The organism is Stenotrophomonas maltophilia group sp. RNC7, from assembly GCF_030910085.1.
In the GTDB taxonomy this organism is placed as follows: domain Bacteria; phylum Pseudomonadota; class Gammaproteobacteria; order Xanthomonadales; family Xanthomonadaceae; genus Stenotrophomonas; species Stenotrophomonas sepilia.
On the sequence record NZ_JAVFVN010000783.1, the window covers coordinates 57,073 to 151,038 of the forward strand.

88 protein-coding genes, 1 tRNA gene and 1 riboswitch (1 of these 90 only partly in view) are annotated in these 93,966 nt (G+C 66.8%); of the genes, 38 read left to right on the plus strand and 51 right to left on the minus strand.

Annotation, left to right across the window (positions count from 1 at the left end; all coding sequences use genetic code 11):
* Together RCF13_RS18720 and RCF13_RS18725 are read left to right on the plus strand one after the other, a co-directional pair.
* A protein-coding gene (locus RCF13_RS18720; protein ID WP_134968601.1) for a catalase family peroxidase crosses the window boundary here: on the plus strand, window positions 1–851 show its 3' portion. 253 nt of this gene lie to the left of the window's left edge; only the last 851 of its 1,104 coding nucleotides appear in the window; its start codon lies off the left edge, out of view; the stop codon is at window positions 849–851.
* Window positions 848–1,384: a cytochrome b gene (locus tag RCF13_RS18725; protein WP_005420561.1), complete on the plus strand. Its 537-nt coding sequence runs from the start codon at window positions 848–850 to the stop codon at window positions 1,382–1,384. The genes RCF13_RS18720 and RCF13_RS18725 overlap by 4 nt, the downstream gene beginning before the upstream one ends.
* A 552-nt stretch (window positions 1,385–1,936) precedes the next feature.
* On the opposite strand, the gene RCF13_RS18730 is transcribed toward RCF13_RS18725, so the two are convergent.
* Both RCF13_RS18730 and RCF13_RS18735 read right to left on the minus strand, forming a co-directional pair.
* Window positions 1,937–2,539 carry a response regulator transcription factor gene (locus RCF13_RS18730; RefSeq protein WP_005420563.1) on the minus strand — a complete coding sequence of 201 codons (603 nt, stop codon included), beginning with the start codon at window positions 2,537–2,539 and terminating at the stop codon, window positions 1,937–1,939.
* Entirely contained in the window at window positions 2,536–3,759 is a 1,224-nt protein-coding gene (locus RCF13_RS18735) for a sensor histidine kinase (RefSeq protein ID WP_111201147.1), read from the minus strand. The genes RCF13_RS18730 and RCF13_RS18735 overlap by 4 nt, the downstream gene beginning before the upstream one ends.
* 327 nt (window positions 3,760–4,086) lie before the next feature.
* On the opposite strand from RCF13_RS18735, the gene RCF13_RS18740 reads away from it, so the two are divergent.
* From RCF13_RS18740 to RCF13_RS18760, 5 genes are all read left to right on the plus strand, one after another.
* On the plus strand, window positions 4,087–5,334 hold the full coding sequence (locus tag RCF13_RS18740; RefSeq protein WP_231352481.1) for an efflux RND transporter periplasmic adaptor subunit: 1,248 nt from the start codon (window positions 4,087–4,089) through the stop codon (window positions 5,332–5,334).
* Window positions 5,335–5,436: 102 nt separating this feature from the next.
* Window positions 5,437–6,126 (plus strand): ABC transporter ATP-binding protein, encoded by a 690-nt coding sequence (locus RCF13_RS18745; protein ID WP_134969086.1) that lies wholly within the window; start codon window positions 5,437–5,439, stop codon window positions 6,124–6,126.
* A gap of 14 nt (window positions 6,127–6,140) precedes the next feature.
* Entirely contained in the window at window positions 6,141–7,298 is a 1,158-nt protein-coding gene (locus RCF13_RS18750) for an ABC transporter permease (protein ID WP_061478765.1), read from the plus strand.
* A 12-nt stretch (window positions 7,299–7,310) separates the two neighbouring features.
* The gene (locus tag RCF13_RS18755; RefSeq protein ID WP_061478766.1) at window positions 7,311–8,627 is read left to right on the plus strand and encodes an ABC transporter permease; all 1,317 of its coding nucleotides are present in this window, start codon (window positions 7,311–7,313) and stop codon (window positions 8,625–8,627) included.
* A gap of 410 nt (window positions 8,628–9,037) precedes the next feature.
* Entirely contained in the window at window positions 9,038–11,863 is a 2,826-nt protein-coding gene (locus tag RCF13_RS18760; RefSeq protein ID WP_134969087.1) for a TonB-dependent receptor, read from the plus strand.
* Between the two features lie 120 nt (window positions 11,864–11,983).
* On the opposite strand, the gene rarD is transcribed toward RCF13_RS18760, so the two are convergent.
* Both rarD and yedA read right to left on the minus strand, forming a co-directional pair.
* Window positions 11,984–12,880: an EamA family transporter RarD gene (rarD, locus tag RCF13_RS18765; protein ID WP_134969088.1), complete on the minus strand. Its 897-nt coding sequence runs from the start codon at window positions 12,878–12,880 to the stop codon at window positions 11,984–11,986.
* Window positions 12,877–13,782, minus strand: a complete 906-nt coding sequence (gene yedA / locus RCF13_RS18770) for a drug/metabolite exporter YedA (RefSeq protein WP_061478769.1) — start codon at window positions 13,780–13,782, stop codon at window positions 12,877–12,879. The genes rarD and yedA overlap by 4 nt, the downstream gene beginning before the upstream one ends.
* Before the next feature lie 223 nt (window positions 13,783–14,005).
* Here yedA and RCF13_RS18775 point away from each other — a divergent pair, with 223 nt between their 5' ends.
* Window positions 14,006–15,340, plus strand: coding sequence for an MFS transporter (locus RCF13_RS18775; protein ID WP_005420583.1), 1,335 nt, complete (start codon window positions 14,006–14,008; stop codon window positions 15,338–15,340).
* 31 nt (window positions 15,341–15,371) lie between these two features.
* Window positions 15,372–15,707 carry a hypothetical protein gene (locus tag RCF13_RS18780; RefSeq protein ID WP_231352479.1) on the plus strand — a complete coding sequence of 112 codons (336 nt, stop codon included), beginning with the start codon at window positions 15,372–15,374 and terminating at the stop codon, window positions 15,705–15,707.
* A 62-nt stretch (window positions 15,708–15,769) separates the two neighbouring features.
* Here the strand turns inward: RCF13_RS18780 and RCF13_RS18785 are convergent, their stop codons facing one another.
* The 4 genes from RCF13_RS18785 to RCF13_RS18800 form a co-directional block, all read right to left on the minus strand.
* A complete protein-coding gene (locus RCF13_RS18785; RefSeq protein ID WP_308141451.1) occupies window positions 15,770–17,422 on the minus strand; it encodes a M28 family metallopeptidase in 1,653 nt (550 codons plus the stop codon).
* Window positions 17,423–17,527: 105 nt separating this feature from the next.
* A complete protein-coding gene (locus tag RCF13_RS18790; protein ID WP_134969266.1) occupies window positions 17,528–18,460 on the minus strand; it encodes an MBL fold metallo-hydrolase in 933 nt (310 codons plus the stop codon).
* 155 nt (window positions 18,461–18,615) lie between these two features.
* A complete protein-coding gene (locus tag RCF13_RS18795; RefSeq protein ID WP_134969267.1) occupies window positions 18,616–18,912 on the minus strand; it encodes a hypothetical protein in 297 nt (98 codons plus the stop codon).
* A 206-nt stretch (window positions 18,913–19,118) separates the two neighbouring features.
* Window positions 19,119–20,414 (minus strand): tryptophan--tRNA ligase, encoded by a 1,296-nt coding sequence (locus tag RCF13_RS18800; protein WP_065196031.1) that lies wholly within the window; start codon window positions 20,412–20,414, stop codon window positions 19,119–19,121.
* A 108-nt stretch (window positions 20,415–20,522) separates the two neighbouring features.
* Between RCF13_RS18800 and RCF13_RS18805 the strand changes: the two genes are divergently transcribed.
* A complete protein-coding gene (locus RCF13_RS18805; protein ID WP_134969265.1) occupies window positions 20,523–21,320 on the plus strand; it encodes a hypothetical protein in 798 nt (265 codons plus the stop codon).
* Between the two features lie 73 nt (window positions 21,321–21,393).
* On the opposite strand, the gene RCF13_RS18810 is transcribed toward RCF13_RS18805, so the two are convergent.
* The 3 genes from RCF13_RS18810 to rocF form a co-directional block, all read right to left on the minus strand.
* A complete protein-coding gene (locus tag RCF13_RS18810; RefSeq protein ID WP_004153772.1) occupies window positions 21,394–21,615 on the minus strand; it encodes a CsbD family protein in 222 nt (73 codons plus the stop codon).
* Between the two features lie 203 nt (window positions 21,616–21,818).
* Complete coding sequence (locus tag RCF13_RS18815) at window positions 21,819–21,956, minus strand: entericidin A/B family lipoprotein (RefSeq protein ID WP_005407710.1); 138 nt, start codon at window positions 21,954–21,956, stop codon at window positions 21,819–21,821.
* 162 nt (window positions 21,957–22,118) lie between these two features.
* Window positions 22,119–23,039 carry an arginase gene (rocF, locus tag RCF13_RS18820; RefSeq protein WP_005420594.1) on the minus strand — a complete coding sequence of 307 codons (921 nt, stop codon included), beginning with the start codon at window positions 23,037–23,039 and terminating at the stop codon, window positions 22,119–22,121.
* A 275-nt stretch (window positions 23,040–23,314) separates the two neighbouring features.
* On the opposite strand from rocF, the gene RCF13_RS18825 reads away from it, so the two are divergent.
* Window positions 23,315–23,764, plus strand: coding sequence for a hypothetical protein (locus RCF13_RS18825; RefSeq protein ID WP_049412576.1), 450 nt, complete (start codon window positions 23,315–23,317; stop codon window positions 23,762–23,764).
* A 55-nt stretch (window positions 23,765–23,819) separates the two neighbouring features.
* On the opposite strand, the gene RCF13_RS18830 is transcribed toward RCF13_RS18825, so the two are convergent.
* A complete protein-coding gene (locus tag RCF13_RS18830; RefSeq protein WP_134969508.1) occupies window positions 23,820–24,590 on the minus strand; it encodes a DUF3011 domain-containing protein in 771 nt (256 codons plus the stop codon).
* A 582-nt stretch (window positions 24,591–25,172) separates the two neighbouring features.
* On the opposite strand from RCF13_RS18830, the gene RCF13_RS18835 reads away from it, so the two are divergent.
* Window positions 25,173–25,574 carry a hypothetical protein gene (locus RCF13_RS18835; RefSeq protein ID WP_164229725.1) on the plus strand — a complete coding sequence of 134 codons (402 nt, stop codon included), beginning with the start codon at window positions 25,173–25,175 and terminating at the stop codon, window positions 25,572–25,574.
* Window positions 25,575–25,748: 174 nt separating this feature from the next.
* On the opposite strand, the gene RCF13_RS18840 is transcribed toward RCF13_RS18835, so the two are convergent.
* Together RCF13_RS18840 and RCF13_RS18845 are read right to left on the minus strand one after the other, a co-directional pair.
* Window positions 25,749–26,051, minus strand: coding sequence for an addiction module antidote protein (locus RCF13_RS18840; RefSeq protein WP_005420598.1), 303 nt, complete (start codon window positions 26,049–26,051; stop codon window positions 25,749–25,751).
* Window positions 26,052–26,223: 172 nt separating this feature from the next.
* Window positions 26,224–26,397: a hypothetical protein gene (locus tag RCF13_RS18845; RefSeq protein WP_269217113.1), complete on the minus strand. Its 174-nt coding sequence runs from the start codon at window positions 26,395–26,397 to the stop codon at window positions 26,224–26,226.
* A 230-nt stretch (window positions 26,398–26,627) separates the two neighbouring features.
* On the opposite strand from RCF13_RS18845, the gene RCF13_RS18850 reads away from it, so the two are divergent.
* The 4 genes from RCF13_RS18850 to RCF13_RS18865 all read left to right on the plus strand — a co-directional run bounded on the left by RCF13_RS18850 (window position 26,628) and on the right by RCF13_RS18865 (window position 30,436).
* Window positions 26,628–27,227, plus strand: coding sequence for a hypothetical protein (locus tag RCF13_RS18850; RefSeq protein ID WP_134969124.1), 600 nt, complete (start codon window positions 26,628–26,630; stop codon window positions 27,225–27,227).
* A gap of 27 nt (window positions 27,228–27,254) precedes the next feature.
* A complete protein-coding gene (locus RCF13_RS18855) occupies window positions 27,255–28,379 on the plus strand; it encodes an XVIPCD domain-containing protein (protein ID WP_134969123.1) in 1,125 nt (374 codons plus the stop codon).
* Between the two features lie 299 nt (window positions 28,380–28,678).
* On the plus strand, window positions 28,679–29,905 hold the full coding sequence (locus RCF13_RS18860) for an integrase arm-type DNA-binding domain-containing protein (protein ID WP_308141446.1): 1,227 nt from the start codon (window positions 28,679–28,681) through the stop codon (window positions 29,903–29,905).
* A 216-nt stretch (window positions 29,906–30,121) separates the two neighbouring features.
* Window positions 30,122–30,436 carry a hypothetical protein gene (locus tag RCF13_RS18865; protein WP_134969122.1) on the plus strand — a complete coding sequence of 105 codons (315 nt, stop codon included), beginning with the start codon at window positions 30,122–30,124 and terminating at the stop codon, window positions 30,434–30,436.
* Between the two features lie 36 nt (window positions 30,437–30,472).
* On the opposite strand, the gene RCF13_RS18870 is transcribed toward RCF13_RS18865, so the two are convergent.
* Together RCF13_RS18870 and RCF13_RS18875 are read right to left on the minus strand one after the other, a co-directional pair.
* Window positions 30,473–30,718: a hypothetical protein gene (locus RCF13_RS18870; protein WP_134969121.1), complete on the minus strand. Its 246-nt coding sequence runs from the start codon at window positions 30,716–30,718 to the stop codon at window positions 30,473–30,475.
* A complete protein-coding gene (locus RCF13_RS18875; RefSeq protein WP_231352478.1) occupies window positions 30,711–30,881 on the minus strand; it encodes a hypothetical protein in 171 nt (56 codons plus the stop codon). The genes RCF13_RS18870 and RCF13_RS18875 overlap by 8 nt, the downstream gene beginning before the upstream one ends.
* A gap of 586 nt (window positions 30,882–31,467) precedes the next feature.
* Between RCF13_RS18875 and RCF13_RS18880 the strand changes: the two genes are divergently transcribed.
* Together RCF13_RS18880 and RCF13_RS18885 are read left to right on the plus strand one after the other, a co-directional pair.
* Window positions 31,468–32,412, plus strand: a complete 945-nt coding sequence (locus tag RCF13_RS18880) for a hypothetical protein (RefSeq protein WP_134969120.1) — start codon at window positions 31,468–31,470, stop codon at window positions 32,410–32,412.
* 1 nt (window position 32,413) lies between these two features.
* Entirely contained in the window at window positions 32,414–32,911 is a 498-nt protein-coding gene (locus RCF13_RS18885) for a hypothetical protein (RefSeq protein WP_134969119.1), read from the plus strand.
* Window positions 32,912–32,952: 41 nt separating this feature from the next.
* Here the strand turns inward: RCF13_RS18885 and RCF13_RS18890 are convergent, their stop codons facing one another.
* Window positions 32,953–33,414 (minus strand): hypothetical protein, encoded by a 462-nt coding sequence (locus tag RCF13_RS18890; RefSeq protein WP_134969118.1) that lies wholly within the window; start codon window positions 33,412–33,414, stop codon window positions 32,953–32,955.
* 68 nt (window positions 33,415–33,482) lie between these two features.
* Between RCF13_RS18890 and RCF13_RS18895 the strand changes: the two genes are divergently transcribed.
* Window positions 33,483–33,770, plus strand: a complete 288-nt coding sequence (locus RCF13_RS18895; RefSeq protein WP_134969117.1) for a helix-turn-helix transcriptional regulator — start codon at window positions 33,483–33,485, stop codon at window positions 33,768–33,770.
* 67 nt (window positions 33,771–33,837) lie between these two features.
* A complete protein-coding gene (locus RCF13_RS18900) occupies window positions 33,838–34,539 on the plus strand; it encodes a hypothetical protein (protein WP_308141447.1) in 702 nt (233 codons plus the stop codon).
* 15 nt (window positions 34,540–34,554) lie between these two features.
* On the opposite strand, the gene RCF13_RS18905 is transcribed toward RCF13_RS18900, so the two are convergent.
* From RCF13_RS18905 to birA, 4 genes are all read right to left on the minus strand, one after another.
* Window positions 34,555–34,630: transfer RNA gene (locus tag RCF13_RS18905), tRNA-Thr, on the minus strand.
* Window positions 34,631–34,827: 197 nt separating this feature from the next.
* Window positions 34,828–35,676, minus strand: coding sequence for an SPOR domain-containing protein (locus tag RCF13_RS18910; RefSeq protein WP_231352477.1), 849 nt, complete (start codon window positions 35,674–35,676; stop codon window positions 34,828–34,830).
* 9 nt (window positions 35,677–35,685) lie between these two features.
* The gene (locus tag RCF13_RS18915) at window positions 35,686–36,417 is read right to left on the minus strand and encodes a type III pantothenate kinase (RefSeq protein WP_061478782.1); all 732 of its coding nucleotides are present in this window, start codon (window positions 36,415–36,417) and stop codon (window positions 35,686–35,688) included.
* Window positions 36,414–37,382 (minus strand): bifunctional biotin--[acetyl-CoA-carboxylase] ligase/biotin operon repressor BirA, encoded by a 969-nt coding sequence (gene birA / locus RCF13_RS18920; RefSeq protein ID WP_061478836.1) that lies wholly within the window; start codon window positions 37,380–37,382, stop codon window positions 36,414–36,416. Before birA ends, RCF13_RS18915 begins: the two co-directional genes overlap by 4 nt.
* A 144-nt stretch (window positions 37,383–37,526) precedes the next feature.
* On the opposite strand from birA, the gene RCF13_RS18925 reads away from it, so the two are divergent.
* The gene (locus RCF13_RS18925; RefSeq protein ID WP_049412595.1) at window positions 37,527–37,811 is read left to right on the plus strand and encodes a hypothetical protein; all 285 of its coding nucleotides are present in this window, start codon (window positions 37,527–37,529) and stop codon (window positions 37,809–37,811) included.
* On the plus strand, window positions 37,778–38,569 hold the full coding sequence (locus RCF13_RS18930) for a M90 family metallopeptidase (RefSeq protein ID WP_181357928.1): 792 nt from the start codon (window positions 37,778–37,780) through the stop codon (window positions 38,567–38,569). Before RCF13_RS18925 ends, RCF13_RS18930 begins: the two co-directional genes overlap by 34 nt.
* Window positions 38,570–38,605: 36 nt before the next feature.
* Here the strand turns inward: RCF13_RS18930 and RCF13_RS18935 are convergent, their stop codons facing one another.
* From RCF13_RS18935 to RCF13_RS18965, 7 genes are all read right to left on the minus strand, one after another.
* Window positions 38,606–40,030, minus strand: coding sequence for a sensor histidine kinase (locus RCF13_RS18935; RefSeq protein ID WP_053498753.1), 1,425 nt, complete (start codon window positions 40,028–40,030; stop codon window positions 38,606–38,608).
* A gap of 25 nt (window positions 40,031–40,055) precedes the next feature.
* Window positions 40,056–40,739, minus strand: a complete 684-nt coding sequence (locus RCF13_RS18940; RefSeq protein WP_004136763.1) for a response regulator transcription factor — start codon at window positions 40,737–40,739, stop codon at window positions 40,056–40,058.
* Between the two features lie 73 nt (window positions 40,740–40,812).
* Complete coding sequence (locus tag RCF13_RS18945; protein ID WP_005420623.1) at window positions 40,813–41,187, minus strand: hypothetical protein; 375 nt, start codon at window positions 41,185–41,187, stop codon at window positions 40,813–40,815.
* Between the two features lie 213 nt (window positions 41,188–41,400).
* The gene (dusA, locus tag RCF13_RS18950; RefSeq protein WP_134969358.1) at window positions 41,401–42,432 is read right to left on the minus strand and encodes a tRNA dihydrouridine(20/20a) synthase DusA; all 1,032 of its coding nucleotides are present in this window, start codon (window positions 42,430–42,432) and stop codon (window positions 41,401–41,403) included.
* A gap of 94 nt (window positions 42,433–42,526) precedes the next feature.
* Entirely contained in the window at window positions 42,527–43,867 is a 1,341-nt protein-coding gene (locus RCF13_RS18955) for an XVIPCD domain-containing protein (protein ID WP_231352475.1), read from the minus strand.
* A gap of 25 nt (window positions 43,868–43,892) precedes the next feature.
* Window positions 43,893–44,486, minus strand: a complete 594-nt coding sequence (locus RCF13_RS18960) for a lysozyme inhibitor LprI family protein (RefSeq protein ID WP_134968603.1) — start codon at window positions 44,484–44,486, stop codon at window positions 43,893–43,895.
* Window positions 44,487–44,641: 155 nt separating this feature from the next.
* Entirely contained in the window at window positions 44,642–46,096 is a 1,455-nt protein-coding gene (locus RCF13_RS18965) for a SulP family inorganic anion transporter (RefSeq protein WP_134968604.1), read from the minus strand.
* Window positions 46,097–46,304: 208 nt separating this feature from the next.
* Between RCF13_RS18965 and RCF13_RS18970 the strand changes: the two genes are divergently transcribed.
* Together RCF13_RS18970 and RCF13_RS18975 are read left to right on the plus strand one after the other, a co-directional pair.
* A complete protein-coding gene (locus tag RCF13_RS18970) occupies window positions 46,305–47,285 on the plus strand; it encodes a cation transporter (RefSeq protein WP_134968605.1) in 981 nt (326 codons plus the stop codon).
* Window positions 47,286–47,396: 111 nt separating this feature from the next.
* Window positions 47,397–47,822 carry an organic hydroperoxide resistance protein gene (locus tag RCF13_RS18975; protein WP_061478828.1) on the plus strand — a complete coding sequence of 142 codons (426 nt, stop codon included), beginning with the start codon at window positions 47,397–47,399 and terminating at the stop codon, window positions 47,820–47,822.
* 230 nt (window positions 47,823–48,052) lie between these two features.
* Here RCF13_RS18975 and mmsB read toward each other — a convergent pair whose 3' ends face one another.
* The 5 genes from mmsB to RCF13_RS19000 are packed head-to-tail and all read right to left on the minus strand — an operon-like array spanning window position 48,053 to window position 53,592.
* Window positions 48,053–48,943: a 3-hydroxyisobutyrate dehydrogenase gene (gene mmsB, locus RCF13_RS18980; RefSeq protein ID WP_005420650.1), complete on the minus strand. Its 891-nt coding sequence runs from the start codon at window positions 48,941–48,943 to the stop codon at window positions 48,053–48,055.
* On the minus strand, window positions 48,940–50,115 hold the full coding sequence (locus tag RCF13_RS18985; RefSeq protein ID WP_134968606.1) for an enoyl-CoA hydratase/isomerase family protein: 1,176 nt from the start codon (window positions 50,113–50,115) through the stop codon (window positions 48,940–48,942). The genes mmsB and RCF13_RS18985 overlap by 4 nt, the downstream gene beginning before the upstream one ends.
* Window positions 50,112–50,909, minus strand: a complete 798-nt coding sequence (locus tag RCF13_RS18990; protein ID WP_061478830.1) for an enoyl-CoA hydratase — start codon at window positions 50,907–50,909, stop codon at window positions 50,112–50,114. Before RCF13_RS18990 ends, RCF13_RS18985 begins: the two co-directional genes overlap by 4 nt.
* On the minus strand, window positions 50,906–52,072 hold the full coding sequence (locus RCF13_RS18995; RefSeq protein WP_061478831.1) for an acyl-CoA dehydrogenase family protein: 1,167 nt from the start codon (window positions 52,070–52,072) through the stop codon (window positions 50,906–50,908). The genes RCF13_RS18990 and RCF13_RS18995 overlap by 4 nt, the downstream gene beginning before the upstream one ends.
* A 14-nt stretch (window positions 52,073–52,086) precedes the next feature.
* Window positions 52,087–53,592 carry a CoA-acylating methylmalonate-semialdehyde dehydrogenase gene (locus tag RCF13_RS19000; protein WP_231352474.1) on the minus strand — a complete coding sequence of 502 codons (1,506 nt, stop codon included), beginning with the start codon at window positions 53,590–53,592 and terminating at the stop codon, window positions 52,087–52,089.
* Window positions 53,593–53,707: 115 nt separating this feature from the next.
* Here RCF13_RS19000 and RCF13_RS19005 point away from each other — a divergent pair, with 115 nt between their 5' ends.
* Window positions 53,708–55,075 (plus strand): short-chain fatty acyl-CoA regulator family protein, encoded by a 1,368-nt coding sequence (locus tag RCF13_RS19005; protein ID WP_134968607.1) that lies wholly within the window; start codon window positions 53,708–53,710, stop codon window positions 55,073–55,075.
* A gap of 431 nt (window positions 55,076–55,506) precedes the next feature.
* Here RCF13_RS19005 and RCF13_RS19010 read toward each other — a convergent pair whose 3' ends face one another.
* Entirely contained in the window at window positions 55,507–55,944 is a 438-nt protein-coding gene (locus RCF13_RS19010; protein WP_134968609.1) for a hypothetical protein, read from the minus strand.
* A 43-nt stretch (window positions 55,945–55,987) separates the two neighbouring features.
* The gene (locus RCF13_RS19015) at window positions 55,988–57,862 is read right to left on the minus strand and encodes a patatin-like phospholipase family protein (protein WP_308141452.1); all 1,875 of its coding nucleotides are present in this window, start codon (window positions 57,860–57,862) and stop codon (window positions 55,988–55,990) included.
* Between the two features lie 206 nt (window positions 57,863–58,068).
* Between RCF13_RS19015 and RCF13_RS19020 the strand changes: the two genes are divergently transcribed.
* The 4 genes from RCF13_RS19020 (at window position 58,069) to pncA (ending at window position 62,400) form a co-directional block, all read left to right on the plus strand.
* Complete coding sequence (locus RCF13_RS19020) at window positions 58,069–59,124, plus strand: bifunctional nicotinamide-nucleotide adenylyltransferase/Nudix hydroxylase (protein WP_134968610.1); 1,056 nt, start codon at window positions 58,069–58,071, stop codon at window positions 59,122–59,124.
* Window positions 59,125–59,189: 65 nt separating this feature from the next.
* The gene (locus RCF13_RS19025; RefSeq protein WP_134968611.1) at window positions 59,190–60,599 is read left to right on the plus strand and encodes a nicotinate phosphoribosyltransferase; all 1,410 of its coding nucleotides are present in this window, start codon (window positions 59,190–59,192) and stop codon (window positions 60,597–60,599) included.
* 94 nt (window positions 60,600–60,693) lie between these two features.
* A riboswitch (cobalamin riboswitch) is annotated at window positions 60,694–60,908 on the plus strand.
* A 138-nt stretch (window positions 60,909–61,046) separates the two neighbouring features.
* Window positions 61,047–61,718, plus strand: a complete 672-nt coding sequence (locus RCF13_RS19030; RefSeq protein WP_061480745.1) for an epoxyqueuosine reductase QueH — start codon at window positions 61,047–61,049, stop codon at window positions 61,716–61,718.
* Window positions 61,719–61,773: 55 nt separating this feature from the next.
* Window positions 61,774–62,400, plus strand: coding sequence for a bifunctional nicotinamidase/pyrazinamidase (pncA, locus tag RCF13_RS19035; protein WP_134968612.1), 627 nt, complete (start codon window positions 61,774–61,776; stop codon window positions 62,398–62,400).
* A gap of 207 nt (window positions 62,401–62,607) precedes the next feature.
* Here pncA and purU read toward each other — a convergent pair whose 3' ends face one another.
* Window positions 62,608–63,459 (minus strand): formyltetrahydrofolate deformylase, encoded by an 852-nt coding sequence (gene purU, locus RCF13_RS19040; RefSeq protein ID WP_061480748.1) that lies wholly within the window; start codon window positions 63,457–63,459, stop codon window positions 62,608–62,610.
* Between the two features lie 114 nt (window positions 63,460–63,573).
* Between purU and RCF13_RS19045 the strand changes: the two genes are divergently transcribed.
* Window positions 63,574–64,485, plus strand: coding sequence for a LysR family transcriptional regulator (locus RCF13_RS19045; protein WP_231352469.1), 912 nt, complete (start codon window positions 63,574–63,576; stop codon window positions 64,483–64,485).
* 3 nt (window positions 64,486–64,488) lie between these two features.
* Here the strand turns inward: RCF13_RS19045 and RCF13_RS19050 are convergent, their stop codons facing one another.
* From RCF13_RS19050 to RCF13_RS19060, 3 genes are all read right to left on the minus strand, one after another.
* The gene (locus tag RCF13_RS19050; protein WP_072167307.1) at window positions 64,489–65,589 is read right to left on the minus strand and encodes an NADH:flavin oxidoreductase/NADH oxidase; all 1,101 of its coding nucleotides are present in this window, start codon (window positions 65,587–65,589) and stop codon (window positions 64,489–64,491) included.
* Between the two features lie 159 nt (window positions 65,590–65,748).
* Window positions 65,749–66,555, minus strand: coding sequence for an NAD-dependent protein deacetylase (locus RCF13_RS19055; RefSeq protein ID WP_231352467.1), 807 nt, complete (start codon window positions 66,553–66,555; stop codon window positions 65,749–65,751).
* 43 nt (window positions 66,556–66,598) lie between these two features.
* Window positions 66,599–67,000 (minus strand): acyl-CoA thioesterase, encoded by a 402-nt coding sequence (locus RCF13_RS19060; protein WP_021203756.1) that lies wholly within the window; start codon window positions 66,998–67,000, stop codon window positions 66,599–66,601.
* A 90-nt stretch (window positions 67,001–67,090) separates the two neighbouring features.
* Between RCF13_RS19060 and RCF13_RS19065 the strand changes: the two genes are divergently transcribed.
* On the plus strand, window positions 67,091–67,726 hold the full coding sequence (locus tag RCF13_RS19065; protein WP_061480273.1) for a LysE family translocator: 636 nt from the start codon (window positions 67,091–67,093) through the stop codon (window positions 67,724–67,726).
* Window positions 67,727–67,832: 106 nt separating this feature from the next.
* On the opposite strand, the gene RCF13_RS19070 is transcribed toward RCF13_RS19065, so the two are convergent.
* The 4 genes from RCF13_RS19070 to RCF13_RS19085 all read right to left on the minus strand — a co-directional run bounded on the left by RCF13_RS19070 (window position 67,833) and on the right by RCF13_RS19085 (window position 73,809).
* Window positions 67,833–68,852, minus strand: a complete 1,020-nt coding sequence (locus tag RCF13_RS19070) for a ribonucleotide-diphosphate reductase subunit beta (protein ID WP_005420683.1) — start codon at window positions 68,850–68,852, stop codon at window positions 67,833–67,835.
* Window positions 68,853–68,999: 147 nt separating this feature from the next.
* Window positions 69,000–71,402 (minus strand): ribonucleoside-diphosphate reductase subunit alpha, encoded by a 2,403-nt coding sequence (locus RCF13_RS19075; RefSeq protein WP_061480272.1) that lies wholly within the window; start codon window positions 71,400–71,402, stop codon window positions 69,000–69,002.
* A 638-nt stretch (window positions 71,403–72,040) separates the two neighbouring features.
* Window positions 72,041–73,141, minus strand: coding sequence for a cell division protein ZapE (gene zapE / locus RCF13_RS19080; protein WP_061480271.1), 1,101 nt, complete (start codon window positions 73,139–73,141; stop codon window positions 72,041–72,043).
* On the minus strand, window positions 73,138–73,809 hold the full coding sequence (locus tag RCF13_RS19085) for a CocE/NonD family hydrolase (protein ID WP_061480270.1): 672 nt from the start codon (window positions 73,807–73,809) through the stop codon (window positions 73,138–73,140). The genes zapE and RCF13_RS19085 overlap by 4 nt, the downstream gene beginning before the upstream one ends.
* A gap of 43 nt (window positions 73,810–73,852) precedes the next feature.
* On the opposite strand from RCF13_RS19085, the gene RCF13_RS19090 reads away from it, so the two are divergent.
* Window positions 73,853–74,710, plus strand: coding sequence for an EamA family transporter (locus RCF13_RS19090; protein ID WP_061480269.1), 858 nt, complete (start codon window positions 73,853–73,855; stop codon window positions 74,708–74,710).
* Window positions 74,711–74,933: 223 nt separating this feature from the next.
* Here the strand turns inward: RCF13_RS19090 and RCF13_RS19095 are convergent, their stop codons facing one another.
* The 3 genes from RCF13_RS19095 to RCF13_RS19105 all read right to left on the minus strand — a co-directional run bounded on the left by RCF13_RS19095 (window position 74,934) and on the right by RCF13_RS19105 (window position 77,941).
* A complete protein-coding gene (locus RCF13_RS19095; protein ID WP_061480268.1) occupies window positions 74,934–76,376 on the minus strand; it encodes an ExeM/NucH family extracellular endonuclease in 1,443 nt (480 codons plus the stop codon).
* 209 nt (window positions 76,377–76,585) lie between these two features.
* Entirely contained in the window at window positions 76,586–77,104 is a 519-nt protein-coding gene (locus RCF13_RS19100) for a c-type cytochrome (RefSeq protein WP_005407662.1), read from the minus strand.
* Window positions 77,105–77,323: 219 nt separating this feature from the next.
* Window positions 77,324–77,941: a TetR/AcrR family transcriptional regulator gene (locus RCF13_RS19105; RefSeq protein ID WP_061480267.1), complete on the minus strand. Its 618-nt coding sequence runs from the start codon at window positions 77,939–77,941 to the stop codon at window positions 77,324–77,326.
* A 158-nt stretch (window positions 77,942–78,099) separates the two neighbouring features.
* Between RCF13_RS19105 and RCF13_RS19110 the strand changes: the two genes are divergently transcribed.
* Genes RCF13_RS19110 through RCF13_RS19120 form a run of 3 tightly spaced genes read left to right on the plus strand, consistent with a single transcriptional unit; the run spans window position 78,100 to window position 82,893 of the window.
* Window positions 78,100–79,263, plus strand: a complete 1,164-nt coding sequence (locus RCF13_RS19110; protein ID WP_014035590.1) for an isovaleryl-CoA dehydrogenase — start codon at window positions 78,100–78,102, stop codon at window positions 79,261–79,263.
* A gap of 10 nt (window positions 79,264–79,273) precedes the next feature.
* On the plus strand, window positions 79,274–80,884 hold the full coding sequence (locus RCF13_RS19115; protein ID WP_134969390.1) for a carboxyl transferase domain-containing protein: 1,611 nt from the start codon (window positions 79,274–79,276) through the stop codon (window positions 80,882–80,884).
* Window positions 80,885–80,910: 26 nt separating this feature from the next.
* Window positions 80,911–82,893 carry an acetyl/propionyl/methylcrotonyl-CoA carboxylase subunit alpha gene (locus RCF13_RS19120; protein ID WP_231352466.1) on the plus strand — a complete coding sequence of 661 codons (1,983 nt, stop codon included), beginning with the start codon at window positions 80,911–80,913 and terminating at the stop codon, window positions 82,891–82,893.
* Between the two features lie 19 nt (window positions 82,894–82,912).
* On the opposite strand, the gene RCF13_RS19125 is transcribed toward RCF13_RS19120, so the two are convergent.
* The gene (locus RCF13_RS19125) at window positions 82,913–84,079 is read right to left on the minus strand and encodes a putative peptide maturation dehydrogenase (protein ID WP_061480265.1); all 1,167 of its coding nucleotides are present in this window, start codon (window positions 84,077–84,079) and stop codon (window positions 82,913–82,915) included.
* Window positions 84,080–84,217: 138 nt separating this feature from the next.
* On the opposite strand from RCF13_RS19125, the gene RCF13_RS19130 reads away from it, so the two are divergent.
* Window positions 84,218–84,514 (plus strand): NHLP-related RiPP peptide, encoded by a 297-nt coding sequence (locus RCF13_RS19130; RefSeq protein WP_005420725.1) that lies wholly within the window; start codon window positions 84,218–84,220, stop codon window positions 84,512–84,514.
* 7 nt (window positions 84,515–84,521) lie between these two features.
* Here RCF13_RS19130 and RCF13_RS19135 read toward each other — a convergent pair whose 3' ends face one another.
* The 4 genes from RCF13_RS19135 to aceB form a co-directional block, all read right to left on the minus strand.
* On the minus strand, window positions 84,522–87,014 hold the full coding sequence (locus tag RCF13_RS19135; RefSeq protein ID WP_308141449.1) for a putative peptide modification system cyclase: 2,493 nt from the start codon (window positions 87,012–87,014) through the stop codon (window positions 84,522–84,524).
* 13 nt (window positions 87,015–87,027) lie between these two features.
* Window positions 87,028–88,068, minus strand: a complete 1,041-nt coding sequence (locus RCF13_RS19140; RefSeq protein WP_061480263.1) for a GGDEF domain-containing protein — start codon at window positions 88,066–88,068, stop codon at window positions 87,028–87,030.
* A gap of 416 nt (window positions 88,069–88,484) precedes the next feature.
* A complete protein-coding gene (aceA, locus tag RCF13_RS19145; protein ID WP_111201766.1) occupies window positions 88,485–89,786 on the minus strand; it encodes an isocitrate lyase in 1,302 nt (433 codons plus the stop codon).
* 64 nt (window positions 89,787–89,850) lie between these two features.
* Window positions 89,851–91,473: a malate synthase A gene (gene aceB, locus RCF13_RS19150; RefSeq protein ID WP_231352463.1), complete on the minus strand. Its 1,623-nt coding sequence runs from the start codon at window positions 91,471–91,473 to the stop codon at window positions 89,851–89,853.
* 110 nt (window positions 91,474–91,583) lie between these two features.
* Between aceB and RCF13_RS19155 the strand changes: the two genes are divergently transcribed.
* Window positions 91,584–92,552, plus strand: coding sequence for a LysR family transcriptional regulator (locus tag RCF13_RS19155; RefSeq protein ID WP_061480260.1), 969 nt, complete (start codon window positions 91,584–91,586; stop codon window positions 92,550–92,552).
* Between the two features lie 268 nt (window positions 92,553–92,820).
* The gene (locus RCF13_RS19160; protein ID WP_061480259.1) at window positions 92,821–93,729 is read left to right on the plus strand and encodes a LysR family transcriptional regulator; all 909 of its coding nucleotides are present in this window, start codon (window positions 92,821–92,823) and stop codon (window positions 93,727–93,729) included.
* The last annotated feature ends 237 nt before the right edge of the window (window positions 93,730–93,966 follow it).

Sequence of the window (93,966 nt, forward strand, 5' to 3'; positions counted from 1 at the left end):
CCAGCGCGCAGGCCCCTACCCTGTCCAGTGCCCGGGTGTTCTCGCAGACGCGGGTGCCGGTGATGGGCCGCCTGTCAATCGGTGGCGGCGACCCCTACGGCGCCGACAACACCGCACGCGTGCGCAGCCTGGCGGTGCAGATGGTCAGCGATGATGGCCAGGAATGGCGCATGGCGATGAACAGCTTCCCGTTCTTCGCGGTACCCACGGCCGAGGCGTTCTACGAGCAGACGCGCGCCTCGATTCCCGACCCGGCCACCGGCAAGCCGGACCCGCAGAAGATGGCGGCAGTGCTGGCGAAATACCCCAGTGCGCAGGCGTTCCAGCAGTGGGCGAAGACAGCGCCATGGACCAGCAGCTGGGCCGACACCACTTTCAACAGCGTCAACAGTTTCTGGTTCACCAATGCGCAGGGCCAGAAGCGTGCGGTGCGCTGGCGCTGGCAGCCGCTGGCGCCGGTGGTGGAGATGGATGCGGAAGCGCGCAAGCAGGCCAGCGTCGATTTCCTCAGCCAGGAACTGCAGCAGCGCCTGGCCCGCGGCCCGGTGCGCTGGAACCTGATCGTGACCACCGCCGAGCCCGGCGATGCCATCGATGATCCGTCGGTGCCGTGGCCCGAGTCGCGTGACCAGGTAGTGGCGGGCGTACTCAGCCTGGACCGCATGCAGTCGCAGGAAGAAGGCGCCTGCGGCCAGATCAACTTCGATCCGCTGATCCTGCCCAGTGGGGTGCGCGGCAGTAATGATCCGATCCTGGCGGCCCGCTCGGCGGTGTACTCGCAGTCCTTCAACCGCCGTGAACGCGAGCGCGCCAGCGGCAACGTCGAACAACCGAAGGAGGCCGCACGATGAGCACCGGCAACGGCCACTTCAACCTGCTGGCGCGGGTGCTGCACTGGTCCATGGCGCTGATGATCGTCGCCATGCTGTTCATCGGCGTGACCATGGTCGCCTCGCTGCACCTGCGTCCCGCGCTGATCGACCTGCACCGCCCACTGGGCATCGCGATCCTGTTGCTGGCGCTGCTGCGCCTGTACAACCGGCTGCGCCATCGCCCACCGGCGCTGCCTGCCGACCTGCCGGTCTGGCAGGGGGTAGCGGCCAAGGCCTCGCACTGGATGCTGTACGCGCTGATGCTGGCGATGCCGTTGATCGGCTGGGCAATGCTGTCGGCCGGCGGATACCCGATCGTGCTGTGGGGAGGGCTGCACCTGCCGCCGATCGTGCCGCATACCCCGGCGCTGTATGCCGCGCTGCGCAATGCGCACAGCCTGTTGGCCTATGTGTTGTTCGCCACGGTGCTGATGCATGTGGGTGCGGCGTTGTTCCACCTGTGGGTGCGGCGGGACGGGGTGTTCCAGGCGATGGCGCGCGGGAAGGAGTGATGATCGGGTTCGCCGGGAGTTCCCGGCGGATCGTTTCCGCGACCGCGGAGGGGTGTCACTTTCTTTGCGCGCAAAGAAAGTAACCAAAGAAACACGCCGCCAGAACGCGAGCCGGCGCTATGCGCCGGTACCCTGCGCTTCTCGGTGAATCAGGGGCCGGCGCCGAACTCGCTGCGCTCAGACATCGGCGCCTCTGCGCCCCTGATTCCCCTGCGATGCTCGGCTCGCTAAAAGGCGGAACCAACGTCAAAGGCAGAAGCTGCACCCAGTAGATCCACGCCATGCGTGGATGCTCTTGCTGTTGATCTTGACCTTCAAGTCCGCCTTGAGCGAGCCGAGCACCGCAGGTCCGGCGAGGGCGAAGAGGCGCGGGTGTCTGAGCGCAGCGAGTTCCCGCGCCGTACCTCGACGGACCGAGGAGCACAGGGAACCGTCGCGTAGCGGCGGCTCGCGGCCGGCGGAGCGTTTCTTTGGTTACTTTCTTTGCGCGCAAAGAAAGTGACACCCCTCCGCGGTCGCGGAAATGACATCACCGGGAAACGCAAGGCGCCGCTACAACCACCCTTTCTGCCGCGCCAGCCGGTACGCCTCAATGCGATTGGCCACGCCCAGCTTGCCGATGCACTCGGACAGATAGTTGCGCACCGTGCCGTGCGACAGCCCCAACTGCTCGGCGATCTCGCTGGCGGTGCGGCCCTCACCCGCCAGCCGCAGCACGCGACGCTCGCGGTCGGTCAGCGGGTCGGCCTGCGACCACGCATCCAGTGCCAGCTGCGGGTCGATCGCGCGGATGCCCTGCTTCACCTTGCGCAGTGCCTCGGCCAGGTTCTCGGCCGGTGCGTCCTTCAGCAGGTAACCCAGCACGCCGGCTTCCAGCGCGCGGCGCAGGAAACCTGCGCGGGCGAAGGTGGTCACGATCACCACCTTGATCGGCAGCTCGTGACGCGCGATGCGCTGTGCAAGCTCCAACCCGGACAGGCCCGGCATCTCGATGTCGGTCACCAGGATGTCCGGCTGCAGCTGCTGCAGCATGCGCCACGCGGTTTCGCCGTCCGCGGCGCTGCCCAGCACTTCGATATCCGCTTCCAGGCCCAGCAGCGCCGACAGTGCGCCGCGTACCATCGCCTGGTCTTCGGCCAGCAGGATGCGGATCATGCGGCACCGTCCTGCACCAGCGACGGCGGCACGCCTGGCGGCAGCGGTGTGGTCGCAGCGGCCAGTGGCACGCGCACGGTCAGCACCGTGCCCTCGCCCTTTGCGGACTGCACCTGCAGGCTTCCACCCAGGGCGGCCACGCGTTCGCGCATGCCGCACAACCCATTGCCCTCCGCCTGCACGCCGCCACGACCATCGTCGCGGATCTGCATCGCCAGCATGCGTCCCTCCAGCATGAACTCCACCCGTGCCTGCGTCGCCTGTGCATGGCGCACGATATTGGTCGCGGCCTCGCGCAGCACCAGTGCCAGCCCGCGTTCGACATCCACCGGCATCGCCGGTGGTGGAGCGTACTGAAGGTGGACCTGCTGGCACTCCAGCAGCAGCCGCGCCGATGCCAGCTCGCCGGCCAGGTCGCTGGCGCGGATACCGGTGACCGCACTTCGGACCTGCGCCAGCGCCTCGCGGGCGATGGCCTCGGCCTCGCCGATCTCCTGCCGCGCGCGTGCATCACCGCGGTCGTGCAGCTTGCGCGCCAGTTCCAGCTTCAACGTGATCAGCGACAGGGTGTGGCCGAGCAGGTCGTGCAGGTCGCGGCCGATGCGTTCGCGCTCGGCGGTGGCTGCTAGCCGCCGCACCTCGTCCTGCGAAAGCTGCAGTGCCGCATCCTTCTGCTGGTTGAGTGCCTCCACGTTCACGACCAGGCCGACGATATAGGACACGGCGGGGATCCAGACCAGGCTCTGCCACGGGTACTGGAACAGCAGGGCGAGGCTGCAGAACAGGAGGTTCAGACCAGTGAGCTGCAGCAGATACTGCCACCAGCCGCCGCGACCGCTCACCCGCAGCAGCACGCAGCCGAACACGAAGTAGGTCAGCCCAGACGGGTACCAGGGCAGCAGCACCAGCGACATCGCGATCAGGCCCAGGGCATAGCGCGGAGCGTGATGGCGCGGCGCCACCATCACCTTGGCGTACAGCAGCAGGAACACCGGATAGCTGGCCAGCGTCAGCAGCAGCCAGCGCAGGGTGAAGCCATGGCCAAGCAAGGGCGTCAGGAAGATCCACACTGACCACAGCAGGTGGATTGCCTCGCCCCAGGGGGACTTTCCCCGGCGCAGCGTCTCGGCCACCGCCGAGTCGGGCGCGGGGCGCAGCAGCGAGGCAAGCCAGATGGACGGCACGGGCGGTTCCAGGCGGGGACGATCGCCGCCGATCATGCCAGTTCAGCCGCCTGCGCGCAGGCGCCACCGTCGGCTGGGCGGCACCGGCGCAACCGAGCGCAGATCACGGTACGCTTGGCGGCGCCGCTGCGGCGGGCCGGCAATGGGGCGATCGGATCCATGGGCAGTACCGGTAGCGGGAACGTTGCCATCCTGTGCCGCCGTGGTCACATTTCGCAGTTGCCGCCGTCAGTGTCATCGGATGACAGCTGTCACTGCCGTCTTCGCTGTGCCTGCCTTCATGCTGTGCCGCACGCTCCACCGCCGGAACCGCCGTCGTCCGCGCTTCCGGCCACACCCGCCCGAACGCATGTGATGGAACGAATGAACGCTTCTGCCGAGCTGTTGAAGGAACTCCGTATCGACCGCAAGTCGCCGCCGCCGGCCGCCGGAGGCAATGGCGGTGGCCGCCGCGGGTTGTGGATCGCGATCATCGTGGTCGTGCTGCTGGTCGCCGCGGCCGTGGCCTACCTGTTCGGTCGCGCACCGGCCGTAGAGGTGGAAACCGCTCCCGCCGTGACCATCCAGCAGGGCAGCGCCAGCAGCTCGGTGCTCGACGCCAGTGGCTACGTGGTCGCCCGGCGCATGGCCACGGTATCGGCCAAGATCACCGGCAAGGTGCGCGAGGTGATGATCGAAGAAGGCATGCGGGTCGAGGCTGGCCAGGTGATGGCCACGCTCGACCCGATCGATGCCGACGCGCAGCGCAGCCTGTACGCCTCGCAGCTGCAGGCCGCACGCAGCCAGGTCGCCGGGCTGGAGGCGCAGCAGAGGCAGACCGCCGCCGAAGCCAGCCGCCTGCAGGCGCTGGTTGGCCAGCAGCTGGTCTCGCGCTCGCAGTACGACCAGGCCGTGGCCCAGCGCGACAGCCTGCGTGCGCAGCTGGATACCGCGCAGCGCAACGTCAAGGTTGCCAACGACCAGCTGGCCATCGCCGATCTGGGCGTGGACAACAACATCGTGCGCGCGCCGTTCTCCGGAGTGGTCACCGCCAAGGCGGCGCAGCCCGGTGAGATCGTTTCGCCGCTGTCGGCGGGTGGTGGCTTCACCCGTACCGGCATCGGCACCATCGTCGACATGGACTCGCTGGAGATCGAAGTCGAGGTCGGCGAGGCCTTCATCGGCCGCGTGCAACCGAAGATGCCGGTGGAAGCCACGCTCAACGCTTATCCGGAGTGGAAGATTCCCGGCGAGGTCATCGCCATCATCCCCACCGCCGACCGCGGCAAGGCCACGGTGAAGGTGCGCGTGGCGCTGAAGGTGAAAGACCCGCGCATCGTGCCGGAGATGGGCGTGCGGGTCAGCTTCCTGGAACAGGCGCAGCCGCAGGCCGCAGCCAAGCCGCAGGGCGTGCGCGTGCCGGGCGGCGCCGTGGTCCAGCGCGACGGTGCCTCGGTGGCCTTCGTGCTGGGTGACGGGAACCGCGTGCAGCAGCGCACGGTCGAGGCCGGCCAGGCGATGGGCGAGGACCGCCAGATCCTCAAGGGCGTGAGCGCAGGTGAGCCGGTGGTGGTGAACCCGCCGGACACCCTGCGCGATGGCGCCAAGGTGCAACAGAAACAAGCGCAGTAACGGCCTGGCGCCCATGGGCGCCGCCGGCAACACCGCTCGACGCACGCCCGCAGCCACCGCAGGTGCGCTTCCCCGTTTCCCGCCTTCCGTGGAGAACCACCCATGTCGACCCTGGTTTCACTGCGCAACATCACCAAGACCTACCAGCGTGGCCCCGAGCAAGTGCAGGTGCTGCACGGCATCGACCTGGACATCGCCAGCGGCGACTTCGTTGCGCTGATGGGCCCGTCCGGCTCGGGCAAGACCACCCTGCTCAACCTGATCGGTGGGCTGGACAACCCCAGTGGCGGCGAAATCAGCATCGAAGGCGAGCGCATCGACCAGATGAGCGGTAGCCAGCTGTCGACCTGGCGCAGCCACCACGTTGGCTTCGTGTTCCAGTTCTACAACCTGATGCCGATGCTGACCGCGCAGAAGAACGTGGAACTGCCACTGCTGCTGACCCACCTCAGCGCGGCGCAGCGCCGCCGCAATGCCGAGATCGCGCTGACCCTGGTGGGCCTGGCCGACCGCCGCAGCCATCGCCCGAATGAACTGTCCGGCGGCCAGCAGCAGCGCGTGGCGATCGCCCGCGCGATCGTCTCCGACCCGACCTTCCTGATCTGCGACGAACCGACCGGCGACCTCGACCGCCAATCGGCCGAGGAGATCCTCGGCCTGTTGCAGCAGCTCAACCGCGAGCACGGCAAGACCATCATCATGGTCACCCATGACCCGAAGGCCGCCGAGTACGCCACGCACACGGTGCACCTGGACAAGGGCGAGCTGGCCGACGCGCCGCTGGCCCACTGACGGAGGCCACAGCGATGAAATACTTCTCGTTGGTGTGGGCACAGCTGTTCCGCAGCCGTACCCGCACCCTGCTGACCCTGCTGTCGGTGGTGGCCGCGTTCCTGCTGTTCGGCATGCTCGATTCGGTGCGGGTGGCGTTCTCGTCGGGTGGCAGCGTGGAAGGTGCCAACCGGCTGATCGTGGCCTCGCGGCTGTCGATCACCCAGTCGCTGCCGATCCGGCTGGAAGCACAGGTGCGCCAGGTAGCCGGTGTCCGTGACGTGGCTTATGGCATGTGGTTTGGTGGCATCTACCAGGACCCGAAGAACTTCTTCCCGAACTTCTCGGTGTCACCCAACTACTTCGATGTCTACCGCGAGCTGCAGATCGATCCGGCACAGCTGGAGGACTGGAAGCAGACCCGCACCGGCGCCATCGTCGGCGAAACCCTGGCCAAGCAGTTCGGCTGGAAGATCGGCGATACCATCCCGCTGCAGGCGACGATCTTCCCGCGTGGCGGCAGCAATGACTGGCCACTGGTGCTCAAGGGCGTCTACCGCTCCAAGGACCGCGCGCTGGCCGCCAATGAAGAACGCCAGCTGATGATGAACTGGAAGTACTTCGACGAATCCAACGACTACATCAAGAACCAGGTGAGCTGGTACACGGTGACGCTGGACAACCCGGACCACTCTTCGCGGGTGGCACAGGCGATCGATGCGATCTCGGCCAACTCCGACCACGAGACCAAGACCCAGACCGAATCGGCGTTCCAGCAGGCCTTCGTCAAGCAGTTCGCGGATATCGGCATGATCGTCACCTCGATCATGGGCGCGGTGTTCTTCACCCTGCTGCTGTTGACCGGCAACACCATGGCGCAGGCCGTGCGCGAGCGCGTGCCGGAGCTGGCCACGCTGAAAACGCTGGGCTTCAAGGACAGCACCGTGCTGACCCTGGTGATGGTGGAATCGGTGCTGCTGATCGGCCTCGGTGGCCTGATCGGCATGGGCCTGGCCGCCCTGATCCTGCCGGCGATCGGCCCGAAGAGCATGGGCATGCTGCCGCCACACGTACCAACGCCGACCTGGCTGATGGGGTTGGGCCTGATCGTAGTGATCGGCATCATCGTCGGGCTGCTGCCCGCGCTGCGTGCCAAGCGCCTGAAGATCGTCGATGCACTGGCCGGCCGCTGAGGAGGATTGCAGATGAACAAGCTCAAGAAATGGCTGGGCAACGGCGTAACCGTGCTGCTGCTTGCGATCGGCCTGGTGTTGTGGATCGGGCTGCCGTGGTTTGGCGTGCTGGCCGTGGCCGTGCTGGTAACGCTGTGGCTGCTGCTGACCCGCGGTGGACGGCTGGCGTTGGCCGCCACCCGCATCGGCGTGGCCAGCCTGCCGCAACGCTGGGGCGCGTCCTCGGTGATCGTGGTCGGCATTGCCGGCGTGGTCGGCGTGCTGGTGGCGATGCTGGCGATGGGCGAAGGCTTCCAGGCCACGCTCAACAACACCGGCGATGACACCACTGCCATCGTGCTGCGCGGTGGCTCGCAGGCCGAGACCAACTCGGTGATCACCCGCGAGCAGGTACCCATGCTGTCCACCCTGCCCGGCATCAGCCGCGATGCGCAGGGCCGGCCGTTGTTGTCACCGGAACTGTCGCAGGTGGTCAACCTGGTGTCCAAGTCCGATGGCACCGACGTCAACGCCCAGTTCCGCGGCGTCGGCCCGCAGGCGTGGGCGGTGCATGACAAGGTCAAGATCGTTGAGGGCCGCAAGTTCGCCACCGGGCTGCGCGAGATCGTGGTCGGCCAGGGCGCCAAGGGCCAGTTCCGCGACATGGAGGTCGGTAGGACGCTGACGCTGGGCAACCAGACCTGGACCGTGGTCGGTGTGTTCGCCACTGGCGATGCGCATGATTCGGAACTGTGGACCGACGCCGATACGCTGGCCACCACCTACCAGCGCAGTGCCTGGCAGTCGATCAGCGTGCGTACCGATGGCAAGGCCGGCTTCGATCAGTTCAAGGCGGCCGTCGCTGCCGACCCACGCCTGAAGCTGGACGTGGAAACCACCCGCGTCTACTACAGCAAGCAGGGCGGCGGGCTGACCAAGCTGATCGACATCCTGGGCAAGGTGATCGGCACGATCATGGCGGTCGGTGCGGTGTTCGGCGCGCTCAACACCATGTATGCGGCCGTGGCCACGCGCGCCCGCGAAATCGCCACCATGCGTGCGATCGGCTTCCGCGGCCTGCCGGTGGTGACGGCGGTGATGCTGGAAACGATGCTGTTGGCGCTGCTCGGTGGCCTGCTCGGCTGTGCGGTTGCATGGCTGCTGTTCAATGGCTACAGCGTGTCCACCATCGGCAGCAACTTCAGCGCGGTGGTGTTCAAGTTCCACGTATCACCGGAACTGCTGTGGACCGGCCTGAAATGGGCACTGGGCATCGGCCTGGTCGGCGGCCTTTTCCCGGCGCTGCGCGCGGCGCGTTTGCCGATCACCACGGCGCTGCGCGAAACCTGAGCATCATGCAGCGGTGGACTGCGCATCACGCAGGGGACGGAGCGAAGGCTCCGTCCCTTTTTCGTTGGCGGGGTCAGATCCCTTCGCTACGCGAAGGGATCTGACCCCGATCTCGATGCAGTAGATCCACGCCATGCGTGGATGGATGCCTGCGCACATGCACTGCTACAGATTGCAGGAAACCCGCCGCTATCGATGCCTCTGCTCATCGCAAACGCAGCGCGCGTGACGCTGCGCACAGTGCATCTGTGGATTGTTGGTTGCGATTCATCTTCGCGCACTTCCAGCGGCGTCGAGACAAACAGTTACGAATGGAAACATTCTAGAATCGCGCCCCCCACGTTGGTTTGCAGCACCCCACGCGCCCATAGAACGGGCGCATGTTTTTACTGAAACACGAGATTTCACGGATGTCCCTGAAAACCAATCCGCTGCGCAACGCGATCGTCATCGCGCTGGCCGCCAGCTGCACCGCCCCCGCCTTCGCACAGAGCGCCGGCGATACCCCTACCAACCTCGACCGCATCGAAATCACCGGCTCGCGCATCCGCCAGGCCAGTGTCGAAACCGCACAGCCGGTGGTCGCGCTCAACCGCGCCGAGATCGAGAAGAAGGGTTACGTCAACGTCGCCGACATCCTGCAGGACATTCCTGCCGCCGGTGCGCCGAGCATGAGCCGCGCCTCGTCGCTGACTTCTTCGCGCGATTTCGGCGGCATGTACGTCAGCCTGCGCAACCTCGGCCCGGAACGCAGCCTGGTGCTGATCGACGGCCGCCGCATGGGCGTCAGTGCCGGCGGCTACTCCGACCTGGCCTCGATCCCGTCGTCCATCGTCGAGCGCGTGGAAGTGCTGACCGACGGCGCCTCCGCGCTGTACGGCTCCGATGCCATCGCCGGTGTGGTCAACATCATCACCCGCAAGAATTTCGATGGTGGCGAAGCCAGCGTCTATGTCGGCCAGTACGGCCAGGGTGACGGCCAGAAGCGCGCCTACAGCGCGACTTTCGGCAAGACCTTCGAACGCGGCTGGTTCAGCGTGGGCGCCGAGCGCACCAAGGAAGACGAGGTGCTGGGCAAGGACCGCGAGTTCAGCCGTTACACCAACGGCCCGCGCCACCCGAACGATGGCCTCAACGGCAACACGCCGTGGGGCTACGTCACCGTCGGTGGCAAGAACCTGACCGTGGGTCCGGGCGGCGACCCGAGCAAGGCCGGCAACTTCCATGCGCCGGACCCGGCCGATGGTGCCAACACCAAGTCGAACATGAGCCTGCTGACCGGCCTGGAGCGCACCTCGGTGTTCGCCAACGGTGGCTTCTCGATCACTGACAACCTGCGCATCGTCGCCGACGCGCTGTACAGCAAGCGCGAGTCGACCAAGCACCTGGCCGGCTACCCGTACTCGGTCAGCGCCGCGCAGGCCCGCAATGGCAGCCGTGCCGCCCTGTCCAAGGACAGCGCGTTCAACCTGTGGGGCCAGGATGCGCTGTTCGCGCACCGCACCGAGGAACTGCCGCGCGGCACCGAGAACAACCTGGAAACCAAGCGCGCCAGCATCGGCCTGGAAGGCAGCTTCGAAACCGGTTCGCGGTACTGGGACTGGAACATCAACTACATGTACAACCGCAACGAAGGCGAGCGCATCGGTAGCGGCAGCATGTACCAGCCGCACGTCAACCTGGCCGTCGGCCCGTCCTTCATGGACGGAAACGTGGCCCGTTGCGGTGCGCCGGGCGCGGTTATCACCGGCTGCGTGCCGTGGAACCCGGCCGCCCCGATGGGTTACACCGGCCCGGGCTCGCTGAGCAACCAGGACGTGCAGGACTACCTGTTCACCCGCTTCGTCGACAAGATGCAGAGCACCACCAAGGTCGCCAGCGGCAACATCTCCGGTTCGCTGTTCACCCTGCCGGCCGGCGACATCCTGGCCGCGATGGGCTTCGAGCACCGCAGCGAGGAGGCCAGCTACACGCCGGACATGAAGGTGCAGAAGGGCGAGATCGCCGGCACCAGCGGCCAGCCGACCCGCGGCAACTACTCGCTCAACGAGGTCTACCTGGAACTGCAGGTGCCGCTGCTGGCCGACCTGCCGTTCGCCCGCGAACTGTCGCTGGACGTGGCCGGTCGCTACTCGGACTACAACAACTTCGGTTCCACCACCAACAGCAAGTTCGGCCTGAAGTGGAAGCCGATCGACAGCCTGCTGGTGCGCGCCACCTACGGCACCGGCTTCCGTGCGCCGACCGTGGATGACCTGTACGGCGGCACCGTCAGCAGCCGCGACTCGTTCACCGACCCGTGCGATACCTCCTTCGGCACCGCCGCCACCAGCCCGGCCGTCGCTGCCCGTTGCCAGGCGCTGAAGGTGCCGGCCAACTTCCGCCAGCTCAACAGCGATGGCAGCGTGGCCACCAAGCCCGGCCAGCAGGCCACCACCGATTTCAGCTCGGGTTCCAACCCGGACCTGAAGCCGGAAACCGCCAAGACCTGGACCGTGGGCCTGGTCTACAGCCCGGACTTCGTGCAGGGCCTGGACGTCAGCCTGGACTGGTGGAAGATCCGCATCGACAACGCCATCGTCGGTGAGTCGGCCACCAACATCCTGGAACAGTGCTACGTGCAGGCGTCGGATGCTGCCTGTGGCCGCTTCACTCGTGGCAGCAACGGCCAAGTCAACTCGCTGGACCGCTCGCTGGTCAACGCGGGCTACCGCGAAACCGCCGGCTATGACATCAACGTGCGTTACCGCCTGCCGGAAACCGCGTTCGGCAAGTTCGCCGTCAACTGGAACACCACCTATACCGATTACCTGGAGCAGCGCAACGACAGCGCCGCCACCACCCCGGTGGAACAGCGTACCGGTTGGGCCGGCGACTTCCGCGTGCGTTCCACCTTCAACCTGGATTGGCAGTACGGCGACCTCGGCATCGGCTGGACCGCGCGCTACTACTCCAGCATGAAGGAGAAGTGCTCGTACATGGACGAATGCAACATGCCGGGCTTCAACTCGTCGTACACCAGCGCCTCGCCAACCAACAAGGTGGGCTCCAACACCTTCCACGACCTGCAGGTGCGCTACAGCCTGCCGTGGGATGGCACCGTGTCGCTGGGCGTGAACAACGTGTTCAACCACCAGGGTCCGATCATGTACAGCCAGCCGAACAGCAGCTTCACCTACTACGGTGGCTTCGACATCGGCCGCTTCATGTACATGAAGTACCAGCAGCGCTTCTAAGCCTGCAACCGCGTTCCCGCCACGGCCATCCCTCTCTCCTGGCCGTGGATGGAAGCAGAACGGCGCCCCTCGGGGCGCCGTTCTTTTTTGCGTGGAAGCGGGGTCGGATCCCCGCCGGCGCTAGCGCTTGGCGCGCATCGTGCGGATGTTGTCGCCGACGAACAGCACCAGGCCAGCCCAGATCGCTGCAAACCCGATCGCCTTGGCAGTGTCGAATGTCTCATGGAAGAAGAACACACCCAGCAGCAGCTGCAGGCTTGGCGCGATGTACTGCAGGATGCCGACCAGCGACAGCGGAATGCGCTTCACGCCATAGGCGAAGCCGATCAGCGGTACGGCGGTGACCGCGCCGCCGAAGATCAGCAGCAGGTCGTTGCGCCACCCCCAACCATGGAAGAACGCACCGCCGTGGCCGTTCTCGGCCCAGATCGCAAACGCCAGCGCCGGCAGGAACAGGTACATGCTCTCCACGCCGAGGCCGGCCACCGGGTCGACCGAGACCAGCTTGCGCAGCAGGCCATACAGGCCGAACGAACAGGCCAGGCCCAGCGCGATCCACGGTGGCGTACCTGCATCGATGGTCAGCCAGGCCACGCCCACCGCCGCCATTGCCACCGCTACCCACTGCAGCCGGCGCAGCCGTTCCTTCAGCACCAGCACGCCCAGCAGCACGTTCACCAGCGGGTTGATGAAGTAGCCCAGGCTGGTCTCGATGACATGACCGGCGTTGACCGCCCAGATGTACAGGCCCCAGTTGAACGCGATGGTCAGGCTCGACACCAGCAGGATCGGCAGCGCGCGCGGCTGCGCGGCGATCTTCCGCCACCAGCCCAGGCGTGCGCTGATCAACAGCCAGCCCAGCACCAGCACGGTGCTCCAGATGATGCGGTGGGCGATGATCTGGAACGAGGGCACCTCGTTGAGCAGGTGCCAGTAGACCGGCACCAGGCCCCAGATCACGAAGGTGGATGCGGTGACCAGCAGGCCCCGGCGTTGTTCCTTCTCGTCCATGCTCACTTCCTTCTCGTCCTTGCCATTGTCAGCACCACCACACCCAGAAGAATCACCGCCATGGCCAGCAGGTCGCGCCAACCGAAGCGCTCACCGTTGAGCAGCGCGCCCAGCAGCACCGCGATCACCGGATTGACATACGCGTAGCTGCCCGCGAGCGCCGGGCGCACGTTCTGCAGCAGCCACACGTAGGCAGTGAACGCGACGATGGAGCCGAACACGCACAGATAGGCCATTGCCAGCAGGCCACCGGTATCGGGCAGCGTGGTCGGGCGCTCGCCCACCGCCAGGCCGATCAGCACCAGCAGCACGCCGCCGCAGATCATCTGCCCGGCCGCGGTCATGAACGGACCCGGCAGGTCCAGGCCGCGTGCCCACACAGAACCGAACGCCCAGCCGATCGGCGCGATCAGCAGCAGCACCAGCCCGGTCGGCGAGCCGGTCAGGCTGCTGCCGGCGTTGAGCCAGACCACGCCGAGGAAGCCGATGGCGATGCCCAGCCACTCACCACGGCTGGCATGTTGCCCGCGCAGCGCCGAGAACAGCGCCATCCACAGCGGCACCGAGGCCACCGCCGTGGCGGCCAGGCCCGAGGACACTTCGCGCTCGGCCAGCACCACCATGCCGTTGCCCAGCACCAGCATGGTCACGCCCATGATGACCAGGTTGCGCCACTGCCGCAGCGTCGGGTTCGGCAGCTTCCAGAACAGGCGCAAGGCCAGGAACATCAGGCCGCCGGCAATGATGAAGCGGCTGCCGGAGACCATCGTCAGCGGCAGTGCGCCGCCGTGCAGGGCCTTGGCGATGCCCAGATAGGTCGAGCCCCAGACCACGTAGACCAGCAGCAGTGCCAGCGCGACAAGGCCACCCCGGGGGGCAGCCGCAGACGAAGAGGGGGGAGCCGACATGACACACCAGGGAGCCGGGGGAAGGCGGATTCTAGGACGTTTTGAGTATGGTCCGGGACCCCATACGGTGGCACGCTGTCATCCATCCATGCACCCTGCTCTGGTCTGCTACCCCGTGTTGACGGCCGATGCAGTACCAAGAAGGCTGCCCGGCCGCGCCGCCCCAAGACCGGACGCCGTTTTCCCTGCGCACGGACGCGCCGCATCGAGGATTTCCACCCAGATGAGCACCACGTCCCAACCTGTTGTCCCCGCGAACGACCGTGCCGCCTTGCGGCGGTCGATCTCCAACACCCTCAAAGGCTCCGCCGGCAACCTGGTGGAGTGGTATGACGTCTACGTGTACTCGGTGTTCGCCGTGTACTTCGAATCGCAGTTCTTCTCGCCGGACGACAAGAACTCCACCCTGTACGTGTGGGCGATCTTCGCGGCGACCTTCCTGATGCGCCCGATCGGCGCCTGGTTCTTCGGCCGCTTCGCCGACCGCCACGGCCGCCGCCTGGCGCTGACCGTCTCGGTCACGTTGATGGCGCTGTGCTCGTTCCTCATCGCCATCACCCCCACCGCCGCCAGCATCGGCATCTGGGCCGCCGTGATCCTGTTGTTCGCGCGCCTGCTGCAGGGCTTCGCCACTGGCGGCGAGTATGGTGCCAGCGCCACTTACATGTCCGAGGCCGCCATTCCGGGCCGTCGCGGCTTCCTGTCCTCGTTCCACTACGTCACCCTGGTCGGCGGCCACGTGCTGGCCCAGCTGACCCTGCTGCTGATGCTGACCTTCTGGGGCAAGCCGGAGATCTCCGAGTGGGGCTGGCGCATCGCCTTCGGTATCGGTGGCATCGCCGCGGTGGTGGTGTTCTGGCTGCGCCGGGGCATGGACGAATCGCTGTCGGAGTCGTCCATCGAGGCCGCGCGCGAGGGCAAGGCAAAGAAGTCCGGTTCGATGTACGAGTTGTTCGTGCACCAGTGGCGGCCGCTGCTGCTGTGCTTCCTGATCACCGCTGGCGGCACCGTGGCCTTCTACACCTACTCGGTGAACGGCCCGAAGATGATCCAGAGCGCCTTCGCCGGCAACGACCCGATGACCGGCACCCTGATCAACCTGGGCGTGCTGGCCTTCCTGATGGTGCTGCAACCGGTCGGCGGCTGGCTGTCGGACATCATCGGCCGCAAGACCCTGCTGGTGTTCTTCGGCGTCGGCGGCGTGCTGTACAGCTGGTACCTGATCACCCAGCTGCCGCACCAGCATGACGCCACCCTGGCCTTCCTGACCCTGGCGCTGGCCTTCGTCATCCTCACCGGCTACACCTCGATCAACGCGGTGGTGAAGGCCGAGCTGTTCCCCACCCACGTGCGTGCACTGGGCGTGGGCCTGGGTTACGCGCTGGCCAACTCGCTGTTCGGTGGCACCGCCCCGCTGCTGTACCAGGGCGCGCTGAAGACCGGCCATGTCGACTGGTTCGCCATCTACGTGACCGCCACGATCGCGGTATCGTTGGTGGTCTATGTGTTCTTCCTTACCAACAAGGGCCCGAACTGGCTCGACGGCACCCGCAAGTAAGCGCGTTGCCCTGATCGCGGCCACTGGTGCAATGCCGGTGGCCGCTACGTCTCCCGCCACCGCGCTGATGTGGATCGCGGTGACGCTGGCCGCAGTCACGGCATTGGCCTGGGTGCTGCGCCGCCCCAACGCGCAGGCCACGTGGCCGCGCACGGGGTTCGGGGTCGCCCTGCTGGTGTTCTGCGCCGCGCTGGCGCTGCAGCTGGCGATGGACCTGGGCAGCGGCCACAGCTCGCTGCACCTGCGGCTGCATCGCGGCGTCAACGCGGGGCCGCTGGTCGGCCTGCGCACGATGGCGGCGTGCTATCTGGCCGCGCTCGCCGCCGGCGGCTGGGGCGCGTGGAAGCTGCTGCGACGGCGCGGGTAGTGCCGGCCGCTGGCCGGCAAAGCCACCTTCTTTCGGTAGTGCCGGCCGCTGGCCGGCATTACTCAACGGCGGGCCGCTTCGCTCTTGTCGCGCGCGCCGCGGAACTCCGATTCCTTTTCCCACGTCGGCCAGCGGCGGCTGTTGGCCAGCTCGGCGCCCAGGTCGTAGACCAGCAGGGTGTCGGCAGCGTGGCCGCTCGGGTCCCAGCTCGGCGTCCAGGCATCGCAGGCCTGGTGATAGCAGTCGGCAAAGTACTTTTCGCGCAGCGCGCGGTCGGCTTCAACGCCACCGTCCAGCTTGTCCAGGCCCGGGCCGATGGTGATCGCCGGCACGCCCAGGCGGGCAAAGGCGAAGTGGTCGGCGCGGTAGAAGAAGCCGGCTTCCAGGTTCGGGTCCGGGCTGTAGCTGCGGCCACGGGCCTTGGCCACGCGCTCCAGGTCGCCTTCCAGCGACACCCGGCCCTTGCCCCACGAGGCGATGTCGCGGGTCGGGCCATCCGGACTGAACATCTCGATGTTCAGCACCGCAGCGGTCTTGTCCAGCGGCGCCAGCGGATGGGCGGCGTAGTAGCTGGCGCCCAGCAGGCCCTTCTCTTCGGCGGTCAGTGCCACGAAGTACAGCGTGCGCTGTGGCTGCGGGCCAGCGGCGAACACACGGCCCAGTTCCAGCACCGTGGCCACGCCGGTGGCATTGTCGATCGCACCACGGCGGATGCGGTCGCCCTTGGCGTCGGGCTGGCCGATACCGAACGCATCCCAGTGCGCGGAGAAGATCACCGCCTCGTCGGCATGCTCGCCACCGGGCAGCTTGGCCACCACGTTGCGGGTCACCACCTGTTCGCGCTTGAGCGCGAAGTCCACGCTCAGCTTGGCGTTGTCCAGCGCCACCGGGCGGAAGTCGGCACGCATCGCCTTGCGCTTCTCCGCATCGAAGTCGAGGCCGGCGTCGGCGAAGATCGCTTCGGCCAGCTCGCGCTGCATCCAGCCGCGCAGCGGCGTGTGCTGCGCCATCGCCTCGGCCTGGCTGCGTTCGATGTCGAACAGCGGCGAGGTACCCGAGCTCTTCACCGTGGCCCAGCCATAGGCGGCCGGCGCGGTCTCGTGCACGATCAGCACGCCCTCGGCGCCACGGCGTGCGGCTTCCTCGAACTTGTAGGTCCAGCGGCCGTAGTAGGTCACCGCCTTGCCGTCGAACGCGCCCGGCGCATCGGCTTCGAAATCGGCGTCGTTGATCAGCACCACGGCAATCTTGCCGTGCAGGTCCACGTCCTTGTAGTCGTTCCAGTGGCGTTCCGGTGCGTCGATGCCGTAGCCGACGAACACCAACGGTGCATCCTTGATCTGCACGCGCTTGCGCGGCTGCAGGCTCTGCAGGGTCACGTCCACGCCATTGGCCAGCGCACGCTTGCCCTGCTTCAGCGACAGGCTGGCCTTGGCCTCACCCTCCAGCTGCGCGCGCACCAGCGGCACCGGCTGCACCCAGCTGCCGTCTACGCCGCCCGGCTGCAGGCCATAGCTGCGGAACTGCTCGATCAGGTACTGCACCGTGCGCTCTTCGCCCTCGGTGGCCGGTGCGCGGCCCTCGAACTCATCCGACGCCAGCACGCGCACATGCCGCGACAGTGCCTGCGGATCGATGCCGCCACCCGGCAGGTCGTTGGCCGCATGGGCCAGGCCCCCGACGAACAGGCAGGACGACAGCAGCAACACGCGCATCGGATTCACGGCAGTACCACGGCTAGCTTGGAAGTCACCAGAGTGTAACGTGGTCGTGACATCACGGCGCAGCCTGGGCCCACGTCATCCACGCAGGGCGTGGGTCTACCTGCTGATGCGGTCCAGCCAGCAGGCCAGGCCCTGCGCGTTGAGTTCGATGTCCATCGCCAGCACGGCGGTCACTGCCGCATCGTCCAGCGCACAACCATGCAGCTGTGCACGTTCCAGGGACAGCGCCTGCAGTGCGGCCAGCAGGCAGCGGTGACGGTCCGGCCGGCCATCGCACTGGCGGCCGATCGCGGCCATCGCATCGATCTGCTCGAACAGGTCGTTGGCCAGTTTCTGCACCTGCTCCACGCGACCGTAGTGGGTCAGGTACATCGCCTGCGGGCCATAGCCCAGCATGCGCTGGATCGAGGCCTTCATTGCCTCCGGGTCGAACTGCACCGGCGAGGAAGTCGGGAAGATGAAAGCACCCTGCGCGCTGTCCAGCTCGCGGTAGGAGATGCCGAACGTATCGCCAGTGAACCAGCTGCGGCTGCGCGCATCCCACACGCAATAATGGTGCAGTGCGTGGCCCGGCGTGTGCAGCAGCACCAGCTCGCGGCCAGCGAGATCGATGCGGTGGCCGTCTTCGGCAACCACCACGCGGTGTTCGGGAATCGGCTCGATGCGGCCGTAGCTGCGCGCGATCTCTTCGGCGCCGTACACCGCCGTCGCACCCGCAATCAGCCGGGTCGGGTCGATCATGTGCGGCGCACCGCGCGGATGCAGCACCGCCTTCGCATTCGGCAACTGCTGCATCAGCAGGCCTGCACCACCGGCGTGGTCCAGGTGCACGTGCGTGAGCAGCAGCCAGTCCACCGCGTCCACGCCCAGGCCAGCGTCCGCCAGCGCCTGCAGCATCGCCGGCACAGACAGGCCGGTGCCGCAGTCGACGAAGGCCGCGCGGCCGTTTTCAACGATCAGGTAGGCCGCGTCGAAGTCCGGGCGCTGGAAACCGGTATCGATGGTGTGGATGCTGGGGTCGGCGGTCATCGGCACGCACCTGGCAGTCTCGGAAACAGACGCCCATGGTAGGCGCGCATGCGGCCCGGGTTCGATGCGGCTTTGGTCGGAGGGCGCTCTTCTGTAGAGCCGAGCCCACGCTCGGCTGCCATTCTGTCAGGCATCAGCCGAGCATAGGCTCGGCTCTACCGGTCCAGCCATCGCGGCCGCAGCAGCAACGCCAGCACCAGCACCGCCAGGAACGCGCCATAGGCATACAGCACCGCCAGCACCTGCGGCCAGATCGGGCCGGCGCCGGGCTGCACCACGCCAATGCGGTAGCCCCACAGCATCGACACGATGCTCAGCGCGAACGCCACGACCAGGGTGGTGCCATCGAACAGGCGCCGCCGCGCGCTGCGCGGCTGGCGCGGAAACAGCCAGTACAGGCTGCCCAGCAGCAGGAACCAGGGCAGGAACAGCAGCAGCGACAACCAGGCCATCGCAGACTCCATGTCATCGCGCCAGAGGCGCGCGGACATCATGCCATGGGTGCTGTGCCACGGTCGTGCCGGCGGGGGGCTTCCCTGTAGAGCCGAGCCTATGCTCGGCTGCTTTGCTACACAGCCGAGCATGGGCTCGGCTCTACAGAAGCGGAGCCGAGTCGAGCATGGCTCGACTCTACAAAGGGCAGGGGCAGGCCCGGCGATCAGGCCGCTTCGCGCAGCGCGGCCAGGGCGGCCAGTACCGCGTCCACCTCGGCGTCCAGCTTGAACAGCTCGCTCTGCAGCTGGTCGCCCTGCTCGGCCTGCTTGATCACCGCGATCAGCTGGCCCGCATCACGTGGCGAATCGAAGCCTTCGCTCTGGATCAGCAGCGTGCCGTCACCAGCGGTCAGCTTGAAGTAGAACCGGCCATCCTTTTCCCGGTACTGCTTGAACTGCGGCGGCGCCACGCGGGCCACGCCGGCATCTTCGCTGGCGATGTCACCGGCACTGGACAGGTCACGCAGGCCCACCGCATAGCGCAGCTCGTCCAGCAGCGGTGCCGCCAACTGCTCGCGCAGCTGCTGGCCACGGCGCTTGAGCAGCGCTTCGATCTTCTCCGGCTCGGCCATCAGCGCGTTGTAGCGCTCGCGCAGCGGCGACAGCTCGCTGTCGATGCGCTCGAACAGCTGCTGCTTGGCGTCGCCCCAGCTGATGCCGGCGGCAAAGGCCCTGGCGAATTCCGCGGTCTGCTCCGGGGTCGCGAAGGCCTGGTACATCTGGAACAGCGCCGAGCCCTCCGTGTCCTTCGGCTCGCCCGGCGCGCGCGAGTCAGTCAGGATCGAGAACACCAGCTTCTTCAGCTCCTCGCGCGGCACGAACAGCGGGATGGTGTTGTGGTAGCTCTTGCTCATCTTGCGGCCATCCAGGCCCGCCAGCGTCGCCACCTGCTCGTCGATCACCACGTCCGGCAGCGGGAAATACTCCTTGCCGTACACGTGGTTGAAGCGCTGGGCGAAATCGCGCGCCATCTCGATGTGCTGGATCTGGTCACGGCCCACCGGTACCTGGTTGGCCTTGAAGATCAGGATGTCGGCCGCCATCAGCACCGGGTACATGAACAGGCCGGCGCTGACGCCTGCGTCCTCGTCCACGCCTTCCTCGCGGTTCTTGTCCACCGCCGCCTTGTAGGCGTGCGCGCGGTTGAGGATGCCCTTGCTGGCGATGGCGGTCAGGAACCACATCAGCTCGGTGGTCTCGCGGATGTCGCTCTGGCGGTAGAACCACACGTGTTCCGGGTCCAGGCCACAGGCCAGCCAGCTGGCCGCGATCTCCAGGGTCGCGCGCTGGGTGCGCTGCGGGTCCTGCGACTTGATCAGGCTGTGCAGGTCGGCCAGGAAGAAGAAGCTCTCGATCCCCGGCGCGCGGCTGGCCGCGATGGCCGGACGGATGGCGCCAACGTAGTTGCCCAGGTGGGGCGTGCCGGAGGGGGTGATGCCGGTAAGGACTCGGGTCGTCATGACTGCGTGGGGTAACCTTCGATGAACGGGGCCAGTTTACCTTGCACGCCACCAACCCCGTCAGGGCCCGCGGCGCGTTCATTCACCCAACCCCGCTGGAGACGCCCGATGAAGCGCCTGCTGCCCCTGCTGCTGATCCTGCCCCTGGCCGGCTTCCGCCCGGCGCCCATGCCGCCACCGGTGTACGACGGCGGCCCCGTACGCATGGCCCTGGTCGACCGCGACCGCGGTACCGAACTGCGCAGCTACTCCGCCGAGGGCCAGCGCTGGGTGGCCGGCGAGCGCGGCCACCGCTACGCCGTGCGCCTGTACAACGACAGCCCGCGCCGGGTGCTGGTGGTGCTGTCGGTGGATGGCGTCAACGCCATCTCCGGCGAGGATGCCGATCCCTCGCAGACCGGCTACGTGCTCAACCCCGGCCAGCGCGCCGACATCACCGGCTGGCGCAAGAGCCAGGACGAAGTGGCGCAGTTCGTGTTCAGCAGCCCCAGCGGCAGCTATGCCAGCCGCACCGGCCGCCCGGACAACATCGTGGTCGGGGTGGCGGTGTTCGAGGAGGCGCGTCGCTGGTACCCGCAGCCGATCCTGCGACGTGGCGTGCCGCTGCCGGCACCGACCGCGCAAGCCGAGGCTGCCGCCGACGCCAGTGCCAGCCGCATCGAGGGCTATGCCAGCAAGTCACAGGCGCCAGCGCTGGGCACCGGCCACGGCGCACGTGAACACTCTTCGGTGCGCGATACCGACTTCGAACGGGCCAGCCGCAGCCCGGCGCAGGTTCTGCAGCTGCGCTACGACAGCGCCCGCAACCTGCGTGCGCGCGGCATCCTGGTCGATGCGCCCTCGCGCCTGCCGCGCGAACCGCAGGCCTTCCCCAACCGCTACGTGCCGGACCCGCCGGCCCGCTGATCGTCCCGCGCAGACAACACGACGCCCGCTACCTCACGGTGCGGGCGTCGTGTTGTGGGGGAAACCGAAACGCTTACTTGTAGTCCGGGTAGTCCTTGCTCACCGCGTCCTGGAACTCACGCACTTCCTTCTCCGCGCGGTCCTTGGCCCAGCCATAACGTTCCTGCAGGCGGCCGGCCAGGTATTCGGCATTGCCTTCGGCCACATCGAAATCGTCGTTGGTCAGATCGCCCCACTTGGCCTGGGCCTTGCCCTTCAGCTGCGACCACTTGCCGGAAATGATGTCTTTGTTCATTGCTGGGAGTCCTTGGTTGCAACGGCGTTCTTACCGTGGCTCCAGCTTCGCGCAGTCGCTGTTGAGTACCGGTCAACCGGCAATGAAATGCACGCTCACCTGCTTGAATGGTTCACTACCCCTGCACGCCAACGGTGTGGAAGACGCGCATAAAAAAGGCCGGGGATATCCCCGGCCTTTTGGCTTTCCGTTCCACTTCAGGCTCAACGGCCCTTGGCGGCATCCTCAACCTTTTCACCGGCCTTCTGCACGTCCTTGCCGGCACCGGCCACGGTGTTGCAACCGGCCAGCAGGGCCACCGAGAACATCGACAACAGCATCAGGGCAACTACGCGCTTCATGGGCTTCTCCTTGGGTTCGCCGCTATACCGCTTCATTCGCGGATGGGATTCTTTCGCTCGGCGGGAGGGCACCAATGCCCACTGCCGCCGCGTGAAGTGCAATCTGGCGGCAGGGGCGTGGAGCGGGCGTGAACGGTTCGGCGATCCGTTCAGCGGGGGCGGTCAGTCGCGCATCAGGGTGGACTTGCCGAACAGGCTCTCGACCAGGTCCACGGCCAGTTCGGCGGTGGCATTCTGCTTGTCCAGCAAGGGGTTGAGCTCGACGATGTCCAGCGAACCCATGCGCCCGGTGTCGGCGATCATTTCCATCACCAGCTGCGCCTCCCGATAGTTCACCCCACCCGGCACCGTGGTGCCGACGCCCGGCGCGATGCTGGGGTCGAGGAAGTCGACATCGAAGCTGACATGCAGGTGGGTGTTCTCATCGATGCCGGCCAGCGCCGCTTCCACGGCACGCTTCATGCCGTTCTCGTCGATGTAGCGCATGTCATAGACATCCACCTTGTGGGTCTTGATCAGGCGCTTCTCTTCCGGGTCCACCGAACGGATGCCGATCTGGTGCATCTGCGCCGGGGTGATCGCCGGTGCGCTGCCGCCCAGACGGGTCAGCGCGTCCGGGCCGAGGCCGCACAGGCAGGCCACCGGCATGCCGTGGATGTTGCCCGACGGCGTGACATCGCTGGTGTTGAAGTCCGAATGCGCGTCCAGCCACAGCACGCGCAGATTCTTCCCCTGCTCGCGGCACCAGCGCGCGACGGCGGTGATCGAACCGATGCCCAGGCAATGGTCGCCACCGAGCATGATCGGCATGCGCCCGGCCTGCAGCTCGGCGTAGCTGGCTTCCATCAGTGCGCGGTTCCAGGCCACCACCTCATCCAGGTGGCGGTAGCCCTCCACCGGCGCGGTCCACGGGTTGCGCGGGCCATCCAGGTTGCCCACGTCGCGCACGTCCACGCCGCGGGCCTCCAGCGCCTCCGGCAGGCCCGCCACGCGCAGCGCTTCCGGCCCCAGCCGCGCACCGCGATGGCCCGCACCGACATCGGTGGGAACGCCAATCAGGGATACGGAGATGGGATGGGCCATGGGTGCCTCCTGCGGTGCGGAAAAAGAAGCACAGTCTAGCCAGAGCTGTGTGACACCACTCGCGGCGGTGCAGCAGGCCGAGGGTAAGATCGCCAGGAACGGGTGGCCCTTACCGGTCAGGCTTTCCAGCGCTGGATCGTCAGACATTCAATCTTCCGCGACCCGCTTCACATCCCGGTCGGTTTCGCCTCTTACGCAAGGCTGTTGTTGTGTCCAGGCTGCGTCGGCACCCTGAAGGTGCCGCATCACTTCTTCAATCATGGAGCACCACGCGCATGAAACATGCACTCAATGGACTTGCGGTACTGGCAATTGCCCTGGGCGGACTGTTTCCCGCCGCTGCCAGTGCACCCTCGCAACGCATCACGCATACGGTGACCACCGACGCGTATCCCATGCAGACGGCAGGCGCACGCCAGGTACTCGACTGGGTGGCGCAGCGGGTAAAGCCGTCGTTCGCTCCCCAGGGCTACGGCAACGTACAGGTGGAACGACAGGCAGTCTCCGTAGGCCGCGCGTCTGCACGCTCGGATGAATCGATACCTGGAAAACTGCCAGACCAGGGCATTCCCGGTGAGATCTACCGGGTGGAAAACCTGCTTCCCGACGGTTCCATCCAGACGTGGGAATTCACCTGGGTGGAACCCTCTTCCGGCCATGGCGGCGGCTGGGATGTCACCGGGTACTCCTACAAGAAGGGAAATGACCCGGTGAACCAGCAGTAGCGGGACCGGGGCAACGCGCACCGCGCTGCCCACTTAGACACGCCGCCGCCGCGCCTCAACCGCCGCGGCGGCGAACCGGCGTCAGGCTCTGCACCTGACCGTTGTTGCGCATCATGCACAGGAAGCGGCCATCGGGATAATCGATGATCAGTTCCTGGTAATCGCTGCCCACCGGCATCTGGGTCACCAGCGTGCCCTGCGCGCCCTTGCGCATGTTGCAGGCGCCCAACGCGGTATCGCCTGCCGGCGCCGGGGTGGTCACCGAGGACACATTGCGGAACACCGCGCGGCAGCCGCCATTGACCCACACCGAGTGCCGCGACAGGCCCCAGTTCTTGCCCTCCTCGCAGCGGGTACGGCTGAGCTGGCGCACGATTTCCACGTTGCCACGGGTGTTCAGATCGCACGAGACCAGCTGCTGGTCGGTGGATTCGCAGGTGACTTCGCGCGGTATTGCGGCATCTCCGGCGGCAGCGTCGCGAGGGCGTGCGCTGTTTGCGGCGGGCGCAGGCGTGCCGCTGGCGCTGACTTGGCAGATGCCATTGGCGCCGCCACGGCCGGTGTAGCTGACCTGCGGCGCGCCGTCATCGTTGCGGCTGATCGACAGGGTGATGCCGCTGTTGGCATCACGTGCTTCGAAATAGCGGTCGTTGAAGCGCTTCAGCGCCGTCTCGCGGCCCTGCACGTAGACCGGCCCGCCATCGTCCGCGTGAACATCGATGCCGCCCGGGCAGCTGGCGTTGAAGAACGGCACGGCGGCCATGGCCGGGGCTGCGAAGGTTGTGACCAACAGTGCGACGGTGAGCGGCAGGGCGTGGCGACGCATGGGTGGGTCCCGAAGGGCATGTGTCCCCAGTATGTGTCGGAGGTCTGCAAATGGTCTGTGAGGAGAATCAAAAAGCCGGCAGCGCATTCGGGCGTTTGTGTTTGCTATGGTAGCTGTGGAGCCTTGCCCGGGCTGTTAAGTCACCTTTACTTCGTGGGCCAGCTCAGGGCATGCGGCAGCGATGGTTCGGGCAGATTTCTCGCTGATGGCGCCACTGCGCAATCTGTCGCTTCTGGCATTGCGATGCCCGAAACGGGCCAAACGCGATAATTCATTTTTCCTTTCAGATCTCCCGATGCCATCGAAACAAACGACTGGCAGGCGGGGATTTCACGTGCGCATGATGAATCGCCACCTGCAAAGGTGGTCGGGACTTCCAAGCCCGTGTTGTCAACGATGTATACGCTTGCCAGCCGGCGTCGTCCTTTCAGGGGCGGCGCCGGCTGGCAATCCGTTAGCCGATCGACGGCGGGCGGTGCGTGGGGGCCTCGTGCCCGCCGATTCGTTGACCCGGTCTTGGAAGCCACGCATCGCCCGCCACCCTACCGTGGCGGCACCTCTGTTCCTGACGAGGATGCCCGCATGTCCAGAACCCCTCACCCGTACCTGACCGCCACCCTCGGCGAGGCGGCTCTGCGCCTGCCACCTGAACTGGCCCAGCCGTTGGAAGCCGCTTTCGCCGCCGCGAACGAAGCGCCCGCGCCGATCAACCTGCCCGGCTGCCTGCAGCGCATCCAGGCCGGTGACGCCGCCGATGGACAGCCGTGGCCGGGGCCCGCCAGCACACCCGGCCAGGCCGTGGCCGCCGCGCGCCGGGATCGCGCCGCAGTGGGCCTGGTGTCACTGCTGGAGCTGTACCACGCCGCCGAGCGCGTGCGCGTGGACGGGGAAGAGAAAGACGACATCGGCGACGGCACGCGCGAGGGGCTGATGCTGGCCTGCCGGGGGCTGGCGGAGTATGTGGCGTTGCAGGTGCGTAGCTGAGGCTGCTGCGGTCGCAGTGTGTGTGCGGCATTGATCGAAGGATCTGCCCGCGCCATACAGTGAGTTGACTCACCGGGTTGGGACGAAAGAACCAGCGAATGGCGGTTTCTTCATTTTCGTTCCATCGCCTTTGCGACCGGCGCCGCGCCGACGCATCATGATCGGCGCATGTGCTTATGCTGCGCTGGCGTGCAATCGCACACCCAGGGCCCGGGTCACCTTCAGGATGGTCGCGAAATCAGGGCTGCGCTCGCCGGAGAGTGCGCGATACAGACTCTCGCGCGACAGGCCCGCCGCACGCGCAACCTTGCTCATGCCCTGAGCGCGAGCGATATCGCCAAGCGCCTTGGCGATGAAGGCAGAATCGCCCTCGCTTTCTTCGATGCAGGCGTCGAGATAAGCCGCCATCTCCTCCGGTGTCCGAAGATGCTCGGCCACATCAAATGATTTGAGTTCGACTTTTCTCTTGATGGCCATGATGGGACAGCTCCGGTACTTCGGTATTGAGTCGTTTCGCCTACAGCCAGTTCGATGCTCACAGGGAACGCGCAATCTCCTTGGCCGTCTCTATATCGCGCCGCTGCGAACCCTTGTCGCCTCCAACCAGAAGAATCACCCACTGCCTGCCGCGCTGGGTGTAGTACACGCGTTAACCCGGTCCTGCATCGATACGCAATTCTGAAACGCCATCCGCCAGATAGCGGTGATCACCGGGATGGCCTTCAGCGAGCCGACCGATAAGGGCCAGGATGCGAGCGCGTGCGGTTACGTCCTTGAGAGCGTCAATCCATGTCGCGAACTGACGGGTACGCTGGATCTTCATGGAGGACTGTAGCCTACTGGCTACGGTCTTTCAACTATCGGATTGCGCGCATGGAGGTGTGCTCGGCCTTCCGTCTGATGTTCCTCCCTCGCAGCTGACGCCGCGTTTTTCAAACAGGAAAGTGGAACCGGGTGCGTTTTCAGTAGCTCATTTTTCACGGAAACCCGATCCGTACTCACAAAACGCTGTGCTAGATTCAAGAGCGTGACGTTGGCGCGAGAGACGCTTTCATGGATGCATGGGTCGAGAAACTCGCTTCTTCATCAAAACGTGGAATTCGGCGCCACCTCTGGATAGCAGTGCGTCGTCGCCTCGCGATCGCTGTTCCGGCGCTTGTGCTGGCAGCATGTTCAATCGCCGCGCCGCCACGCCCATCCGATCATCTGAATCAGAAACAGCCCGTCGAATCAGGGAGTGAAACTGGTATGGAGCGGTTCAAGAACGATATCGAGCGTTTGACCAAGGTGCGTTTTGATGATGTCGACGCATTGAATGAACAGCTCCACACACACTTGGGAGAACCGACTCGACAAGGCTTGAGGGACGAGCGGACCGCAGAACGCGGCATGCTGGGCGGACTTGAGATCAAGAACATCACGCTGAGAAGTCCTGCCGACGATCCTACGCACGCGACCTTGGTCTTTGAGGTTGCCCCACCGAGCATCGCGCTCGGGGAAATCATCTGGGAGGAATCCGCCATGTATCCACCCCATCCGGATGCGCCTGATTCCCGCCCTTACTGGTCTGCTCAGGTGAACAGTGCCAAGGTAGTACTCGGGCTCTCCCTTGACCACAAAACGCTGACCTACGTATCAATCAGTCAGCGCTGATCCCTGTCATTGCGAAGGAGCCGCACCATGGAGCGTGCTGAAGAACTTGCACTGTCACTGCCGCAGGAGAGTGGCCGACCAGGGGCCACACGTCGTCCTGCTTCGCCTTTGGTTGATCCTTCGCTGGTACCGCTTCTGACCAAATCCCCAACACTTCGAGCGGGTCTTGCACAAGCTGATCACGACAACCTGAGTGTCGAATGGGGGCCAGCCGGTGGCGGCACCTATCTTGTTCCCGGTGTGAAGATCGTCATTGACGAGAACGCCATCGGGCAAGGCTCCAGAATCGCACGTTCTCTTTCTCATGAAGTTGGGCATCACCTCTTCACCGAGCAACCAGATCGAGCGTCTAAGCAGTCCTTTGTGAACACCTCGCTGCGAGGAGAAGCAGCTGCCACGCTCAGCAATGTCCAGGTCCAGCGTGAAATCACCGCAGCCGGAGGACCGAACATTGGCGTGTCGGGCACAGGCGATCGCCCCCAGCAGTATGGAGCCATTGCGGCGAAACTCGAGGCAGGGCAGATCAACCGTAACCAAGCACTAAGTCAGATCGCTGACGTGTTCAAGACGGAGGCTCCGTCGGTTGGCCCTCATGCGACGTACGAGCTTTATTATGGCGCGCACTATGACCAGCACATAGCGCCCATGCAACGTCGACGCAGGCCCGAGCCAGCATTTGACGCCGAGCGCACTGCGGTCGAGGAAAGAGTCACCGCCGCCAATGTCAACTCACCCTCAATGCAGCGAACAGCTTTCTCAGTCGCTGAACTCGACGATGCCGATCGTTCGCTCTACATGCAGATAAGAGCGGGTGTGGAACGCCTGGATGCCGAGAGCGGGAAGCAGTGGGATGAGTCGAGCCAACGCATGTCCGCGAGTTTGCTGGTGCTCGCGAAGGAGCAAGGGCTTTCAAGAGTTGACCACGTCGTAGTGAACAACCCGACAGAGTCCCTTGCACGTGGCGAGAGAGTATTCATCGTCGAGGGAGCGATGGACGATCCTGCCCAACGCCGTGGAACCATGAATACGATGGACGCGCTTCGCGCGCCTGAAGCGGAGTCACTTCATCGCGCTGATTCATTGGCAGCAAATCTTGAACAGCAGCCAGCGCAGCAGGTCCATGCGCAGGACGGACCATCATTCTCAAGGTAAGACTGCCGAGGCACCGGGTGTACCGCCTTTCGAACCACTGGGCGAGTACCTGGAGCAGCGCAAAGAGGCGCTGACTCACGGGGATGGTGCCGCTTATCCGAATCGAACGGATGACCTACTGTTTACAAGTCGGCACGCGGATAGCTTGCCATGATTTGAAATCGGATGGTCCGGGGCCGCTTACACCGAGGAAAAACCGCGACTTAATGAGGCTTCAGGGGCACAAACGGCGCGTCTGAACACGGCACCTTGTGGTGCGAAACCGTGTCCGAGCCGTGGCCCCGTTACCCGGAGCCAACATGAAGTCGAAGATCACCCAGTCCCTCGTCGAGAGGGTACCCCGGCCCGAGCCGGGCAAGTCGGTCCTGTACGCCGACACCGAGATGAGGGGGTTCTACCTCATCGTTACCCCCACCAAGCGCAGCTTCTACGTCCAGTCCCTCGTCAACGGGCGTCAGGTCAGGACCAAGCTGGGCGACCACCCCGCGATGGACGCCAAGCAGGCCCGGGACGCCGCACGGCAGACCTTGGTCGGCATGCGGGGCGGCACCAACCCGAACGAGGAGCGCCGCAGAGCCCGAGCGCGCGGGATCACCCTGCGGGAGGGGCTGGACCTGCACCTGAACTCCCGGCGGCTGGCCGACAAGACCCGCAGCGGCTACGAGTACCACGTCACCTACTACCTCAAGGACTGGCTGGACAGGCCGCTGGCCGAGATCGGCGCAGACCGTCAGGGCGTGCGCGAGCGCCACCGCCGGATCACCGAGAGGAGCGGCGCCACCTCGGGCGACAACACCATGCGGGTCCTGCGCTCGGTCTACAACCGCGCCCTGCGCCAGTTCCCCGACCTGCCGCCGAACCCGGTGGGCAACGTGGATATGAACGGCATGCGACGGCGCGAGGTCGACGCCAGCCCGGACAAGCTAAAGGCATGGGGAAAGGCGGTGCTGTCGCTGGGCAACCCGGCACGCCGCGACCTCCAATTGTTCATGCTGCTGTCGGGGATGCGCCGGACGGCCTCGTGTGAGGCGAGGCGCGCGGACCTCGGCGACGGGCACCTGCACGTCCCGAACCCGAAGGGCGGCTCGTCCAAGAAGTTCGACCTGCCCCTGTCGACGGCGCTCGCCGACCTGCTCGCCCACCGCGAGGCCGAGGCCGACAGCGTGAGGCGCAAGACACCCTACCTGTTCCCCGCCGACTCGGCGTCGGGCCGGGTGGCGGAGGTCCAGCAGCACGAGCTGGGCGACCTCACCGGCCATGCCGATGCCGGGGGCGCTCTTCCAGCGCGCGGCGATCTGCTGCTTGCGGGTCGCGATGTCCTTGTTCAGCCGCTCGATCGCGGCGAGGGTGCGCCTGTGCAGCAGGTCCAGGGTCGAGGCGAGCTCGCCGATCTGCTGAGTGCTGAGGAGAGGGGTGTCGCTGAGTTCGATCTTCATTGCTCGTGTGCTCCGGTGGGTTGTGGTCCTCCGGTCGCCTGTCACGAGCGCATCCCCGGCCTCGGGGTGGTCTGCGCGCCAATGCGCTGACCGGATGCGTTCAATGTGTCGGGGTGCGCTGGCCGCGAACGCCATCGTTTCCCGGACGTGTTTCCCTCGAAGGTGCCGCCGTCACTGGGGCTTGCGATTCAGTGGCTTAGGCTCGCCCCGCCTTTCGATGGGTAGTCAGTTGTTGGACGCCCTTGAAAAGCACCCAAGCCGCCCCGACTGCGTCACTTCAACAAACACCCACAGGGGGCGCATGCAATGACGACGATTCACGATGCAATCAAGCAACTCGAACAAGCACAACCGAAATCCGAAGAAGAAGCCAAGCGGTTCTTGAGTAATCTGCCCGCGGAAGTGCAGGAGCAACTCATCGCGGGGATCTACATCGGCCGAGACCATATTCATCTCAATGAGTTCAATGAGGGCGCGGAGATCAGCCGTAAGGCCACCGACCACATTGCGAAGAACGAGTACGCTCGTATCCTGCATGAGAAGTCGTCCAGCTTGCCGCTTTATCTTGGCAGCTTGAAGAAGTGCGCGGCCGCCGCTGATTTCGATTTGGCGAGTCTCTGATGCGCCAAGGGCACCGACAAAACTTGTAGGTGCCCTTTAGTTCCCCCGGTTGACGCTGCCATGCTCGCGCCGGCCCTCGTACTCCTGCGACATTCGCTCCCAAGTCTCGGCGTCTAGGCGCGGCACCGGGCCGATGCAGGTCATCTCGCTGCGACGGGCCAGGGCGTCGCGCCCGCCCATCGCCTGGACCGCGTCTGGCGCCGTGCCTTGGATCGCGCTCAGCATGGCGTCGATCTGCGTGGCCTTGTGCAGCGCCTCGGCCACAGTCAGGTTCTCACTCATCGTCCTGCTCCTTACTCGCGTTGTACTTGGAGAGCAGCGCCACCAACTGAGCACGCTCGTCGGCGGGCATTGCCAGCAGGGCGTTGGCCGAAAGGCCCGTGTCCTCGACCTTCACGCTCAGCCGGTCGGCCATCTGCTCGCCGTATCGGAACTTGAGCAGCACTTCTAGGAGCCTGTCGCTGTGCTTCCTGACGGTGAGCGGTCGCTCCTCGCGGCGGCCTCCTCGGGCTTGACCATCGCCTCATCGGGGAGGGCGTGCAGTTCGGCCAGCTCTTCGGGGGTGAGCTTCTCGGGTTCGGGGGTAGTCACAGGCGTGCTCCATCTCCAAGTTCCCACGGAGGCGGAATGCCGCCGGGGGACTGGGCCTGCTGTGCGTCGCAGGGATGGGCTGCTCAGTTCGTCATGCTGGGCTGGCCTCGGCTGTTCTTGCCACCGAAAGCACTTCTGATCGCCATAGCCATTGCCGACGATCCTCGGGCTAGTCTGGTCAGCAGCCCGATTAACCACACTGTACCCAGATGGCTCGCGCGTCGACACCAACGTTGTATCCGGGGTCCCCGGTGAGCCTGGGGCTTCCTGCTCGGTCCGGGCTGCTCGGTATCAGGCCACGCGGCCCCGGACGCGACACGGGCTGCTTGGCGAGCCTGTGCAGTCTTAATCGCTGCGACGCAGCAAGAGCAGACTTTTGACTTCGGACCTCCCGCCCCTGAATATCCATTCAGGAATGCCAACACAGGGGGAAATGGACAATGCCAGCAGACCAGACCACCAAGACGGTCTACTACCTGCGCGCCAGACGCGACGACCAGCCTTTTGACCTTCAGTCGATCGCGAAAAAGGCGCGCAAGAAGAAGAGCACCTGCGATGCAACCGAGATCGAGCTCGGAGGCGGCGACGTGGTGCGGATTCAGCACTTCAGCAATTCTAACGGGCGTACGCTGATGCACCTCACGCGATATGTTCCTGGCGTGCAGGCATCAACGCTCCAACCCAAAGCGACCACCGCCGAAGACGACGAAGGCGCCCAACCGCCTCCGAAAGGCAAGGAATTCAAGGACGGGGACTGCTTCTTGTTCCTGAAGGATCACCACGTCCTGTACTGCGGACACGGCATCAGCAAGAGCAAAGCGTCTCTGTATTTGTCCCAGCTTTTCAGGGAAGCAGAACTTCACGACGAGTCCAGCGGCTTCGATCTTGTTCCTGCCAGCAACTTGGACAAGCTGCAACTGATCCAGGATCACGGCGTCAAGTCCATCCAATTGGCCGTGGGCGCCTTCGATCTGAGCTTGCCAAAGGCGCGCCGTACAAGCTGGATCGCGAAGTCTCTCGGCACCCTCGGCGATGAGCTCGGCGCGCTAGTAGGCAAGGACCAGTCGCTGACCAAACAGAAGGCGCTGGAGGACCTCATCGTGAATGTTGAGGTCAAGCTGGACGGCAACACCCGTGCGATCCAGAGCTCTCAGGACTTTATCGAGGATCTCGCGGAGACGGTACTTGATGACGACACCGAGACGCCTGTAAGCGAGTTCACGATCGTCACCCAGAAAAATGAGCGCATCACTTCCGGAGAAATCCGCCTTCAGACAGGCGTGAAGGTGGAAACGAAAGACAATTCCGTCAGTCACACCAGCGTATGGGGTGCGATGGGAACCTACTTTGACCAGATAACGCAGGGGAACCTGCTGGAGCAATGACGTGCGTCGCCTCGAAGTTGACTGGAGCCGAATCGGGCTGTTTGCCGCGATCACCGCCGTTTCGGCGGTGATCGGCTGGTATGGACAGCCGTTCGTCCACGGCAACGACGAAGCCCGCGGCGTCATCGTCAACGTATTCTCGATCCTGGCCGGCTTTCTCATCACAGTGATGACTCTTTTGGGCGAGCCCGGCCTGTATCGAGGACGCACGTGGCGTTCGGACGCTGTCAGGCGGAGCAACGTCTACCAGCGGCTCGTACGCCACAAGTGGCTTTTCATCTCCTACTTGATTGTGCTTGCGTTGGTCTTTCTGACGACCATCGTGGCCAAACGCGAGCCGGACGGACGACTGGTCACCTGCCTGGAAGCGCTTTATCTCGGCTTCGCGGCCTTCGCGTTCATGTACTCACTAATGCTTCCGAGCCGATTGCTCAATCTACAGCTAGCGCGCTTCGATGAGCTTGTGGAGTCGAGGCGTAACGGCCAGAAGTCCGAGTGATGATTCGGGAGGCGCAAGGCGCCTCCCGTTCGGTGGAAGTGCTACAGGCACGCCTCAACCCATGCGTCGGCTACGTTGTCTCGACCCTCAAGGATCACGCTCTTGCCGCCGGACACGAAGCGCCGGAAGCCTGTGTACCCGCCGAACTCGTTCTTGGCGTTGACCCGACCGCAGGCGACCACGCCGAACTCCTCTGTGTAGTTGGCGCGCACGTCCCGAAACTGCGCGGCGTCCGGGTCCTTCAGCTCGCCCCTCACCGCGCGCTCTGCCGCCACGATCGTCTCGCCGCCGAACCATTTCTCCTGCTGCGCCTTCTTCTCCGCGGCCGTCATGGGTCGTTCCGGCTCGGCCTTCGTTGCCTCTGGCTGCTGGGCCTGCTTCTGCGGCGCCTCGACCACTGCTGCGGGCGCGGCGACGACAGCGGGCTCGCTGCGCGGCACCAGCTTCGATCCGACCCAAGCTAGGACCACCAGGACGACCAGAAGAACCCCTATTCGCTTCATGCACTCCCCCTAAGCAACTCTAGTAAATAGTCTATTTTGGACTAATCCAATACGGACTCTAGCGTGCGGTGACCCAATCGACCCACAACCCCGACTACCAGCTACTGCTGACCGTGCTGAAGGCGGCCCGCAAGCGGGCGGGCGTGTCGCAGATCGACTTGGCCGAGCGGCTGGGGAACACGCAAACCTTCGTGTCCAAGTGCGAGCGTGGGGAGCGGCGCATCGACGCCGTTGAACTGGTCGAGTTCGCCGAGGCACTCGGCGTGCCGCCGCTCGGCCTGCTGGGCGAGTACCTGGAGCAACGCGCGGCCAAGCTGGAACCGAAGTCCAGAAAGAGCAGCGCGAAGGGGCGCTGACTACGGGGATGGCAGGTCCGACTTACTTGAAGCACCATCTGGATAAAAGTCACCTCGGACCGACAAAATGCAAAAGCTTTCCAGCTTTGGTGACATTCGCCAGACAGGTTTTTGCGTCCACTGTGGGGGTTCAACGGAATCGCTGGATCACGCGCCTTCAAAAGTGTTCTTAGACATTCCGTACCCTCCTACTCGCCCCACGCTGCCCAGTTGCACCGAATGCAACAACCAGCTGTCCTCCGATGAAGAGTACTTGGCTTGCTTCGTTGAATGTGTCATTTGCGGAACGACTGAACCTGCATCGCTCGGACGCGAGAAGATCGCAAAAGCCTTACGGCGAAATAGCAAGCTTAGACGGTTGATCGAGACGTCCAAGATCCAGACGGAGCCTGGGGAAGATGCACCGCTAGTGTGGATGCCTGATGAGGCCAGAGTCCGACAGGTCGTTTTGAAGTTGGCGCGGTGCCATGCGGCCTATGAGCTCAACGAACCTCAATTGAGTGCTCCCAGCCACCTCTCGATCTTGCCTCTCCCGACTCTTTCAGAAGCTCAACGCGAACACTTTGAGACCCCGCCAGATAGTTCGGTGTGGCCTGAGGTGGGAAGCAGGGCTATGCAACGCCTATTGATCGCAGACGAAGCGTATTCAATGGGCTGGATCACCGTCCAAGAAGGCCGGTACAGGTACATGGCCATTGGAGCAGAAGCCGTCATGATCCGAGGCGTTCTAAGCGAGTACTTAGGCTATGAGGTGATCTGGGAGAACTGACGGTCCGCCCGAGTTTGGTGCCGCTTGTCCGAATCGAACGGACGACCTACTGATTACAAATCAGTTGCTCTACCGACTGAGCTAAAGCGGCGATGTCGTACTTCTCTTGCTCAAACCGTGTCCGGCTTGCCCCACAGTCTACGCGCTGGCGGGCCTAAAGCCTTACCGCGCTTAGCCTTCCTGCCTGCCGCCACAACAACCGCGTCCGAGTTACAAGACAGTTGCTCTACCAACTAAGCTAAAGCGGCATGGGTGGATCACCGGCGGCAGGGCCGCGGTCCGGGGATTCTAGCGCAACCTTGCGCATTCCAGCGACCGGCTCTGTGCTGCCCCGCTGCGCTGCTGGGCCTGGGCCCGCTGCGTGCCTGCCGCCAGCTGCCCTTCCAGCCACCACTGGCCGGCGTCGCCGCTGGTCACCAGGCGCGGCTGGAACCCGGCAGCCTGCACCGCCGCCATGCGCCGCTCGGCGCCTTCGCGGTTGCGGTACTGGCCCAGCGCCACGGCGTTGGCCTCCTCGCCCTGGCTGATGATGTAGTAGTCGCTCAGACCGGCGGCGACGATGCGCTTCACGGTGGCCTGTGCCTCGTCGCGGTTGGCGGCGGCCGGCAGCAGCACCCGGTAACGGGCGCTGCCGCTGGCAGCGGGCTGTTCGCGCAGGCGCACCTGGCTGAGCAGCGTGCCGGCCTTGCCCTGCGCGCTGGTCGCGGCGGCACGGTCGGCGAACGGGCCCAGCGCGACGCACCGCGGCGGCTCGGCGGCCGCGGGCGGGGTGACGGGCTTCTCCGGTGCCGGAACGGGTACAGGCGGTGTTCCCGGCTTGGCAGCGTCAGCAACCGGCGCAGCGTCAGCCGTCTGCGGCCTGGCGATCTCCGGCTTTGCCGGCGCAACGGGCGCGGGCGTCGCAGCCACCGCGGTCTTCGCCGCCGGTTCGCGCTCCATCAACGGTGCGGTCGGGGCGGTGGCAGTGGCCTCGGCTGCGGCATTGGCATCCACGCCACCGGGCACCCAGCGCAGCTCGGCCACGCCAGCGGGTTGCGGTGGCGGCGCAGGCTTCTGTGGCGCATCGCGCAGCAGCCACCAGCAGGCGACACCGAGATTGAGAATGGCCAGTACGACGATCAGGGCACGGGTCAGCATGCGCGGATACTAGCGCGCGGGCTGGTGCACCGCCCAGCGGGCGATGCCATCCAGCACCAGCGAGGGGTGGTAATCGGCAGCGGGCAGCAACGGCATCAGCGCCGGTGCGCCGCCACCGTGCACCAGCAGCGACGGTGCCACGCCCAGCAGCGTGTGCGCGTGCTGTGCGCTGCGTTCAATCAGCGCCACCGCAGCGCCATCGCAGCCGGAGGCCAGCGCGTCGGCGGTGTCGTTGGCGAACTCGCTGTAGCCGCCACCGGTCGCGGGCAGCTGCACGGCACGGGCATGCAGTGCTTCGCGCATGGTGGTGGGCGATGCGGAGATGCGGCCACCGTGGTGCTGGCCGTCGGCATCGAGCAGATCAATCGTCAGTGCGGTGCCCACGCCGACCACCAGCACCGGGCGCTGCGCCTTGGCCGCGGCCAGCAGGGCCAGGAAGCGGTCGACGCCGAACTTTTCCGGTCTGGCATAGGCAATGCGCACGCCGGCGCATTCGGCGCTGGTGCGCACTACATGCACATGCTCGAAGCGGCGCTGCAGCTGGTCCAGCATCGCGCTGGTCAGCGACGGTGCCGCCACGCTGGCCACGAACGCGGTGCGGCCGCTGGGCAGGCTGTGCGGCGGCTGCCCGGCCATGCCTTCGGCGCCATGCGCCCAGGCCTGCACGTCACCGGCACGGTCACCCTGCAACGGCGCGAACTTGAAGCGCGAGTTGCCAAGGTCGAACAACCAATCGCTCATGCCGCCCTCACGCTGACTTCGCCGGCGTGCAGCAGGCGTTCCTGGCCATCGATGCGCACGCGCAATGCGCCGTCATCGGCCAAGCCAAGCGCAGTACCGTGCTGCCACTGCCCGTCCAGTTCCACGCGCACTTCGCGGCCGGCCAGCATGTCGAACGCAGCGTAGCGCGGCAGGAACGGAGCGAGGCCTTCGCGATCGAATTCTTCCAGCGCCGGCAGCAGACGCGCCAGCACGGCAGCAACCACCCCATTGCGGTCCACCGGCTTGCCGGCCAACGTGTCCAGGTCCACCCACGGCTGGGTGATCTGCTCGCCGAACGACGGCGGCATGTGGGTGTTGATGCCGATGCCGATCACCGCGCGCGCCGGGCCGGCGTATTCGCCACCGCCCTCGGCAAGCAGGCCGACCAGCTTGCGCTTGCCATCGACGATCAGGTCGTTCGGCCACTTCAACTGCGCCTGGGTGTAGCCCAGATCGTGCAGCGCTTCGGCCACGGCGATGCCGGCCACCAGGCTCAACCCGGCCAGGCGGCCCAGGCCGCCGGAGTACAGGCGCATCACCGACAGGTAGATATGCGCGGCCAACGGCGAGGCCCAGGTGCGGCCACGACGGCCGCGGCCACCGGTCTGGCGTTCGGCCAGCAGCACGCTGACCCCGCGCTGGGGCGCGCTGCACCGCAGCAATTCAGCGTTGGTGGAGTCCACCGTCCAGGCCACCTGCAGGTCGTGCAGCAGGGCCTGGGCATCGGCGGGCAGGCCGGCGCGGATCGCCACCGGGTCCAGCAGGTCGACCGGGCGGGTCAGGCCATAGCCCTCGCCAGCACGGCCCTCGATGTCCACACCTGCGGCCCTAAGCCCTTGAATACGCTTCCAAACAGCCGCCCGGGTCTGGCCCAGCTCTCGGGCCAGGGCGTCGCCGGACAGGCGACCGGCAGCGAGTTTGGCCAGCAATTGGCGATCGTCCACGGCAGCTTCCACGAAGTCAGGAAGGAATTATGCGGGAAAGCCGCCAGCGACGCCTGCCACGCTGGGTTCCGCCGGGGCTTCCAACGGGGCGCCGGGTTCGGGCTAGAATCGGGAACTCACCCTCCCTTAACGTGGATGTCGTCAATGCGCCGTTATGCCCATTGCCTGATCCTGCTGATGATGCCCTTCGCGGCGTCTGCAACGGCAGCGCTGGACGACAGCCGGGGCGCCTGCGTGTCCTCCAACGGTGATGCCGCCTCGCAGCGCGCGCCGACCGCGACCGCCTCGGCTGCGACCACCAAGCCGGCACCGGTACGCCCTGCGGCCGGCAGTGCCACCAGCACCGGGGGCGGCGGCAGCGACGACGACGTGCTGCAGCGCATCCGTGCGCCGAAGTGGCACAGCTACCTGCCGGGAATGTTCCGCTGATCAAGTCGTTGCTGCAGTGGCTGCGGCCCTCGCCGCGGCCGATCGACGATGCGCTTTGGGAAGACGCCTGCCGCCGTGCGGCCTGGCTGCACGGCCTGGACGACGAACGCCGCGCGCGACTGCACGTGCTGGCCACGCGCTTCCTGCATGAGAAGGCCATTACCCCTGTCGGTGAACTGCAACTGCAGGCTGGCGATGGCGTGCTGTTGGCCGCACTGTGCTGCCTGCCGCTGCTGGAATTCGGCGAAGTGGGGCTGGAAGGCTGGTCGCAGCTGATCGTCTACCCGGATGCGTTCCGCGTGCACCGCAGCCACATGGATGCGGCCGGCGTGTTGCACGAGTGGGATGACGAGCTGATCGGCGAGTCGTGGGACAGTGGTCCGTTGATCCTGTCCTGGGCCGATGTGCAGGCCGACCTGGCCGCGCCGCACGACGGCTACTGCGTGGCGGTGCATGAGATGGTGCACAAGCTCGATGCGCTGGATGGTGCAATGGACGGCACACCGCCGCTGCCGCGGCAATGGCAGCGCGAGTGGGCGGCCACGTTCCAGCGCGCCTACGATGCCTTCTGTGCGCAGGTGGACGCAGGCGAAGAGACGCTGATCGATCCGTATGCGGCCGAGGCGCCGGAGGAGTTCTTCGCGGTGGCCAGCGAGTACCACTTCTCGGCACCGGATCTGCTGCAGCAGGCGTTGCCGGAAGTGGCCGCGCAGCTGCGGCGGTTCTACGGCGAGCCGCCGAAGATCGAAATGCCGTAGTGCCGGCCGCTGGCCGGCACTACCGATCAACGAGGTTTACGGCCCCGGCGGCAAGCGCACTTCGAAGCGGGCGCCACCCAGTTCGGCCGAACGGCCCACGGTCAGTTCGCCGCGGTAGTCCTTGATCAGGTCCTGCACGATCGACAGGCCGATGCCGTGGCCCTGCACGCGCTCGTCGCCACGCACGCCACGCTGCAGCACCTTGCCGATGTCATCCGGGGCGATGCCCGGGCCATCGTCGTCCACCGCCAGCAGCAGGCCGGCACGGCGCGCGTTCGGCGCCGGCAGCGGCTGCGCGGTCAACAGCACGCGGCGGTTGGCCCACTTGAAGGCGTTCTCCAGCAGGTTGCCGAGCAGTTCCTGCAGGTCACCCGGTTCGCCGTGGAAGCGCGCGGCCGGGTCGATATCGAATTCGCACAGCACGCCCTTGGCGGCGTAGACCTTTTCCAGGCCACGCACGATTTCCTCGGCGTTGGACTCGATCGGCAGCGGCGCGGAGAACAGCTTGTGGCCCGACGAGGCCGCGCGTGCCAACTGGTACGAAACCAGGTTGTTCATGCGCTGCAGCTGCACGTCCAGTTCTTCGCGCAGCGCACCGTCTCCGGCGCCGCTGTCCATCTGCGTGCGCAGTACCGCGATTGGCGTTTTCAGGCTGTGCGCCAGATCGGCAAGGGTATTGCGCTGGCGCTCGAGGTTCTCGCGCTCGCTTTCGATGAAGGCGTTGATGCTGTCGGTCAGCGGTTCCAGCTCGCGCGGGTGGCGCTCGCTCATGCGCTCGGTCTCGCCGCGCTGCACCTTGGTCAGCTCGGTGATCACGCGGCGCAGCGGGCGCAGGCTCCACTGCAGGATGACGGTCTGCAGCAGCAGCAGGATCAGGCCGATGCCGCCCAGGTAGAACCAGACGCGGCCACGGAACACGCGCAGCTGCGCACCCAGCGCGCGCGAGTCTTCCATCACATAGATGGTGTAGGGGAATTCAGTGGCGGGGTCGGCGTCGGCGCCCCACACCAGGCCCAGGCCATAGCGGTACACCGAGCCCTGGCTGCCATCGATCTGGATCATCGGCAGCGGGCCTTCGAACACTTCCTGGCGCGGTGCCAGCAGGCCGCCGCCCACGGTGGGCAGCATCGGGCCTTCGGCGGACATCGAATTGCCCTTGCCGTGCGGCATCACCACCTGCAGGTACAGGCCACTGCCGGGTACGTCGAAGCGCGAATCCGGCGGCTGCTCGCGGATGTACAGCGAGCGGTCGCGGGTGAAGTCGATGCCGGCCGCGTAGGAGGTGGCGTAGTTCTTCAGGCGCTCACGCAGGTTCGCCTTCGCCGTATCGGCGAAGGCGGCGTCGAGCGCGTAGCCTGCCAGCGCCAGGAACGCGACCAGGCCCACGGACGCGGCGAGCATCTGGCGCGCCTGCAGTGAGCGCGGCCGCCAGCGTCGGAAGAACCACAGACGGCCGGACATCGTGTTATCGCCAGGGTGAGCCGGCTCAGCCCTCGTTGCGCGGGATCGCGAAACGGTAGCCGCGACCGCGCACGGTCTCGATCGGCTTCAGTTCGCCATCCGGGTCCAGCTTCTTGCGCAGGCGGCCGATGAAGACCTCCAGCACGTTGGAGTCGCGGTCGAAGTCCTGCTGGTAGATGTGTTCGGTGAGGTCGGCCTTGGAGACCAGTTCACCGGCATGCATCATCAGGTACTCCAGCACCTTGTACTCGTAGCTGGTCAGGTCGACATTGCTGCCGGCCACGCTGACCGTCTGGGCAGCAAGGTCCAGAGCGACCGGGCCGCATTCCAGGGTCGGCTTGCTCCAGCCGGCGGCGCGGCGCAGCAGCGCGTTGACGCGGGCCAGCAGCTCTTCGACGTGGAACGGCTTGACCAGGTAATCGTCGGCGCCCTGCTTCAGGCCCTCGACCTTGTCCTGCCAGCTCGAACGCGCGGTCAGGATCAGTACCGGGAACTTCTTGCCTTCGTCACGCAGGGCCTTGATCAGCTCCATGCCCGACATCTTGGGCAGGCCGAGGTCGATGATGCCGACATCGAACGGAACTTCGCGCCCCATGTAGAGGCCTTCCTCGCCGTCCTGCGCAGCATCGACGGCAAAGCCTTCGCGCTTGAGCCGGGCTGCCAGGGTCTCACGCAGCGGGGCTTCGTCTTCGACCAGAAGGATACGCATGAACTCTCCCTAGTGTCCTGGGTGTGGCCCGGAGGCCTGTGGGGTACGGGTTGATAGCGACGACTATCCCTGTTCAGGGGTTATCGCCGCGTAGTGATGACATATCCGACCGCGGCGTGCGCGGCTGTGAACGCGACGGGGCAGGGTCGTCCATGTAGCGGACCCGGCCCCGGTCGTCCATGTACTTCACCCGGTTGATATCACGACCATCGAACGGCACGCGCTCGGCGCCGAGGATGTGGCCGCCGGTGCTGCGCTGCACGCGGCGCACGGCATCGGACAGCGAACGCTCGTCGCCACGGTTGCCGCGCTCTCCCCGATCCATCATTTCCGCCCGTGCCTGCTCGCCGCGCGGCGGCTGTTGCGCCAGCGCCGAAGACAGCGGCGCAGCCGACAGCACCACGCAGGTGGCCAGGGCAATGCGGCAATGGAAGGGAGCGGAAGACATCGATGCGATCCTAGCCGAGCACGGCGATTCGTTCAAAAGTCGTAAATCCGGATGCCGGGTTCGGGACCCGGCGCTTTACAAATCCTTTGCAAATTCTTGGTTTGGGGCAGTGAATCCGGTCTGAACTTTTCCGGTCGCAGCCCTGCGATGTTCAGCTAGGTGAACATTCGGAACGAATCGCCGTCCCTTGTCAAGTCAGGAATGTGACTGCGGTCACGCTGCAGCGCGATCGGCTTCGCGCTCGGTGACCGACAGCGCCTGCTCGACCAGGCTCCAGTCGGCGCCCGGGCGGTGTGCGCCCTCGCTCAGCACCTGGCGGAACGCGCGGCCACCGGGCTGGCCGTGGAACAGGCCGAGCAGATGGCGGGTGATGTGCTTCAGCGCCAGGCCTTCGCCCAGGCGCGCTTCCACGTAGGGACGCAGCGTGCGCAGCAGGTCGCCGCGGGCCTGAAGCGGGGCGCCGGTCTGCAGCGCCTCCAGCTGATGCAGCAGGTAGGGGTCGTGGTAGGCCGCGCGGCCCAGCATCACGCCATCGACGTGCGCGGCCTGCGCCTGCACCGCCTCGATGGTGGCCAGGCCGCCATTGAGCACCACCGGCAGCGCCGGGCGCTCCTGCTTCAGACGGTAGGCCCAGTCGTACTTCAGCGGCGGAACCTCGCGGTTCTCCTTCGGCGACAGGCCCTTCAGCCAGGCATTGCGCGCATGCACCACCACCATCGCCGCACCGGCGGCGACCTGGCGGTCGACGAAGGCGGCGAACACGTCATAGTCGTTGTCCTCGTCCACGCCCAGGCGGCACTTCACCGTCACCGGGATCTCGATCGCGTCGACCATCGCCGCCACGCAGTCGGCCACCAGCGCCGGCTCGCGCATCAGGCAGGCGCCGAAGCGGCCGGCCTGCACGCGGTCGGATGGGCAGCCGCAGTTGAGGTTGACCTCGTCGTAGCCCCACTCGGCAGCGATGCGTGCGGCCTGCGCCAGCAGGGCCGGATCACTGCCACCCAGCTGCAGCGCCAGCGGCTGCTCGCTGCGGTCGAAGCCGAGCAGGCGCTCGCGATCGCCGTGGATGACCGCATTGGCGTGCACCATTTCCGTGTACAGGCGCACACCCGGCGCCAGCACGCGGTGGAACACGCGGCAATGGCGGTCGGTCCAGTCCATCATGGGGGCCACGGACAGGCGCAGGGAATCGGCGTAACGGGCGGTGGCGGACGTCATCGGGGTGTTGATCGGGGAGACTGGCATTGCCAGTGAGATCAATAGTTTACACCGGACGGCTGAACGGCGGCGGGTGGCGCCGGGACTGGCCGCTCGACCGGCCCCGGGGTCGCCGCGTGGCTTACAACCCGCGGTTGCGCACCTGTTCCTGCTGCTGCTCCTGCGCACGCTGGTTGAACTGGCTGTCCAGCGCTTCGCTTTGCCGGCTGCTGGCCTCGACCGAGTGCGATACCGCCTGCTGGCGGTCGACGAAGGTCCGCTGCGCCGCCGGGTCGCCCAGCTCGCCCTGCACCGCAAACAGACCGGTGCCGTCGGGGCGGGCCACGACGTGGTCGATCTGGCGCATCCCGGACACCTTGCTTTCGTACGCCAGCTGGCCGGCCGCCCGCTCAACCTCCTGCGGGTTGGCGAACAGTGGCTTCAGGCCGGCCTGGGCACGCTGCTGCTCCAGCGCCTGCAGCTTGCCCAGCGCCTGGCCGAAGCGCGCGTTGTCGGCGTGCCCGGGGTCGCGCATGCTGGCCGGCTCTGCGGGCTCGGCCCGGGCCGGTGCCGCCGGCGGGGTACCGGCCTTGACCGCGTTGGGGGCATCGACCTGCGCCAGGGTCTTGCGGCCTGCCTTGCCATCGTCGTCCAGGCCGTTGTTGGCCTGGAACTGCTTGGCCTGCAGGGCCTGGACCTCGGTACCGTGCTCGCCGGGTGCCAGCACGCCGTCGGCCATCGCCGATGCGGCCGCGCGCTGCCCGCGCTGGCCCGGCTCAGGTTCACCGAACGCTTGCTGGTAATCCTTGCCCCGGTAAGCCTCGGGGTTTTGGTTGACCTGGTCGTAGCGCGCCAGCCCGACCAGCGCGTTCTTCTCGGTGAGCGCACGATCACGCAGCGAATCCCACAGGGTGGGCGAGCTCTGGAAGTGCGACTGCACGTTGGCGTGCTTGTAGTCCTGCACCGCGCGGACAATCTGCTCGTCACTCAGCTCAGCCAGCTTGAAGTCTTCGCTGTAGGCTTGCTGGAGACCCTTCTGGAACACCGAACGTGTCATGCCGCGGTACTGCACCGAGGTGCTCCACAGCGCGTCCTGCACGGCCGGACCACGGCCGGAAAGATCAATGCCTACATCCTTCAGGCGGCCCATCTGCACGTCGTAGTACTGGTGCTGGATGAAGTCGTGCTGGTCCCTGGCAAACCCTGCCGGATCGGCCGCCGCCACTTCCTTCCAGCGTTCGGTGAAGGCCGGGGTTCCTGCCTGCAGGCCGTTGAAGCGGTTGCCATAGCGCGAGGCGGCGACGTATTCGTCCACGCCGCCAACGTTGGTGGCGTACTGGTAACTGCCATACGACACGCCACCATGGTCGCCCCTGCCGGTGGAAACGTGGCCGGGGCCACGACCTCCGGTTTCGAAATGCGCCGACGTCTGGCCGCGATGCCAGCTGTCCATTGCCTGCTTTGCCTGGGTCACAACATCCATCTTCCTGCACTCCTTTGCGGGGGATTTACTTTGAGGTCAGTGCCTGCAGCACATCGGCACGGTTGGCGGTGCGATTGATCCGGCAGGACTGCGCGTCCAGCATCTGCCCCTGCCCGTCTTCGGCAGGGTTCCAGCTGCAGTAGCGATTGGTATCGGACATGTAGGCAGCCTGCTCGTCCATCAGCCTGTCCTTGTCCTTGCCATCGGGGCCGTCAACGATCTTCATGAAAGCCTGCTCGAGCCGCTGCTCCTGCCAAGCAAGCTCGTCATCACCACACGCCTGCAGTGCCGATGTCTCGCCGCCGCTGGATCTCACGCATGCAGCATACTGCGGCCGCAACGTCGCCTTGTTGTAGGAATCATCCGGGCGCTGCGGCGGCATGTCCTGGTCATCGGCATCGGCCACCGTCGTGGCAGGTGCGGCACGTGCAGGCTCTGCAGTGGCGGGCAGCGATGCAGTGGCCGGCGCGGCGGCCGCGGGGGCAGCTGCCGTATCCGCCTCCGGGCTCTTGGCCTGGCATGCCGCCAGGCTGAGGCCAAAGGCCAGCGCAAGGGCGATGGCCCCAGCCTTGCCGAACGTTTCACGGGGGGCCGCTGGAAGGTGGTTTATTCCCTGCATTGCTTGCATCTCCTTGGCATCCAGGCGCGTGGCCCGTCAACGCGGGGCCGTCCATCGGCCCCATCAGGAAACGCATGCTACGCGAGCGTGGATTTCAGATGCCTGACCGGATTCAGAATGCGTGCACCTCGTCGCAGAAGCAGGATGCGTAAGCCTCAATGCCCGCCCGCGCGCCCGCCCACCTGTTCGATCAGCGTCTGGCTAGCCACATTGAGGCCCACCACCACCACCTCCGCCCCATGCGCGGCCAGCTTTTCCTGCGCACGTTCCAGCGCGGCCACTGCGGTCAGGTCCCACAGGTGGGCGTCACGCAGGTCGATCTGCACCTTCGGCGCGACGTGCTGGTAGTCAAACGCCGCGCCCAGCTGGCCGGCAGACGCAAAGAACACCTGCCCGCGTACGCGGTAGACCTGCGTGTCTCCGGCATCCTCGCGCTGCACCTCCAGCATGCGGCCGACCTTGCGGGCGAAGAACAGCGCCGACAGCAGCACGCCACTGAGCACGCCCTTGGCCAGGTCGTGGGTGGCCACGGTGACCACCACGGTCAGCAACATCACGGCCGAGGAACTGCGCGGATGCGTGCGCAGGTCACGCAGCGAGCGCCAACTGAAAGTGCCGATGCTGACCATGATCATCACCGCCACCAGCGCAGCCATCGGGATCTGCCGCACCAGGTCGCTGCCGTACACCACCAGCACCAGCAGCAGCACGCCGGCCACCAGGCAGGACAGGCGGCCGCGGCCACCAGACGTCACGTTGATGACCGACTGGCCGATCATCGCGCAGCCGGCCATGCCGCCGAGGAACCCGGTGACCGTGTTGGCCACGCCCTGGCCGACGCATTCGCGGTTGCGCTCGCTGGGCGTCTCGGTGATGTCCTCGACGATCTGCAGGGTCATCATCGATTCGAGCAAGCCGACCACGGCCAGCGTGGCCGACACCGGCAGCAGGATGCGCAGCGTTTCCCAGCTGAGCGGTACATCGGGGATGAGGAACTGCGGCAGGCTGTCCGGCAGCTGGCCCATGTCACCAACACTGCGCACGTCCACGCCAAAGCCGATCACTACGGCGGTGAGCACGACGATTGCCACCAGCGGCGAAGGCACAGCGCGGGTGAGGCGCGGCAGCAGGTAGATGATCGCCAGTGCGGCGGCACACAGCACGTAGACGGTGGGACCGCGGCCGATCAGTTCCGGCATCTGCGCCAGGAAGATCAGGATCGCCAGCGCGTTGACGAAGCCGGTGATGACCGAGCGCGAGACGAATCGCATCAGCGACCCAAGCTTGAACACACCGGCCAGCACCTGCAGCAGGCCGGCCAGGATGCTGGCGGCGAACAGGTACTGCAGGCCATGGTCCTTGACCAGGTCGACCATCACCAGCGCCATTGCACCGGTGGCGGCGGAGATCATGCCCGGCCGGCCGCCAGCGATGGCGGTGACCATCGCGATGGAAAACGCGGCGTACAGGCCGACCTTGGGGTCGACGCCGGCGATGAGCGAGAAGGCGATGGCCTCGGGAATCAGGGCCAGGGCGACGACCATGCCGGACAGCAGATCACCACGGATGTTGCCGAGCCATTGCTGGCGCAGGGGGTAGGACGTTTGCATGGAAAAACTCCGCGCGCACGCGGGCGTGGCCGCATGGCGCTGCAGTGGAAATACGCGGGTTCCTGAGCCGGGCGGGCCGGCTGCCGAGATGCGGCAAGGGTCAGGGTGGCGTGATCACTGCAGGCGGGAATCGGTACGTGGGAGGGACGCAGTCTACGGCACAGGGCTGCCAAGGGATAGCGTCGACAGTCCGCAACGGCAGCGGAGCATGGCTCCGCTCTACAATCGCGCCATGGCCACCGACCACGCACAGTTCTTCGATCCCGCCACCGAACAAGGCGTGCTGCGCCTGTCCATCGCAGGCTCACTGCTGCTGGCCGCGGCAGCGGTAGTGTTCGGCCTGCTGGCCAATTCCTCGCTGATCATCTTCGACGGCATCTACGGCCTGATCGATGTGGTGATGACCTGGCTGTCACTGCTGGTCGCGCGGCTGATCGCACTGTCCACCAGCACCGACGCGCTGCAGTCGCGGCTCAACCAGCGCTTCACCATGGGCTTCTGGCACCTGGAGCCGATCGTGCTGGGGGTGAGCGGCACGCTGATGATCGGCGCTGCGCTGTATGCGCTGGTCAATGCGGTCGACGCGCTGATGTCCGGCGGCCGCCACATCGCGCTCGGTCCGGCCATCGCCTTCGCCGGGTTGTCGATCGTCGGCGAAGGTGCGCTGGCCTGGTTCGTGCTGCGCGCCAACCGCCGCATCGGCTCGGAGTTCATCGCACTGGATGCGAAAAACTGGGTGATCGCGGCCAGCATGTCGGCCTGCTACCTGCTGGCCTTCCTCGGCGGCGTGCTGGTGCAGGGCACGTCCTGGGCCTGGGTCGGGCCGTACATCGACCCGGCCATCCTCGCCTTCGTCTGCGTGCTGGTGATGATCGCCCCGCTCGGCACCGTGCGCCGGGCGCTGGCCGGCATCCTGCTGGTCACCCCGCCGGAACTGCAGGCGCATGTGGATGCGGTGGCACGCGCGATCGTGGCCAGGCACGGCTTCGTTGAGCACCGCAGCTACGTCGCGCAGGTGGGGCGTGGCGAGCAGATCGAGCTGTTCTTTGTGGTGCCGGAAGACGACCCGCCGCGGCCCTTGGTGGAATGGGACCGGCTGCGCGAAGAGATCGGCGAAGCCCTGGGCGAGGCCTCGCCGGACCGCTGGCTGACCATCATGTTCACCACCGACCGCGAGTGGACGATCTAGGCCGGCAGGACGATCGATCAAGTTTTTCGTACGCGTTGCAACCCAACGTACGCGGAAAGCGGGCAAAGTAGGCTCCAACGCAACACCCACCCACTGACCAGGAGCATCCCGATGTCCATCGAAAAGGTTCTGTACACCGCCCAGGCCACCTCTACCGGCGGCCGCGAAGGCCGTTCCGTCTCCTCCGACAACGTGCTGGACATCCAGCTGTCGACCCCCCGCGAGCTGGGCGGCGCCGGCGGCCCAGGCACCAACCCGGAACAACTGTTCGCCGCCGGCTACTCGGCCTGCTTCTTGGGCGCGCTGAAGTTCGTCGCCGGCCAGGCCAAGGTCGCGCTGCCGGCCGACACCACCGTCACCGGCAAGGTCGGCATCGGCCAGATCCCGACCGGTTTCGGCATCGAGGCCGAGCTGACCATCAACGTGCCGGGCGTGCCGCGCGAGCAGGTGGAAGAACTGGTGCAGAAGGCACACGTCGTGTGCCCGTACTCCAACGCCACCCGCGGCAATATTGATGTAACGCTGATCGTTGCCTGATGCGGTGCTGCCGGCCAACGGCCGGCACTACCCGCGCGCGGTGCAAAAAATGGGCGGATGCCGGTCGAAACCGAACATCCGCCCATCCCACCTCGGGTGGTCCCCGGCACGCGGCCGGGGACGCATTCGCTACGGCGCGCATCCATCCTTCTGGAGGAGAGCCCCCTTGTTGTTCAAGGGGGTGCGCCAACGGCGCGGGGATAAGGTGGAATGCGCGGACCAGCGACCGGTTACCGGTCGCTGGTGATGAGCTGCACGACGCTGGAGAAATCCAGCTTGCCGCGGCCGGCCTGGTGGTTCATCGAGTACAGGTTGCGCGCCACTTCGCCCAGCGGGATCGAGGCACCGACACTCATCGCCGCTTCCACCGCCAGGCCCATGTCCTTCAGCATCAGATCGCTGCCGAAACCGCCGCTGTAGCCGCGCGAGGCCGGCGCATTTTCCAGCACGCCCGGCCACGGGTTGCACACTTCGGTGGCCCAGCTGCGGCCGGTGCTGACCGCCATCATCTGCGACAGCACCTTCGGGTCCAGCCCGTGCGCCACGCCCAGTGCGATGGCTTCACCGGTCACCGCCATGATCACGCCCAGCGCCATGTTGTTGCACAGCTTGGCGACCTGGCCGGCACCGCTGGCGCCGACATGGAAGATGTTCTTGCCCATCGCCTGCAGCACCGGGCGAGCGCGTTCCAGCGCGTCCTCTTCGCCACCGACGATGAAGGTCAGGGTGCCGGCCTGGGCGCCAGCGGTACCGCCGGAGACCGGCGCGTCGATCATCTGCAGGCCACGCGCGGCGGCCGCTTCGGAAACCTTGCGGGCACTGGCCGGTGCGATCGTGCTGCAGTCGATGACCAGTGCACCGGCCGGGATCGCGGCGAGGATGCCGTCATCGCCCAGGTACACACCTTCAACGTGGCGGCTGGCCGGCAGCATCGAGATCACGACCTCCGCATCGGCCAGGGTATCGCGTGCCGACGACGCCGCGCTGGCACCGGCATCGACGGCGGCCTGCACCGCGGCCGGGACCAGATCGAACACGCGCACGGTGTGGCCGTTCTTGACCAGATTGGCGGCCATCGGGCCACCCATGTTGCCCAACCCGATGAATGCAATGCGGCTCATGCAAGGCTCCTTTCAACAAGGGGAGTGCCCAGGTCGGCCAGCGGATGCGCGGCAGCGGCCCAGGGGGAAGCAAAGAAGGTGTCGGCCCACGCACCGGTGGCCTCGGCCAGGGTGGCCGGGTTCCACTGCGGATTGCGGTCCTTGTCGATCAGCAGCGCGCGGATGCCTTCGGCGAAATCACCATGGGCGGCGCAATGCAGGGCGACGATGTACTCCAGGCGGTAGATTGCGGCCAGATCCTGGCCGGCACTGCGGCGCTGCAGCTCGTACGACAACCGTGCTGACCCAGGTGCCCCGGCGGCGAGCGTTTTCTGTGCCGCCTGCAACCACGCATCATCGGTCTGCAGGCCGGCAATGCGCGCGACAATGGCTTCAAGGTCATCGCCTTCGCACAACGCATCGACCTGCGCCGCGTTGGCCAGCAGCGGACCGGTGGCGGCATCGCTGGCATGCGACTGCAGCAGATGGGTCAGGCGTTCGTGGTTGTGTGCGGGCTCACTGGACCAGGCCACCTGCAGCAGCGCATCGAACACCGCACTGCGGCGCTCTTCGGGCACATGTACATCGGCCAGGCCAGCGTAGATGGCATCGCCCGGGTTGAGCAGCGCCCCGGTCAGGGCCAGGAACAGCCCGCCCTTGCCCGGCACGCGCGGCAGCAGCCAGCTGCCACCGACATCAGGGAACAGGCCAACGGTGATTTCCGGGAAGGCCAGCTTGGAGCGCTCGCTGACCACACGATGGCTGGCGCCGGACATCAGGCCGATACCGCCGCCCATCACGATGCCGTGGCCCCAGCACAGGATCGGCTTGGCGTAGGTGTGGATGAGGTAATCGACGCGGTACTCGACGTCGAAGAACTCGGCGGCGTAGTCGTTCCCGCGGATGTCGCTGCGGCCGGCCTCACGGAAGGCGACCATGGCCTTGTACAGGCTGTGCAGGTCGCCGCCAGCGCAGAACGCCTTCTCGCCAGCACCCTGCAGCACCACCATGGCGATGCCGTCGTCGTCGGCCCAGGCGTTCAACTGCTCCAGCAGCAGGTGTGCCATCGGCAGCGAGAAGCCATTGAGCGTGCGCGGCGCGTTGAGCGTGGCGATGCCGATGCGCATGCCGTTACCGGCCACGCGCTCCTCGAACAGCACCGGTGCGTCGTCGGCAGCGGTGTCGGTGCTCATGCGTTCTTCCACTGCGCGGCGCGCTTTTCCAGGAAGGCAGTCACGCCCTCGACCTGGTCGGCGGTGTCGAACAGATCGACGAAGGCTTCGCGCTCGGCCACCAGCGCCGAGGCGTGGGTGCCGGTGCGGGTGGCCTGTACCAGCGTCTTGCAGGCGGCGATGCTGGTCGGGCTCTGCTTGCCGGCCTTTTTCGCCCATTCCAGCGCCAGTGCCTTGGCTTCGCCCTTGCCGACCTTTTCTTCGGCCAGGCCGATGCGCAGCGCGGTCTCGGCATTGATGCGCTCGCCCAGCAGGATCATGCGCTTGGCCCAGCCCTCGCCGACCAGGCGCGGCAGGTTCTGGGTGCCACCAGCACACGGCAGCAGGCCGACGGTGGCCTCCGGCAGCGCCACCTGGGCGTGGTCTTCGATGATGCGCAGGTCGCAGGCCAGCGCGCATTCCAGGCCTCCGCCCATCGCGTAGCCGTTGATCGCGGCGATCGACACGCCACGGAAACCGGACAGCGCCTCGAAGGCTTCGCCGAAACGGCGCGCGGCTTCGCGCGCTGCGGCCTTGTCGCCGGAAGCGAACTGGTTGAGGTCGGCACCGGCGGAGAAGAACTTCTCGCCGTCACCGGTGATCACCAGCGCGTAGATGTCGCGGTCTGCGTTGAGCGCGCCGACCAGGTCGCGCAGCGCCGACAGGCTGTGCACGGTCCAGGTGTGCGCCGGCGGGTTGTGCAGGGTAACCACGGCGGTGTGGCCATCGACCTCCACCTTCAGGCCCACGTGCTCCTGGGTACGCCAATCCTTCATCGCAGTTCCTCTTCGGTGTTGAGCAGGTGACGGGCAACGATCACCCGCATGATCTCGTTGGTGCCTTCCAGGATCTGGTGCACGCGGCAGTCACGCAGCAGGCGCTCGATCGGGTACTCGCGGATGTAGCCGTAGCCCCCGTGGATCTGCAGCGCTTCGTTGCAGACGTTGAAACCGGCATCGGTGGCGAAACGCTTGGCCATCGCGCACCAGACATTGGCATCGCTGGCACCGGCATCGAGCTTGCGTGCGGCGGTGTGCACCATCTGCCGCGCGGCCACCAGCTGGGTGACCATGTCGGCCAGCTTGAACTGCAGCGCCTGGAACTCGGCCAGCGCCTTGCCGAACTGGCGGCGCTCGCCCATGTAGCGGCGCGCGGCATCCAGCGCGCCCTGCGCGGCACCCAGCGAGCAGGCAGCAATGTTGATGCGGCCACCATCCAGCCCCTTCATCGCCAGCTTGAAGCCGCCGCCTTCCTCTCCCAGAAGGTGGCTGACCGGCACGCGGACGTTTTCGAAGGTGATGCCACGGGTGGGCTGGCTGTTCCAGCCCATCTTCTCTTCCTTGCGGCCGAAGCTGATGCCCGGCAGGTCCGACGGCACTGCAATGGCGCTGACGCCGCCGGCGCCGGCACCGCCGGTACGTGCCATCACCACCAGCAGTTCGGTGGCACCGGCGCCGGAGATGAAGGCCTTCGAGCCGTTCAGCACATAGAAGTCACCGTCGCGCACGGCGGTGGTCTTCAGCGAGGCCGCATCGGAACCGGCTCCCGGTTCGGTCAGGCAGTACGAGGCCAGCTTGTTGCCCGAGGACAGGTCAGTGCCCCACGCATCGCGCAGTGCTGGCTGGCCCCACGTGGACACCATCCACGAGGCCATGTTGTGGATGCTGATGTAGGCCGCAGTCGACGGATCGATGTTGGCGAGCTCCTCGATGACGACGGCGGCGTCCAGCCGGCTCAGGCCGCTGCCGCCCACTTCCGGGTCCATGTACAGACCGCAGAAGCCCAGTTCACCGGCCTTGGCGATCGCCTCGCGCGGAAAGATGCCCTCCGCATCCCATCGCGCGGCGTGCGGTGCCAGTTCGGCCAGTGCGAAGTCGCGCGCTGCCTCGCGGTACGCCTGCTGCGCTTCTTCCAGTTCCGTCGTCATCGAGTGGCTCATGGCTGCTCCTGCCGTTACTTCAGGCTGATCGTGGTGTTGACGCCGTGGCTCAGCGTTTCGTCATCGAACCAGCGCGCGGTGACCGTCTTGGTCTGGGTGTAGAACAGCACCACCTGCTTGCCGTACGGGCCCAGGTCGCCCAGCTTGGAGGCGCGCGAACCGGTGAACGAGAACAGCGGCACCGGCACCGGGATCGGCACGTTGATGCCGACCTGGCCGACGTCGATGTCTTCCTGGAACTTGCGCGCGGCCGCGCCGGACTGGGTGAACAGTGCGGTGCCGTTGCCGTTCGGGTTGCTGTTGACCATCGCGATGGCGTCTTCCAGCGTCTCCGCTTCGAGGATGACCAGCACCGGCCCGAAGATTTCTTCCTGGTAGATGCGCATGTCGGTGGTGACACCGGCAAAGATGGTCGGACCGACGAAGTTGCCCTTCTCGAAGCCATCCACCTGCGGCCTGCGGCCATCGAGCACCAGCTTGGCGCCCTGCTCCACGCCCGAGGCGATCAGGCCTTCCACGCGCTCGCGGGCGCTGCAGGAAATGACCGGGCCGACGTCGGTGCCGGACACGGTGCCGGCGCTCACCTTCAGGGTCTTGGCCTTTTCGACCAGATCCTGCACCCAGTTGCGCGCTTCACCGACCAGCACCAGGGTGGAGGCGGCCATGCAACGCTGGCCCGCGGCGCCGAAGGCCGCACCGACCATCGCGTTGAGGGTCTGTTCCTTGTTGGCGTCGGGCAGCACCACGGCGTGGTTCTTGGCGCCCATCATGCACTGCACGCGCTTGCCGGCCAGCGAGGCACGGTTGTACACGTGGGTGCCGACGCGGGTGGAACCGACGAACGACACGGCCTTGATGTCCGGGTGGTCGCAGATCGCGTTGACCACTTCTTCGCCACCGTGGACGACGTTCAGCACGCCCTTCGGAATGCCGGCTTCCAGGGCAAGCTCGACCAGGCGCATGGTGACCATCGGGTCCTGCTCGGACGGCTTGAGGATGAAGGTGTTGCCCGTTGCAATCGCCATCGGGAACATCCACAGGGGGATCATCGCCGGGAAGTTGAACGGTGTGATGCCGGCGCACACGCCCAGCGGCTGCATGATCGTGTAGGTGTCCACGCCATTGGCCACGTTGTTGGCCAGCTCGCCCAGCTGCAGGTTGCCGATGGCGGCCGCATGCTCGACCACTTCCAGGCCGCGGAACACATCGCCTTCGGCGTCGGGCAGGGTCTTGCCCTGTTCGGCGGTGAGGATGTGGGCCAGCTCGCTCATGTTGTCGCGGATCAGCTGCTGGTACTTCAGGAAGATGCGCGCGCGGGTGCCGATCGGGGTCTTGCGCCAGGTCTTGAAGGCTTCCTTGGCGGCGGCGACGGCGGCGTCCACTTCGCCGGTGGTGGCGAAGGGCACCTTGGCCAGCACGTCCTGGGTGGCCGGATTGATCACGTCCTGCCAGTGGGAGGTGGCCGATTCAACGAACTGGCCATCGATCAGCATGCGGATACGGGGCGCTGCAACAGTCATGACGACAATCCCACAGGGTGCGAAAGATGCTTGGCATTATTCACAGCATCCACCTCGATTTCCGGGCTGAATCCGCTTAATCTGGCCAACACGCCCCACGATTCCTGTTAATTCTGTGAATCCCTCAGCTCCCCAGCGGCAACTCGGCCTGCGCCTGCTGCGGCTGCGCGAACAGCGCGGCTACAGCCAGGTTGACCTGGCGCGGGCACTGGGGTTGTCGGCCAGCTACCTGAACCAGATTGAGCGCAACAAGCGTCCACTGACCCCGGCCGTGCAGAAGAAGCTGGGCCAGGTACTCGGGGATGTTTCGGCGCTGTTCGACGAAGATGAGCCCGCCGCGCTGCAGGAAGCGCTGGGCGAGACCCTGCGCGACCTGGGCCTGGCCGAAGTCAGTGCCACCGAACTGCGCGCCCTGGCGGGCAACCTGCCGCAGGTCAGCCGTGCGCTGCTGGACCTGCACCGCCGCCACCTGGCACTGCGCGAGCATGCCGCCGCGCTGGAGTTCCAGCTGGGCGAGCCCGGCGCCGGCAGCACCCTGCCGGCCGGCGACCAGGTGCGCGAGTTCTTCAACCGCATGCACAACCATATTCCCGAGCTGGACGAACTGGCCGAGCGCCTGTTCGCCGAGTGGGGGCTATCGCCTGGGCATGTGGCGCCGCGCTTGCGCCAGCTGCTGGCCGACCGCCACGGCGTGCTGGTGGAAGTGGCCGCACTGCAGGCCGGGCGCGAGAAGCGCCATTACGATGCCGGCACGCGCCGGTTGTGGCTGCCGGACTACCTGGAGCCAGGCCAGCAGGCGTTCCAGATGGCCGCCGAACTGGCCCTGCACGGCTACCTGCCGCAGATCGACGCGGTGGTGGCGCGTGCGGGCTTCACCGATGACGCGCGCGTCGCGCAGGCGCGGGTGGGTCTTTCGAACTACTTCGCCGGCGCGCTGGTCATGCCCTACATGCGCTTCCTGCGTGCGGCCGAGGCCAGCAGCTACGACATCGAACTGCTGGCGCACCAGTTCGGCGTCGGCTTCGAGGCGGTCTGCCACCGGCTGAGCACGCTGGCACGGCGCAGTGCGCCCGGCCTGCCGTTCTTCTTCATCCGCGTGGACCGCGCGGGCAACGTATCCAAGCGCCATTCGGCCACCGACTTCCATTTCTCGCAGGTGGGTGGCTCGTGCCCGCTGTGGATCGTCTACGAGGCGTTCAACCAGCCAGGCCGCATCCTTACCCAGACCGCGCGCATGCCCGATGGCCGCCGCCATTTCTGGCTGGCACGGCAGGTCAGCAGTGGCCCGGTGGGCCATGGCCAGCCGCGCAAGACCTTCGCGGTGGCGCTGGGCTGCGATCTGCAGCATGCCGAGCGGCTGGTGTATTCACTGGGGCTGGATGTGCAGAGCCCGGGCAATTCGGTATCGATCGGGCCGGGTTGCCGGGTGTGCCCGCGCGAGGACTGCATGCAGCGCGCGTTCGCGCAGTTGCCGGGCCGGTAGGGTTGGTTCGGCAGGGCTACGCCCTGCACCTGCGGTAGTGCCGGCCGCTGGCCGGCAACCTAAAAAGCAACAGCGGGCTTTCCGTGGGATGGCGGAGTGGGTCCGGTTGCGGGGGACGCTGCAAGTACCCCTCCGGGGCCCGGCCCAGCCGCTGGCGGCTGTGCGTTCGGGCGCTTGCGAATCAGTGCTTCGCAAGCAAAGCGCCCTCACCCATGTAAGCTCGGTCGCGCCATCCATGGCGCTCACGCCCCCGCAACCGGACCCACCCCGCCTTCGAAAGTTCTTCGCGAGCGGTGGGAACAGCACGGGGTCAGATCCCGTTGCGACGCAACGGGATCTGACCCCATCCGAATACCGCCATTGGTAGGTGTCCACCTTGCTGGGCACATTCTCGCGGTGCGCGAAATGCATCCACGCGTGGCGTGGATCTACTAGTCCCAGAACACGGTCAGTACGCGGTGGCCTTCCGAGGGTTTGGGGGCGTCGACGTGCTCGCCGTACGGCCAGCCTTCGCCCACACCGTCGCATTCCAGACCCTGCAGCCAGCCTTCCACGGTCTCGACGTCGGCACTGGTCAGCACATGCACGTTCTCGGCAGCAGGCCATTCGCTGTCGTCTTCCAATGCACTGCCCCAGTCCTGGTGCAGGCCGACGTACACGCCTTCCACTTCAGGCTTCGCTGCGATCACGGCCAGGCGCGCGTACAGCTCGGCAATCGGCGGGCGACCGAAACCCCATTGGTTGGGCGCGATGCATTCTTCGGAATCATTGCCTTCGAAGTACGCAGCCAGTGGCACCACCGGCAGGTGTTCCGGGTCGCGAGTATCGAGGCGTTCAAGCAGATCCAGCAGTTCCTGGCGGGCAGACATCCACAGCTCCTTGCAACATGAAGCACGATTGTATTGATCGCGCTCAGTAGATCGGCGTCACCTTCATCTGCGGCAGCGGGCGCGGTGCGCCGTCGGTCAGGTCCGGGCCAAGGTCTTCCCAGGTGCGGCCCTGCTCGACCATCTGCGCCCACAGCAGCTGCGAGCCGCGACGCTTGTCTTCCGAGCCCAGCTTGTACGACGGCGGTGCCGGATCGCCACGGGCAACCATCGAGTACGCCGCGCGATAGGCCAGCACCTGCTGCGCCGGGTCGTCGGTACGCGCCACTTCCAACGTGTAGCGCTGGTAGGCCGAGGCCAGGTTGCGCCAGCGGATCCAGTAGTGGTTCCCGAACGAGAACGAACAGAAGCGCGCGCCCGCCAGGCTGCCCTTGTCGGCGATGCGGGTCAGCACCTCCTGCGGCATGTCCAGGTTCATGCCGCCTTCGTCGCCCTGCAGGCTGACGTGCACGATACGGTCGCGGTAACCCGGCGCGCGTGCCTGCAGCAGGTCACGCCAGTTCTGCATGGTCGCCACGACTGCGAACAGGAAGCGCCCCAGCTCGGCTGCGGCGAGCGGCGTGGCAATGGACTGGTAATGCCGTTGCCATCCGTGGCGGTTTTCGGTGGGCAGGAACACGGCACGTTCCAGCGCCTGTCGGCCATCACTGCCGCGGCCCACGTCCTCGGCATGCTGCGGGTAGACCAGGTTGATGGCGAAGGTCGGCCAGCGCGGTAGCGCGGCATCAAACAGATGGATCGGGAAGTTGCTGCTGATGCCGCCATCGGAGAACCAGCAGATGCGGAACGCGGTGATCACCGGGCCGCAGGTCTGCCCGGCGCTGGTCAGCCCTTCCATGCTGTCGGCCACGTTATGTTCCTCGTCGGCGGCAGGTGCAGTGGGTTCGCAGCGGCGTTCGCGGCGCGAGGGCTCATGCAGCGGCACCGCGCTGATCAGCAACGGGAAGCTCAGGCTCATGCGCGTGGCCACCAGCACCGGCAGCTTCGAACCCTGCGGCAGGTGGTAGTACCGGCGCCCTTCCACCTCCAACGGCGGGCCGGCCTGCGTCACCAGCCACTGCACCACGCTGGCCGGGAACAGCTGCTCGAATTCCTCGCGCAGGAACCAGAACTGCGCGCCACCCAGCGGCAGCGTACGCGGCTCGTTGTGCGACACGCAGGTGGTGATCATCTGCAGGCTGATCGCATGCGGGCTGTCCGGCTCGCCGGCATAGCGCGGCGCGTCGTGCAGGTCGGCGAAGGTCAGCGGTGCATCCAGCGGCTTGCCGGACAACTGCTGCAGGCATTCGTGCAGCCACTCGGTCAATGCCGGGTTACGTGCATCGCGACCGAGGCCACTGCACAGGCCCAGCAGGTTGCGCCGGGCCACGCGCGCCACGCGCAGCGCGGCTCCGGCCACGCCTGCACCGTAGGCGCACAGCAGCGACGGCAGCAGCGTCGCGGCCACGCCGCTCCAGCCACCGCCCCACCCGCCCAGGCCGAGCAGCAGCGCCAGCGACACCAGCACTTCCAGCGGCGCGATCTCGAATACCGCCACCGCCAGGCACAGCAGCTTGTGCGGCAAGCTGGCATTGCCGGTCAGCACCACCAGCAGCCGATAGGCCGCACGCGCGCCCCGCGCCGGTTGGAACAGGCTGTAGATGAACCCGCGCCGCGACAACTGCGCCGACACCGCCGACAGCCCGCCATAACCGGCATCACCGGGCAGGTGCTCGCCGGCCTGCTGGCGCCGATCACCGTATGCCGCCGCAGCCGCCACCGCCGCAGCGATGGCGCCGGCAGAGGTGCCGCCGATGCTCTTGAACCGATACTCGCGTGCCAGCGCCAGTACCGCATTGGGGTACACGATGCCGCTGGTGATGCCGCCTTTCATGACCAGATCGCAGTACTTGTCCGCCACCGTCTTGCCCCCGAGCCTACCGTCCGCCGCGTGGATGCCAGTATGGCGCAGCGGCTTCTCAGGGCCTGAGAACACCACCGCAGTCCGGGCAGGAATCTGCGGCGTTCAGCCGATGGCAGGCCTGCAGGCTTGACCGGCTCCACCATCGGCGTAGCATCTGCAGCAAGCCAAGGGACAGACCCGCGGCTGCCACAACGACATGAGGGATTCTCATGGAATTCGACTATCTCGTCTTCATCGGGCGATTCGAGCCCTTCCACAACGGCCACGCCGCCGTTGCCCGCCTGGCCCTGAGCCGGGCCCGCAAGCTGATCTTCCTGGTCGGCTCTGCCGATACCCCCCGCAGCCTCCGCAATCCCTGGACCGTGGCCGAACGCGCCGTGATGATCCAGGCCGCCCTCGATGGCCACACCGACCGCCTGCTGATCCGCCCGCTGCGTGACCACCTGTACAACGAAGCACAGTGGATCGCCAATGTGCAGCGCCAGGTGGCCGACGCCCTGCGCAACGACGGTGCCGCCGCTGATGCAAAGGTGGGCCTGATCGGCATGGACAAGGATGCTTCCAGCTACTACCTGCGGGAGTTCCCGCAATGGCCGCTGGTGGACGTGCAGCACACCGCCACCCTGTCGGCCACCGAGCTGCGGCGCTACCTGTTCGAAGCCGGCGACATCGACTTCCACGGCGCGCTGCTGATGCTGCGTGGCAATGTGCCGGCGCCGGTGTACGACATGCTCGAAGCGTTCCGCAAAAGCGCGCCTGCGTATGCCCAGCTGGTGGCCGAGTACCGCTTCATCGAACAGTACAAGGCCGCCTGGAAGGATGCGCCCTACGCGCCCACCTTCGTCACCACCGATGCGGTGGTGGTGCATTCGGGCCACGTGCTGCTGGTGCGCCGCCGTTCGGAGCCCGGCAAGGGCCTGTGGGCGCTGCCCGGCGGTTTCGTTGGCCAGGAGCAGAGCCTGCTGGACAGTTGCCTGCGCGAACTGCGCGAGGAAACCCGCCTTAAGATTCCGCTGCCGGTGCTGAAGGGTTCGCTGAAGGGCCAGCAGGTATTCGACCACCCCGACCGCAGCCAGCGCGGCCGCACCATCACCCACGGTTTCCACTTCGAATTCCCGGCCGGCGAACTGCCGCCGGTGCGCGGTGGCGACGACGCCGACAAGGCGCGCTGGATACCGGTGAGTGAGGCGTTGGACATGGGCCCGCAATTGTTCGAAGACCACCTGCACATCCTGGAGTATTTCCTCGGCCGCGGCTGACCTGCCCGGCTCTCCCCACCGGCGGATAGACCGCTGGTGTCACTCGACGCGAAGGAGCTTCCGTCATGCACTACCTCGATAACCTTCTCCTCAACACCGACAGCTACAAGGCCAGCCATTGGCTGCAGTACCCGCCGGGTACCGATGCCACGTTCTTCTACGTGGAATCACGTGGCGGCCTGCACGATCGCACGGTGTTCTTCGGCCTGCAGGCGATCCTCAAGGACGCCCTGGCACGACCGGTCACCCACGCTGACATCGACGACGCTGCTGCGGTATTCGCCGCCCATGGCGAGCCGTTCAACGAAGCCGGCTGGCGCGATATCGTCGATCGGCTCGGCGGCCACCTGCCGGTGCGCATCCGTGCCGTGCCCGAGGGCAGCGTGGTACCCACCCACCAGGCACTGATGACCGTCGAGTCGACCGACCCGGCTGCGTTCTGGGTGCCGTCGTACCTGGAAACGCTGCTGCTGCGCGTGTGGTACCCGGTCACCGTGGCCACCATCAGCTGGCATGCACGGCAGACCATTGCTGCGTTCCTGCAGCAGACCAGCGACGATCCGCAGGGGCAGCTGCCGTTCAAGCTGCACGACTTCGGCGCCCGCGGTGTATCGAGCCTGGAATCGGCCGCGCTGGGTGGTGCCGCACACCTGGTCAACTTCCTCGGCACCGACACCGTATCGGCCCTGTGCCTGGCCCGCGCGCACTATCACGCGCCAATGGCCGGTTATTCGATTCCTGCCGCCGAGCACAGCACCATCACCAGCTGGGGCCGCGAGCGCGAAGTGGACGCCTACCGCAACATGCTGCGCCAGTTCGGCAAGCCGGGCGCGATCGTGGCAGTGGTGTCGGACAGCTATGACATCTACCGCGCGATCAGTGAGCACTGGGGCACGACGCTGCGTGATGAAGTGATCGCTTCGGGCGCCACCCTGGTCGTCCGCCCCGACTCGGGTGACCCGGTGGAGGTGGTGGCCGAAAGCCTGCGCCGGCTGGATGAAGCGTTCGGCCATACCCTCAACGGCAAGGGCTACCGCGTACTCAACCACGTGCGGGTGATCCAGGGCGATGGCATCACCCCGGATACGATCCGCGCCATCCTGCAGCGCATCACCGGCGACGGCTATTCGGCCGACAACGTGGCCTTCGGCATGGGCGGCGCGCTGTTGCAGCGGCTGGACCGCGACACCCAGAAGTTCGCGCTGAAGTGCTCGGCAGCACGGGTCGAGGGTGCGTGGATCGACGTCTACAAGGACCCGGTCACCGATGCCGGCAAGACCAGCAAGCGTGGCCGCATGCGCCTGCTGCGGCGCCTGGATGACGGCAGCCTGCACACGGTGGCGTTGCCTCCCAGCGGTGACGAGGCGCTGCCGACCGGCTTCGAGGATGCGATGGTGACCGTGTGGGAGAACGGGCGCCTGCTGCACGACCAGCGCTTGGATGAGATCCGCACGCGGGCTGCGGCGGGGCATTGACCGCGTATCCCGGGGCCAGCGCCCGTTGCCACGCAACGGGCTCCAGACCCTGCGCTCTTGACCGGCGCCACCAACAGGTCCACCTTGCACACGCCGAAGGTATCCCTGCCGTGGCTGGATGGCGGCAGGGAGTTAAACGGGAATCCGGTGAAGGCGCTTCGTGCGCCCATTCCGGAGCTGCCCCGCAGCGGTGAATGGAAACGAATCCTGCCAACAGCACTGGGCTCGCGCCTGGGAAGCGGCAGGGAGTAGGTGGGCTGCGGCCCGTGTCCATCAGCCCGAATACCGGCCCCGGCCGGGGGACACGACCGTCCCCTGATTCGACCTGGACTCTCCGCGGGGAGGGTGCCGGGGCCATCGCCAGCCTGCATGCGCAGGCGGCGTGGCCGCGCGCGTCCTGTTCACGGTAACCGGCCAGACCGCTCCCACGCCCTGACGCACGCCACGATGACCGAGTTCCAACGCCCCACCCTGACCCTGCCCGCCGATGGCAAGCGCCTGCTGCTGCATTCTTGCTGCGCGCCGTGCTCGGGCGAAGTGATGGAGGCGATCACCGCTTCCGGGATCGACTACGCGATCTTCTTCTACAACCCCAACATCCACCCGGTGAAGGAGTACGAGCTGCGCAAGCAGGAGAACATCCGCTTCGCCGAGCAGCACGGCATCCCGTTCATCGACTGCGACTACGACACCGACAACTGGTTCAGCCGCGCGCGTGGCATGGAGAACGAGCCCGAGCGCGGCATCCGCTGCACGATGTGCTTCGACATGCGTTTCGAACGCACCGCGCTGTACGCGCACGAGCACGGCTACGACACCATCAGTTCGTCGCTGGGCATCTCGCGCTGGAAGAACATGGCGCAGATCAACGACTGCGGCATCCGTGCGGCGTCGCGCTATGAAGGCCTGCAGTACTGGGACTACAACTGGCGCAAGGGCGGCGGTGCCAGCCGCATGATCGAGATCAGCAAGCGCGAGCAGTTCTACCAGCAGGAGTACTGCGGCTGCGTGTACTCGCTGCGCGATGCCAACCGCCATCGCCGAGAGAACGGCCGCGAGCGGATCCGGATCGGCCTGCTGTACTACGGGCAGGACGCTGAGGCGCCGCAGGGCGATTGACGTGCAGGCATGGGGCGGCCACGCTGGTCGCCCTTTCTGATGTAGTGGATCTGCCATGACTGTCCTGCCCGCCGATGTCGCCCTGCTGGTGATCGACCTGCAGCCGGACTTCATGCCGGGCGGTGCGCTGGCCTGCGACCAGGGCGATGCGCTGGTGGCACCGATTGCCGATCTGTTGGCGCAGCGCCGCTACCGCACCGTGGTGGCGACCCAGGACTGGCACCCGGCCGACCACGCCTCGTTCGCCAGCCAGCACCCCGGCAAGCGACCGTTCGAGACCATCCTGCTGCACGCGCAGCCACAGACCCTGTGGCCCGACCATTGCGTGCAGGGCAGCGATGGCGCCGCGCTGCACCCGGGCGTGGACTGGACCGTGGCCGACCTGATCCTGCGCAAGGGCACCCGCCCACAGGTGGATTCGTACAGCGCCTTCCGCGAGAACCACGGCCCCGATGGCGAGCGCCCGGCTACCGGCCTGGCCGGCTGGCTGCATGAGCGCCGCATCCGCGAAGTGCACGTGTGCGGCCTGGCACGCGACTACTGCGTGCTGTGGAGCGCGCAGGACGCGGTGAAATCCGGCTTCCGGGTGAAGTTCCTGTGGGACCTGACCCGGCCGGTGACCGAAGCCAACGACGCGATGGTGCGCGAAGCGCTGGGCAAGGCGGGGATCGCGATCGTCTGAGGCGTGACCGCCGGGCATGGCCCGGCGCTACCGCGCACGTCGCTTATGCCGCTTGCGCGCTCCTGCCCACAACAACACAATCGATTCATCCAGCCCCCTAACTACGCCCCCCTACAGATCGCGGGACGGCCGAACCGGGGGCTTTTCATTGGATGAAATCAGGATTCGGTAGCGCCGGGCCATGCCCGGCGGACGCGGGATGGGCGATTACCGGAACACCACCGTGCGATGCCCATTGAGCAGGATGCGGTGCTCCACATGGCGGCGAACCGCGCGTGCCAGCACCAGCGATTCGGTGTCGCTGCCCAGCCGCACCAGCTCGCGCGGCGCCATGGCGTGGTCAACGCGGGCCACGTCCTGTTCGATGATCGGGCCTTCGTCCAGATCCTCGGTGACGTAGTGCGCGGTGGCACCGATGATCTTGACCCCGCGCGCGTGCGCCTGGTGATAGGGCTGCGCGCCCTTGAAGCTGGGCAGGAAGCTGTGGTGGATGTTGATCGCACGGCCGGCCAGCGCACGGCACAGCGTGGGTGACAGGATCTGCATGTAGCGCGCCAGCACCACCAGGTCGATGCGCTCACGCTCGACCAGGTCGATGATCTGCTGCTCCTGCACCGCACGCGTATCGGCGGTCACCGGCAAGTGGTGGAACGGTACCTGGTAGGACGCGGCCAATGGCGCGAAGTCGGCGTGGTTGGACGCCACTGCCGCGATGTCGACCTTCAGCTGGCCGCTGTGGGCGCGGAACAGCAGGTCGTTGAGGCAATGCCCCTGCTTGCTGACCAGCACCAGCAGGCGTGCCCGGCGGCGGCCGTCATGCAGCTGCCAGTCCATGCCGAAGCCTTCGGCAAGTTTGGCCATCGCGGCATGCACGGTCTCCAGCGGCAGGCCGGCGTCGCGGTCGAAATGCACGCGCAGGAAGAAGCGGCCGCTTTCCTCGTCGCCGAACTGCTGGGCGTCGAGGATGTTGCAGCCGTGGTCGAACAACAGGCCGGACACACGGTAGACGATGCCGGTACGGTCCGGGCAGGACAGGGTGAGGATGGAGTCGGGGCGCATCGCCACAGTGTAGGCCAGCAGGGTGTCGATCGGAGCGATGGTCACCGATGCAAGCGAAGGGCTTGGTTCTGTCCCAAGCGATACTTGGCCGATCCCGTGGCAAGCTGGCCGGTCATGAACCTGTTGCAATTGATCCGCAGCTTCACCCGCACCGCAGAGACCGGCAGCATTGCCGCCGCGGCCCGCATCCTTGGCATCAGCGCCACCGCAGTCGGCCAGAACATCCACCGGCTGGAGGCGCATCTGGGCGTAAGGCTGCTGAACCGGAGTACGCGCCAACTCGCCCTCAGCGAGGCCGGCGCGCTGTACCTGGCGCAGGTGCGCCACATCGAAGCCGACCTGGCGCGCGCGCAGGCGATGGTCACCTCCGGTGACATCGAACCGGCGGGGCCGCTGCGCATCGCCAGCAGCAGCGCGTTCGGTCGCCACGTGCTGGCACCGTTGCTGCCGTCGCTGCAGCAACGCTACCCGCAGCTGCAGCTGGAGCTGCGCCTGACCGACCGCGCCGTGCAGCATGGCCCTGAAGCGGTGGACGCCAGCATCCGCATCGGCGCGCAGCTGGAAGACGGCGTCGTCGCACGGCAGCTGGCGCGCGTGCCGTTCGTGTTCTGTGCCGCGCCGGCCTACCTGCAGGCCCATGGCACGCCGCAGGAACCCGCCGAACTGGATCGCCATCGCGGGCTGCTGCACCGCTTCCCGACCGATGGCCGGCCGCTGCGCTGGGGCCTGCTGAAGGACGGCCAGCGCGTGGACGCCGCGCTGCCACCGAGCATGGTCTGCGATGACATCGATGCGCTGGCGACGCTGGCGGCGGCCGGTGCCGGCACCACCCGGCTCGCCGCATTCGTGGCCGAGCCGTACCTGCGCGATGGCCGCCTGCAGGCGGTGTTCGGCGCCGACACCGCGTGGCGCCCGGAACCGATGGAAGTCTACTTCTGCGTCAGCGACCGCCGCGATTTCACCGCCAAGATCCGCGCGCTGTTCGAGCACCTGCAGGCCGGCATGGCGCCGGCCTGGCGGGTGTGAGCCTCAGCGCGCCTTGAACACGCCACGCGCCTCGCGCGGCTCGCAGCGCAGGTACTGCGGTGCCGGTTCCACGCTGTCGCGCAATGCGGCAGCAGCGTGCCACGGCCAGCGCGGGTCGTAGAGGATGCCGCGTGCCAGCGCTACCGCATCGGCGTGGCGATGGCGCAGGATCGATTCGGCTTGCTCGGGCTCGGTGATCATGCCCACCGCGATCACCGGCATGCGTACCTTGGCCTTGATCGCCGCGGCGAACGGCACCTGGTAGCCCGGGCCGACGGTGATCTTCTGGCGCTCGTCCAGGCCACCGCTGGAAACGTGCAGGAAGTTGCAGCCGCGCGCGTCCAGCACCTGGGCCAGCGCTTCGCTCTGCACCAGATCCCAGCCACCCTCGACCCAGTCGCTGGCGGAAATGCGCACGCCCACGGCGATCCTGTCCGATACCGCCGCACGCACTGCGTCGAACACCTCCACCAGCAGGCGCAGGCGGTTCGGCAGCGAGCCGCCATAGCCATCGGTGCGGCGGTTGCTCAGCGGCGACAGGAACTGGTGCAGCAGGTAGCCGTGCGCGGCATGCAGCTCGATCAGCTCGAAGCCCAGGCGCTCGGCGCGCACCGCACTGGCGGCGAAGGCGGCGATCACCTCGGCGATGCCGGCCTCGTCCAGTTCCTGCGGTGCCGGATCGGCGGCATGGAACGGCAGCGGCGACGGCGCCACCGTGGCCCAGCCACGCGCATCATCGGCCGGTAGCTGGCCGCCGCCGTCCCACGGGCGCTTCACCGAGGCCTTGCGACCGGCGTGGCCGAGCTGGATGCCCAGCGGCATCGGCGACCAGCGGCGGACGCTGGCCAGCACCTGTGCCAGCGCGGCCTCGGTGCCGTCATCCCACAGGCCCAGGTCGGCCCAGCTGATGCGGCCGCGCGGCTCGACCGCGGTGGCTTCCAGGATCAGCAGGCCGGCGCCGGACTGCGCCAGGTTGCCCAGGTGCATGGCGTGCCAGTCGCTGGCGCGACCGTCTTCGGCGGAGTACTGGCACATCGGCGCGATGACGATGCGGTTGGACAGGGTCAGGGGGCCGAACGAGATCGGCGAGAACAGCTGGCTCAAGACGGTGATGAACGACGTAGGGGGTGCGTATTGCACCGCTGCGCGGCTCGCGGATCAACCATCTGGATGGATCGCTGTTTCGCGTGACCTGCAGCAGCCGAGCGTGCGCCCGGCTCTACAGAAGCCCTCGCCCCTTGTAGAGCCGAGCCCGTGCTCGGCTCAGCGCGCAGCCCACGTGGCCAGCGCTTCAGCGCAGTCCCGCTCATCCTTGAACAACAGCAGGTCGTCGGCTCGGGTGCGGCCTCGGTTCAGCGCCGCTACCGGCAACCCTGCCTTCGCGGCCGCCTGCACGAAGCGGAAGCCGGAATAGACCATCAGCGACGAGCCCACCACCAGCACGGCGTCGGCCTGCTGCAGGTGATCGTGCACCGCCGCCACGCGTTCACGCGGCACGTTTTCGCCGAAGAACACCACATCCGGCTTCAGCAGGCCGCCGCAGTACGGACAATCGGGCACCACGAACGTGGAGAAATCGGTCTCCAGATCGGCATCGCCATCGGGCGCGATACCGGCATCCAGCGCATCCCAGCCCGGATTGGCCTCCAGCAGCCGCTGCTGGAAATCCTCGCGGCCACTGCGGCGCTCACAGCTCATGCAGCGCACCCGGTCCAGGCGGCCATGCAGGTCGATCACCTTGTGGCTGCCGGCGCGCTGGTGCAGGCCGTCCACGTTCTGGGTCAGCAGCAGCTGCAGCTTGCCGCGGCTTTCCAGGGCAGCCAGGGCCTGGTGGGTGCCGTTGGGCCGCGCCAGGCCGAAGCGCGGCCAGCCCAGCAGGCTGCGCGCCCAGTAGCGCTGGCGGGTGGCCGCCTCGCCCATGAAGGCCTGGTAGGTCACCGGCGGCGTGCGTTTCCACTGGCCGTCGGTATCGCGATAGTCGGGAATGCCCGAGGCAGTGCTGCAACCGGCGCCGGTCAGCACGAACAGGCGCTGGGCGTGGTCGATGAAGTCGGTCAGCGGCGAGGTCATGGCTGCCAGATGGGGGCGCCGCAGCGCCCGTGCAAGCGCCGGCTCAGGCGGCCGGCAGCGGCGGCACCGCGATCGGGTGGCCGTCCTCGTCCAGCGCGATCATCACGAAGTGGCCGCGGGTACACAGCTTGCGCTCACCGCTGTGCAGGTCCTCGGCGACCAGTTCCACCTCGACCTTCATCGAGCTGCGCCCGACTTCGACGATGCGGCCGATGGTTTCCACCATCTGGCCGATGCGGATCGGCAGCTTGAAGTCGACCTGGTCGCTGCGCGCGGTCACCACGGTGCGGCGCGAATAGCGGGCGGCGGCCAGGAAGGCGGCCTTGTCCATCCACGCCAATGCCTGGCCACCGAACAGGGTGCCAAGGTGGTTGGTGTGGTTGGGGAAGACGATTTCGGCCATGCGCACTTCGGTGGGCGGCACGGTTTCGGGGATCGGGGTCATGGGGGTGCTTCGGTGTGGGGTCCGTCAATTTTAAGCCAGGCCCCGTGCAGGCGACGCTACACTGCGCCACGCCCACTGCCAGGACCGCCCATGCCCGCACTTTCCGACCTGTTGGCCTTTGCGCTGGTTTCGCTGGCCATGGTGCTCACGCCCGGGCCGAACATGATCTACGTCATCTCGCGCTCGATCTGCCAGGGGCCGCTCGCCGGGCTGATCTCGCTGGGCGGGGTGGCGCTGGGCTTCGTGTTCTACATGCTGTGCGCGGCACTGGGCATCACCGCCCTGCTGATGACCGTGCCGTTCGCCTATGAGGCGCTGCGCATCGGTGGCGCGCTGTACCTGCTGTACCTGGCGTGGCAGGCGCTGAAGCCCGGCGGCCGTTCGCCGTTCGCGGTGCGCGAGCTGCCGCAGGACAGCCCGCGCAGACTGTTCACGATGGGCTTGCTGACCAATCTGCTGAACCCGAAAGTGGCGGTGATGTACCTGTCGCTGCTGCCGCAGTTCCTGCATCCCGATGGCGAAGGCAGCGTGCTGATGCAGTCGATCGTGCTGGGCTGCACCCAGATCCTGGTCAGCGTCAGCGTGAACGGCCTGATCGCGCTGGCCGCCGGCAGCATCGCCGGCTTCCTGGCCGCGCGCCCCACCTGGCAGAGGCTGCAGCGCTGGCTGATGGGCACGGTGCTGGCCGGGTTGGCGGTGCGCATGGCGGTGGAAGGACGGCGCTAGCGCTTTGTAGAGTCGAGCCATGCTCGACTCTACAAAAGCCAGGCGCGCAACAAAAAACCCCGGCATTGGCCGGGGTTTTTCGTTGCGACGGGCCTGACCGGTTCGATCAGAAGTTCATGTCGAAGGCGACTTCGCCCTGCACGCCGACCTGGTAGGCCGAGACGCGGCGTTCGAAGAAGTTGGTCAGTTCCTGCACGTCCTGCAGTTCCATGAACGGCAGCGGGTTGCGCACGTTGTACTTCTTTTCCATGCCCAGTTTGGCGAAGTGCTGATCGGCACAATGCTGCAGGTACTGGCGCATGTCACGGGTCGAGATGCCGGCCACGCCGCCGGACAGCACGTCCTCGGCGAACTGCACTTCGCATTCGATGGCTTCGGCCAACATGTCGTAGACCTGCTGCTTCATCTCGTCGTCGAACAGGTCCGGCTCTTCCTCACGCACCACGCGCACCGACTCGAAGGCGAACTCCATGTGCGCGCTTTCGTCGCGGAACACCCAGTTGGTGCCCGAAGCCAGGCCCGGCAGCAGGCCGCGCGAACGGAAGTAGTACACGTAGGCGAAGGCAGCGAAGAAGAACAGGCCTTCGATGCAGGCAGCGAAGCAGATCTGGTTGAGCAGGAACTGGCGGCGCTGTTCGCGGGTCTCGATGCGGGTCAGGTCCTGGATCGAGTCGATCCACTTGAAGCAGAAATCGGCCTTCTTCTTGATCGAGTCGATGTTCTCCACCGCCGAGAACGCCTTGGCGCGCTCTTCCGGGTCCGGCAGGTAGTTGTCGAGCAGGGTCAGGTAGAACTGCACGTGCAGTGCTTCTTCATACAGCTGGCGCGACAGGTACATGCGCGCTTCCGGCGCATTGAGGTGCTGGTACAGGTTCAGCACCAGGTTGTTGGACACGATCGAGTCGCCGGTGGCGAAGAACGCGACCAGGCGGTGGATCAGGTGGCGCTCGCCCGGCGACATCTTGCTGTGCAGGTCGGTGATGTCGATCTGGAAGTTGATCTCTTCCACCGTCCAGGTGTTCTTGATCGCATTCCGGTACATGTCATAGAACTGCGGGTAGCGCATCGGGCGCAGGGTCAGTTCAAAACCGGGATCGAGCAGCATCTGCTTGGGCTTGTCGGCCATGGGTGTTTCCTTGAATTCTCGGGTCAAAACGCCGGGCATGGCCCGGCGCTACCTTGGTGTTTCCGTGCTGCAGCCGAGCATGGATCGGCTCTACAGGTGCGAGGTGCTCGAGTGCCGACCAACGGTCGGCACCCACCGCGCGGTGTGTTACTGGCAGGCCTCGCAGGCTTCCGGGTTTTCCAGCGAGCAGGCGATGGCTTCGTCCGGGCTGAACACCTTGGCCGGTGCGGCGGCACTCACCGTGGTCTTGGCGATCTTGGTGGCCGGGCGCGAACGCAGGTAGTAGGTGGTCTTGATGCCCTGCTTCCAGGCGTACATGTACATGGAGGACATCGCGCCGATGTTCGGGCTTTCCATGAACAGGTTGAGCGAGGCCGACTGGTCGATGAAGGCGCCACGCTCGGCGGCCATGTCGATCAGCGAACGCATCGGCAGTTCCCACGCGGTGCGGTAGACCTCGCGCAGCGTTTCCGGGATCTGCGCCACGCCGGCGATCGAGCCTTCGGCCAGCTTGATGGCATCGCGCATTTCCGGCGTCCACAGGCCCAGCTTCTTCAGCTCGTTGACCAGGTAGCGGTTGACCTGCAGGAAGTCACCGGACAGGGTCTCGCGCTTGAACAGGTTGGACACCTGCGGCTCGACGCACTCGTAGCAACCGGCGATCGAGGCGATGGTCGCGGTCGGCGCGATCGCGATCATCAGCGAGTTGCGCAGGCCGTGTTCCTTGATGCGCTCACGCAGGGCATCCCAGCGCGCAGTGTCCTCCGGCACCACGTTCCAGGCGTCGAACTGCAGTTCGCCGCTGGCGGCACGGGTGTCGTTGAACGACGGGTGCTTGCCGCGTTCCTGGGCCAGCTCGCAGGAGGTTTCCAGCGCGTGGAAGTAGATCGCTTCGGCGATCTTCTTCGACAGCGCGCGGGCTTCGGCGCTGTCGAACGGCAGGCGCTTGCGGAAGAACACATCCTGCAGGCCCATGCAGCCCAGGCCGACCGGACGCCAGCGCAGGTTGGCGCGGCGGGCGGTTTCGATCGGGTAGAAGTTCAGGTCGATGACGCGGTCGAGCTGGCGCACGGCCAGGCGCACGGTCTCGGCCAGCTTCTCGAAGTCGAACTCGTTGTGCTCGTCGAAGTGGTTGCCCAGGTTGATCGAACCCAGGTTGCACACTGCGGTTTCATCGTTGGAAGTGACTTCCAGGATTTCAGTGCACAGGTTGGACAGGTGGATCACGTTGCCCGGACGCAGGGTCTGGTTGCTGGCGCGGTTGCACTTGTCCTTGAAGGTCATCCAGCCGTTGCCGGTCTCGGCCAGCGTACGCATCATGCGGGCGTACAGCTTGCGCGCGGAGATGGTGCGGTTGGCCTTGCCCTGGGCTTCGGCCTGCAGGTAGGCAGCCTCGAAGGCTTCGCCAAACAGGTCGGTGAACTCCGGCACGACGCGCGGATCAAACAGCGACCATTCCTGGTCGGCCTCGACGCGCTTCATGAACAGGTCCGGCACCCAGTTGGCCAGGTTCAGGTTGTGCGCACGGCGGGCTTCGTCACCGGTGTTGTCACGCAGTTCGAGGAAGTCCTCGATGTCGGCGTGCCAGGTTTCCAGGTACACGCAGGCTGCGCCCTTGCGCTTGCCGCCCTGGTTCACCGCGGCCACGGACGAATCCATGGTCTTCAGCCACGGCACGATGCCGTTGGAGTGGCCGTTGGTCGACTTGATCAGCGAGCCACGCGAACGCACGCGGGTGTAGCTGACGCCGATGCCGCCGGAGAACTTCGACAGCTGGGCGATGTCGCCATACTTGGCATAGATCGACTCCAGCGAGTCCTGCGGCGAGTCCAGCAGGAAGCACGAGGACAGCTGCTCGTGGGTGGTGCCGGAGTTGAACAGGGTCGGGCTGGACGGCAGGTAGTCCAGGTTGCCCATGCGCTTGTACAGCGCCAGGGTCTCGGACACGTCCTCGCTCAGCGCGCTGGCGATGCGCAGGAAGAACTGCTGCGGGGTCTCGATCACCTTGCGGGTGTGCGGATGGCGCAGCAGGTAACGGTCGTACAGGGTACGCAGGCCGAAGTAATCGAAGTTCAGATCCAGCGAGATGTCGATGGCGTCGTTGAGCTTGCGCGCATTGGTCTGCACGAAGTTCAGCAGGCGGTCGTTGATCAGGCCGACTTCATGGCCACGGCTGACTGACTGCGAGAAGGCGTAGATTTCCTGGCCCGAGACTTCCTTGGCAATGTAGTTGGCCAGCAGGCGCGCAGCGAGGCGGCCGTACTCGGGCTCTTCGCCAATCAGCAGGGCGGCGGTGCGGATGGACAGTTCGTCCAGCTCGCGGGTGGTAGCGCCGTTGTACAGGCCGGAAATGGTGCGGGTGGCCACGCGCATCGGATCGACGGCGTGCAGGCCTTCGGAGGAACGCTGCACCGCGCGCACGATCTTGTTCAGGTCCACCAGCTCGGTGGTCCCGTTGCGCTTGGTCACACTCATCGCGTTGGCCGTCGGCGGCGACGTCAACAGGAATTCGCTTTCCTTCTCGATGGTGGCGCTGGATTCGGTGCTCACGGCGTATGTCCTCTTGGCGTGATTGGGGGTGCTCGATGCATCGGGGTGACGCAACCCGGGACATGACGGCCCAGGATGGCAGGACGGCGTCGCAGGGGATGAGACCCTGCGCCTGCCACTGCCGTTGACGATCGCGGGAGGTATTGCTGCCAGCCCCCAGACCTGGGGTTGCTGCGACCGACGGCCACAAGATAGTGGGGGTAGTGGGGTCCGTCAACGCCAAATGTAGTGAAATTCGGCAATCCCTTGCGCCGCAAGGATCGTGCCATCGGCGCCCTGATCAGACGCTTCAGACCTGCCGGAACGGGCTGCGCAGTCAAGCCCGAAAGGCGTCATTGCGGTGGTACAACGCGCTGCGGAAACGGAACAATGACAGCTTCACATGACAGTGATGAAACTGGCTAGGGACAACCCTGTGGATAGGTGGTGGGCATCCGGTGGACGTCGGGATCACCCGCCGGGCAGCGACGCGAGGCCGCATGTGTCGGCCGGGCCGGATGGGCGCCGTTGGGAGCGCGGTTGCGCCCACCCGATAGCCGCGCCGTGCTGTTGTAGAGCCGAGCCCACGCTCGGCTGCTTTTGAATGATGTGCCGAAAAGCAGCCGAGAGTGGGCTCGGCTCTACAAACGGCACTACCCTCACGCCCGGTGCGGGGTGCCCAGGTACTCGGCGCTCTGCATCTCGATCAGGCGCGAGGCGGTGCGCTCGAAGGCGCCCTGCAGGCGCTGGCCGGTGTACAGCTCGACCGGCGAGGTGCTGGCGGTGCAGACCAGGTTGACGTGGCGGTCGTACAACTCGTCGATCAGGTTGACGAAGCGGCGCGCGGCATCCTCATTCAGGCGATCAAAGGCGGGAATGCCGCCCAGCAGCACCGTGTTGAACTCGTGCGCGATCTCGATGTAGTCCGAGGGCCCGCGCGGGCCCTCGCACAGCGCGGCAAAATCGAACCAGGCAATGCTCTTGCCACGGCCGCGCACCGGAATCTTGCGGCCCTCGATCTCGATGTTGCCGGGCTTGGCCGGCTGGCCGCCGCTCAGTTCGCTCCAGCGCGTGGCCAGCCAGTCGTCGCTGTCGGCGGCCAACGGTGCGCGGTACACCGGCGAGCGGGTCAGCGCGCGCATCCGGTAGTCCTCGGTGCCTTCGGCGTACAGCTCGACGCAGAAGCGCTGCAACAGGCCGATGGCCGGCAGGAAGCTCTCGCGCTGCAGGCCGTTGAGGTACAGGTTCTCCACCGCCGTGTTGGAGGTGGTGACCAGGGTCACGCCTTCGGCGAACAGGCGCTCCAGCAGCCGCGCCAGCAGCATCGCATCACCGATGTCGGTGACGAAGAATTCGTCCAGCACCAGCACGCGCAGGTTGCTGCGCCACTCCTGGGCGATCTTCGCCAGCGGGTCGCTCTGCCCCTGGTGCTCACGCAGGCGCTCGTGGACGCTGCGCATGAAGCGATGGAAGTGGGTGCGGTACTTCTGCTTGATCGGCAGCCCGTCGTAGAACAGGTCGACCAGGAAGGTCTTGCCGCGGCCGACGCCGCCCCAGAAGTACAGGCCCTTCACCGGCTCGGGCTTCTTCCAGAACGCGGACAGGCGGTCCAGCCAACCGTCCTCGGCACTGTCCAGCAGGCCCAGGTGGATGCGGTCCAGCTCGGCCAGCGCTGCATGCTGGGCCGGGTCGTCCTGCCAGTCACCACGGGCGACCCCTTCCGCGTACCGCTGCGACGGGGTCAACTCGGTTGCACTCATGCCGCCGCGCCCAACCAATGCTTCACGCCGTGGGTCAGTGCGCCGCGCAGGTCGATCAGCTTGCGGTGGAAGAAGTGGCTGGTCTCGGGCATGCGCACCAGCTCATGCGGGAACTCCAGCGTGTCCAGCCACTGGTAGACAGCCTGCGGGTCGACGATCTCGTCCTGCTCGCCCTGGATCACCAGCCAGCGCGCCGGCGGCACGATGCCATCGAAGTCCCAGCGGCCGGCCGGTGGCGCGATCGAGATCAGCGCTTCCGGCTGCAGCGCGGCAGCGGCCTTCAGCGACACGAACGAGCCGAAGCTGAAACCGGCCAGCCACAGGCGGTCGTGCGGGCGCTGGCTGCGCACCCAGGCGGCGACCGCCTTCAGGTCATCCTGCTCGCCCACGCCGTGGTCGAACTCACCGGCCGACGCGCCAACACTGCGGAAGTTGAAGCGCACCGTAGCGATGCCCAGCTCGCGCAGGGTGGTGGCGGTCATGGTGACCACCTTGTTGTGCAGGGTGCCGCCTTCGGTGGACAGCGGATGGCAGACGATGGCCACGATCGGCTGCACCGGCGCGTCGGCCTTGGGCAGGTCGACGACCACTTCCAGCGGGCCGGCCGGGCCATCCAGTTGGAGACAGGCGGTTTCGCCGGGGGCGACGGGGAACGAGGGCTTGTGCATGGCACCATGATACCGTCCCCCGCCCCTGCCCTGTGCCCGCCCCATGCTCTACCTGTCTTTGGCCGTGATCTGCAGCGTGCTGGTTTCGGTGGTGTTGAAGGTGGCTGGACGCCGCCAGCTGGATGTCGCGCAGATGGTCACCTGGAACTATCTGGTGGCGGCAACGCTCACCGCCGCGGTACTGCGGCCGCCACTCGATGCGCTGCGCGCGCCACATGCCCCGTGGCTGTCGTTGCTGGCGCTGGCGGTGGTGCTGCCGTCGATCTTCCTGGTGCTGGGCCGAGCGGTGGCGGTGGCCGGCATCGTCCGCAGTGACGTGGCGCAGCGCTTGTCGCTGCTGCTGTCACTGGCCGCCGCGTTCCTGTTCTTCGGCCAGACCGCCACGCCGTGGAAGCTGGCCGGGCTCGGCCTGGGCCTGTTGGCGATGGTGGCGATCAGCCTGCGCCCACGCGGGCCGGTGGTCGCGTCCTCGCCCGGCGGCTGGGGCTGGCTGCTGGGGGTATGGGCCGGGTTTGCGGTGGTGGACGTGCTGCTCAAGCAGGTGGCGCTGTCCGGCACGCCGTCGATGGCGGCGGTGCTGGCCAGCTTCAGCGTGGCCTTCGTGCTGATGCTGGCCCTGCAGCTGTGGCGGCATGCGCGTGGCCGCAGCCGGCTGGCCTGGCGGAACCTGGGCGCAGGCGCGCTGCTGGGCCTGCTCAATGGCGGCAACATCCTGTTCTATGTGCATGCGCACCAGTCGATGCCGGACAACCCGGCCACCGTGTTCGCAGGCATGAACATCGGCGTGGTGGTGCTGGGTGCACTGGTGGGCGTGTTTGCCTTCGGCGAGGCCACCACGAAGTGGAACCGTGCCGGTTTGGCGCTGGCGGTGCTGGCGATCGGACTGATCGCCTGGGGGTGAGCATTGGTCGCGGCGGGCCATTTCCGCGCCCGCGGAGGGATGTCACTTTTCTTTTCGCGCGAAAAGAAAAGTGACCAAAAGAAACGCGCCGCCAGCCGCGAGCCGGTGCTGTGCACCGGTACCCTGCGCTTCTCGGCTCGCTTGAAGGCGGACTGGAGGATAAAAAGCAACAGCAGGATCCGTGCCGATCAAGGTCGCTCCCAGAGCAGATCCCCGGCGAACCCTATCTGTCGAAACCCAGCAGCAGCGGGTCGTGGTCGGAGCTGCGCCACGGGCCCTGCACGTTGCGGCCCTGATAACCGCTGGCGTCCTGCTCATCGGCATTGCTGTGCCATTCGGCGGCACCGCGCAGGCGCCTGGCCATGCCCGGGCTCAGCAGCGCGTGGTCGAGGCGGCCGGTGTAGCCGTTGTAGACGTAGCTGTAGGGATGCTCGGCCTTGGCGACCTTGAACGCGTCCTGCCAGCCCAGGTCGTGCAGGGTGCGGATCGGGTCTTCCATCGCGTAGGCATTGAAATCGCCGAGCAGCACCGCGTCCTTTGTACCGGTACCGGTCGGATCCGTCTGCAGCCAGGCATGCAGCTGCTGCGCCGAGGTCATGCGGGTGGCGTTCCAGCAGCCCTGGTTGTCGTTGCGATCGGCGTCGGCGCCGCTGGCGTCGCGGCAGCCCTTCGACTTGAAGTGATTGGCCACCACCACGAACGGCGCGCCCTGCTTGCCCTGGAAGGCCTGCGCCAGCGGCACGCGGCTGTGCTCGACGAATGGGCCGCCGGTCAACGTAGCCGGCGTGCCGACCGGCTGCAGGCGTGAGCTGCGGTAGATGATGCCGACCCGGATCGGGTTGTCGCCGGGGCCGTTGCCGGCATCGACGAAGCGCCAGTCGCCCTGCGCGCCGCGGTCACGGTTGAGCGCATCGACCAGTTCGGCGATGGCCGACTGCGGGCCGTAGCCGTCGTTCTCCAGCTCCATCAGCGCGGCGACGTCGGCGCCCAGCGCGTTGACCGTGGCGACCAGCTTGGCCACCTGCGCCTTGTGCTCGTCCAGCGTGCGGGCGCCGCGCAGGGTCGGGAAGCCGCCGCCCTGGCCATCACCGTTGAAGAAGTTCTCCAGGTTGAAGGCGGCCACGTGCAGGCTGCCCGGCACCGTCGGCACCGCCGGGCGCCTGAGTTCCGGCAGTTTCAGCACACCTTCGACCTGCAGGCGCGGATGGCCCTGCGCGTCCATGCGCACGATGCCCTGCACGTCGCGCAGCTGCATGCCGGTGCGCAGCACGGGGCTGCCCGGCAGGTACGCCACGCTGGCGGGGTCTCGGGCATCACTGCCATCTTCCAGCACCAGGCGGCGGCGCTGGTTGTCGGCCATCACCTGCTCATAGCCGGCAGTACCCGGCGCGGCCACTTCGGTCGGCTGCCAGAGGCGACCATCGAAGGCTACGGTGAGCTGGCCGAAGCGCTCCAGGCCGTCGGTACCGGCCAGGGTCAGCGGTGCGGCGATGCGCACCCGCTGACCATCCAGCGCGCGCCAGTCGGCCGGCGCGGCGGTCAGCACCACGGTGGCGCTGCTGCGCGCGGCGGGCGCCGCGACCGGCGCGACCTGCGGCTGGGCCTGGGCAAAGGCGCTGGCCGGCAGCAGCAGGGACAGGGCAAGGGCGAGGGAACGGCGGCGCATCGACGGGCGACTCCATGGAAGAGGCGCACAGACTAACCCTGAAATGCGAAACGCCGCCTGCGCAGCGGGGGCATATGAGCGATCAGGCCTCGGTGGGCAAAGCTCAGTAGGTGGTAGAGCCGAGCCCACGCTCGGCTGCGCCTGGCCACACCGTGCGCAGAGCAGCCGAGCGTGGGCTCGGCTCTACAGGAAGCGGCGCGTTGCGGCGGCTATTTCAGGTTGCCCAGCATCCAGTCCACGGTGGCATGGATCTGTTCTTCGGTCAGTGCCGGGTTGCCGCCCTTGGGCGGCATGATGCCGCCGTCGGGGCCGGTATAGCCCTCGATGGCGTGCTTGTAGAGCGTGTCCTTGCCCTGCGCGATGCGCTTGTCCCAGTGCGAATGGTCCAGCGTCGGTGCCATGCCCACGCCGGTGGTGTGGCAGGCGGTGCACAGGTTGTCGAAGATCACCTTGCCATCCTTGGTGCCGCCGTAGGCCACCTGCGACGCGGCCTTGGCCAGCGCGGCGGCCTTGGCGGCAGCCTGCGCGGCGGCGCCGGTGCTGCCGGCGTAGACTGCACCGGTCGGCGAGATGCGCTGTTCGGTGCGTTTGGCCGCGGTCGGCGACACCTCGGGCGGAATCCGGGTGTGGATGTAGGCGGCAAGGAGGATGAGGCCGAGGGTGATGGTCGCCAGCAGCGCGATCACCATGGAGAAGCGTTTCAGGAACTCCAGATCGTAATTCCGCACTCTTCGTTACCCCTGGCTGATAGTCGTTGGACCACGGCTGAGCGACTGCGTGATGGGCCGAGTATAGAACGCACTTTGCGTGCGACAACAGGCGTCACTGCTGATGCGGCGCAGCATGCGGCCGTGGCCGCATGCGGGTAGCGCCGGGCCGTGCCCGGCGAGCGCGAAGCGCGGCAACAACGGTCGAGGTTGGCAACAGCCGCCGGGCTTGGCCCGGCGCTACCGGATTGCCGGGGCGCCGATCGCGCGCAGGCAGAAGCTGCAGATCGCATCCACCAGCGCGTCTTCGTCGCGGTGCGCTTCGCGGCTGGGTGCGGTCGGGCCGACCATCGCTTCGGTGAAGGCGCCGACCAGGCACGCAGCGGCCACATGCGCGTCCTGCGCCGGCAGCTCACCGGCCGCCACGCCCTCCTCCACCAGCCGCAGGAACACGTCGCCGAAGGCGCGACGACCGCGCATGCGCTCGGCTTCCACATCCGGGTCGACCGGTTCGACGATGAAGGCGTGCGCGAGCCCCGGCCCGGCCAGGGCACGGCGGACGAAGGCAGTGATCGCCAGCCGCAGCCGCTCGCTGGCCGCCTCCGGGCCACTGGCGATCCGCTCCATGATCGCGACCTCGTGGGCCACGGCGGCATTGAGGACTTCCACGAACAGCTCTGCCTTGGACGGGAAATGCCGGTAGATCAGGCCGGTGGACACCCCCGCCTGGGTTGCCACCGCAGTCACCGGGGCATTGCGCCAGCCGCCAGTGGCGACCAGCGCGCGGGTGGCCAGCAGGATCCGTTCACGGGCGCCCGCCAGGCGTTCTTCCATCAATGCAGAGCGTTTATAGGCCATGTTCTGATTCTAGTTTCAATTTTTGAATTCGTATTCACTTCTTACCCGAACCCCGCTACGCTGGGGCCATCGCCCGTGTGGGTGACGGTCCTGCAGACCGCCGCCCACTCCCCCGCCGGGTGCGTCCATTCCTGCCATCCCGCCGTGGAGCCACCACAATGCACGTGCCATCCCTGAACTTCGATCTTGGCGAAGACATCGACCTGCTGCGCCAGAGCGTGGCCCATTTTGCCGCCGCCGAGGTCGCGCCGCTGGCCGCCGAGGCCGATGCCAGCAACCAGTTCCCGCTGGCGCTGTGGCCGAAGCTGGGCGAACAGGGCCTGCTCGGCCTCACCGTGGAAGAAGCATACGGTGGCACCGGCATGGGCTACCTGGCCCACGTGGTGGCGATGGAGGAAATCTCGCGTGCCTCCGGCGGCATCGGCCTGTCCTATGGCGCGCACTCCAACCTGTGCGTGAACCAGCTGCGCAAGAACGGCAACGAAGAACAGAAGCAGCGCTTCCTGCCCGGACTGTGCAACGGCAGCCTGGTCGGCGCGCTGGCGATGAGCGAGCCGGGGGCCGGTTCGGACGTGGTGTCGATGAAGCTGCGCGCGGACAAGCGCGGCGACCGCTACGTGCTCAACGGCAACAAGATGTGGATCACCAACGGCCCGGATGCCGACGTGCTGGTGGTCTATGCCAAGACCGACATGGAGGCCGGCGCCAAGGGCATCACCGCGTTCCTGGTCGAGAAGGGCATGAAGGGCTTTTCCACCGCGCAGAAGCTGGACAAGCTGGGCATGCGTTCTTCGCCCACCTGCGAGCTGGTGTTCCAGGATTGCGAGATTCCTGAAGAGAACGTGCTGGGCCAGGTTGGCGGTGGCGTGCGCGTGCTGATGTCCGGCCTGGACTACGAGCGCGTGGTGCTGTCCGGTGGCCCGCTGGGCCTGATGGCCGCGGCCATGGACGTGGTGATGCCGTATGTGCACGAGCGCCACCAGTTCGGCGAGCCGATCGGCAGCTTCCAGCTGATCCAGGCCAAGATCGCCGACATGTACGTGGGCCTGGGTGCCTGCCGCGCGTATGTCTATGCCGTGGCACGCGCCTGCGACCAGGGCCGCACCACCCGCCAGGACGCCGCCGGTGCCATCCTGTACGCCGCCGAGAAGGCCACCTGGCTGACCGGTCAGGCGATCCAGATCCTGGGCGGCAACGGCTACATCAACGAATACCCGACCGGCCGCTTGTGGCGCGATGCCAAGCTGTATGAGATCGGCGCCGGCACGTCCGAGATCCGCCGCATGCTGATCGGCCGCGAACTGTTCCAGCGCACCCTGTAAGGCCACTGCGATGACCGTATTGAGCACCCAGCTGCAACCGGGCAGCGAAACGTTTGAAAGCAACCGCGCGGCCATGCAGGCCGTGGTCGACGACCTGCATGCCACCCTCGCCCGCACCGCGCTGGGTGGCAGCGAAGCCGCACGCGCCAAGCACACCGCGCGCGGCAAGCTGCTGGTGCGCGACCGCATCGACGCCCTGCTCGACCCGGGCAGCGCGTTCCTGGAAATCGCGCCGCTGGCCGCGCACGGCATGTACGAAGACGCCGTGCCGGCCGCTGGCGTAGTGGCCGGCATCGGCCGCGTGAGCGGCGTGGAATGCGTGATCGTGGCCAACGATGCCACGGTCAAGGGCGGCACCTACTACCCGATGACGGTGAAGAAGCACCTGCGCGCGCAGGAGATCGCCGAGCAGAACCACCTGCCGTGCATCTACCTGGTCGATTCCGGTGGCGCGTTCCTGCCGCTGCAGGACGAAGTCTTTCCCGACCGCGACCATTTCGGCCGCATCTTCTACAACCAGGCCAACCTGTCGGCGCAGGGCATTCCGCAGATCGCCTGCGTGATGGGCAGCTGCACCGCTGGTGGTGCCTATGTGCCCGCGATGAGCGACGAGACGGTGATCGTGCGCGAGCAGGGCACGATCTTCCTCGGCGGCCCGCCGCTGGTGAAGGCGGCCACCGGCGAAGTGGTGACGGCCGAGGAACTGGGTGGTGCCGATGTGCACACGCGCATCTCCGGCGTGGCTGACCACATGGCCGACAACGACCTGCAGGCGCTGGCACGGGTGCGCGCGATCATCGCCCAGCTCAACTGGCGCAAGCCGGAACCGGCGATGGCGGTGCAGGCCAGCGAAGAACCGCTGCTGCCAGCGCACGAACTGTACGGCGTGATCCCGGCCGATACGCGCAAGCCCTACGACGTACGCGAAGTGATCGCGCGACTGGTGGACGGCTCGCGCTTCGACGAATTCAAGCCGCGCTACGGCGCAACGCTGGTCACCGGCTTCGCCCATCTGAACGGCTACCCGATCGGCATCATCGCCAACAACGGCATCCTGTTCTCCGAGTCGGCACTGAAGGGCGCGCACTTCATCGAGCTGTGCACCCAGCGCAACATCCCGCTGGTGTTCCTGCAGAACATCACCGGCTTCATGGTCGGCCGCAAGTACGAACAGGGCGGCATCGCCAAGGACGGGGCCAAGCTGGTGATGGCGGTGGCCTGCGCCAAGGTACCCAAGTTCACCGTGGTGATCGGTGGCTCGTTCGGTGCGGGCAACTACGGCATGTGCGGCCGCGCCTATTCGCCCAACTTCCTGTGGATGTGGCCGAACGCGCGCATCGGCGTGATGGGTGGCGAACAGGCCGCCAGCGTGCTGGCCACGGTCAAGCGCGATGGCATCGAGGCCAAGGGCGGCCAGTGGCCGGCAGCGGAGGAAGACGCGTTCAAGGCGCCGATCCGCGACCAGTTCGAGCAGCAGGGCCACCCGTACTACGCCAGCGCGCGCCTGTGGGACGACGGCGTGATCGATCCGGCCGACACCCGCCGGGTGCTGGCGCTGGCGCTGTCGGCCAGCCTCAACGCCGCCCCGCAGCAGACGCGCTTCGGCGTGTTCCGCATGTAACCCGTGCCATGACCGAGCCTGTTGCCATGTTCACCAAAGTCCTGATCGCCAACCGCGGCGAAATCGCCTGCCGCGTCATCGCCACCTGCCGCCGCCTCGGCATCGCCACCGTGGCGGTGTATTCCGATGCCGACCGCAATGCACGCCACGTACGCCTGGCCGACGAGGCCATCCACATCGGCCCGGCCGCCGCGCGTGAGAGCTACCTGCGCGGCGACGCCCTGCTCGACGCCGCACGCCTGACCGGCGCGCAGGCGATCCACCCCGGTTACGGCTTCCTGTCCGAGAATGCCGACTTCGCCGATGCCTGCGCCGCCGCCGGCGTCACCTTCATCGGGCCGCCGGCCAGCGCGATCCGCGCGATGGGTGACAAGAGCGCGGCCAAGGCGTTGATGGCCAAGGCCGGTGTGCCACTGACGCCGGGCTACCACGGCGACCAGCAGGAGCCGGCGTTCCTGCGCGCGCAGGCCGATGCCATCGGCTACCCGGTACTGATCAAGGCCAGCGCCGGTGGCGGTGGCAAGGGCATGCGCAAGGTCGAACGCAGCGAGGACTTCGTCGATGCACTGGCCAGCTGCCAGCGCGAGGCCGCCTCGGCATTCGGCAACCACCATGTGCTGGTCGAGAAGTACGTCGAGCGCCCGCGCCATATCGAGATCCAGGTGTTCGGCGACAGCCACGGTGATGCGGTCTACCTGTTCGAGCGCGACTGCTCAGTGCAGCGCCGCCACCAGAAGGTGCTGGAAGAAGCGCCCGCCCCCGGCATGAGCCCCGAACGTCGTGCTGCGATGGGCAAGGCCGCGGTCGATGCCGCGCGCGCGGTGGGCTACGTCGGTGCCGGCACGGTGGAGTTCATCGCCGGCCCTGACGGCGATTTCTACTTCATGGAAATGAACACCCGCCTGCAGGTCGAGCATCCGGTCACCGAGTACATCACCGGCACCGACCTGGTGGAGTGGCAGCTGCGCGTAGCCTCGGGCCAGCCGCTGCCGCTGCGCCAGGAGCAGCTGGCGATCCACGGCCACGCCATCGAGGCGCGGCTGTATGCCGAAGACGCCGACCGTGGTTTCCTGCCGTCCACCGGCCTCCTGCGCCGCCTGCGCCTGCCGGCGCCGTCGACTCATGTGCGCGTGGATACCGGTGTCGAGGAAGGCGACAGCATCACGCCGTACTACGATCCCATGATTGCCAAGCTGATCGTCTGGGACGTGGACCGCGACGCCGCGCTGCGCCGCATGAGCCAGGCCCTGGCCGACTGCCAGGTAGTGGGCGTGACCACCAATGCCGGCTTCCTGCGCCGCCTGGTGAACACCGATTCGTTTACCCACGCCAAGCTGGATACCGCGCTGATCGAGCGCGAGCAGGCCGCATTGGCCCGGGTGGGTGACAGCGATGATGCGCTGTGGCTGCTGGCGGCGGTGGCCGCCGTGGCCACTACTGCAGGTGCAGCCAGCGACGCGCGCGACCCGCATTCGCCGTGGCAGGCGCAGGACGGCTGGCGCCTTGGCGCGCCCGCGCCGCGCGTGCTGCCGCTGCAGCAGGGCGAATGCCGGCACACGCTGAAGGTGTGGGCGCAGGCCGATGGCTGGCGCGTGCAGTGCGATGACGCGGCACCCGTGCAGGTGATCGGCACCGCCGATGTGCGCGGGCTGGCGGTACAGCTGGGCGGGCGCCGCTGGACACTGCAGCTGCTGCGCGAGGGTGACCAGCTGTACCTGTTCGGCACCGACGGCCAGCACCGTTTCACCCTGCATGATCCGGTGAGCGAATCGGACCACGCCGTGGCCGATGCCGGCAGCCTGCTGGCACCGATGCCCGGGAAGATCGTGGCCACGCTGGTCGCCGCCGGTACCGAGGTCAAGCGCGGCACGCCGCTGGTGGTGCTGGAAGCAATGAAGATGGAGCACACCCTGCAGGCGCCGGCCGACGGCACGGTGAAGGGCTACCGCGCCAAGGCCGGTGACCAGGTCAACGACGGCGCGGTGCTGGTGGACTTCGAAGCGGCGTGAACGCCGGGGCGACGGTCGCTCAGCGGTCGTCGCCCGCCGTCACCCGACCAGCGGGATCGAATTCGGCCGTGTCCAATGTGGCACTGCGCCAGCCCAGGCCGCAGATGGCCATCGCGCTCTGGCCGATGCCATCGAAGCCGAAGGCGCGATCGACATCGGCATCGTTGATGGCTGCGGTGACGAAGGCGGCCAGGCCGCGCTCGGTCGCGCACAGGTACAGCAGCTGCGAGATGTGGCCGACATCCAGCGTCACCGCACGATGCGCCTTGGCGTGGTTGCGGTACTTCCAGAAGCAGCGGTCATAGCGCGGCGCCAGCACCAGCAGCGCCGGTGCATCGGCGAACCACGCCTGACCGGACAGCATCCGCCGTGCCAGCGCGGGCAATGCATCAGGCGGCGGCGAGGGCAGCGGCAGCACGGCGTGCTGCACCGGGTGGTAGTGGTACAGGCCCGGTGCCAGTCCTTCCACGTTCTGCACCAGCAGGAAGCCTTCGGTGGGATGCAGGCCGCCACCGGAAGGCACGTTCTTCTTCAGGAACTCGGTATCGCGCTCGACCTTCTGCACCGCGTGCGCCATCAGCGTGCGTTGCAGCACCTGGGCCAGCAACGGCAGCGGCAGCGCGCGCTGCGGGTCGAAATTGCGGCAGGTGGTGCGGCGCGCCAGCAGTGCGTCGAACGCGGCCTCTTCGCTGCGCGGCAGCGGCTGGTAGTCGCCCTGCATGGGCTGCACCACCGGCGGCGGCGGCCCGAGGCGCTGGCGCAGGCCGGCAGCGGTGTCCAACCCCTGCCGGCGCATGTCCTCCACGCTGTCCACGGCCTGCCAGCGTGCATGGCGATGGGCCAGTGCAGCCAGCGGCCACCACTGGCTGCGCCGCAGCGCCTCGTCGCGCAGCTGGTGCCCCACCTCGCTCGGCGGGTCGGTCAGCAGCAGGCCCTGCTCGACCAGGCGGGCCAGCATCGCCGGGGAGGCATCGGCGGGCGGTTCGCTCCAGCGGTGCGCGCTGAGCTCGCCCAGCAGCTGGCGCTCCTCGGCATCCACCGGCAGTGGCTGGTCCAGATGCGCGGCCAGCGCCACCCAGCTGATCTGGCTGTCCATCTCGGCGTGGCCGGCCAGCATCGCGCGCAGGTCCAGGGTGACCGCCTCGCGGGGCTCGAACATCAGGCTGGCGCAGCGGCGCAGGCGCATGGGTTTCCTTCCTTCTGCCGCACAACCGGCATAGCAGCAACGACCGCGGCGCGGCCAACTTTAGCGATGTGCACAGCGCGGCCCTCAATGGCAGGCTGTCGCGGCCGATACGAGACACTCCACCTACGGACGATCCCCATGAGCACCCATCCCCGCCTTTCCGCCGCAGACGCCAGCCTCCTGCTGGACCACCTGATCGGCAATGACGACTTCCGCAGCCACTTCACCGCGTCGCCTGCCAAGGCGCTGGCCTCGATCGGGCTGGACGGTGCCGTTGGCGAGAACGACTGCATGAAGATCGGCACCCTGGCCTCGGTCGAAGAGCTGAGCCAGGTGCGTGACGGGCTGCAGGCCCACCTGTCCGGGTCGGTGGCGGCCATGACCGTGGTGTTCTGCTTCGAAGCCGGCAAGGTCGGCGAGCGCATCGACGGCTGACCCGCCATCAGGGCGCGCCGGCCGTGGCCGGCGTAGCCCACGTGGAGACGTCATGCACGTTCAGCGGTTGCCAGACCTGCATGGCGGTGACCTCGGCAATGGCCTGGCCGCGATGTTGGGCCAGCCAGGCCTGCTGGCGGCGTACCGCGGCTTCATTGCCCTGTGCGCGCACCGCGAGCAGCAGCACGACGTGTGCCTGCACCGGCTCGCTGCCATCGAGCATCGGCTCGATCAGGGTGCGGGCAGCCTCGGGCCGCTGCATCTGCAGTTCGTCCATGGCGCTGACGATGCGCAGCCAGCGGTCCGCGACCGGACTGCGCAGGCTGCGCAGCAGGGGCCGCTGCTCGTCCAGCCAGCGCCTGGCCAGTTCGAACTGGCCCTGCCGCTGCGCCAGGTGGACCAGTGCCAGCCATTGCAGGCCACGGGCATGCAGCATGGGATCATCACGCTCCTGCAGCATCGGCTGCAGCAGCGCCGCAATGGCCTGCAGCCCGGCACGGTCAGCGCTCGGGCACAGCGCCGCCACGCTGGCGTGCTGCAGGCGCTGCTGCACCTGCAGGTCGATCAGCGTCGGCGCCGCTGCATCTTCGCGTATCGCCTGCTGCATGGCCGCGCAATCGCGCTGCGCAGCAGCCAGCAACAACTGCGCACGCAGCTTCATCCGCTCCTGCAGTCCATCACTGGCGTGGATCTGCGGCAACAGCTGCGCGGCCTTCGCGTACTGTCCCTGCGCCACCAGCACATCCACGCCGGTCTCATCGGCATCATCGCGACCGCGCAGGACCTGCGCCTGGGCCAGCGTTTCGGCAGCGAGCTGCGGTTGGTTGGCAGCGATCTGTATCCGCACCAGATGGACCAGCGGATACAGCCGCAGCGGATCCTGCGGTACTGCGGCCGCACGCGCATAGGGTTCGGCCTCGCTGAACTGGTTGGCCTGCAGCAGGTACCAGGACGTGTTGGACAGCCCCGCGAACGAATCCGGATAGACCTTGGCCAACGTGCGCCATTGCTCCAGCGCCCAGCCACCCGGCTCCAGCTCGGCCATCCAGGCCTTCAGGTACAGCCGCTCGCGTGGCGGCAGCCGATCCTGCAGGTCCAGCGCATGCTGCATGGCTTCGCGTGCACGCCGCCCTGCCTCGACGCGCGCATGCAGTTTGGCCACGCCCATGTAGGCCAGGGCGAAACCGGGATCGATATCGATCGCCGCCTGGTACAGGTTGCGCGCCTCCTCGAAGCGACGCTGGCCCAGTGCACTCTCCGCCAGCGCGAATGCTCGCAGTGCGCGCAGGTCCTGGGTCGATGCCCGCGGCAGCGGCAACGACTGTTCCAGGCTCGCCACCGATTCGCCCAGTCCGCGACGCAGGCGCCCGACCACGTCGTCCACCGCGAACACCATCTGGTCGGATCGATCCACGGTGGCGGTGAACGTCTGGATCACCTGGCCGCTGCCGGGTGCGGCGACATCGATGGCCAGCTCGTAGCCACCGATCTTCTGCCGCACCGTCGGCAGCAGCACGGCGCGCGCGCCTTCCCGCACCGCCACGTTGGCCGCGGTATCGCGGCTGAGCCGGGTATCGCCCGAGAGCCGCGCCATTTCCAGGCTTTCGCGGATCTTGCCCTCCGACAGCACGTTCACGTAGCGCGATTGCTCCAGCGCGATCCGGATCGCGTGCCGCATCGAGTCGTCGAAGATCGAGTCGCCGGTGAGGTTGTCGACATCACCGAGCACCACCCAGTCGCGCTCGGCGAACGCGATCGCCGGTTCCGGCCGCAGCAGCAGCCAGCCGCCCAGCACCGCCACCGCCAGCACCAGGCCTTCGGCGGCCAGCACCAGCGGCTGCCGCCACAACGGCAGGTCGCGGCGGGCCTTGGCATTGGCACGCGGCATGCGCAGCGGTGCGGAGCCGATCTCGCCCACTTCGATCACTTCCTGTACCACCGGCACGCCCTTGAAGCGCCAGCGCCCGTGTGACTTCCACAACAGGCGCGTGCCGCGCTCGCCCAACGCATCGGTGGCACGGCGGGTCAGCGATTCGGCTACCGCCGACAACAGGATCTGGCCGGGCCGGGCCAGCATCATCAGGCGCGCCGCCATCGGCTTGGCCAGGCCTTCCACTTCCATCGACTTGGCGCCGGCGCGGACTGCCTCGGCACTGTTTTCCCAGGTCAGCACGTCGCCCACATGCAGGCCGGCACGCGCGCGCAGTTCAATCGCACGCTGCTGGCCCAGCGCATGCAGTTCACGCTGGTAGTCCAGGGCGAAGCCCAGGGCATCGATGGCGCGCTCGAACAGCATGAACAGGCCGTCCGAACGATCGATCAGCTGGCCATTCCAGCGGTGCTGCAGCACCAGCACCAGGCGGTCGTGTTCCTGGAACAGGCTCGCCGCCGCCACGTCGCCGATCCGCTCGACCAGCTGCAGCGAATCACACAGATCAGTGAACAGCAGGGCGCGTAGCTGTGGGCTATGCGGGGCTGACGTTCCGTTGTCGCCATTCATCGCCTGCATCTCCCTATTGGCCGTCCGGATCATCCACCCAGCGCAGGCAGTTGCCGCCATCACGCTTGGCCCGGTACAGCGCCCGATCGGCGCTGGCATACCACTCACTCCAGCCCGCGTCGGCATCCAACAGGCTGGCTCCGATGCTGACCAGGCTTACATGCGGCGTGCCGTGACTGCGCTCGAGCAGGCCGTGCACCGCGCTGAGGATGAACTCGGCAGCGTGCTGCACGATCTCGCGGTTGCCACGGCGCAGCATCAGGCAGAACTCATCGCCGCCAAGCCGGCAGGCCAGATCCTGTTCGCCAGCCATCGAGCGCAGGATGTTGCCCATGCTCTGCAGCACGCGGTCGCCGGCCTGGTGGCCGTGGCGGTCGTTGATCTGCTTGAAGCGGTCGCAGTCGATCAGCAGCAGCGCCTGTGGCGGCCCCTCGGCACGCTCGCGGCACTCCTGCAGGTACAGGGTGAGGCCACGGCGGTTGTGCAGGCCGGTCAGTTCATCGGTACGCACCAGCTCGCGGGTGTGGGTCAGCTGGTGGGTGGTGATGTAGAGGTTGTCCAGCGCGGTTTCCAGATCGTGGTTGCGCCGGCGCAGCTGGCTGATCAGGGCCTGTTCGTTGGCCAGCACGCGCATGATCGTGCGGCGCAGGAAATAGGCCACCAGGCCCGGATTGGATTCGACCAGCCGGTGGAAATCAGCCGGCCCCAGTTCCAGCACATCGCAGTCGACCAGCGCGCGCGCGCTCGCGCTGCGCAGGTGGTCGCCGACCAGCAGGCCCAGTTCTCCGAAGAACTCATGCTGCCCGAGTGTCTTGATCACCAGGTCCTCGCCGAAGTCCAGTTCGATCTGGCCTTCGAGGATCACATACATGCGCTCGCCGCGGTGACCACGCTGGAACAGCCACTGTCCGGCACGGAGCTTGCATGCGCGGGCGAATCTGGCAAACAATGCCACCTCGGCATCTGACAACAGCGCGTGCACGATCTCGGCCATCGCCACCCGGGCGATACCTGTCGTCACATCACTGTTCTCGGCCGCACCCCTGCCGGTCATTCCCTGCACCCGCCGCCAGCGTCCCCTGGTGAGCCGCGGAGCATAGCACCGCTTTAAAGTGTGCGCCCTATCTCATTTTGACCGCTCTGCCGATCTTGATTGATGTGAAGATCGGTGGTGGCCCGTTCTGGTCACGGGCGCCCGGGCAAAACCCCTGCTGTATCAATTCGATGCCGGGTTTCACAGGGTTTCGGCCAAGTTGCCGGAACCCGGGGTGCGCCTGATTGACGCTGCCCGCTGGCTGCCCCTTGCATCGATACAACAACGCCGGCAGGTCCCCCGACCGGCCGGCGTTGTCTGGCCCTTCCCTGGCCACCCTGATCACCCGGTGCCCGGTAGTGCCGGGCGCCGGCCCGCCCCCGCAAGGGGGTGGGGCAAAACCCAGGGGGGGCGGCCCCCCGGCGGCCACTACCGGATCACGCGGCGCGTTCGCTGCGCCCGCCATGGAACTGCTCTTCCTCGGTCGAGCCGGTCAGCGCGGTGGTCGACGACTGGCCCTGCTGAATCGCCTGGGTCACCGCATCGAAATAGCCGGTACCCACCTCACGCTGGTGCTTGACCGCAGTGAAGCCGCGCTCGGCCGCTTCGAACTCGGCTTCCTGCAGTTCCACGAACGCGCTCATCTGGCGGCGTGCGTAGCCGTGGGCCAGATTGAACATGCCGTAGTTCAGCGCATGGAATCCGGCCAGGGTGATGAACTGGAACTTGTAGCCGTAGCTGCCCAGCTCGCGCTGGAACTTCGCAATCGTGGCGTCATCCAGGTTCTTCTTCCAGTTGAAGCTGGGCGAGCAGTTGTAGGCCAGCAGCTTGCCCGGGAACTTCGCATGGATCGCCTCGGCGAACTTGCGCGCGAATTCCAGGTCCGGCTTGCCGGTCTCGCACCACACCAGGTCGGCGTAGGGCGCATAGGCCAGGCCGCGGCTGATCGCCTGGTCCAGGCCGTTGCGGGTCTTGTAGAAGCCTTCGACGGTGCGCTCACCGGTGGTGAACGGCTTGTCGTTGCCGTCGATGTCACTGGTCAGCAGATCCGCAGCTTCGGCATCGGTGCGCGCGACCAGCAGGGTCGGCACGCCCATCACGTCGGCGGCCAGGCGTGCGGCGTTGAGCTTCTCGATCGCCTCGCGGGTCGGCACCAGCACCTTGCCGCCCATGTGCCCGCACTTCTTCACCGAGGCCAGCTGGTCCTCGAAGTGCACGCCGGCGGCGCCGGCCTCGATCATCGCCTTCATCAGTTCAAAGGCGTTGAGCACGCCGCCGAAGCCGGCCTCGGCATCGGCCACGATCGGCTGCAGGAAGTCGATGTCATCCTTGCCTTCGGCGTGGTGCAGCTGGTCGGCGCGCAGCAGCGTGTTGTTGATGCGCTTGACCACCGCCGGCACCGAATCGGCCGGGTACAGCGACTGGTCCGGATACATCTGGCCAGCCAGGTTTGCGTCGGCCGCCACCTGCCAACCGGACAGGTAGATCGCCTTCAGGCCGGCCTTGACCTGCTGCATGGCCTGGTTGCCGGTCAGTGCACCCAGCGCGTTGACGAACTCGCGCTCATGCAGCGACGCCCACAGCTTCTCGGCACCCAGGCGGGCCAGCGAATGCTCGATGTGGACGGTGCCGCGCAGGCGCACCACGTCGGCGGCGCTGTAGTTGCGCTGGATGCCTTCCCAACGCGGGTGGGTATCCCAGTCGTGCTGGATCTGTTCGGCAGTGGGCAGCTTGCTCATGTCTTTCTCCAGTTCGGTTCGTGCGTGCAGCGGGGAGGGAAACGGCGGGTTTGCGGGCAGTCGGTCAATCGATGCGCGCGTAAGCCGGCAGGGTCAGGAAATCGGTCAGTTCGTCGCTGCGGCTCAGTTCGCCGAGCAGGGCGATGGCCTCGCTGATGCGCGCGCCACCGGGCAGCGCGGCGGTATCGCCCAGCCGTGCTGGCAGCTGCGCCAGGGTGGAATCCAGCAGGGCCAGGTCGATCGCGGTGCCATCGTCCAGCTGCTGGCCCGGCGTATGCAGCCACTGCCACAGTTGGCTGCGGCTGATCTCGGCGGTGGCCGCGTCCTCCATCAGGTGATGGATCGGCACACAGCCGTTGCCATCCAGCCAGGCGGCCAGGTAGCGCACGCAGACTTCCACGTTGCCTTCGAAACCGGCGCGGGTGATGGTGCCCGGCGGCCGCGCGATCAGTTCGTCGCGGCCGACGCGCACATCCTGGCGCAGCACGCTGTGCTGGTTCGCACCGGGCATGTGCTCGTCGAAGATCGCCATCGCCACCGGAATCAGCGCCGGGTGCGCGACCCAGGTGCCGTCGTGGCCGGCGCTGACTTCACGCAGCTTGTCGGCGCGCACGCGGGCCATCGCCTGCTCGTTGGCAGCGGCATCGTTGTTGATCGGGATCTGCGCGGCCATGCCGCCCATCGCATGCGCACCGCGGCGGTGGCAGGTCTGGATCAGCAGTTCCGAATACGCCTTCAGGAATGGCTGGGTCATGGTCACCTGACCGCGTTCGGGCAGCACGCGGTCGGCGTGGCGGCGGAAGGTCTTCAGGTACGAGAAGATGTAATCCCAGCGCCCGCAGTTCAGGCCGACGATGCGGTCACGCAGTGCGTGCAGGATCTCGTCCATCTCGAACACCGCCGGCAGCGTTTCGATCAGCACGGTCACCTTGATCTGGCCGTGCGGCAGGCCGAGCATCCCTTCGATGTGCGACAGCGCGGTTTCCCACAGCGCCGCCTCTTCCATGCTCTGCAGCTTGGGCAGGTAGAAGTACGGGCCACGATCCTTCGCCTGCAGGGTGCGGGCGTTGTGGAAGGCGAACACCGCTGCGTCGAACAGGCCACCGGCGAGGAACTGGCCGTCGATGCGCACGTGCTTCTCGTCCAGGTGCCAGCCACGCGGGCGCACGATCAGCACCGCCTGCTCGTCGTACGGGCGCAGCGTGTAGTGCTTGCCATTGGGGGCGGTGTATTCCAAGTCGCCACGCACCGCGGCGGCCAGCGACTGCTGTCCGGCCAGCAGGTTGCGCCAGGTCGGCGAGGTCGAATCCTCGAAGTCGGCCATGAACACCTTGGCGCCGGAGTTCAGCGCGTTGATGACCATCTTCGGGTCGGTCGGGCCGGTGATCTCGACGCGGCGGTCCTGCAGCGCGGCCGGCAGCGGCGCAACGCGCCAGTCGCCGCTGCGGATCGCAGTGGTGTCTTCACGGAAGTCCGGCAGGCCGCCCTGGTCGAAGAACGCCTGGCGTTCACGGCGGGCCTGCAGCCTCGCCTGCCGGCCCGGTTCCACCGCGCGGTGCAGCGACACCAGCAGGGCCAGCAGCGGCGCCGGCAGCACGGTGTCCTGGCCGGCCACGCGGGTCGCCAGGGCGATGCCGGGGGTGGCCTTGGTGGCGGGGGTGGGAACGGCGGAAGCGACGGCGGACATGAGGCGACTCCAGCGGTGGGGGAACGTCTCCACGGTGCCGCCGGGCCTCAGTATTTGGCAAAACAGTTTTTGCAATGTTTTACATAAGTTGTGCTAATACTCGTTACACGATGAGCACACGCACCGCGCCAAGTCCGCGTTTTTCCTACAAATCCGACCGGCTGAAGCCGCTGCGCGCGTTCTGCCAGACCGTGCGCCTGGGCTCGGTCTCACGGGCGGCTGAGGCACTTTTCGTCAGCCAGCCGGCCATCAGCCTGCAGTTGCAGGCGTTGGAACGGGAGCTGGGGGTGCCATTGTTCGAGCGCAGCGGGCGGCGCCTGGTGCCCAGCCGCGAGGGCCAGCTGCTGTACGAGATGGCACAGCCGCTGGTGGAGAACCTGGACGGGCTGGAGGCGCGCTTCCGCGACAAGGTGCGCGGCCTGGACGCGGGCGAGCTCAACATCGCCGCCAACAGTTCGACCATCCTGTACCTGCTGCCGAAGATCGTCGAACGCTTCCGCCTGCACCATCCGGACGTGCGCCTGACCCTGCACAACGCGATCAGCGCCGACGGCACCGACCTGCTGCGCGAGGATGCCGCCGACCTGGCGATCGGTTCGATGACCGATGTGCCGGCCGACCTGACCTACGCCCCGGCCTACCGCTTCGAGCAGGTGCTGATCGCACCGCACGATCATCCGCTGGCCAAGGGCGGCGAGCTGGAGCTGGCCGATATTGCGCGCTATCCGCTGGTGCTGCCGCCGAAGCGGCAGATCACCTACCGGCTGGTGGACCAGGTGTTCCAGCGCCACCGCATCGCCTACACCGTGGCGCTGGAGGTGGGGGGCTGGGAAGTGATCAAGCAGTACGTGGCGATGGGCATGGGCATTTCCATCGTGCCGGCGCTGTGCCTGAACGAGGCCGACCACGAGCGGCTGGCGGCGCGATCGATGAAGCGCTGGTTCCCCGAGCGCAGCTACGGGGTGATCGTGCGCCGGGGCAAGGCGTTGTCGGCGCAGGCGCGGGCGTTCATCGAGCTGATCCAGCCGGAGTTGTTCAGCCCGCGCGATTACGATCAGAGCGGGCATTCGGAGCGGTGAGGGGTGTTCGGCAGGGCTGCGCCCTGCACCCGCCGAAGCCGAAGCAACAGCAAAAGCCGGCTATCCGTGGGATGGCGGGGTGAGTCCGGTTGCGGGGGACGCCGTAAACCCGTCCTGAAGTGACCCCCGCAACCGGACCCACCCCGCCTTCGACAGTTGGTCGCTGCTGTTGGTGCCAGCTGCTGTTGGTGGGTGCCGACCGTTGGTCGGCACGGGATCGGATCCCATCTCTGATTCATTTCCGGCTGACGATGAATAAACTGGCCCCATGTCCATTGAACTGCGCCACCTGCGCTACTTCCTCGCTGTCGCCGATACGCTGCACTTCGGCCAGGCGGCGGAGCGGCTGGGCATGTCACAGCCGCCGCTCAGCCAGCAGATCCGCCAGCTGGAAGAACTGATTGGCGCGCGCCTGTTCGTGCGCAGCCATCGCCGCGTGCAGCTGACGCCTGCGGGCGAGCTGCTGCAGGAACGTGCACGCGCCATCGTGCAGCAGGTGGAAACGGCCGTGGACGAGGTACAGCGTGCACAGCGTGGTGAGCAGGGTGAACTGCATATCGGTCTGACTCGCGCCACGCCACTGTCACCGCAGATTCCGCGTTCGATCCTGCGCTACCGTCAGCAGTACCCGCAGGTGCGGCTGCAGCTGAGCGAGATGAACACGCTGCAGCAGATTGACGCGCTGCTCGACGGTTCACTGGACGTGGGCATCATCCGCAAGCGCGCGCTGCCGCCGGAACTGGTGGCGCACAGCCTGTTCGTCGACCCGCTGGCGCTGATCGTGCACGCCGACCACCCTGCCCTGCGCAGGCTGTCGAAGCAGGGCACGCTGTCGCTGCGCGACTTCGCGCAGGAGCCGTTCGTAGCGTTCCGCCGCAGCGCCGGCGCGGGCATCCACGACCACATGATCGCGTTGTGCGCAGCGGCGGGCTTCACGCCGCGCATCGTGCAGGAAGCCGGTGAAGCATCGACCTTGATCAGCCTGGCCGCTGCGGGCCTGGGTGCGGCGATCCTGCCGTCTTCATGCGATCACATACGCGTGGAAGGATCGCGCTTCGTGGCACTGGCCGATGCTGGCGCGCATTCGGAAGTGCAGCTGGCCTGGCACCGCGAACGGGTAACGCCGCTGATCCGCAATTTCGCCACGCTGCTGCGCGGAGCGTTCGCCGAGGGGTAGGCGTGCACTCCACCCGGGTAGTGGCGGCCGCGGGGCGGCCACCCCACCCCGGCCGGCCAGCCCGCCCGCCGCCGGCCCAAAACCTCCCGGTGGGGGAACCCCGCACCCGCGGGGGGGGGCGGGGCTGGGCGCCCGGTGGGGGGTGGGGGGCCGGGGGCCGCCACTACCCGGGTGGAGTGCACGCCTACCCCTCGGCGAACGCTCCGCGCAGCAGCGTGGCGAAATTGCGGATCAGCG

Bases quoted from the DNA above. Each gene is read 5' to 3' on its own strand.
- RCF13_RS18725 (WP_005420561.1), top strand. From the start codon at position 848: ATGAGCACCGGCAACGGCCACTTCAACCTGCTGGCGCGGGTGCTGCAC.
- RCF13_RS18730 (WP_005420563.1), bottom strand. From the start codon at position 2,539: ATGATCCGCATCCTGCTGGCCGAAGACCAGGCGATGGTACGCGGCGCA.
- RCF13_RS18735 (WP_111201147.1), bottom strand. From the start codon at position 3,759: ATGATCGGCGGCGATCGTCCCCGCCTGGAACCGCCCGTGCCGTCCATC.
- RCF13_RS18740 (WP_231352481.1), top strand. From the start codon at position 4,087: ATGAACGCTTCTGCCGAGCTGTTGAAGGAACTCCGTATCGACCGCAAG.
- RCF13_RS18745 (WP_134969086.1), top strand. From the start codon at position 5,437: ATGTCGACCCTGGTTTCACTGCGCAACATCACCAAGACCTACCAGCGT.
- RCF13_RS18750 (WP_061478765.1), top strand. From the start codon at position 6,141: ATGAAATACTTCTCGTTGGTGTGGGCACAGCTGTTCCGCAGCCGTACC.
- RCF13_RS18755 (WP_061478766.1), top strand. From the start codon at position 7,311: ATGAACAAGCTCAAGAAATGGCTGGGCAACGGCGTAACCGTGCTGCTG.
- RCF13_RS18760 (WP_134969087.1), top strand. From the start codon at position 9,038: ATGTCCCTGAAAACCAATCCGCTGCGCAACGCGATCGTCATCGCGCTG.
- yedA (WP_061478769.1), bottom strand. From the start codon at position 13,782: ATGTCGGCTCCCCCCTCTTCGTCTGCGGCTGCCCCCCGGGGTGGCCTT.
- RCF13_RS18775 (WP_005420583.1), top strand. From the start codon at position 14,006: ATGAGCACCACGTCCCAACCTGTTGTCCCCGCGAACGACCGTGCCGCC.
- RCF13_RS18780 (WP_231352479.1), top strand. From the start codon at position 15,372: ATGCCGGTGGCCGCTACGTCTCCCGCCACCGCGCTGATGTGGATCGCG.
- RCF13_RS18785 (WP_308141451.1), bottom strand. From the start codon at position 17,422: ATGCGCGTGTTGCTGCTGTCGTCCTGCCTGTTCGTCGGGGGCCTGGCC.
- RCF13_RS18790 (WP_134969266.1), bottom strand. From the start codon at position 18,460: ATGACCGCCGACCCCAGCATCCACACCATCGATACCGGTTTCCAGCGC.
- RCF13_RS18795 (WP_134969267.1), bottom strand. From the start codon at position 18,912: ATGGCCTGGTTGTCGCTGCTGCTGTTCCTGCCCTGGTTCCTGCTGCTG.
- RCF13_RS18800 (WP_065196031.1), bottom strand. From the start codon at position 20,414: ATGACGACCCGAGTCCTTACCGGCATCACCCCCTCCGGCACGCCCCAC.
- RCF13_RS18805 (WP_134969265.1), top strand. From the start codon at position 20,523: ATGAAGCGCCTGCTGCCCCTGCTGCTGATCCTGCCCCTGGCCGGCTTC.
- RCF13_RS18810 (WP_004153772.1), bottom strand. From the start codon at position 21,615: ATGAACAAAGACATCATTTCCGGCAAGTGGTCGCAGCTGAAGGGCAAG.
- RCF13_RS18815 (WP_005407710.1), bottom strand. From the start codon at position 21,956: ATGAAGCGCGTAGTTGCCCTGATGCTGTTGTCGATGTTCTCGGTGGCC.
- rocF (WP_005420594.1), bottom strand. From the start codon at position 23,039: ATGGCCCATCCCATCTCCGTATCCCTGATTGGCGTTCCCACCGATGTC.
- RCF13_RS18825 (WP_049412576.1), top strand. From the start codon at position 23,315: ATGAAACATGCACTCAATGGACTTGCGGTACTGGCAATTGCCCTGGGC.
- RCF13_RS18830 (WP_134969508.1), bottom strand. From the start codon at position 24,590: ATGCGTCGCCACGCCCTGCCGCTCACCGTCGCACTGTTGGTCACAACC.
- RCF13_RS18835 (WP_164229725.1), top strand. From the start codon at position 25,173: ATGTCCAGAACCCCTCACCCGTACCTGACCGCCACCCTCGGCGAGGCG.
- RCF13_RS18840 (WP_005420598.1), bottom strand. From the start codon at position 26,051: ATGGCCATCAAGAGAAAAGTCGAACTCAAATCATTTGATGTGGCCGAG.
- RCF13_RS18845 (WP_269217113.1), bottom strand. From the start codon at position 26,397: ATGAAGATCCAGCGTACCCGTCAGTTCGCGACATGGATTGACGCTCTC.
- RCF13_RS18850 (WP_134969124.1), top strand. From the start codon at position 26,628: ATGGATGCATGGGTCGAGAAACTCGCTTCTTCATCAAAACGTGGAATT.
- RCF13_RS18855 (WP_134969123.1), top strand. From the start codon at position 27,255: ATGGAGCGTGCTGAAGAACTTGCACTGTCACTGCCGCAGGAGAGTGGC.
- RCF13_RS18860 (WP_308141446.1), top strand. From the start codon at position 28,679: ATGAAGTCGAAGATCACCCAGTCCCTCGTCGAGAGGGTACCCCGGCCC.
- RCF13_RS18865 (WP_134969122.1), top strand. From the start codon at position 30,122: ATGACGACGATTCACGATGCAATCAAGCAACTCGAACAAGCACAACCG.
- RCF13_RS18870 (WP_134969121.1), bottom strand. From the start codon at position 30,718: ATGAGTGAGAACCTGACTGTGGCCGAGGCGCTGCACAAGGCCACGCAG.
- RCF13_RS18880 (WP_134969120.1), top strand. From the start codon at position 31,468: ATGCCAGCAGACCAGACCACCAAGACGGTCTACTACCTGCGCGCCAGA.
- RCF13_RS18890 (WP_134969118.1), bottom strand. From the start codon at position 33,414: ATGAAGCGAATAGGGGTTCTTCTGGTCGTCCTGGTGGTCCTAGCTTGG.
- RCF13_RS18900 (WP_308141447.1), top strand. From the start codon at position 33,838: ATGCAAAAGCTTTCCAGCTTTGGTGACATTCGCCAGACAGGTTTTTGC.
- RCF13_RS18910 (WP_231352477.1), bottom strand. From the start codon at position 35,676: ATGCTGACCCGTGCCCTGATCGTCGTACTGGCCATTCTCAATCTCGGT.
- RCF13_RS18915 (WP_061478782.1), bottom strand. From the start codon at position 36,417: ATGAGCGATTGGTTGTTCGACCTTGGCAACTCGCGCTTCAAGTTCGCG.
- RCF13_RS18925 (WP_049412595.1), top strand. From the start codon at position 37,527: ATGCGCCGTTATGCCCATTGCCTGATCCTGCTGATGATGCCCTTCGCG.
- RCF13_RS18935 (WP_053498753.1), bottom strand. From the start codon at position 40,030: ATGTCCGGCCGTCTGTGGTTCTTCCGACGCTGGCGGCCGCGCTCACTG.
- RCF13_RS18940 (WP_004136763.1), bottom strand. From the start codon at position 40,739: ATGCGTATCCTTCTGGTCGAAGACGAAGCCCCGCTGCGTGAGACCCTG.
- RCF13_RS18945 (WP_005420623.1), bottom strand. From the start codon at position 41,187: ATGTCTTCCGCTCCCTTCCATTGCCGCATTGCCCTGGCCACCTGCGTG.
- dusA (WP_134969358.1), bottom strand. From the start codon at position 42,432: ATGCCAGTCTCCCCGATCAACACCCCGATGACGTCCGCCACCGCCCGT.
- RCF13_RS18955 (WP_231352475.1), bottom strand. From the start codon at position 43,867: ATGGATGTTGTGACCCAGGCAAAGCAGGCAATGGACAGCTGGCATCGC.
- RCF13_RS18960 (WP_134968603.1), bottom strand. From the start codon at position 44,486: ATGCAGGGAATAAACCACCTTCCAGCGGCCCCCCGTGAAACGTTCGGC.
- RCF13_RS18965 (WP_134968604.1), bottom strand. From the start codon at position 46,096: ATGCAAACGTCCTACCCCCTGCGCCAGCAATGGCTCGGCAACATCCGT.
- RCF13_RS18970 (WP_134968605.1), top strand. From the start codon at position 46,305: ATGGCTCCGCTCTACAATCGCGCCATGGCCACCGACCACGCACAGTTC.
- RCF13_RS18975 (WP_061478828.1), top strand. From the start codon at position 47,397: ATGTCCATCGAAAAGGTTCTGTACACCGCCCAGGCCACCTCTACCGGC.
- mmsB (WP_005420650.1), bottom strand. From the start codon at position 48,943: ATGAGCCGCATTGCATTCATCGGGTTGGGCAACATGGGTGGCCCGATG.
- RCF13_RS18985 (WP_134968606.1), bottom strand. From the start codon at position 50,115: ATGAGCACCGACACCGCTGCCGACGACGCACCGGTGCTGTTCGAGGAG.
- RCF13_RS18990 (WP_061478830.1), bottom strand. From the start codon at position 50,909: ATGAAGGATTGGCGTACCCAGGAGCACGTGGGCCTGAAGGTGGAGGTC.
- RCF13_RS18995 (WP_061478831.1), bottom strand. From the start codon at position 52,072: ATGAGCCACTCGATGACGACGGAACTGGAAGAAGCGCAGCAGGCGTAC.
- RCF13_RS19000 (WP_231352474.1), bottom strand. From the start codon at position 53,592: ATGACTGTTGCAGCGCCCCGTATCCGCATGCTGATCGATGGCCAGTTC.
- RCF13_RS19010 (WP_134968609.1), bottom strand. From the start codon at position 55,944: ATGTCTGCCCGCCAGGAACTGCTGGATCTGCTTGAACGCCTCGATACT.
- RCF13_RS19025 (WP_134968611.1), top strand. From the start codon at position 59,190: ATGCACTACCTCGATAACCTTCTCCTCAACACCGACAGCTACAAGGCC.
- RCF13_RS19030 (WP_061480745.1), top strand. From the start codon at position 61,047: ATGACCGAGTTCCAACGCCCCACCCTGACCCTGCCCGCCGATGGCAAG.
- pncA (WP_134968612.1), top strand. From the start codon at position 61,774: ATGACTGTCCTGCCCGCCGATGTCGCCCTGCTGGTGATCGACCTGCAG.
- purU (WP_061480748.1), bottom strand. From the start codon at position 63,459: ATGCGCCCCGACTCCATCCTCACCCTGTCCTGCCCGGACCGTACCGGC.
- RCF13_RS19045 (WP_231352469.1), top strand. From the start codon at position 63,574: ATGAACCTGTTGCAATTGATCCGCAGCTTCACCCGCACCGCAGAGACC.
- RCF13_RS19055 (WP_231352467.1), bottom strand. From the start codon at position 66,555: ATGACCTCGCCGCTGACCGACTTCATCGACCACGCCCAGCGCCTGTTC.
- RCF13_RS19060 (WP_021203756.1), bottom strand. From the start codon at position 67,000: ATGACCCCGATCCCCGAAACCGTGCCGCCCACCGAAGTGCGCATGGCC.
- RCF13_RS19065 (WP_061480273.1), top strand. From the start codon at position 67,091: ATGCCCGCACTTTCCGACCTGTTGGCCTTTGCGCTGGTTTCGCTGGCC.
- RCF13_RS19070 (WP_005420683.1), bottom strand. From the start codon at position 68,852: ATGGCCGACAAGCCCAAGCAGATGCTGCTCGATCCCGGTTTTGAACTG.
- zapE (WP_061480271.1), bottom strand. From the start codon at position 73,141: ATGAGTGCAACCGAGTTGACCCCGTCGCAGCGGTACGCGGAAGGGGTC.
- RCF13_RS19085 (WP_061480270.1), bottom strand. From the start codon at position 73,809: ATGCACAAGCCCTCGTTCCCCGTCGCCCCCGGCGAAACCGCCTGTCTC.
- RCF13_RS19090 (WP_061480269.1), top strand. From the start codon at position 73,853: ATGCTCTACCTGTCTTTGGCCGTGATCTGCAGCGTGCTGGTTTCGGTG.
- RCF13_RS19095 (WP_061480268.1), bottom strand. From the start codon at position 76,376: ATGCGCCGCCGTTCCCTCGCCCTTGCCCTGTCCCTGCTGCTGCCGGCC.
- RCF13_RS19105 (WP_061480267.1), bottom strand. From the start codon at position 77,941: ATGGCCTATAAACGCTCTGCATTGATGGAAGAACGCCTGGCGGGCGCC.
- RCF13_RS19110 (WP_014035590.1), top strand. From the start codon at position 78,100: ATGCACGTGCCATCCCTGAACTTCGATCTTGGCGAAGACATCGACCTG.
- RCF13_RS19115 (WP_134969390.1), top strand. From the start codon at position 79,274: ATGACCGTATTGAGCACCCAGCTGCAACCGGGCAGCGAAACGTTTGAA.
- RCF13_RS19120 (WP_231352466.1), top strand. From the start codon at position 80,911: ATGTTCACCAAAGTCCTGATCGCCAACCGCGGCGAAATCGCCTGCCGC.
- RCF13_RS19125 (WP_061480265.1), bottom strand. From the start codon at position 84,079: ATGCGCCTGCGCCGCTGCGCCAGCCTGATGTTCGAGCCCCGCGAGGCG.
- RCF13_RS19130 (WP_005420725.1), top strand. From the start codon at position 84,218: ATGAGCACCCATCCCCGCCTTTCCGCCGCAGACGCCAGCCTCCTGCTG.
- RCF13_RS19135 (WP_308141449.1), bottom strand. From the start codon at position 87,014: ATGAATGGCGACAACGGAACGTCAGCCCCGCATAGCCCACAGCTACGC.
- RCF13_RS19140 (WP_061480263.1), bottom strand. From the start codon at position 88,068: ATGACCGGCAGGGGTGCGGCCGAGAACAGTGATGTGACGACAGGTATC.
- aceA (WP_111201766.1), bottom strand. From the start codon at position 89,786: ATGAGCAAGCTGCCCACTGCCGAACAGATCCAGCACGACTGGGATACC.
- aceB (WP_231352463.1), bottom strand. From the start codon at position 91,473: ATGTCCGCCGTCGCTTCCGCCGTTCCCACCCCCGCCACCAAGGCCACC.
- RCF13_RS19155 (WP_061480260.1), top strand. From the start codon at position 91,584: ATGAGCACACGCACCGCGCCAAGTCCGCGTTTTTCCTACAAATCCGAC.
- RCF13_RS19160 (WP_061480259.1), top strand. From the start codon at position 92,821: ATGTCCATTGAACTGCGCCACCTGCGCTACTTCCTCGCTGTCGCCGAT.